Source organism: Pantoea sp. C8B4, assembly GCF_051336905.1.
In the GTDB taxonomy this organism is placed as follows: Bacteria; Pseudomonadota; Gammaproteobacteria; order Enterobacterales; family Enterobacteriaceae; genus Pantoea; species Pantoea rwandensis_B.
In genome coordinates this window covers 57672-173014 of sequence record NZ_JBGMNK010000002.1, presented here as the reverse complement: position 1 = coordinate 173014, position 115343 = coordinate 57672, and the positions used below count along the sequence as shown (strand labels likewise).

The following is a 115343-nucleotide window of genomic DNA, read 5'->3' as shown; positions in this document are numbered from 1 at the left end:
TGCCTGGCTGTCTCTGGCCGCTTATGACATTCCCGGCAGCGTGCGTTTTTACTGCGGCGAATGTGATGCGCGGGGCAATATCGAAATTTTGCAAAGCCAGGTGACGCGTACCGATGCCCTGAGCAGCGATGCGCGTTATTTACAGCAGCAAACACCTTTCTTCAGCAAATGGGTGGCAAAAGCAGCACCGCAAACACCTTATCTGGCTGCAACCTGGCAGGAGGGCGATGAACAGTCGCAGTGGCTGGTGGATAGCGCACTGGAACTAACGCAGCGCCAGGGGTTTGCATTGTGGGCTACAGTGCATCGACTGGTGGACGAGTCACACCACAACTGCCTTGGGCAGACCGATCCGGATTCCCCGTTCTTTAATGCACAGCAGGCAGAGCAATACGACGCGGTGATGCGCCGCAGTTATCAAATTCTTGATGACAGCATTGGCCGTTTGCTGGACGAAACGGACGAGGAAACGCTGGTGGTGCTCGCATCCGATCACGGCGCTGTGCCCAACAGCTATATGTGCGACATCTATCGATATCTGCAAAAGCAGTCGCTGGCCGTGCTGGATGCGCAAGGTCTGCCGGATATGGCCCGTTCGCCGCTTTATCTCAAAGCAGAGCGCGGTGGTTTGGAAATCTTCGTGAATCATGACGTCGTTGCGCCACAGCAGGTTGACGATCTCTGCGCACGCACCCTGCAGGCACTGAGCGGCTGGCAGGTGCAGGAGGGCGATGGTGTGCGTAACGCGGTGAGTATCGCGCTGCGACGCGACGATGCAGTGGCTCTGGGATTCTGGGGCGACTGCGCAGGCGACATTGTCTTTGCCTACAACACCGGCTTCGTCTGGGGCGTTAGCCAGACGGGTGAAGATATTTGTGCTGTGGAAGAACCCGGCGCAAATCATGGTCCGCAGAAACCCACCGCAGAAACCGCTCTCGGCTCCAACTATGGCGTGATGCTGGCATGGGGCAAAGGCATACGCCAAGGTTACTACCATCCCCGCCAGCAGCGTGGGCCTTACCGCATGACCGATCCTGCGGCGACGCTGGCGCACTGGCTTGGCCTTAACACACGCGATCTCGATGGACGCATCATGAGTGAAATTTTTGACACCCCGCAGGAGCCACAATCATGAAAATCACCGCTGTTAACACGCACCTGCTGAGTGCCAAACTTAGCCAACCGTTCGCCTATTCACGTGCCCGTTATGATACCCGCACCGCGATGCTGGTGGAGATAGTGACCGATCAGGGGTTGGCTGGCTGGGGAGAGTGCTACGGTCCGGCGCGCATCACCAAAGCGGTGGTGGATGAACTCGGGCAGATGTTGATGGGCGAAGATGCACTGCGCAGCGAGTTTCTCTGGCAGGAACTTTACGCCAGGCTGCGCGACCACGGCCAGAAAGGCGTGGTGATTCAGGGATTGAGCGGCATTGATATCGCGCTGTGGGATCTGCGCGGCAAATATTTTGGCGTCCCGACTTATCAACTGCTGGGTGGCGCCACGCGAACCGAAGTGCAGGCTTATGCCACCGGATTGTATCGGCGTGACAGTGGCGACCCGCTGCATTATTTGTGCGAAGAAGCAGCGGGTTACATTGAGCAGGGTTTCCGAGCCATGAAGCTTAAAGTGGGATTTGGCGTGCGCGAGGATGCAGCGGTGACCCGGGCGATTCGCGACACCATTGGCGAAGACGCCGCGCTGATGATCGACGCCAATCACGCTTATGACGCGGTTGCTGCCATTCGGCTTGGTCGGGAAGTGGAAGAGCTGGATATTGGCTGGTTTGAAGAGCCGGTGCCGCCAGAAGATTTAGCCGGCTACCGTGCGGTGAAAGCGGCGATCGATATCCCGGTTGCCGGTGGCGAATGCGAGTTCACCCGCTATGGTTTCCGCGAAGTGCTGACACAACAGGCGATGGATATTATCCAACCCGATATCTGCGCGGCCGGGGGCTTATCGGAGTGCAAGAAGATTGCCGATATGGCGCAGGCGTTTGGTGTGCGCGTTAATCCGCACGTCTGGGGCAGCGGCATTGGTATTGCCGCTTCGTTACAGTGGATGGCGACAGTGCCGACGCATACGCCCACATCGCTACAGCCGGTTCAGCCTCTGCTTGAATTCGATCAAACTGAGCATCCGATTCGACAGGCCATTATCGCCGAGCCTATTGTGCAGCAAAATGGATGGGTGCAAATCCCGAACGGGCCGGGATTAGGCATTGAAATCAATCGCGATGCCTTGCGGCATTTCGCACTGTAGAGGTGACAAGAAGGGCGGTCATAAAGGCCGCCCTCGATGAACATCAGTCGACAGCGTGTATCCCTGCTCAGCCGTGCAGATACTTCTCAAACCACCCCAATGTCCGGCTCCACGCCAGTTCGGCTGCCGCTTTGTCATAACGCGGAGTCGAATCGTTGTGGAACCCATGATTCACGCCAGGATAGATATAGGCTTCATAGGTTTTGTGGTTGGCCTTCAGCGCCTCTTCATAGGCTGGCCAGCCTTCGTTGATGCCTTTGTCTAACGCGGCATAGTGCAGCAGCAGTGGGGCGTTGATGCGCGGCACGTCTTCCGCTTTAGGCTGGCGGCCATAAAACGGCACCGCACAAGCCAGTTCCGGGAAGGCCACGGCTGCAGCATTCGCCACGCCGCCGCCGTAACAGAATCCGGTGATGCCAACTTTGCCGGTGCCCTCTTCGTGGTGCATCAGGAAATCGACGGCGGCAAAAAAGTCGTTCATGAGCTTAGTCGGATCGACTTTGGCCTGCATCGCACGGCCCTCTTCGTCATTGCCGGGATAGCCGCCCATTGAACTCAGGCCGTCCGGTGCTAGCGCGATATATCCGGCTTTCGCCACGCGGCGTGCGACATCCTCTATATAAGGATTCAATCCGCGATTCTCATGCACCACCACCACTGCACCCACTTTGCTGCTGGCTTTGGCCGGGCGCACCAGATAGCCTCGCACCTCACCGTGGCCTTGTGGTGAGGGATAGTGAATGTATTCGGGTTTAATCTCGGGATCGGTGAATTCAACCTGCTGCGCCAGCGCGTAGTTGGGGCTCATGGCGCTGAGCAAGGTGGCGCCGGTCATGCCGGCGATGGTGAACTTAGCAGCAAGGGTGATGAACTCACGTTTGCTTATCCTGCCGTGTGCGTAATAGTCATATAACTCAAGCAGTTCCTGGGGAAAATCTTGTGCGGTAAGACGGGTCATAACCTCTCCTTCGCTGATTAACCGATGGCTTTGCTGCTCTAAAAAAGCACAGTGGGTTAACGCTTGCAAACGCTATGCCGCAAAGCGTTAAGAGAGGGGAGAGAGATATTACTGTTTTATATGATATTGGATGCAGCGGGGCTGAGCGCAGACTGCGTTCTCTGCGATTTGGGTTTGTCCAGCAATGTGCTTTGCTTAACAGAAATCAGTCTTCAGTTGCGTCCAATGGCGACCCTTCTCACAAAAACGCCGTATGTGCTTTAATCAAAAACGTTAGTAACCTAAGCAATTAATGCTTTTCCCGTCTCGCTGCCTTTACTCTTCCTTACGTAAGTAATACGTTTTTGTTATATTTATGTGACTAATCGCGCAAATTCATTACCTTCACACTTATCACTCGATTGAAAAAATCATGCTCAGCCTGAATCTTAAAAAACAGTACATCAACGATCTGGTGGACTGGATAGAGGCGAATCTGACCGATGAGCTCAATATCGATCTGATTACCCTGAAATCTGGTTACTCCAAGTGGCACATGCAGCGCATGTTCAAAGAGATGACTGGCCAAACGCTGGCCTCGTATACGCGTAAGCGTCGCCTGACCATGTCAGCGATGGCGCTGCGTTTGACCAGCATGCCGCTCATTGATATTGCCGTGCGCTTTGGCTTCGATAACCAGCAGAATTTCACGAGGGTATTCAAAAGCCACTTCTCCATGACGCCCGGCGCCTATCGTCGCATCCCGGATATGCTGATGAAGGATTTCCACAGTCGTATTTCCACGCAGCGTTCGTGGGTCAACGCGCGTCTGGCCGAGAAGCCGGAGTTGCAGCTGTGTGGTGAAGTGATTGAGTGGGAATGCCGCTTTGGCGAGTACATCGATCATCATAATCAGGTGGTCGCGCAGCATACCCGCGATTTTGTCCGCTTTGCCGGTAAGCATGTCAGCCGTGGCTGGCTGGGATTCCAGTTCAGCCCAGGCGTGAATTCTGCCGACCAGCAGCACATTAGCTTATTCCAGGCGCTGGAAAGCCAGTATGCCGATGTGCTGCCGCGCAATGTGCAAAACTGGACCGGAGAAAGCGGTTTGTATGCCGAGATTGACTGGCATGGCGCACCGGAAGAGATCAATGCATTTACCGCAGAAATTTACTACAACCACTTGCCGGCACTGGGCGTGGCGCGTCGGGCAGGTAAAGATCTGCTTAAACTGGATCTGAAATACAGCACGCCTGATTTGTTGCAGGGCACGTTCTACATTCCGGTCTCCACCTGCTGATGCATAAATCGTGCGGTTAACTGTGACTAACCGCACGATTTTATAAAATATTCGCCGTAACTGGCGTAAAATCCTTCATCGAAACCTGATTGGCCGCGTAAAACACCAGCCGCCATACATCAGGCTGGATAATCACCTGCATTCCTGGTCCGCTCTGGACCGTCAAAGTGAAAAAGAAAAAATTATGCGACTTTTACCGTTGTTCCTCATGACAGCGCTTGTGGCGTTTTCCTCGCTGGCAAGTGCACAGATGGCTGAGCCTTTCTCTCCGCCGGGCGGCCTGCATCCTCATCAGACTCACTGCCAGCAGCATGAAATTTTGGGCGATAACCCGCTGCCGCAGCACAGCCAGGATGACAATAGCTTCGTTAACTGCGGCAATCATCAGGCCTAATTTCCCTCTCGTTTTACCGCGCGTTACCCCATGACTATCGATGACACGCCGCACGTTTGTTGCGGCGCGATCGTTGCCTGCCGTTGCCCGCTCATCGAACGCAATCCTCTTTAAGTGCATTAACTGCATTAACTGCATTAACTGCATTAACTGCATTAACTGCATTAACTGCATTAACTGCATTAACTGCGGTTCTCCCCCTAAAACTCAGTTGGCGTTAGTCCCTGCCCCAATCGGTGCAAGCCACGCCGAAAATTCTGCAACTTTTCCCAATAGCATTTTTCGGCATTGCATCGAAGATATATCATAACTATGCTAGTCAACGTCAGATGAGAATGATTTTCGATAACGTTTGATTCATGCGCGGACCGCTGACGTCCGGTACGGGGCAAAATTATGGATAAACAATCAGCATCGGCCAGCAGTGCGCTGGCAAACCCTTGTCACACCATCTCTTTGGCCGCTGCGCGTGTGGTGATCAACGCCGCATTTGAGGCCGCAGCGGAATTCGGCTGGCACATCAGTGTGGCAGTGGTGGATCGTGCGGGCGAGTTAGTGAGCCTGGATCGCAGCGACAAGGCGATTGGCATCAGCCCGACGGTGGCGCTGGGCAAAGCGCGCACGGCAGCACTGCTGCGTGCACCGTCAAAAGAATTTGAGACCTTCATCAACGCTGGCAGCCCGAGTTTTCTGGCCACGCCCGGCGTCACACCGCTGGAAGGCGGTATTCCTTTATGGCTCAACGGCGAAGTGATTGGTGCGGTTGGCGTGAGCGGGGCGCACGGCGCTAACGACTCGCAGGTCGCAGAAATGGCCGCCGAAGCATTGGCCACCCTTTAAATACACCGATTGGCAGGGACGTCAGCACGATGCATCTGCCTGGAGAGAACACTTGCAAAAAAACACTAACGATCGCGCACCCAAGCGCGTACGCAACGAATTACGCTTCCGCCATATCACCGTGGCGAGCAAAACTTTAATTGCCGGTGAATTCTGGCGTATTGAGTTTACCGGCAGCGATCTGGCTGGGTTTAATTCACCGTCATTCGACGATCACATTAAAGTTTTCTTCCCGGACAGTGCGGGCAGCGCATTGGCTTTGCCGCAAATGACCGAAGAGGGGATCGTCTGGCCGGGCGGCGTTCGCCCGGCAGCTCGCGATTACACCCCGCTGGCGTTCAACGGCACCGATTCACTGACGCTCGATTTCTATATCCATGATGGCGGCGTCGCCAGCAACTGGGCGAATGAGGCGAAGCCAGGCGATCAGATCGCCATGGGCGGCCCGCGTGGCTCCTGCGTAGTGCCCGTGGATTATGCCTGCCAGATTTACGTGTGCGATGAGACCGGGCTGCCAGCCTTTAAGCGTCGTTACGCTGAGATGCAGGCGCAGCAGATCCATCTGCTGGCCTACGCCGATGAAACCACCGGGCGCGATTACCTCGGTGATCTGCCGAATGTACAGGTGACGTGGCTCGGCAGTGGCAGCATGCAGGTGGATAACCTCGGCCCGCTGATTGCGCAGCTGGATCAGATCTCACTGCCAACAGAAGAGTATTTCATCTGGCTGACGGGTGAAGGTGAGGCGGTAAAACTGCTGAGCGACTACTTTACGCAACGCCGTGGTGCCCACACCGACTTCGTGCGCGCGGTGGCGTACTGGCATCAGAAATAACTGACTTCGCCGCGCCCGCTGCCGCCTGTGTTGAATTTTGCCAGGCGGCAGACTACTATCAACCTCCCTTAATTGACCTCAGGGAAGGCAATGAAACAGCAGCGGGATTTTCCATGGCAGTCCGATAATGCACAACGTGCAATCTGTGCAGGTGCGCGTAAAAAGCGCCGCGAAAGGATGCTGGATGCCAGTGATATCCGCCTGTTAATGATGCACTTCCTCGCCAACGGTTCTGCGCATGGCTATGAGCTGATCAAGTCAGTAGAAGAGCTGTCCAAAGGGGAATACTCTCCCAGCCCTGGCATCATCTATCCTAACCTCACGTTGCTCGAAGAGATGGATGCGATCCGCGTGGTGGATGCGCATGCGTCGCGTAAAGCCTATGCGCTCAATGATGGCGGTCGCGCGTTATTAGCCGAGAATGGCGAGAATATTGCCAATATTATTGAGCGGCTGACTTCGCTGGCGATATTGGTCAATAATCGCAGTATTCCAGAAGTCGAGCAGGCCATTCATCATATTCGCCACACGCTGAATCATCGTTTATCACAGGAAGATATTTCGCCGGACTCGCTGAATATTGTGATAAATGCACTGAACGAAGCGACAGAGAAAATCGCGAACAGCTAATCGTACCTGGCCAGCAGAATAAATGCCTCCCGCGCCGATTAGCCATCTCACTTTCTGACATGGCTACGTTAGTCATCGCGAAAAATCGCCCGTCATAGCCGCTGAAACAGCAGGCCGATAATTAAGCCATGGATCGCAATAAATCACCGTTCTGGAATGTTCATTGCCATTCTAATGTGCGCGTCTATCCGCTCTGGGATTAGCCCGGCTTCTTCTTATCCACATGTCCTAACTCGCGATCCGGCCAGCAGAAATCACGCACGCGCTGTTTCAGCGCCGCTGCATCCGGGAAGCCGCCTTCCTGTTTACGCTCCCAAATCACCGTGCCATCAATGCTGATTTCGAAAACACCGCCGGTGCCGGGTTTTAGCGTCACTGCGCTCAAATCTTCGGCAAAAGTGTGCAGCAGTTCTTGTGCCATCCACGCCGAACGCAGCAGCCAGTTGCATTGAGTGCAGTAGTAAATGGTCACAGCCGGTTTTTGCGCCATCAGGTGCCTCTTCTTAATTGTTGATTATAAACAAGTTAACAAAATGTGCGGTCTAAGATACATCTTAGTGTAAAGTTTATTGATAATGATTACCAATTGCATTACATTCCTGACGAAATTATTTATTACATAAAATAAGTCCACACATTTTACGGTTTATTAACGCATATCGCGTTTTTTTGGCGGCAATCCAGTGAGCGAATACTAACAATTAACCAGGTATTTCGCGCATGTCTTCACTCTTTCAGGGAATGACCCAGCAACGTCTGTTTAAAGTTGCCATTTTGTCTTCCGCTATTCACGCCGCTTGCAGCTACGCGGCCAGCGATAACACGACACTTTCTGTTTCTTCGGATAAATCTTCTCGTAGCGAACCTACGCTGACCGTTACCGCACCTAAACAGCAGGCGGGCAACAAAACCACCATTACCGCCAGTGAACTGCAAAAACGCGGCGCGAACGATTTCGGTTCGATCATGCGTTACGAGCCGTTAATCAGCGCCACCGGTTCCAGCGGCGGTTCATCCTCCGGCAAAAGCGGCTTCGACCGCGCAGGTTACACCGGCTACAACATTCGTGGTTTGGAAAGCAACCGCGTCGGCATGGACATCGACGGCATTCCGATTCCTGATGCCACCGGTCGTCCATACGTTAGCCGCTCCGGCAACAACACCTTCGGCATTGGCCGCGACTACATCGATCCTTACATGTTCAGCAGCGTAGATATCGAGAAGGGCGCGACCGCGGTTGATCAGCCCAACACCTCGATTGGCGGCAACGTCTCGTTCCACAACAAAACTGCCGACGACTATCTCAGCAGCGACAAAAACACTTACTTCGGTTATCAGAGCGGTTACGACTCGTCGAATCGCAGCTGGCACAACGGCATCACCGCCGCAGCGGGCGATGACGAACTGCGCGGCCTGTTTGTTTACAGCCGTCGCGACGGCCAGGAAACCGAGAACAACAGCGGCGTGAAAGATGCGTATCCGTCCAACTGGCATTCGGACGCGTTCATGACCTCAGGCATTTGGCAGCCAAACGATCAGCACAAGCTGAGCGCCACATTTGATTATTACCACAAAACCAATCACAGCCATTACGACACCTGGGACACCAGCGGCAACACCGTTTGGGGCACCGCGCAGCAGCAGAGCGATACGCGTCGTTGGGGCATCAACCTGGCTGACGAGTGGACGCCGTACAACGATTTCATCGATACGCTGACCACGCGCGTTTACTGGCAGCAAACCCAGGCGCACGACAACACCTTCTTGCCGACCAGCGCCACGCAAACCGGCTATGTTTACTCTGATTTCAACGTTGATACCTACGGCTTCGACACGCGCGGCACCAAAACGCTGGGTCGTCATGAGCTGAGCGCCGGTATCAACGCGCGTCTGGATAACAGCGAGCGCCCATTCCGTCAGGAGCCTGCGCCAAGCACTTTCAGCGCGATTACCCAGCCGCAGTCGGATAGCCGCACCTTCGCCGTTGCTGGCTATCTGCAAGATAAGATCAACTTCGATCTCAATAGCCACAACTTCGCGGTGATTCCCGGCGTGCGCGTTATGTATCAAAGCACCAAGCCGAAGAATCTCAGTGATTTGACCAACGGCAGCGACGTGCTGACCAAAGATCAGGTGGAAGCGCTGTATGGCAAAACTAACTCCGACACGCAAGCGCTGCCATCGCTGACCTTCCAGTACGATCTGACGCCAGCGCTGACCACTTATCTGCAATACAAACGCGGCGTGCAGTTCCCAACCACCAGCCAGCTTTATGGTTCCTGGAACCTCGGTTCGAGCTATGCAGGCAGCGCGCAGTACGCGTTGATCGGCAACACCGATCTGAAAACCGAAACCAGCAACAACTTTGAGTGGGGCTTGAAAGGTCAGGCGACCGAAGGCGTTGAGGTGAATACCTCGGTGTTCTACAACCAATACAAAAACTTCATCGCCTACACGCGCTATCGCCGCGCCACCAGCCCGGAAATGTTCACCAATGTTCCGAGCAACATCTACACCAGCTATCAGGCTGAAAACCGCGATAAGGCCTACATTTATGGGGCTGAGATTTCGACCAAGATTAATTACGGCACTTGGTTCTCCCAGGTCGATGGCCTGAGCAGCACTTTCGCGCTGGGTTACAACCAGGGCAAATCGAAGTCGAGCTATTCCGGTGACAAGTACGTTGATCTCGACAGCGTATCGCCAATGAAAGCGATTGTCGGTTTGGCGTGGGATGATAAAGAACGCGGCTACGGCGCGGCCTTGACGGCGACCTTCGTAAAAGGCAAGAAAGCCGAAGCCACCAACCGCGAAAGCTACACCAACGCGGGCACGCCGATCACTGATTCCACCAGCGAATACATGCGTGTGCCGGGTTATGGCATGGTTGATGCCACTGCGTATTGGCAGGCGACCAAAAACGTCAAGCTGAGCGGCGGCATCTACAACATCACCGATCGCAAGTATTGGGACTACACCAGCAGCCGCAACCTGACCAGCACCAATCAGCAGGAGCGTAACGACATCAACCTCGCGGTGATGCCAGGCCGCACCTTCCAGCTCGGTGTGAACGTCGACTTCTAATCACATTTTCGCCCTGCGTTCGCGCAGGGCCTTTTCATGGAGCAAGTGCAATGAACCCACGTTACGATCACTACCTGGCGCTGAAAGGCGAACATCCGAAGAAGTATGCCCGCGATCTGGCAGCCCTGATGGGCATTGGCGAAGCGCAGCTGTGTGAAGCGCGCGTCGGCCAGGATGCGCAAGCGTTAAAAGCGGATTTCCCGGCGTTGCTGAAGGCACTGGCAGCCGTCGGCGAAACCAAAAGCATCACCCGCAACGAATATGCGGTACATGAGCAGGTGGGCAAATATGAAAACCTGCACCTCGGCGAACATGCCGGACTTATCCTTAACCCACGCGCGCTCGATCAGCGTCTGTTCCCGGCACAGTGGCACAGCGCCTTCTTCCTGCGTGAGCAGACCGCGCGCGGTGAGCGTCAAAGCATCCAGATTTTTGATCGCCATGCGGATGCGGTGCTGAAAATCTACACCACCGACAATACCGACATGGCGGCATGGGATGCGCTAATCGCAGAATTCACCATCGAAGCCGCTGCGGCACTCGATCCACAACCTGCCGCCGCGCCAGAACATAGCCGCGCCATTGATGCCAGCAAAGTGGAAGCCGAATGGCGCGCCATCACCGATGTGCATCAGTTCTTTGGCTTACTGAAGCGCCATAATATTTCACGTCAGCAGGCTTTCCATGCCGTACCAGACGATCTGGCACGCCAGGTCAGCAACGATTCATTGGCTCAACTGCTGGAGCAGGCGCAGCAGGATGGCAACGAAATCATGATCTTTATCGGCAACCGTGGTTGCACGCAGATCTTCACTGGTGCGGTGGAGAAACTGATGCCGATGGACAACTGGGTCAACATCTTCAACCCAACCTTTACGCTGCACCTGATGGCCGATCACATCGCCGAGAGCTGGGTGACGCGAAAACCAAGTGGCGATGGCTTTGTCACCAGCCTCGAACTGTTTGCCGCCGACGGCACGCAGATCGCGCAACTGTATGGTCAGCGCAGCGAAGGGACGCCAGAGCAGGCGCGCTGGCGTGAGCAGGTCACCGCGCTGGGAGCGACAGCATGAAACGTCTGACCCTATTACTGCTGGGCGCGCTGGCGCTGCCGGCATTTGCTGCTGAACGGGTGATCTCCATCGGCGGTGATGTGACACAAATCATTTATGCGCTGGATGCGCAGGCCGATCTGGTGGCGCGCGACAGTACCAGCCAGCATCCGGCGCAGGCTAACAAGCTGCCGGATATCGGCTATATGCGCCAGCTCAATGCCGAAGGCATTCTGGCCATGAAGCCCACACTGGTATTGACCAGCGAGCTGGCGAAACCGTCGCTGGTGTTGCAGCAGATTGAGAGCGCTGGGGTGAAGGTGGTGGATGTCACCGGCAAAACCAGCCTCGACGCCATCCCGGAAAAGATCGCCACCATCGGCAAAGCGCTGCATCGTGATGCCGAAGCGAAGGCGCTGATCGAGAAAGTGAACAAGCAGCGCGCGCAGATTCCCCAGCAGCCGCTGCCGGTGAAGGTGCTGTTTGTAATGGCGCACGGTGGCATGCGCACTCAGGCAGCAGGCAACCAAACCGGCGCTGATGCCGCAATCCGCAGTGCCGGTCTGGTCAACGCCATGGCGGCGATCCCGCATTATCAGCAGCTGTCACAGGAAGGTGTGGTTGCTGCCGCGCCGGATCTGGTGGTGGTGGGTGAAGATGGCCTGCGCACCCTCGGCGGCGAAGAGAAAATCTGGTCGCTGCCGGGGCTGGCGTTGACGCCAGCGGGCCAGCACCACGCGCTGCTGGTGGTGGATGAGATGGCGCTGCTGAGCTTTGGTCTTGATACACCGGAGACTATCGTGAAGCTGCGCAAAGCCGCCGAAGCGGTAAAACATGACTAACAGTGCCGTGATGCGCTGGCTGCTATTGATGGGCATCAGCATGGTGATTTGCATGCTGATGGCCGCCAATTTTGGCGCCATGCCGCTGTCGATGCGCACGCTGTTCCATGCGCCTCTCAGCGATATGGCGTGGCAAATCTGGCTGAACATCCGCCTGCCGCGCGTGTTGCTGGCGGTGTTGCTCGGTATGGCATTGGCAGTCTCTGGCGCGGTGATGCAGGGCCTGTTTCGCAATCCGCTGGCCGATCCGGGATTACTCGGCATCAGCAGCGGGGCCGGGCTGGCCGTCGCGTTTTCTATTATCGTTCCGCTCAGCTTGCCGCCTTTGCTGGCGCTGTGGCTGCCTTCGATTGCAGCGTTTATCGGCAGCCTGATCGTCACACTGCTGATTTTTAGTTTTAGTCGGCTGGCGCTGGGGAATTTGTCACGTTTGCTACTGATCGGTATCGCCATCAACGCCTTGTGCGGTGCGGCGGTGGGTGTGCTCTCCTGGCTCAGTAATGATCAGCAGTTACGCCAGCTGGCGCTGTGGGGGATGGGCAGTTTGAGCGCGGCACAATGGCCGAGTCTGGTGGTGTGTGCTGTACTGATTCTTCCTGCGCTGATTGCCATCCAGACCCGTGCGCGCCGTCTTAATCTGCTGCAACTCGGTGAGGAAGACGCGCATTACATGGGGATTGATGTGAAGCGCACCCAGCGTGAGTTACTGATACTGAGTGCGCTGCTGGTGGGCACGGCGGTGTCGGTGAGCGGGATTATCGGGTTTGTCGGATTGGTGGTGCCGCACGTGATGCGTTTCTGTGTCGGGAGCGATCATCGCTGGATGTTGCCGGGTTCGGCGCTGGCGGGAGCCATCTTGCTATTGCTGGCGGATACACTGGCGCGCACGGTGGTGATCCCGGCGGAAATGCCGGTGGGATTGATCACCAGCCTGATCGGTGGTCCATGGTTTCTCTGGCTGATTCTGCGCCAGAAAAGGGGGATGAATGAGTGATTCAATGCAGGCTCGCGGCCTGCGCTTTAGTCATGGCACGCGTGCGCTGATTGATGATGTCTCTATCACCTTACAGCCAGGCGAAATGATCGCTTTGATTGGCCCCAACGGCGCGGGTAAATCCACGCTGTTGCGCCTGTTGACCGGATTTCTGGCGCCCGAAGCGGGTGAGTGCTGGCTCGGCGATCGCCCGTTAAGCGATTGGCCGCGTGAACCGCTGGCGCAACGTCGTGCGGTGATGCGCCAGCAAAACAGCGTAACTTTCCCGCTACCTGCTGAGGAAGTGGTGGCGATGGGCCGTGCGCCCTGGCCTGCCAGCAAATCCAAAGCGGTGATCGAGGAAGTGATGCAGATTACTGGCAGTCTGGAACTGGCAAAGCGCGATTATCGTTCGCTTTCTGGCGGGGAACAGCAGCGCGTGCAGCTGGCGCGAGTACTGGCACAGTTATGGCACGATGACGGTCCACGCGGCTGGCTGTTTCTTGATGAGCCGACGTCGGCACTCGATCTGTATTGGCAGCAGTACAGTTTGCGATTGCTGCATAAACTGACGCGTAACGGCCGCTTTAGCGTCTGTACCGTGCTGCACGATCTCAATCTGGCATCGCTGTGGTCCGATCGCATTCTGCTGTTGCATCAGGGCAAGCTGGTGGCGCAGGGTTCACCGCAAGAGGTGATGACGGAAAATACGCTGACGCGCTGGTATCAGGCTGAGCTGCACGTGGTGATGCCGCAAGAGCTGGGCAGGCCGCAAATTCAGCTGCGGGCATAGATGTGGGGCGCCATTGACGGCGCCCAAAAAGTTACCGGCAATCCACAATCAGACGGCCACGGACTTCGCCCGCCAGCAAGGCTTCAGCACCTTCACGTGCTTCACTCAGTGGAATCACTTTGGTCAACTGCTCCAGCAGTGCGCCATCCACCAGTTCAGCCAGACGCTGCCACGCTTGCTCACGCAACGGCTTAGCGCACATCACGCTATCCACACCGGCTAACACCACGCCGCGCAGAATAAACGGTGCCACGCTGGTGGGCAGATCCAGACCTTGCGCCATGCCGCACGCAGCCACCACGCCATCGCGCTTGATGCCCGCCAGCACATTGGCCAGGGTATGGCTGCCGACGCTATCAATCGCCGCAGCCCAGCGCTCTTTCGCCAGAGGTTTGCCGGGTGCACTCAGTTCAGCACGATCGATAATCGAGGAGGCGCCGAGGGTATTGATCAGGTAGTCGCTGTCGCTGGCGCGGCCGCTGGAAGCCACCACGTCATAACCTAAACGAGCCAGCAAACTGACGCTGAAGCTGCCCACGCCGCCGCTGGCACCCGTTACCAGCACCGGCCCCTGCTGTGGCGTGATGCCTTGTTTTTCCAGCGCCAATACGCACAGCATGGCGGTGAACCCGGCCGTGCCGATGGCCATGGTTTGTAACGGGCTGAGCGCAGCAGGCACTTTCACCAGCCAATCACCGGAAACGCTGGCCTTTTGTGCCAATCCGCCCCAATGTTTCTCACCTACGCCCCAACCGGTGAGCAGTGCAACATCGTCCTGCTGCCAGTCCGGATGGCGGCTGTTAATCACCCGACCGACAAAATCGATGCCCGGTACCATCGGGAATTGGCGCACAATCGGCCCTTTGTTGCAGATGGCCAGCGCGTCTTTATAGTTAAGCGTGGAGTAACTGACTTCGAGGGTGACATCCTGATCGGGCAGTTGTTGCTCTGTCAAATCCTGCAGAGATGTGCGGTAACCCTGTTCATCATTTTCAATGACCAATGCCTTGAACATGCAGCCTCCGGCTGATTGAGGAAAGTGCGGGTCATATTACTCCTCTGGAAACAGGGAGCAACACGAAGGCGGACACACCTTGCATAAATTCGCATAACACAAGGATATTTAAGCGTTTTTATTAAGAGTTGATTTAATATTCACTTATTAATCAAATGGTTGTTGAATGTTGCTTATGCGTATCAATCTCGTTGCAACGGGTTGTTCCAGCAAAAAAAAGATGCCATCATTGCGCCGCAGTTTTCCACCGATTCCATTCACACTGAGGACGCCGCCATGCTCGGTACAATGCGCTTTAGCACTTGTCTCCGTTCGCTTTACGATAAGCGTCCCTCCGTCATCTGTTGTTCGCATTTCTCGCTCACCATGCGGTGAGGCCAGCTTAACGCGCTATGCTGTTGGACATGACTAAAGACAGACGCGATCTGACTTTACTGATGTCTATCGGTTGCGGCGGTTGATCCGCCCGAAGACGTTATTCGCCGGGGAATTTTCCTCATTGCTGTGCCACTGGCACCCACTCATCCTTCATTACGGGGATTTGTGTTATGAATCCATTGAAAATCGCTGCCAGCGTTGCGGTAGCGCCAAGCCTGAGCCTGAACACCGCGCGTGATGTGGTGACACTCGACAATACTGATTTTACCGATGTGGCGGCTGTGGTCGTCTCACTGGCGGATACACGCAGTGGCGTGTTAACGCTGTTGCGTCAGACCGGCTTTAATCTGCCGGTGTTTGTCGCCAACGCGTTCGATGAAGAAGTGCTGAAGCTGCCGGGCGTGACCGGTGAAATCAACGGTGCACCGGAAGAGTGGGAAGCGCTGGAGGAGGCCGCGCAGGCGTATGAGTCTGACCTGCTGCCGCCGTTCTTCGATACCCTGACGCGCTATGTTGATATGCAGAACAGCACCTTCGCCTGTCCGGGCCATCAGGGCGGGGCGTTCTTCCGTAAACATCCGGCCGGGCGTCAGTTCTATGAATTCTATGGCGAGAACGTCTTTCGTTCCGACATGTGCAACGCCGACGTCAAGTTGGGCGACTTGCTGATCCACGAAGGTTCAGCGAAAGATGCGCAGAAGTACGCAGCGAAAGTCTTCAACGCCGACAAAACCTATTTCGTGCTGAACGGCACCTCCAGCGCCAACAAAGTGGTGACTAACGCCATGTTAACGCGCGGCGATCTGGTGCTGTTTGACCGCAACAACCATAAATCCAACCATCACGGCGCGCTGATTCAGGCGGGCGCGACGCCAGTGTATCTGGAAGCGGCACGTAACCCGTTCGGCTTTATCGGCGGGATTGATGCGCACTGTTTTGATGAGGCTTACCTGCGCGAACAGGTGCAGAGAGTCGCGCCGCATCGTGCCAAAGATCAGCGCCCGTTCCGCCTGGCAATCATCCAGCTCGGCACCTACGATGGCACCGTCTACAACGCGCGCCAGGTGGTGGATCGCATCGGCCATCTGTGTGACTACATCCTGTTTGATTCTGCGTGGCTGGGCTACGAGCAATTTATCCCGCTGATGGAAGGCTGCTCGCCGCTGACGCTGGAGCTGAACGAGAACGATCCCGGCATTTTTGTCACCCAGTCGGTGCACAAACAGCTGGCGGGCTTCTCGCAGACCTCGCAGATTCACAAAAAAGACAACCACATCCGCGGTCAAAAACGCTTCTGTCCGCACAAGCGTCTCAACAACGCTTTCATGCTGCATGCTTCAACCAGCCCGTTCTATCCGCTGTTTGCCGCGCTGGATATCAACGCCCGTATGCACAAAGGTGAAGCCGGGCGCAGCATGTGGCACGAATGCGTCACCATCGGCATTGATGCGCGCAAAGCGATTCTGGAACGCTGCGAGATGATTCAGCCGTTCCTGCCGGAGAAAGTACACGGCAAGCTATGGCAGTCGGCGGAAACTGACGTTATCGCCGCCGATCCGGCTTACTTCAGCCTGGAGCCTGGCGAGAAATGGCACGGCTTTGAGGGGTATGCCAGCGAGCAATATCTGGTCGATCCCTGCAAGCTGCTACTGACCACGCCTGGCATTGATGCCGCCAGCGGCGAATACACCAGCTTCGGTATTCCGGCGACCATTCTGGCGAACTACCTGCGCGAGAACGGCATTGTGCCGGAGAAGTGCGATCTCAACTCCATCCTGTTCCTGCTGACGCCAGCGGAGAATCCGGAGAAGATGGCGCATCTGGTGGCGATGCTCGAGCAGTTTGAACACCATGTGAAAGAGGATGCGCTGCTGGCTGAAGTGCTGCCGAGCGTCTACCGCAAGAACATGGCGCGCTACAAAGGCTACACGCTGCGCCGCCTGTGCCAGGAGATGCACGATCTCTACGTCAGCTACGATGTGAAAGATCTGCAGAAAGCGATGTTCCGCGAAGCCTGCTTCCCGAAAGTGGAAGTGAATCCACAGGACGCGCATCAGGCTTACATCCGTGGTGAGGTGGAGCTGGTAGCGATTGCGCAAGCCGAAGGGCGCATTGCTGCCGAAGGTGCGCTGCCCTATCCACCGGGCGTACTGTGCGTGGTGCCGGGAGAAGTGTGGGGGGGCGCGGTGCAGCGTTACTTCCTCGCGCTGGAGGAGGGCATCAACTTGCTCCCGGGCTTCTCGCCGGAGCTGCAAGGGGTTTACACCGAGGAAGATGACAGCGGTCGTAAACACTTAGTGGCGAACATGATGGTGCGCTAATGTGCCCGACGGCGTGGGGTGAGATCACCGCACGCCGTCAGCATCCTGTCAGTGGCGCACCACCTGAATTTTCTCTTTAGCCAGCCTTCCTGTGCGGTATCTCACCTGCTTGCGACGTTTGCCGGTGATGTAAACACCCACGCACAGCACCATAAACGTCACCATCAGGGTCATCAAACTCTCATAGCGATACTGCGGCAGATAGAACATATAGCCCAGCACGCTAATAATCATCAAAATGCTTAGCCAGGTCAGCCACGGGAACAACCACATCTTGAAATCAGGCGTGATGCCCTGTTTCTCGAGCGCTGTGCGCATTCTCAGCTGTGAAACGGCAATCACCAGATAGACAATCAGCGCAATCGCGCCAGTGGTGGAGATCAGGAAGGCAAACACCTCTCCCGGAAAAGCGTAGTTGGCAATACAGGCGACAAATCCGGCCAGCGTGGAACCTAATACCGCCACACGCGGCACGCCGCCGTTGGATACCGTGGCACAGGAGGCCGGGGCATTGCCGCGTTTACCGAGGGAATAGAGCATGCGTGAAGCGGTATATAACCCGGAGTTCATGCAGCTGCACACGGCAATCAGCACCACCAAATCCACCACCAGTTTGGCACCGGGGAAATTCAGCGTGGATAACACATACTGGAAAGTGCCCTGTGCTAACAGCTGCGGATCATTCCAGGCCACCAGTGACACCACGAGGAAAATAGAGAGCAAATAAAATAACGCGATGCGGTAAACCACCAGATTAATGGCACGACTGATCTTTTTACCGGGGTCTTTGGACTCCACCGCGGCAATGGTGACCACCTCCGCGCCAAAGAATGAAAAAATGGTCAGTAAAATACCGGTTAATACCGCGCCAAAACCGTGCGGCATAAAGCCGATGCGGTCATATAAGTGTGCCACGCCACTGACATTCGCCATTGGCCAATATCCGGAAATCGCCACGATGCCGATGCCAATAAATCCAATAATCGCCACCACTTTGATGATGGCGAACCAAAACTCAAAGGCACCAAAGTTTTTAACGCTAAAGAGGTTGGTGACGGTAAGTAACAGAATGATGGCGGTGGTAAATTGCCACGCGGCAATGGAAGGGAAATAAGCATGCAAAATATCGGCACCGGCAATCGCTTCAACCGGAATCAGCAACACCCAAAACCACCAGTATAACCAGCCAATGGTGAAACCTGCCCAGGGACCAATGGCTTTCGCCGCGTAGGTTGAAAAGGACCCCGAATCGGGTTGCAGCACGGCCATTTCCCCCAGCATGCGCATCACCAGCAGTACCAGCACACCGGTCATGGCGTAGGAGAGCAACACTGCCGGGCCTGCGGTGGCGATGGCATTCGCGGAACCGACAAATAATCCGGCACCAATGATGCCAGCGATGGAGATCATACCAACCTGTCGATCTGAAAGGCCGTCGCCTAACGAATCCTGTTTTGCGGGTGAATGGCTCATACATTTCCTCTTAGCAATTCAGGCATGACATTGGATATCCCACGGGATGCCATCATCCGTGTTGATGAAATAATGTTGATATGCCTGACGCGATGTTATTTTCCGCGATGAAGTGTGATCTTCATCGATATTTTAATTATTTAAATCAATACCAGAAATAATCTATAGAGCGATATGGAACGTTGTTAATTCACAGGTGGAGACGTGAAATAATCATTGCACCTTATTGAAAAAAGGGTCAATCAGGCTGGATAAGTGAGATGGAAGGAAAAGTAAGAAATATAGAATATAAGTGAATGGCAGGTAATGTGTGTTGTCGGAAAAACAAGGATTTGCGAGAGATGAACTTTCACCATATTGATTTCTTATTTTTGTGAGGTCAGGCGAAATTTATCGACGCGATATATCTCTGAGAGGGTAATTAAAAAAGAGGCAGTCAGAGTCAATCTTTTTCCCTCTGTCTGCCCCTAAAATAATTCATGCGTTAAATCATCAGTTGATGATTAATACCGATGATAACTACGCTGCGCCTGGTTCACCTTATACAGATAGCGGCGTGACTCGCCCGATGGGTGGTTGGTGGTCAGCGTCTGATACACTTCATTCGGCGACATGCCGTTAATCAGCGAGAAGGCGCGATCTTTATCGCTTGAGAACACGCGCAGTACGCTACCCGCGCCGCCGTTGTAGGCGGTGATCACCGCGTAACGACGTGACACCGGATCCTGAATTCCGCCTAAATAGCTCTTCTGCAGCAGTGACAGATAGGCCGTGCCCGCATCGATGTTATTGGCCGGATCGAGCAGATAGCTGCGGCTTGGTTTACCCCATTTGCCCTTCATGCGGAACACGTCCACGCCAGCGGTGTGCTGAACCACCTGCATCAAGCCGAGCGCATCAGAGTTGCTGACCGCATAGGGGTTGAAGCTAGATTCTGTCTGCATAATCGCCAGAATCAGGGATGCATCTACGCCGTACTCTTCAGCGGCTTTACGCACCAGCGGCAGATATTTATGCGCACGTTTGTCGAGGTGGTTCGGTACCATCGGAATGGTCACCGACCAGATGACATGCAGGCCAGAAGTGCGTTTTTGCAGTTTGTTCTGAATCAGATAATCGGCGAAGTTGGCAGCACGGCCCTGCCAGCGAATCGGCTGACCGGTGTTATCCAGCACCTGGCCGTAAAGCAGCGGCTCTTTACTGATCTGAATATCATTGGCATCTGAGTAGAGATCGACATTACCGGGATCGTCACCAATCAACAGCGTGGTGATGATCGCCTGACGCAGGCTGGCCATCGGATCGGTGCCGGCAATGGTCTCAATGGTAATGCTACCGCTGTCGAAGTTGATGTGACTGCGGGTGTAATAGCTGTCGCTATATTTGACGTAATCTTTCGGCCCGGCGATCAGGACTTCATTGATACCCCAAATATTTTCAATGTTGGCGGCGAACTGCCCCATCAGGATGTCGAAACCGTTGGTGTCCTTGACCCACTCTTCGTGATACTGCGATTTTTTTTGTCCGGAGCAGGAAACCAAAAGTGGGGCAATCACTAACAGCGCTATCAGTTTTTTATTCATTGTAAATGCGTGCCTGATTCGAAAAAGAGGGCCTCAAAGGAAGGCCCTGAACGATTATTTTTCTGGCGGGGTGAAACCTTCGATGTGCACATCCTTGCCTTCGAACAGGAAATTGATCATCTCCTTTTCCAGCACTTTGCGATCTTCCGGATTCATCATGTTGAGCTTTTTCTCGTTGATCAACATGGTCTGCTTGGACATCCACTGCTGCCAGGCTTCTTTGGAAATCTCATTGTAGATGCGTTTACCGATCTCACCTGGATAGAGCTGGAAATCCTGCCCTTCAGCGTCGCGTTGCAGAAACGTACAAAAAATGGTGCGGCTCATTACTCTTCCTCTTGGATCACGCGCGTGTGCAGTGCCAGTTGCTGGGGATGGCGCAATTCGTGCAGCAAACGCTCAACGGGCGCTGCCAAACCCACTGACGGTGGTTGCGCTAAGTTATACCAGAGACCGCTCGCTTCATCCATCAGCGACCCGGCAGAAGGCCACGCCAGCCACATAGGCACAATGTCTAAGTGGAAATGGCTGAAGGTATGACGAAACGCCGTAAGCTGCTGCGGTTTAGCGTGAATGCCGCGTTCGGCCAGCCAGTCAGTTAGCGCTTGCTCACTAGTGAACTGCGGGAAACAGAACAGGCCGCCCCATAACCCCACCGGTGGACGTTGCTCCAGAAACACGTCGTCGCCGTGCTGTATCATCAGGAACCAGCCGGTGCGCTCGGGAATCGTTACTTTGGGCTTCTTACCTGGATACTCCGCCCAACTATTGTTGGCATACGCTACGCAGCCGTTGCTGACCGGGCAAATCTCACACTTGGGACGTGAGCGAGTGCACACTAACGCACCGAGATCCATCATCGCCTGATTAAACTGGCTAACGCCTTCGGCAGGCGTCACTTCTTCGCTGATCTGCCATAGACGTTTCTCAACGTCTTTTTTGCCCGGCCAACCGCCGACGGCATAACAACGTGCCAGCACGCGCTTGACGTTACCGTCGAGAATCGGGAAATGCAGGCCCAGCGACAGGGACAGCACTGCACCCGCCGTGGAGCGCCCAACGCCGGGCAGCGCGGCCACGTCATCGAAATTGCGCGGGAACTCGCCACTGTGTTTATCGACTACCTGTTTTGCCGCTTTATGCAAATTGCGCGAGCGGGCGTAATAGCCGAGGCCGGTCCACAGATGCAAAACTTCGTCCAGCGGTGCAGCGGCCAGATCGGCAATCGTCGGGAAGCGCGCCATAAAGCGTTCAAAGTAAGGGATAACGGTGGCAACTTGCGTCTGCTGCAGCATCACTTCGGAGAGCCACACCTTATAAGGTGTTTTCTCCTGCTGCCACGGCAGGGTTTTGCGGCCGAAGCGCTGATACCACTCCAGCACCTGTTGCGCGAACTGCGGCGCTTGCATCATTTGAGGAAATATTCCGTGTTTGCTCTACAATCAGGCAGGAATTCCAGCACAGAGACATCGGGGTGTAAACCGGAAGATTGCAAAGGCTTGCTTCTGCTATCTAACTTTGCATAATGCCCGTTTCCCAGAAAAGGCTAACCAGCAGGCTTCAACATGATTAATGACGTCATCACCCCGGAATTTGATGAGAACGGGCGGCCATTACGCCGTATCCGCAGTTTTGTGCGCCGGCAGGGGCGCTTAACGAAAGGACAGCAGCTCGCGCTCGATAATTACTGGCCGGAGATGGGCGTCGAGTTCCAGCAAGAGCCGCTGGATTTAGCTGCACTGTTTGGTCGCGAAGCGCCAGTGGTGCTGGAAATCGGTTTTGGTATGGGCGCCTCACTGGTGACTATGGCGCAAAATAATCCCCATCAGAACTTCCTCGGCCTTGAAGTCCATGCACCGGGCGTGGGAGCTTGCCTGGCTTCGGCAAAAGAAGCTGGCGTGGAAAACCTGCGCGTGATGTGTCACGACGCAGTGGAAGTGCTGCAGCAGATGATTCCGGATAACTCACTGCGCATGGTTCAACTGTTCTTCCCGGATCCATGGCATAAAGCGCGCCACAATAAACGTCGCATTGTGCAGGTACCCTTTGCTGAGTTGGTGATGCGTAAGCTGAAACTGGGCGGCGTGTTCCATATGGCCACCGACTGGGAAGATTACGCGACGCACATGCTGGAAATCATGAGCAGCGTGGATGGGTATAAAAACCTGTCAGAAGCTAACGATTACGTGCCGCGTCCGGAAACGCGCCCGTTAACGAAATTTGAGCAGCGCGGGCAGCGACTGGGCCACGGCGTTTGGGATCTGATGTTTGAGAGGATTAAATAATGGCCGTACAGCGTAGCCGTCGTTTACGTAAAAAACTGCATATCGATGAGTTTCAGGAGTTAGGTTTCTCTGTTGCCTGGCGTTTTGCCGAAGGCACCACCGAGGAGCAAATTGATGCCACGCTGGATCAGTTTATTACTGAAGTGATTGATCCGAATGGCCTGGCGTATGACGGCAGCGGTTATCTGGTGTGGGAAGGCCTGGTTTGCCTGCAGGAAACCGGTAAGTGCACCGACGAGCACCGTGAGCTGGTGCGTAAATGGCTGGAGAAACGCGAGCTGTCAGATGTTCAGGTGACTGAACTCTTTGACGTCTGGTGGGACTAACTATTTTTACCAGCCTGAGAGATCGTTTCAGGCTAGCTCACTTGCGCTTTGGGCGCCGGGCAGTGCATGCACAAGTTGCGATAGCAATCTGAACGCCCACAGGGCGGCTCCGAAAGGGGCGAGCGTCGCGAGTCATTCTTATGTACTCCGATGCGCGCCAGTTGCTGTGCGCTGACCGTTTTCCAATTCGCTGCGCCGCCTGTGCCTGACCTGTTCTTACAGCAAGGCGTGGGCGGCTTTTCATTTTAGGGAGATTTCATGGTTCGTAAGGCGCTTCTTACCGCACTGCTGCTGGCTGCTGCATCACAGGCCCAGGCTGATTATCAGTGCAGTGTTAATCCTCAGGATGACGTGATCATCAAACCGCAGAGTGTGCAGGTGGTGGGCACTAACGGTAATCTTGAAATCTCACCGCAGGGCGATGTGACCTTTAACGGGCAGAAAGCCAACGTGGATAACGCCACGCGTCAGAAGGCCATCGACTATCAGAATGCGTTACGCCGTGATTTGCCGTGGGTTGATAACGGTGCATCAACGCGTCTGGAGCGCAGCCGCGTAGCGCTGGATAAAGTGATTGTGGAAAAGCTCGGTGCCAACAGCAACGTGCGTAATCGCCTGACCAAGCTGGATGGACAGCTGAAGCAGCAGATGAACCGTATCATTGAGCATCGCCCGGATGGTTTGACTTTCCACCATCAGGCGATTGATCAGGTGCGCGCCGATGGCGAAAAGCTGGTGCAGAGCACGCTGGGCGGCATTATGCAGGACAGCCTGAACGAGATGGGCAGCAGCCAGGCTGCCAGCGGTAGCAATCCCCTGCAGGCGATTATGGGCAACCTTGGCGGTTTGCAGCAGGCGGTTCAGGCGGAATGGAATAAGCAGGAACAGGACTTCCAGAATTTCGGTCATGAGGTGTGTAATCGCGTGACGGATCTGGAAGCACAGCGTAAAGGTTTGGTGCAGAACGTTAAGTAAGTTGTGTCGCGGCCTTCGAAAAGGCCTCGTCGTGAGGACAGCAAATGTCTTCGGGAACGAGGTCACTTCAGCAGGTACGCCGCTGTGCACAGGCGGCTTAGCCGCTTTGATGGCCTGGTTGCGATGCCGTTTTGAATTAGCCGCCGCCTTGAATGTCAGGGGGACGGCTAAGCCGTTTAGAATTAGCCGCCGCCTTGAATGTCAGGGGGGACGGCTAAGCCTTTTTGAACACTAAGGGGGTCTCAACATAGGGGCGGCTCAGTGCAGCTTCGTACTAAGGTCTAAGCGTATGGGCTCTGGCCTACATAAACAGTTCAAGCAGCGAATTCAGGAACAACTTCCCTTTCTCGGTTATCTGCCACTGCTCTGCGGTTTCCACCACGTAACCCGCTTTTATCGCTTCATCCATCTGCGCACGGATCACTTGCTCATCCAACCCGGTATAGCGGCTGAAATCTGCACGCGGAGCGGCTTCCAGCAGACGGAAGCGGTTCATAAAGAACTCAAACGGCTTGTCATCGTTCTCCACGTTGTGCTGCTTGTCGAGATACTTACCTTGCATAAAGCCGCGCGGATGACGGGTTTTCACCGTACGCACAATTCTGCCATCCGGTTGCGTCAGTTTGCCGTGGGCACCACAGCCGATGCCAAGGTAATCACCAAAGCGCCAGTAGTTGAGGTTGTGTTCGCAGCGATAACCCGGCTTGGCATAGGCTGAAGTCTCGTACTGCTGATAACCAGCGGCACTCAGCAGTTCATGGCCTTGCTCATAGATATCCCACAGCGCATCGTCATCCGGCAATACCGGCGGACGCGAGCTGAACATCGTGTTCGGCTCGATGGTTAGCTGATACCACGACAGATGCGGCGGATTCAGCGCAATCGCCTGACGCAAATCGTCCAGTGCCTCTTCCAGTGACTGATCGGGCAAACCGTGCATCAGATCGAGGTTAAAGCTGCGCAGGCCAAGGCCGGCGGCAAGATGGGCGGCACGTACCGCTTCATCAGGGCCGTGAATGCGTCCTAAGCGCTCCAGCTTCTGCGGGCTAAAACTCTGCACGCCAATCGAAATACGGTTAATACCGGCTTTCTGGTAGCCGCTGAAGCGATCCGCTTCCACGGTGCCCGGATTGGCTTCCATGGTGACCTCTGCATCGGCCGCCAGCGGCAGGCGCGCACGCACGCCATCCATCAACATTTGCATGGCGTTGCTGCTGAGCAGGCTCGGTGTGCCGCCGCCGATGAAGATGGTGCGCACTTCACGGCCAGCGGTAAGCGGCAGGTCCTGTTTAAGATCGCTGAGCAGGTGCTGCACATACTCGATGTGCGGCACCTCGCCTTTTAACGCGTGAGAGTTGAAATCACAGTACGGGCACTTCTGTACACACCACGGAATGTGGATGTACAAGCTTAACGGAGGTAACTCAGGCATCGCGCATCGCATCCAGTAACAGCGTCAATGCTTTGCCACGGTGAGAAACAGCACGCTTTTCATCTTTACTCAGCTCTGCTGCGGTTTTGCCCAGTTCAGGAACATAGAAAATCGGGTCGTAACCAAAGCCGCCTTCACCTGCGGCTGCACGGGTAATTTCACCCGCCCAGCTGCCGTGGAACACCAGCGGTGTCGGATCTTCAGCATGACGCACATAAACCAGCACACAGTGGAACTGCGCCTGACGCTTGCCGTCCGGCACATTTTCCAGCGCAACCAGCAGCTTCTCGAGATTTTGCTGATCGCTGGCGTCTTCACCGGCATAGCGCGCAGAGTAGATGCCTGGCGCGCCGCCGAGCGCATCCACCGCCAGACCAGAGTCATCGGCAATCGCTGGCAAGCCAGTGATCTGCGCCGCATGACGCGCCTTAAGAATGGCATTTTCAATAAAGGTCAGGCCGGTTTCTTCCGCTGACTCAACGCCCAGCTCGGTTTGTGCCACGATATCGAGGCCGAAGGCCGCTAACAAATCGGCCAGTTCACGAACTTTGCCCGGATTACCGGTGGCGAGTACGACTTTTTGCATAACAGTTCCAGATTAACGAATTACAGCAAATACCAGAGACCTGGGAACAGGTCCATGCCGAGGAAATTCAGTGCGTACAGCACCAGAATCACAATCATGGCAGAGAAATCGATGCCGCCCATCGCAGGCAGAATACGGCGAATCGGTGCCATCAGCGGTTCAGTCAGCTGAATCAACACGTAATCAATCGGGCCACGTCCCTGGCTGATCCAGCTCATCAGTGAACGAATGATAATCACCCAGAACACCAGATAACCGGCGGATTTCACCAGTGACAGCAGGCCGACTAACAGATTGGTGGGATCCACGGAGAACACGCCAACCTGAATTAGCAGTAGCACCGGATATTTCAGGGTGGTCAGTACAAAGGCCAACACCAGCGAGGCCGTGTCAATCGGGCCTATTGCTGGCAGCACGCGACGCAGCGGCTTGATAATCGGCTGTGTAATCTTCACCACAAACTGTGACAGCGGGTTATAGAAATCACAGCGTGACCACTGCATCCAGATGCGCAGCAGCAATACCATCACGTACAGGTCGATCAGCGTTTTGACTAAAAACGTCATTGTTAACATGAGGTTCCTCAATTATTGTTGTGAAGGTCGCGCATAATCCCGCGCGCCAAATACGGCGGTGCCAATACGCACCATGGTGCTGCCTGCGGCGATTGCCGCATCCATGTCGTCGCTCATTCCCAGAGAAAGCGTATCGACGTCAGGGTAATTCTGTTGCAGGGCGCGAAACGCGTCAGCCATCTGCTGACATACCGCGAACTGTCGATCGTAATCAGGCTCCGGCGCCGGGATTGCCATCAATCCGCGCAAGCGCAGACGCGGCAATGCGGCTATCTGTGCCGCCAGCGCCGGAATCGCCTCCAGCATGATGCCAGATTTGCTGTTCTCGTCACTGATATTTACCTGAATTAACACGTTAAGCGGCGGCAGCGCTGCCGGACGCTGATCGTTCAGACGTTGTGCGATGCGTTCACGATCCACGGTGTGACACCAGGCAAAATTCTCCGCCACCAGTCGGCTTTTATTGGATTGTAGCGGCCCGATAAAATGCCACTGCAGATCAGGATGTGCGGCCAGCTCAGCCACCTTTTCAACCCCTTCCTGTACGTAATTTTCACCGAATGCCTGCTGACCCGCAGCAATCGCTTCTGCGACTGCGCTCGCAGGTTTGGTTTTGCTCACTGCAAGCAGAGTAATTTCTTCTGGCGCGCGGCCGCAGCGTGCAGCGGCAGTGGCGATACGCTCACGCACTTGCTGTAGGTTGTGCTCAATGGAAGTCATAGTCAGGAGAAGTTAAATGGATTTGGATGAAGTTGTGGCCCTTAGTGTAAAGCATAACGCCGCCGATCTGCACCTTTGCAGCGGACATTTACCGCACTGGCGACGGCAGGGCGTGCTGGAGCCGATCCCACAACAAACCGCATTGGATGGCGACTGGCTGGAAACCTTCTTGCAACAGTGGCTCAGCGGCGTGCAGCAGGATGAGCTGGAAGCGAGCGGGCACGTTGATTTTGCCATCACCCTGGAAAGCGGCGTGCGTTTGCGTGCCAACCTGTTTATGCAGCGCCACGGTTTATCGCTGGCGCTGCGCTTGATTGCCAACCAGGCACCCAACATCAACCAGTTGCAACTGCCCGATGTGGCACAGCAATTGTTGCAGCTGGAAGAGGGGCTGATCTTAATTACGGGTGCCACCGGCAGCGGTAAATCCACTACGCTGGCGGCGATGGTGGATAGTCTCAATCGCGAACAGGCACGCCACATTATTACGCTGGAAGATCCGATTGAGTTTGTGCATCACAGCCAGCGCTCGTTGATACAGCAGCGGGAAGTGGGCGCACACACGGCGTCATTCCAGCAAGGATTGAAAGCGGCGCTGCGCGAAGATCCGGATGTGATTCTGTTGGGTGAGCTACGTGACAGCGAGACCATTCGGCTGGCGCTGACTGCGGCAGAAACCGGGCATCTGGTACTGGCCACGCTGCACACACGCGGTGCCACGCAAGCGGTGGATCGGCTGGTGGATGTGTTTCCTGCCGAGGAAAAAAACCTGGTGCGCACCCAGCTTGCGGGCAGTTTGAAAGCGGTGCTGGCACAGCGTTTGGTGCCTGCAAAAAATGGCGGGCGGATTGGCTTGTTCGAGGTGCTGGTGGCCACGCCTGCGGTGGTTAATTTAATCCGCGAGGGCAAGATGCATCAATTGCCTGGCGTGCTGCAAACCGGCGCGCAGGCAGGGATGCAGACGTTCGCGCAGAGCGAACAAGCACGTCATCAGGCGGGATTGATTTGAGTGTGTGTGAGTCGATTAAAAGGGCGGGATTGATTTGAGTACCTGCGAGTCAATATGAAGGGGCTGGCATCATTTGCTTGCCTGCGGGTCGATACGAAGGGGCGGGCATGATTTGCGCGCCTGTGAGTCGATACAAATGGCAGAATTGATTGGCGAGTTTGCAGGTTGCAGTAAATGGCGAGAGCACAACAGCCGAGCGAATAACAAGCAAGCGGTGGCATAATTTGCCAGGTGCGCATTCACGCGCACCTGGATTTTATTCAATGCGTGTCGAACCAGTCTTCCAGAATGATCACCGCCGATTGTGAATCGACCTGACCTTTCTGCAATGCACGGAAGCCTCCGCGTTCGAACAGGTCGGCGCGCGCTTCAACGGTACTGAGGCGCTCGTCCTGCAGCTCAACGCGCACGCCAAATCGGCCATGAATGCGATTGGCGAACTTGCGGGCGCGATCGGTTAACGGCTGCTCGGTGCCGTCCATGTTCAGCGGCAAGCCCACCACCACGTAATCAGGCTGCCACTCTTTCAGTAGCTTCTCGATCAGCTTCCAGTCTGGCGTGCCATCTTGTGCTTTAAGCGCGGTCAGAGCGCGTGCGGTGCCGGTCAGCTGCTGGCCAACAGCCACGCCGATGCTTTTGGTGCCGAAATCGAAGCCCAGCAAGGTTTCACTGGCCATCAGGCGTGCCCTGCATCGCTGGTCATATTATGAATATCAATGCCCATGCTGCGCGCGGCTTCGCGCCAGCGTTCGGCGATTGGCGTCTGGAACAGAATATTGCTGTTCGCGGGGGTGGTCAGCCAGGCATTTTCCAACAGCTCGTTCTCCAGCTGGTCTTTCTCCCACGCGCAGTAACCTAACGCTACCAGCACGTTATCAGGCTGTTCTGCGGTGCCGATCGCTTCCAGCACATCCCGTGAAGTGGTGATCACGGTGTTATCAGAGATACGGATACTGGAAGAGTAAATTTTCTGGGCTGAGTGCAGGATAAAGCCGCGATCTTCCGCCAGCGGGCCGCCAGCGAACACCGGCTTGTCCAGCTTAATGGCAGGGTCACGTTCTGTTGGGCTGATTTTAAGTTTCTTCAGAATGCCTTCGACCGTCAGGTTTTCCATCGGCTTATTCACGATCAAACCCATGGCGCCATCTTCATTGTGCTCGCAGATATACACCACCGAGCGTTTGAACAGCGGGTCCTGCAGCGACGGCATCGCAATCAAAAAATGGTGCTGTAAATTCATTCTCACTCGTATACCAAAAATAACCGGCGCGGCCGCAGCCACGTCGGTTTTGGGTTCTCACGGCGCTTACACGCCGTTGACATCAGCCCAGGCGTTTCTCAATGGCATCCATCAGCATGCCGGTGATCGAGATCGGGAATGCAGCCTCGATTTCACGCACGCAGGTTGGGCTGGTTACGTTAACTTCGGTGAGTTTATCACCAATGATGTCCAGGCCGACAAAAATCAGCCCTTTAGCTTTCAGCGTTGGACCCACGCGACGGGCGATTTCCCAGTCGCTGTCACTCAACGGGCGTGCTTCACCGCGGCCACCCGCTGCAAGGTTACCACGGGTTTCGCCACCCTGTGGGATACGCGCCAGGCAGTAAGGCACCGGCTCGCCATCCACCACCAGCACGCGTTTATCGCCATCTTTGATCGCTGGCAGATAGTTTTGCGCCATGCAGAAGTTCTGGCCGTGGTTGGTCAGGGTTTCGGTGATGACGCCAAAGTTCGGGTCGTCCTGCTTCACGCGGAAGATCGAGGCACCGCCCATACCGTCCAGCGGCTTCAGGATCACATCACCGTGCTCCTGCCAGAATGCACGCAACTGCTCTTTGTTGCGGGTCACCAGCGTATCTGGCGTCAGGTCGGCGAACCACGCGGTATAAAGCTTCTCGTTACAGTCACGCAGGCTCTGCGGTTTGTTGACGATCAATGTGCCTTGCTCTTCTGCACGTTCCAGCAGGTAGGTGGCATAGATGAATTCGGTATCGAACGGCGGATCTTTACGCATCAGCACTACGTTGAGATCGGCCAGCGGGATGACCTGCTCACTGCCGAACTCATACCATTTGTCGTAGTTTTGCTCCACGCTCAGCAGGCGCGTGCGGGCGTAGGTCACGCCACCGCGCAGGGAGAGATCGCCCATCTCCATGTAATGAATTTCGTAACCACGGCGCTGTGCTTCCAGCAACATGGCGAAGCTGGTGTCTTTTTTAATGTTGATGGACGAAATTGGGTCCATAACGATGCCAAGCTTAATCATTATTCTCTCCTCAAAGGGGGATTTTCTTGCCCCGTTCCGTGACAGCGCTGCGGCTTTTCACGTGCGTAGTTTTACAACCCGAAAGTATCCCTTAACCGAGGTCACCAAACCTCACCTGAAGTGCCGTAATGGCCGTGAGCGCAGTGGTTTCTGTGCGCAGCACGCGTGGGCCTAACAAAATATCGGTGAAACCCTGCTGCGCCGTCATGGCAATTTCGTCTGCTGAGAGACCACCTTCCGGACCAATCAGCAGGCGAACACGTTCAACCGGCTGCGGCAGGGTGTTAATACTGTGGCTGGCACGTGGATGCAGATTGAGCTTTAAACCACTCTCCTGCTCAGCACACCAGGCTTCCAGCGTCATCGCTTCACGGATTTCCGGCACACGATTGCGGCCGCACTGTTCACAGGCGGCAATCGCAATTTTTTGCCATTGCTGAATCTTTTTCGCCAGTCTTTCAGCATCCAGCTTTACGCCGCAGCGCTCCGAAAACAAGGGTGTAATGACGTTCACGCCGAGTTCGATCGATTTCTGGATGGTGAATTCCATTTTTTCGCCGCGCGACATCACCTGCCCAAGGTGGAGATGGAGCGGAGATTCACGGTCATCAGGCTGACTGGCAAGGACCCTTACTTTTACACGCTTTTTATCAGCCTGGGTGATTTCGGCGTTAAAAGTCAGATTACTGCCATCAAACAGCTCAATTTGTTGACCGGCGGTCATGCGCAGCACGCGCCCGACGTGGTTAGCGGCATCTTCATCGAGGAAGACTTCACTGTTAACTTCAAGAGGTTCGGGATGATAAATGCGAGGTATGCGCATGCGGTTCCTGCCAGCGTTATGCCGTGTCATCGGACACGGCCCAATCGGAAAAAAGCTAGTGTAGGGTAGCGCTTTTAGCGCTGGCAAGCCTGTTGTACATAGGGATTGTGATTTCCCTGCACCTGCGCGATGCGGTTGTCGCGTTCGCACTCCCATTGGCTTACCGGATATTGCTTGTTCCAGGCGGTAAACAACTGGGTCTGCTGGCGTGACAGACGCAGCTGATATTGGTCACGCATGTAGAAGTAGGTACGGGCGATGACACCGCGTGCACGCTCGGGTGGCTGCGCCAGTTTCTGCTTGAAATCGACTTTCATTGCGCACTGACCATATTGCGCGTCGCCGCCGTTCCACTGACTGTACTGGAAATTATTGCGATCGCCATTCACTTCACCAATCGCCGGCTGCAGATTATGCAGGTCGCTTTCAATGCGGCGGTAATCGGCATCTTTACTGCAGTTTTTACGACCGCCGTTTTGCCAGCACTGGCGCTGATGGCCGAACTCCCATGCCGGCATCACATGTTCCCACTCAATACGTTCAGCGCGATTGGCATTTTTACGGACGCTGTAGCCGCAGCTACTGAGATCGGGCACACCTTTCTTGCCGTGCCAGCTGATTTTGCAGCCGCAGTAAAATTCTGCCGGGGCATCGGCATTGATCTGCGCGGCGACCACTTTGGCCTGCTGGAAGTTATTTTGATTGTAGTGGGTAATGCTGAGGCTGAAAGCGCTAATGGGGGCAACTAATAAGGAGAGTAACAACAGCGTTTTGCGAGACATATTCCAAAAATTACCTGATGCGTAAAAAGGCGGCAGGGTAGCAGAATGGCGCAGGATGGGATATCAGATAAACGGATTAACCTGCTGAAAATTCACCAGGTTGCAGCAGAGTACCGCATTGCACGCAGCGGTATTCACTTTCACCCCGTAACACGCGGTTGTGACGGCGCACGGTGAGCTGGTGCTGCTGACAGCGGCAGCGATAGGGGAAGGTGTTGCTGCGCACCGAAGCGATTTCGAACTGATGGGTACGACGCGCGGGAACGCCGAGCACGCTCTCCATCATCCACTTCCACTCTTTGCCGTGCGGCGGCACGCGACCAAAGGTTTTCCATACCAGCAGGTGCGCCAGCTCGTGCGGCACCACCTCATCCACAAAGGCCTGCTGATTTTCCAGCAATAGCACCGGGTTGATGCGAATCTCCCATTTCTCCAGCCAGGCTGTACCGGCAGCGGTACCGCGCTGCTGATACACCAGCTTCGGCTCGTCATAGTGACGCTCCAGCTTTTCATTGGCGAGCTGCAAATGGTGACGCAACGAGCGCATCACGGCTTGTTGCAGGGCAATGGGAAGGCGAGGTGTTTTCATGCCGGGCAGGATAACCTGGTACGCACAAATGCGCACCTGACGAAACGCACAAAAAAAAGGCCGCCAATCGGCAGCCCTTCGTATCGCTTATCGACCTTATTGCTGGCCGATATCGCGCAGTTTTTTGCCTTTCATCAGGTTGCGCTCGATGTGTTCCAGCGAGACGTTTTTGGTCTCGGGAATCAGCGCCACGGTCAGCAGGATAAAGAACACGTTCAGACCTGCGTACACCCAGAAGGTCGGTGCGTTGCCCAGCGTGTTGAGCATGGTCAGGAAGGTGGCACCGACAATCATGTTGGCAATCCAGTTGGTTGCGGTCGATACGGTGATACCAAAATCGCGGCCTTTCAGCGGCTGAATTTCTGAACACAGTACCCAGATCAACGGACCCGCAGACATCGCAAAACCAACGATGAACATCAGCAGCATGGCGACAGCAAAGTACTGTGCGGAAGCGGAGTTGATGCCGATGTGCAGCATGGTACCGAGGATACCCATACCGGCAGCCATCACGATGAAGCCCAGCACCAGCGTCGGTTTACGGCCCCAGCGATCAACCAGGCCAATCGCAATAAATGTCGCCAGTACGTTGACCAGACCAACAATGACTGTGCCCCACATCTGCTGAGTGGTATTAGCGAAGCCCGCAATCTCAAAGATTTTTGGCGCGTAATACATGATGACGTTCATACCAGTGAACTGCTGCATCACCTGCAACAGCACACCCAGGAACACCGCACGGCGGAAGTTACTGTTGCTCTGGAACAGCTGCCAGCCAGACTGTTTGATCTTCAGGCTTTCACGAATCTCATCCAGTTCACGTTTAGCTTGTTCGCTGGTATCACGCAGACGAGCCAGCACGCGTTCTGCACTGCGGAAATCGCCTTTCGCCGCCAGCCAGCGTGGGCTGTTTGGCAGGAAGAATACGCCCACCAGCAGCAGTACTGCCGGAATGGTGATGATGCCCAGCATCCAGCGCCATGCGCCAGCGTCACTGAAAGCGGTATCAGACAGATACGCGCCAAGGATACCGATGGTGATCATCAATTGATAAAGAGAAATCATGCTGCCACGAATCTTTTCCGGTGCGATTTCAGAAAGATACAGAGGAGCAGTGTAAGACGCGACACCCACAGCCAGGCCGAGCACCACACGTGCAGCAATCAGCATGTCCGGGCTGACCGCCATGGCTGACCACAGTGAACCGATCACGAACAGAATCGCACCCGCCATCAGGCTCTTTTTACGGCCGAGATGTGAAGACATCCAGCCGCTACCAATCGCACCGACAGCCGCACCGAACATCATTGAGCTGACAATCCACTCTTGCTCATGCGCAGTCACGTTGAAATCTTTGGCGATGAAGGGCAGGGCACCAGCGATAACGCCGATATCCAGACCAAACAGCAGACCGGCCAGAGCCGCTAAGAAGCAGACAAACAAGGTCATCATCTTGTTCGACGTTCTGCTCTTATGAGTATTACCAGGCATAATGCCTCCGAAGTTTATCTATCATTGTTTTTATCAATGTTATGAAACCTGCCGACGGAAAAAAGTGAGGATTATCACATCAGTGTAATCGGTTACACACGCTGAAACCCTGCAATCCAGCATTTTCCGCCTGAAATAGTTACGTAACCAGTAAGGTATAGCACCCTTTAAGTTTCTGACATCTCTCTAAATATCGGCTATCAGACGACGCTGAAAATAACGCATTTTAATGCGAATAACTACGCTGAAAATTCTCTAAATGACAGATTACAAAAGGTTTTCAAAATGTAATCGTTAACACTTTGTTGTAAGCAGAGAAAATGAAGTGTAGACGGCGGGGAAAAATGTGCTGGCTGGTTAACGGGCATAAAAAAGCCCGCTATAAGCGGGCTCGTTTTTGCAGGACTGTAAGATTACAGGCCCGCAGCCTCACGCAGTTGAGCAGCTTTATCTGTCTGCTCCCACGGGAAGTGTTCGCGACCAAAGTGACCGTAAGCCGCGGTCTCTTTGTAGATAGGTTTCAGCAGGTCCATCATCTGAATCAGGCCATATGGACGCAGGTCGAAGAACTCGCGTACCAGCAGGGTCAGCTGTTCGGTAGGGACTTTCTCAGTACCGAAAGTTTCCACCATGATGGAAGTTGGCTCAGCCACGCCAATCGCGTAAGAAACCTGGATTTCGCAACGGTCAGCCAGACCTGCCGCGACGATGTTTTTCGCGACATAGCGCGCTGCGTAGGCAGCAGAACGGTCAACTTTAGACGGGTCTTTACCAGAGAACGCACCGCCACCGTGACGCGCCATACCGCCGTAGGTATCAACGATGATTTTACGACCCGTCAGACCGCAGTCGCCCATTGGGCCGCCGATCACGAAACGACCAGTTGGGTTGATGTGGTATTTGGTGCTGGCATTCACCCACTCAGCAGGCAGTACCGGCTTGATGATCTCTTCCATCACCGCTTCACGCAGGTCGGCTGTCGAAATTTCTTCAGCGTGCTGAGTTGACAGTACGACCGCATCAATACCGACAATTTTGCCGCCATCGTACTGGAAAGTGATCTGGCTTTTCGCATCCGGACGCAACCACGGCAGTGAACCGCTTTTACGCACTTCAGCCTGACGCTGCACCAGACGGTGCGCGTAGGTCACCGGAGCGGGCATCAGCACGTCAGTTTCGTTGGTGGCATAGCCAAACATCAGGCCCTGGTCGCCTGCGCCCTGTTCCAGCGGATCGCTACGGTCAACACCCTGGTTGATATCAGGAGACTGCTTGCCAATCGCGCTCAGTACGGCGCAAGAGTTTGCATCAAAGCCCATATCGGAATGGACATAGCCGATTTCACGTACGGTATTACGAGTGATCTCTTCGATATCAACCCATGCGCTGGTGGTGATTTCACCGCCAACCAGCACCATACCGGTCTTAACGTAAGTTTCGCAGGCCACGCGTGCTTTAGGATCCTGTTCGAGGATCGCATCTAACACGGCATCGGAAATTTGGTCAGCGATTTTATCAGGATGTCCTTCTGATACGGACTCAGATGTAAATAGGTGTTTAGCCATTCTGTTCTTTACCTTACAAATGGTTTGAATTCGACTGCATAGCGTAAGTGGACCAGGCCAACTCGACGCCCCTTCAGGCAAAGCCGCGAGCAGTAGGGAGTATGGGCGCATTCGCCGACACCGCCTGGATGTTAACCAGTTTAGATGGAAAACCATCTGGACGGCTATTCTAGGTCACACAGTGAGCACTTTTCCAGTGCTTTTTCGGATTCCGCACGTTTACGCAAGTGGGCAGATGGAAGAAATTCCTGACACCTTCCACAGAATCCAGACAAAGATTTTGCTTTTTCACCCTGCAGACTGTATAAAACGCCGCTGCTGTCGACCACAGTACAAAAGGATGACGCCACCGTGCGTCGCGCCGTCAGAGCTGTTCTCTGATTTTCACCCAGGCCGTTTCTCGTTTGCTGTTTGCAGGCGTTGGAGGTGATAAAAGTAATGAACCACACTTCTCTTCTTCCCGGTTCACTGCGCTCAATGGGCGCGCTGGCAATCCTATCCCAATCCAGTTTTATTCTTTTCTCTCGTCGAAGTTTTGCGCGTTGCGGTAATTATCCCGACACGAGCGCCGGCTAAGCTATTCCCTCATTTCTGTCACTGTGTTTCACTCGTCTTACGCGGTACAAGCGTTGGCTTTTGGCCCGTTTTTTACTGACTGCGGCGTGGTGTTTTACACTTAGAGTCAGCAACGTGCACGGCAACCCGATAATCGGAGCTCAGCAGGATGGGGAAATGTTTACCCGGACTCACAACAGCAAGACCCGGCAACTGTTTCATATTTCAACGGAAAATTGAGGTTCGCGATGTCTGACGACATGAAGAATATCAAGGGTTCGTCAGCTGGCGAACAGGGTGTACTCCGCTCCATGCAGGAGGTGGCGATGAACGATCAGGAAGCAAGCAGAATGCTGCGTACCTACAATATTGCCTGGTGGGGTAATAACTATTATGACGTCAACGAGCTGGGCCACATCAGCGTGTGCCCGGATCCGGATCAGCCGGAAGTGCGCGTTGACCTGGCGAAACTGGTCAAAGAGCGTGAAGCCGATGGCCAGCGTCTGCCTGCGCTGTTCTGCTTCCCACAGATTTTACAGCATCGCCTGCGTTCGATTAACGCCGCCTTTAAACGTGCGCGCGAATCTTACGGCTATAAAGGTGACTACTTCCTGGTTTACCCAATCAAGGTTAACCAGCATAAGCGCGTAATCGAGTCGCTGGTGAACTCCGGTGAACCACTGGGTCTGGAAGCCGGTTCGAAAGCGGAGCTGATGGCAGTACTGGCGCACGCCGGTAAAACCCGTTCCGTGATCGTCTGCAACGGCTACAAAGACCGTGAATACATTCGCCTGGCGCTGATCGGTGAGAAGCTCGGTCACAAAGTTTACCTGGTCATCGAGAAGATGACTGAGGTTCGCCTGGTGCTGGAAGAGGCGGAACGCCTGAATGTAATTCCGCGTTTGGGGATCCGCGCACGTCTGGCATCGCAAGGTTCCGGCAAATGGCAGTCGAGCGGTGGCGAGAAGTCTAAGTTTGGTCTGGCAGCTTCGCAGGTATTGCAGCTGGTGGACATTATGCGCAAAGCCGGTCGTCTAGATAGCCTGCAACTGCTGCATTTCCATCTTGGTTCGCAGATGTCGAACATCCGCGACATCGCCACCGGCGTGCGTGAATCGGCGCGCTTCTATGTGGAGTTGGCGAAACTCGGCGTCAACATCAAATGCTTTGATGTCGGCGGCGGTTTGGGCGTCGATTATGAAGGTACGCGTTCGCAGTCTGATTGTTCGGTGAACTACGGCCTGAACGAATACGCCAACAACGTGATTTGGGCGATTGGCGATGCCTGTGAAGAGAACGGTCTGGAGCATCCAACGGTCATCACGGAGTCAGGTCGTGCGGTGACGGCGCACCACACCGTATTGGTCTCCAACATCATTGGGGTTGAGCGCAACGAATTCAGTACGCCAGTGGCACCGGATGTGGATTCACCGCGCCCGATTCAGAGCCTGTGGGATACCTGGCAAGAGATGCACGAGCCGAACGTCCGTCGTTCGCTGCGTGAATGGCTGCACGATAGCCAGATGGATTTGTTCGATATCCATACTGGCTACTCTTCCGGCACCTATGATCTCGGTCAGCGCGCCTGGGCAGAGCAGCTCTATTTGAGCATTTGTCACTATATCCAGCAGCATCTGGACCCAAGCAACCGCGCGCACCGTCCAATCATTGATGAATTGCAGGAGCGCATGGCGGATAAGATTTACGTCAACTTCTCGCTGTTCCAGTCAATGCCGGATGCATGGGGTATCGATCAGCTGTTCCCGGTGCTGCCGCTGGAAGGGCTGAACAAGATCCCTCAGCGTCGTGCGGTGTTGCTCGACATCACCTGTGACTCCGACGGTACCATCGATCACTACGTGGATGGTGACGGTATTGCCACTACCATGCCGATGCCAGAGTACGATATTGATAATCCGCCGATGCTGGGCTTCTTTATGGTGGGCGCGTATCAGGAAATCCTCGGCAATATGCATAACCTGTTTGGCGATACCGAAGCGGTTGACGTGTTCGCCTTCCCGGATGGCAGTGTAGAAGTGCAGTTGTCAGATGAAGGCGATACCGTGGCGGACATGCTGCAGTACGTGCAGCTGAACCCGAACGATTTGATGACGCTGTTCCGCGATCAGGTTACCCGGCAGCATGATATCGACGAAGATCTGCGCGCGCAGTTCCTCGAAGAGTTTGAAAGCGGTCTGTATGGATACACTTATCTTGAAGATGAGTAATCGTTAATGCGCTCAGCGGGCCCTGGTCAGGGCCCGTTTCATTCCCCTGCCATTCTATTTTCTTATTTCTTCTTTATTTATTTAAAATGTGATGAAGATCATCTTCAAAGAATCTTAACCTTGCGCTTTAAACTCGCGCTTTAAATACGTCTTTTCTATCTCCTTTATTTTCATTCATTAAGCCAAAAGCACACAGTGTCGCGCGTCTAAATACCCCTCCATTAACTACTGATTTCGTAAGGATTAGATAGCCTGACTGTTATGTTTTTCTTGCAAAGCATAATCAAAATTTAAACATTAAGGGTTGAATAGTACCATCGTGAAACTGAATTTATTGGAATCTTTTGGAGTTGTTTGATTCCAGAAGAAAAAAACACATTTTAGGATAAAAATAAACTACTACATTCATTGACTTAATTTTTATGATTCAAAATCAACAGCTTCTATTTTTTTCGATCTGTCAAGGTTAGCGATAAGTTAAATTTTTCCAGGAATTATCTGATCGTTATCTGAAATTAAAAGAAATTCACTCACGAAATTGATAGTTTTAAACGATTAAAGCTGAGGCCGACGTTTACTAAAATCTATTTTTCAAACTGTAAGGTGTGCGTTAGGCTTCAGTTAAGGTGTTAAGTTTTATCGATGTTTCCCTTACCTCTCACATGAGTAATCCTGACAATTCAGGAGTATCAGTTAGTTGCAGAAGGGACCGTGAAATGAGCAATCAACCCGAATACATTTTTTTGTTAGAACCGGTTCACGACATCACCGGGGAGTTGATTGCATGGGAGTTGCTTACACGATTCTCAGATGATGCAGATATTAATAATAAGCGTAACCCTTGCAGGGATGAAGGGTTCTTCAGTCGGCTTCCTGCTGACGAGAAATGGCAGTTATTCCTCCACCAGATCGGAAAACTTATTCAGCTATACCAGAAAGGGTTTGATCAGATAGTCAGTGTAAATGTGGATAGAGATATCGTCGCCGGTATTTTTGAAGATGCTGAAATACAAAAAAAACTGGCGAAACTGACGTTATTGCGTTTAGAGATATCCGCCTTTTTTACCGCGCGATTTAACAGCGCAGACCTGCTGATATTAAAAGGTGTCGCGAAGGTGACACACGCCCCTTTATGGCTTGATGACTTTGGTCCGGGTTATTCCAACCTGACCATGCTTGATAGCGGAATATTTGAAATCGTCAAGATTGACAAAGAATTTTTTTGGCAATTTGGCGACGGTCACATTTTTGACACGCTGCTTAGCCACCTCAACCAATTATGTAAAGGCGTGATTGTTGAGGGCGTTGAAAGCCAATCACACCTCGACCTGCTCGCGCATAAGGCAGTTTACGGTATGCAGGGCTATCACTGGCAGAGTGTTTATCTGAATGATTTTATTAAGCAATCCTGAAGTGGTGCGGGTTCGGCCAGAACAATCGGGGGCAGATAAAATGTCTAAAAATGGGTTTGTTGCATTCAACTTGATTTGTGCTCGCCCACTAGAAAATAGAGGCATTTCCCCCGTTGTTCCGCTGAAAAATAAACCCAACCCTCTCTCGGGATGGAGGCTTAACTCGGCTCAGCGCGATTTCATCATGAGTTTTTATGAAATCGACCAAGAGAAGAAGTGAATAGTCATCTGGATTATTCGCCATTGAAGCCGGTATCTGCGGATACCGGGCGTTTTTATGGAATTTAATAACTGCGCGGGATTTCGATAACATGAATAATATCTCTATCACTCCTAAAGGTGGGACGGTTGCTTCTGAAGTCAGTGGCAGCCAGGTCAATTTATCTGCGCCAAGCGTAGTTAAACTTCACCTTAATCAATCAGATATTAAGTCTTTCACACGCAATGGTAATGATTTAGTCGTCACCACAAAATCTGGTGAAGTGGTTGTTATTCATAACTTTTATACGGCAGCAGGCGACAGTGACCTGGTGTTGCAGGACGACAAAGGTGCACTGTGGTGGGTTGAAGATCCGGGCACTGATGGGTTCCAGTACGTCAACATCGACAGCACCGAAGGGCTGTTGGCTGAGAACACCACCAATGATGGCACCATCGCGGCCTTCGGTATCGGTGGTGCAGCCCTGGCAGGCTTGGGTGCGATGTTTGCCGGTTCAGCGGGTGGTGGCGGCGGTAATGCCGCAGTCAGTGACGGTAGTACCGGTGGAGGTAACAACGGTGGTGGTAACAATGGAGGCGGTAATAACGGTGGCGGCAACAATGGTGGAGGCGATACCACTCCTCCAGCCGTAGTCACCAACCTGGTGGTCAGTGATAACGTCGGACCCTACCAGGGCGCAATTACCACGGGATCAGTCACTGATGACAACACTCCAACCTTAAGTGGCAACGGCGAAGTCGGGGCCATTATTCGCGTTTATGATGGCACAACGCTGCTGGGTTCCACCGTGGTGGGCTCGAATGGCACCTGGACTTTCACTTCCCCAACGTTGCCAGACGGTTCACATAGCCTGACCGTCACCGCGACCGATGCGGCTGGCAATACCAGCGCCGCCAGCGATCCGATCACCTTTACTGTGGATACCACTGCGCCAGAAGCGGTGAGTGATCTTAGTGTCGGGAATAACGCCGGCTCGGTGGTGATTCCCATCACGAACGGCGGCGCAACCAATGACACCACACCAGTGCTGAGCGGCCGAGGCGAGGTGGGGAGTATCATCACTATTCGCGATGGCGATACCGTTCTGGGCAGCGTCACCGTAGGCAGTAACGGCAGCTGGAGTTTCACCAGTCCCGCGTTAGATCAGGGTAGTCATACTCTCAGCATCACCTCAACAGACGCGGCGGGCAACACCAGTGCAGCGACCACTATTACCTTCACCGTCGATACCGTAGCACCGGCTAGCGCCACGGGCCTGGCCTTAAGCGGAGATGCTGACGGTACTGCAACACAGGTGGCCAGCGGTGGAACAACGGATGACAGCACACCAACCCTGAGCGGAAATGGTGAAGTGGGTGCGGTGATCAGTGTTTATGACAACAACACCCTGATTGGCACGGCCGTGGTCGGCAGTAATGGCACCTGGAGCTTCACCACACCCGCCCTCAGCAACGGTCCACACAGTCTGACCGTGACGCAGACCGATGCTGCCGGCAATGTCAGCTCGGTTTCTGATGCGTTTGATTTTAGTGTGCAGGCTGGGCTGCCTCCAGCCACCACCTCACTGGAAATTACCGACGACACCGGCAACACTCTGGTGCAGCTGGCTAACGGCGCCAGCACCCATGACAGCACGCCAACGCTGAGTGGGCTGGCCATTGCCGGTGCACTGATCACCCTCTACAACGGCACGACAGAAATTGGCAGTGTGGTGGCGGGCCCGGATGGACAGTGGAGCTTCACGCCAGCTGCACTTGCAGATGGCACTTACAGCTTCCATGCCTCTGTCACCGATACCGATGGCGATGGCAGCGTGACGCAAACGCCGATCATTGTCATCACCATCGATACAGTGGTGCCGAGTGCAGCAGCGGGCTTGCAGTTGAGTGATAACGACAGTGGTACCGTGCAGCCCATTGCTTCAGGGGGGGCAACCAATACCTCTCATCCAGTGCTGAGCGGCACAGCGGAACCTGGCAGCACCGTTACCGTTCGTGATGGTACGATCGTACTTGGCACCGCCACAGTGGGCAGCAACGGCAGCTGGAGCTTTACCTCCCCAACCCTCTCAGAGGGTAGCCACAGTCTTACCACCACCGTGACCGATCCTGCAGGCAACACCAGCGCTGCATCGGATCCTATCACCTTCACCGTCGATACCCAGGCGCCAGCGGCTGCCAGTAATCTGGTCGTCACTGACGATGTCGGCGCAAGCACCGGGCCGCTCACGGCCGGAGCAACGACTGACGACAATACGCCGACCCTTAGCGGTAACGCCGAAGCGAACAGTATCGTAAAAATTTACGATGGCACGACGCTGTTGGGAAGTGTTGCAGTCGGCAGCAGTGGCAGCTGGAGTTTCACCACGCCAGTTCTGAGCAACGGCAGCCATACGTTAAGCACCACGGTGACTGATGCGGCGGGAAATGTCAGCCAGGCAACCACCGGATTTGGCATCAATGTTGCTGCGGGAGTGCCACCGACCACCAGTACGCTGCAAGTCACCGATGACAGTGGCAGCACACTGAAAGTCTTGTCAAATGGCTCCAGCACGCATGATAAAACACCAGTCCTGAGCGGCCTGGCGGCGGCCGGGGAAATCATCACGCTTTACAACGGCTCTACACTGCTGGGCAGCACCACGGCGGGTTCAGATGGACAATGGAGCTTCACCCCGGCTTCGCTGGCGGATGGAACTTATGCCTTCCATGCCGTGGCGACCGATAGCACCGGAAACCCCACCAATTCCGTTACCATCAACATCACCATCGATACCGTCGCGCCCGCAGTGGCAGGCGATCTGCAACTCAGTAACAACAACGGAAGTGTTGTTACGCCAATCGCTGCGGGCGGCACGACCAGCGACAATACCCCCGTACTCAGCGGCACGGCAGAACCGGGAAGCATCGTCACAGTGAGTGATGGTAGCAATGTGCTGGGTACGGCGACAGTGGGGGCTAATGGCAGCTGGAGCTTCACCTCGCCAGCTCTGAGTGACGGTAGCCATAGCCTGACCACGAAGGTCACTGATGCGGCGGGTAACACTGGTCCAGCGTCGACACCTGTTACGTTAACCGTAGACACCACACCGCCTGCCGCAGTAAGCGGTTTAGTGGTCACCGATAATGTTGGCGACTCACAGGGTGCATTGGCATCAGGAGATATCACTGATGACAATACGCCGACGCTGAGTGGCACGGGCGAACCGAACGCGCTGTTAAGTATTTATGATGGCACCACTTTGCTGGGCAATGTGACCGTGAATACGGACGGCACCTGGACCTTCACCACCCCAGCACTGAGTAATGGCAGCCATACTTTCACCATCACCGCCACAGACGCGGCAGGCAACGTGGGGCCAACCAGCCCGCCGTTTACGGTGAATATCGAAGCCGGATTACCAGCAGCGACCACTTCACTGCAGGGTGTTGATGACAATGGGAATACCGTCGAACCGTTGACTGATGGTGCCAGTACCAATGACCCTACACCGGTGCTGATTGGTGTGGCGAGTCCGGGAAATATCATCACTCTGTATGATGGAAGTACGCTGCTCGGTAGCACAACGGCGGGTAGCAATGGCCAATGGTTATTCCGAGTTGGCACGCTGTCGGATGGTGCGCACGCGCTGCATGGCACCATTACCGATGCGGCAGGTAACGTAACGCCAACTGCCACGCTCAATATCACCGTCGACACCATTGCACCGGATGCCGCCAGCGGATTGCAGTTGAATAACGATGCAGGCAGCACCGCCGTCCCTATCACCGCAGGTAGCGTCACCAATGATCCGACTCCCGTGTTGAGCGGTAGCGCAGAGGCGGGTAGCGTTGTCACGGTTCGTGACGGCAGCACCGTTCTGGGTACGGTGACGGTCGGCAGTAACGGCACCTGGACTTTCACTACCCCGGCACTGGGTGAAGGCAACCACAGTCTGACCACCACCGTGACGGATGCGGCAGGTAACGCCAGCCCGGCAACCACGCCGATCTCCTTCAGTGTAGATACCACTGCACCCGCAGCTGTCAGTGGTCTGGTGGTGACCGATGATGTGGGTAGTAGCACGGGTCCACTGACATCGGGGGCAACTACCGATGACAGCACACCTACCTTGAGTGGCACAGCGGAAGCGGGCAGCATCGTAAAAGTTTACGATGGCACCACTCTGCTGGGGTCGGCTGCGGTAGGCAGCAATGGTAGCTGGGCCTTCACGCCAGCATCACCGCTGACTAACGGCCAGCATAACTTCACCACCACGGTGACCGATGCTGCAGGCAACGTCAGCCCGGCTTCACCGGCCTTTACGGTCAACATTGATGCGGGTGTACCTGCAACCAACGATCTGATCGTCGTGTCGGATGACAGCGGCAGCACCATTGTTCAGTTGACGGATAACTCCAGCACTCATGACACCACGCCGGTGTTAAGCGGTCTGGCGGGCGCGGGCGACTTGGTCACTATCTTCAATGGCTTGACCGTGTTGGGCTCGGTGACGGCAGGCAGCGATGGGCAGTGGAGCTTTACGCCATCTGCTTTAGTTGACGGCACATACGCCTTCCACGCTCAAGCGACAAATCCAACAACCGGTGCGATATCGAATACCCCTACCATTACTGTCACTATCGACACCACTGTTCCGACGGCACCAACCAATGTTGGACTGACAAATGGGGATGGCGATCCGATCCCTTCAGGCAGCAGCACTAACACCAACACGCCAACCCTCACCGGCAGTGGTGGTGAGCCTGGCAGTACCGTGACCATTTCCGATGGCACCACGGTAATTGGTACCACCACAGTCGGTGGCGATGGTACCTGGACATACACCACTCCGCCTCTAAGCGACGGCAACCATAGTCTGACGTCAACGGTGACGGATCCCGCGGGCAACACCAGTCCGTCCTCAACGCCTGTTACCGTGACCGTCGATACTCAGCCTCCGGCAGCGGCTGGCAATGTCCAACTCACTAACGAGGGTGGCACGCCAATTACTTCTGGCGGCAGCACCAATGACAACACGCCAACCCTGAACGGCACCGCGGAACCGGGCAGTACGGTAACCGTTTCTGATGGCGGTGCGGTATTGGGCACCGCCACGACCGGAAGCGATGGCACCTGGAGCTATACCCCAACCACGCCGCTGGGCGATGGCAGCCATAGCCTGACCACAACCGTCACCGATCCAGCGGGTAACACCGGACCGGCTAGTACGCCCGTCATTGTAACCGTCGACACCACCGCGCCCGCTGCAGCAACAGGTGTGCTGCTGAGCAATGATTCCAGCGGCACCGCAGTACCGATCACTGGCGGCACCACCAATGACACCACTCCGGTGCTGAGTGGCCGTGCCGAACCTGGCAGCACGGTTAACGTGTCTGATAACGGTACCGTGATTGGCTCGACCACAGTGGGTAATGACGGCAACTGGAGCTTTACGCCATCGGCCCCGTTGAGCGATGGCAGCCATAGTCTGACCACGACCGTGACTGACCCTGCGGGAAATACCGGCACTGCAAGCGCACCCATCTCAGTCACCGTGGATACCACTATCCCTGCTGCACCGGGTAATGTGGCGTTGAGCAATGATGAGAGCGGCACCCCTGTACCGATTACCTCTGGTGCGGCGACCAATGATGTCACGCCAGTTCTGAGTGGCTCGGCAGCGGCAGGCAGCACGATCACTGTCTCTGATGGTGGCACCGTGCTGGGTAGCGTGGTGGTGGGCAGCGGTGGCACCTGGAGCTTTACGCCCACGACGCCGTTAGGCGAAGGCAGTCACAGTATTACTGCGACCACCACCAGCCCGGCAGGCAATACCAGTGCGCCATCTTCGCCAATCGTCATCACGGTCGATACCACAGCACCTGCAGAAGCGAGTGGTCTGCAGCTCAACAATGACAGCAGCGGCACGCCAGTTCCTATTGCCGCAGATGGCACCACCAATGACACCACTCCAGTCCTGAGTGGTACCGCTGAACCGGGCAGCACGGTGAAAGTTTCTGACAACGGCACGGAGATTGGTTCGGTCACCGTTGGCAGCAATGGTAGCTGGAGTTTCACCCCAACTACGCCGCTGGAGTCGGGTTCGCATAGCCTGACGACCACCGTGACGGATCCGGCCGGCAACACCGGTCCGGAAACCACACCGATTACCTTTAACGTGGACACCACGCAACCGGCCCCTGCAAGTGGGCTGGTGCTGAACAATGACACCAGCGGTACGGCGGTACCGATTACCAATGGCGCGACCAATGACACCACACCGGTGTTAACCGGTTCAGCCGCCGTTGGCAGTACCGTTACCGTGCTGGATGGCACCACGGTTCTGGGCACTGCGGTTGTAGGCGCTGGCGGGACCTGGAGCTTCACTACGCCAGCGCTGAGCCAGGGCGAACACAGTCTGACCACAACGGTGACCAGCCCGGCAGGTAACGTGAGCGAGGCTTCACCAGCCATCACCTTCACCGTGGATACACAAGCACCTGCAGCGGCAGGAGGGCTGCAGTTCACCACCGACGACGGCACGCCAATTGCCACAGGCGGATCCACCAGCGATACCACGCCAACCCTGAGCGGAACCGCGGAAGTCGGCAGTACGGTTACCATCTCTGAAGGGACCACCGTGCTTGGCTCTGTCGTGGTCGGCAGCGGTGGTACCTGGAGCTTCACACCCACAACGCCGCTGGAGGAGGGCAGCCACAGTCTGACCACCGTGGTCACTGACCCGGCAGGAAACAGCAGTGCGCCAACCTCTGAGGTGATTGTCATTGTCGATAGCACCTCTCCGGGGGAAGTCGACGGTCTGCAACTCAGTAATGATTCAACGGGTGTGGCGGTGCCTATTACCGCAGGCAGCACCACCAATGATGCCACGCCAGTCTTTAGCGGCACCGCTGAAGCAGGCAGTATCGTGACAATCAGCGATAACGGCACGGCAATCGGTACCGCGATCGTGGGTAGTGATGGCAGCTGGACCTTCACACCTGCCTCGGCGCTGGCGGAGGGAGGCCATAGCCTGACGGCGGTGGTCACGGACTCAGCCGGCAACTCCGGCAATGCCTCAACGCCATTTACCTTCACAGTTGACACTGTTCCGCCTCCAGCCGCACTGAATGTGGCACTGAGCAATGACAATGGCAGCACGCCAACGCCAATCGCTTCTGGTGGATCAACCAACGACACCACACCTCTGCTGAGTGGTTCCGCCGAAACAGGCAGCATCATTACCGTTCGTGATGGCACCACCGTAATCGGTAGTGTGGCCGTGGGCTCAGATGGTACATGGAGCTTCTCAACGCCAACCTTAAGTCAGGGCCAACATAGCCTGACGGCGACGGTGACGGATGCGGCGGGTAACAGCAGTGCACCGTCAACGGCGATTACCTTCAACGTGGATACTCAGGCACCGTCTGAAGCCACCGGCTTGCAACTGAGCAACGATAACAGCGGTACCGCGGTTCCGATTGCGGCAGGCAGTGTGACCAATGACAACACGCCAGTGCTGACGGGCACCGCAGCGGTCGGCACGACCGTCACCGTCTCTGACGGCAGCAATGTGCTGGGCACCGTGGTCGTCGGCGCAGGTGGAACCTGGAGCTTTACGCCAACCATCGTGTTGGGCGAGGGTGCACACAGCCTGACCACCACCGTCACGGATAGCTCAGGTAACGTCAGCGCACCTTCGGCGGCCATTGCGTTCACCGTGGATACCACGCCACCGGCAACACCGGTTGTGACCAGCCTGAGCAACAACAACAGTGGTACAGCCGTGGCATTCACTGCGGGCAGCACCACCAATGACTCAACACCTGTTATTCGCGGAACGGGCGAAATCGGCGCTACCGTGACCATTCGTGATGGCAATACGGTTCTGGGTACGGCGATTGTCGGTACTAACGGCATCTGGCGCTTTGAGCCGACCACGGCACTGGGCCAGGGATCTCATACCCTGACAGTCACGGCGACGGATACAGCAGGCAACAGCAGTGCTGCATCAACGGGCATTACCTTCAGCGTAGATACCATTGCACCTAACGCCATCGATAATCTGGTGGCGAAAGATGGCAGCGGTAATACCCTGACGGGCGTGACCAATGACAGTACGCCAGCGCTGAGCGGTACGGCGGAAGCGGGCAGCATCGTCAAGATTTACGACGGTTCTACCTTGATTGGATCTACGCAAGCCAGCGGGACTGGTGCATGGAACTTCACCACTCAACAACTCACTGATGGCGCGCATAATCTGAGTGCGACGGCGACGGATGCTGCGGGTAACGTGAGCGCAACCGGCAACGTGGTAACAGTGACAGTGGATACGACTGTGCCCGCCACGCCTGAGTTTGTGGTGAATAACAACAATGTCTCACCGGAAGTGCCGGTAGCGAATGGCGGTTACACCAACGACAACACGCCAGTGTTGAGTGGTACAGCCGCAGCGAACAGTCTGGTAACCATTTACGATGGCAATACCGCCATTGCGAGCGTCACCACCGATGCGCAGGGGGCTTGGAGCTTTACGACCACCGCACTGCCAGACGGTGCGCATCCGTTGAGCATTACGGTCACTGATGCCGCGGGTAACGTCAGTCAACCTTCTGCTGTGGTAACAGTGAATGTCGATACGGTTATCCCAGAAGTGGCTCAGGGCGTGAGCGTCAACAATAACGAAGGCAGCACGCTGGTACCGATTGCGTCTGGTGGGGCGACGAATGACACCACCCCAGAGCTGACCGGCAGCGCTGAAGCAGGCAGCATCGTGAAAGTTTACGATGGCACCACACTGCTTGGCTCGGTGGTGACCAACAGCAATGGAAGCTGGAGCTACACCACCGATACGCTGCCACAAGGAACGCACAACCTGAGTGTCACCGTCAGTGATGCTGCGGGCAATACCAGTGCCAACTCGCCGGTGATCACCATCACCGTGGATAGCGTAGCGCCGGGAGAAGCCACAGGTCTGACGCTGGCTAACGATAGCACCGGTACGCCAGTCACTATCGTCAATGGCATCACCAACGACAGCACACCGCTACTGCGCGGAACGGCAGAAGCGAACACCACCGTGATCGTTTCTGACGGCAACACCGTGTTGGGCACAGCGATTGTGAGTAGTACAGGCACATGGAGCTTCTCACCCACCCTTACAGATGGCACCCACAATCTGAGTGTTGTGGTGCAGGATGCAGCGGGCAATACCAGCCCTGTCAGTTCAACGGTCACTGTAACCGTGGATACCATTGCGCCAACCGCAGTCACTGAACTGACGTTGACCAACAACAATGGCGGCGGCTCGGTTAACATTCCAGATGGCGGTTTGACCAACGACAGTACGCCAGTGCTGAGCGGCAATGGGGAGGTGGGCAGCATCATCACCATCTCTGATGCCAGTGGGGTATTGGGATCCACAACCGTTATTGCTGGTGGCACATGGAGCTTTACGCCACCCACTGCGCTGGCGGACGGTTCTCATACCTTCAGTGTCAGTGCATCCGATGCGGCTGGTAACGTGAGCGGTACCACCACCATTAGTGCGGTGATTGATGCCACACCTCCTGCGGCACCGAGTGCGATTACTGCCAGCAATGACAACGGAACGATGCCGGTGGCGATTGCGAATGGCAGCACCACCAACGACAGTTCGCCGTTCCTCAGCGGTAGTGGTGAAGCGGGTAGCATTATCCGCATCTATGATGGCACCACGCTGTTGGGCAGTACGGCGGTGGGGAGTAATGGTCAATGGAGCTTCAGCGTGCCAGCACTGGATGACGGCACCTATACGCTGCGCGTGACGGCAACGGATGCGGCAGGTAACACCAGCCAGGCCGCGAACACCGTTGACTTCACCGTTGACGCCACTCCACCAGCAACCCCAACGCTGTTGGTGACCAACGACATCACCTCTACGGTCGTGGACAACAACGGATTAACCAATGACAACACGCCTTCACTGAGTGGTAGCGCCGAGGCGAACAGTCTGGTGACCATTTATGATGGCACCACGGTCATCGGCTCAACCACGGCGACCAGCGGCGGTACCTGGACCTTTACTTCACCAACGCTGACCGACGGTTCGCATACGCTCACTGTCACCGTGACCGATGAAGTGGGTAACGTCAGTACTTCGGATCCGACTGTCGTTCGCATTGATGCCACACCGCCGCAGCCGGCAGATGAACTGCTGTTGCAGAACAACAATGGATCGCCAGAAACCACGATTCCGAATGGCGGTACCACCAGTGACAATACCCCGGCAATCAGCGGCACGGCAGAAGCGAATGCTATCGTCCGTGTTTATGACGGCACGACGCTGGTAGGTTCCACTACGGCAGGTTCAGACGGCAGCTGGAGCATTACGACCAGCGCGCTGTCGAACGCGACTCACACGCTGAACGTGACGGTAACCGATGCGGCGGGCAACGTGAGTGCGGAGTCGTCGGTATCGTTGACCGTGGATAACACCACACCAGCGGAAGTCCTGACGTTTGCAGTTTATAACAACGCCAATACCACCCCGGTGCAGGTGGCGAACGAAGGCTTCTCCAACGACAATACGCCGGTATTGCGCGGAACTGGTGTGGCAGGCACCACCATCAATATCATCATTGATGGTGTGCAAGTTGCGACCACCACGGTAGCGAGCAACGGTGTCTGGCGCTATGAAACTGCCGTTGAAGGCGATGGTGTGCATACCTATGCGGTATCGGTGACCAACGCAGCAGGCACCACCGGGCCAGCAACCACGCCTATTGAAATCACCATTGATACCAGCGCACCAACAACGGTGAGCGCGCTGGTGGTGAGTGATAACGAAGGGGGATCTACCGGTAATTTGTCATCGGGTCAAACCACCGATGACAACACTCCAATCTTCACTGGCTCAGCGGAAGCGAACAGCACGGTATCGATCTACGACGGTACTACGCTGCTTGGCACCGTAACGGCAACGGGTGGCAACTGGACCTTTACGCCGCCTGACGGGCTGTCAAACGGCACGCACAACTTCACCTTCACCGTGACGGATCAGGCGGGCAACGTCAGCGCAGCCAGCTCTCCGGCCTTCACGTTGAACATCGAAGCGGGCTTGCCAACCACCAGCAGTACTCTGGTGATTACCGATGACAGCGGCAGTATGCCTGTAACATTGAACACGGGTGCAGTGACCAAAGACGGTACGCCAGTATTGACTGGTGCAGCGGCAGTAGGTGATGTGATCACCATCCACGATGGCACGGGTACTGTATTGGGTAGCGTTACCGTTGGTGCGAGTGGACAGTGGAGCTTTACACCTACGCTGGCGGATGGTTCTCACTCTATTTACGTGACAAATCTTGCGGGCACGGATTCCCCAACCATCACCTTCACCATTGATACTGTCGCACCAGTGGCTGCGACCAACTTCGCAGCTGCCAATAACAACGGCAGCACACCGGTTGCGATTGCTAACAACAGTATTACCAATGACAGCACACCGCTGCTCACCGGTAACGCGGAAGCTAACGGTATTGTTACCATCTATGACGGCAACACCGTAGTGGGTTCGACGACAGCCAGTGCAACGGGTGCGTGGAGCTTTATTTCGCCTACCCTGAGCCAGGGCGCGCACACTTTAAGCGTCACAGTCACCGATGCTGCCGGTAACGTTGGACCGCGTTCTTCTACCGTGAGCTTCACCATTGATAGCATTGCGCCTAATGCGAGTACGTTGGTGGTCACTAATGACGTCAGCAACACCACGGTGGCCAATGGCGGTTATACCAACGACACCACACCAACGCTGAGTGGTGTGGCGGAAGCGGGAAGCCGTGTGTCCGTCTACGATGGTGCGAATCTGTTGGGCACTGTCATCGCGGGCAGCAATGGTGCATGGACCTACACCACGGCGGTATTGACGCAGGGTAATCACTCGCTCAGTGTCACTGTCACGGATGCCGCGGGCAACGTCAGCGGCACCACATCCGCCACTGTGATTGTCGATAACGTCGCACCAGCAGCCGTCACCAGCCTGGCTGCCGCCAACAACAACGGCAGTACGCCAGTGGCGATTGCCGCAGGCAGCAGCACCAACGACAACACCCCAGCGCTAAGTGGTACAGCAGAAGCAGGCAGCGTCGTCAAAATCTATGACGGCACAATTCTGCTGGGTTCGGTGACGGCGAACGCCACCACCGGTGCGTGGAGTTACACCTCAACGCAGTTGTCTGATGGCGCACACACCATCAACGTGACGGCGACCGATGCGGCGGGCAACACCAGCCCGAATGCCTCGATTACCTTTACCGTGGTGACGGGCGCGCCGAATCCGGTGACTGGCCTGGTGGTGAGCGACAACGTGGGCTCCTCACAGGGTCCGTTGACGAGTGGTGCATCTACCGATGACAACACGCCAACCCTGAGCGGTTCCGCGACGGCGGGCAACATTGTGGTGATTTCTGAGGGCACCACCGTTCTCGGCTCGGTCGTCGTCGGAAGCGGTGGCACCTGGACCTTCACCACTGCAGCACTGAGTGAAGGATCGCATCCACTGAGTGTCACCGTGCGTGATGCGGCGGGTAACACCAGTACGGCCACTAACTTCACTGTGGTGGTGGATACCGTGGCGCCGGCAACGACGTCACTGGTGGTCACCAACGATAACACCACGGCCGTAGTCCCCAACGGTGGCTCGACCAACGACACCACGCCAACACTGAGCGGTGTGGCGGAAGCCAATGGTCGCGTCTCGATTTACGATGGTACTAACTTGCTGGGCACGGCGATTGCCAGCGGCACCGGCGCATGGACCTTCACCTCAACGGCACTGACGCAGGGCTCTCATACGCTGAACGTCACGGTGACCGATGCGGCAGGTAACGTCAGTGGTACCACCTCTTCTGTGGTGGTGATCGATACCACGCCTCCGGCGGCGGTAGCGAGCCTGGCAGCGGCGAACAACAACGGCAGTACGCCGGTGGCGATTCTCGCAGGCAGCAGCACCAACGACAACACGCCAGCCATCAGCGGTACGGCGGAAGCGGGTAGTGTGGTGAGAGTCTACGATGGCGGAACCCTGCTCGGTTCTGTTATCGCAGGCAGCAACGGTGCCTGGAGTCTGACATCCACCACGCTGGCTGACGGTAGCCACACCATCAACGTGACAGCGACCGATGCGGCGGGCAACATCAGTCCGAATGCGTCCATCACCTTCACGGTGGATACCGCCGCGCCTGCCACGGTCACTAACCTGGTGGTCACCAACGATGTCACCAGCACCACGGTGCCAAACGGCGGTTCAACCAATGACAACACGCCAACCCTTACCGGTACGGCTGAGGCGAATGCCATTGTCACGGTGTATGACGGCACGACGGTATTGGGCTCCACTACGGCCAGCGGCACCGGTGCATGGAGCTTCGTCAGCCCGGCATTGAGCAACGGGACACATCCGCTGAGTGTCACAGTGAAAGACGCAGCGGGTAACGTCAGTCCGGCATCGACCCCGGTTTCCGTGATTGTCGATACCGTGGCGCCGAATGCTTCTACGCTGGTCATCACCAACGATGTCACCAACACCACGGTCGCCAGCGGCGGTTACACCAATGACACCACGCCAACGCTGAGTGGTACGGCGGAAGTGGGGAGTCTCGTTAAGATTTACGATGGTGGCACGCAAATCGGCTCGGTCACTGTTGGCAGCAATGGCACCTGGACCTTTACCACCGCAGTATTGGCCCAGGGCTCGCACACCATTAGCGTGACCTCAACAGATGCGGCCGGTAACGTCAGTGGTAGTACTAATGCCACCGTCAACATCGACTCCGTGGCACCAACGCTTACCCTGGCGGCAGCCAATAACAACGGCAGTACGCCGGTGACGATTAGCGCAGGCACCAGTACCAATGACAACACGCCTGCGCTGAGCGGCACCACGGAAGCGAACAGCGTCGTGAGAATTTTCGATGGCGGCGTGCAGATCGGTTCTGTGACGGCCAGCAGCACGGGCGCATGGACCTGGACTTCAACCACGTTAAGTGAAGGTTCGCACACCATCACGGCGACGGCGACAGATGCAGCGGGCAACGTCAGCAACACGCCATCTATTACCTTCACCGTGGATACTGTTGTCCCTAACACCGTCACTAACCTGGTGGTTACCAACGATGTCACCAGCACCACGGTGCCAACCGGCGGTTCCACCAACGACAACACGCCAACCCTCACCGGTACGGCTGAGGCGAACGCGATTGTCACAGTGTATGACGGCACGACTGTGCTGGGTTCCACCACCGCCAGCGGCACCGGCGCGTGGAGCTTCGTCAGCCCGGTATTGACGAATGGTACTCACCCACTGAGTGTGACGGTGAAAGATGCGGCGGGTAACGTCAGCCCATCCTCAACACCGGTCACCATCACCGTGGATACCGTGGCGCCAAATGCAGCAACGCTGGTGATCACCAACGATGTCACCAACACCACGGTCGCCAGCGGGGGTTCCACCAACGACACTACGCCAACGCTGAGTGGTACGGCGGAAGCCGGTGGTCGTGTGACTATCTATGACGGTACAACGGCGCTGGGTACTGCTATCGCCAACAGTTCGGGAGCGTGGACCTTCACAACCTCGACCTTGACGCAAGGCTCACACACCATCAGCGTGTCGGTCACGGATGCAGCCGGTAACGTCAGTGGCAGAACCAACGCCACCGTGGTTATCGACACCACACCTCCGGCAGCGGTTACCCTGGTGGCGGCCAACAACAATGGCAGCACGGCGGTGACGATTCCGAACAATGGAGTCACTAACGACAGCACGCCACTGTTGAGTGGTACCGGTGAGGTCGGGGCTAAGGTCAGTATCTATGACGGTGCAAACCTGCTGGGTACCACCACTGTCGCCAGCAACGGCACCTGGAGCTTTATCTCCACCACGTTGAGCAACGGCAGCCATACGTTGAATGTCACCCAGACAGATGCGGCGGGCAACGTTAGCCCGAATGCCTCAACCGTGATGACCATCGACACTGTGGCACCGAATGCGGTCACCAACCTGGTGATCACCGATGATGTTGGCGCGAGTCAAGGGCCGTTGGCCAATGGCGCAGTCACCGACGATGCGACGCCGACCTTGAGCGGTACCGCAGAAGCGAATGCCATTGTCACCATCTATGACGGCACAACGGTGCTGGGTTCTGTAACTGCCGGGACCAACGGTGCATGGACCTTCACCACGGCCACGTTGAGTAATGGTACCCATCCGTTGAGCGTCACGGTGACCGATGCAGCGGGTAACACCAGTGCAGCTTCCGCCACGGTCTCCATTACTGTGGATACCGTGGCTCCAGCGGCATCAACCCTGGTGATTACCAACGACATCACTAACACCACGGTGGCGAACGGCGGATACACCAATGACACCACGCCAACCCTGAGCGGTACGGCGGAAGTGGGCAGCAAAGTGTCGATCTACGACGGCACGACGCTGCTGGGCACGGTGACGGTGGGCAGCAGTGGCGCATGGACCTACACCACGACGGTATTGACGCAGGGTAGCCACCCGATCAATGTCACCGTGACGGATCCAGCAGGCAATGTCAGCGGCACCACGTCAGCCACCGTGATTGTCGATAGCGTGGCTCCAGCGGCAGTAACCAGTCTCGTTGCGGCCAACAACAACGGCAGTACGGCGGTCACCATCCCGAACAATGGTTCCACCAACGACAATACGCCGCTGTTGAGTGGTAACGGCGAAGTCGGCGCGAAAGTCAGCATCTATGACGGCAGCACGCTGCTGGGCACAACGACGGTGGGCAGCAACGGTACGTGGAGCTTTATCTCCACCACCTTGAGCAATGGTACGCACACCATTAACGTGACGCAGACCGATGCGGCAGGAAACATCAGCCCAACGGCTTCTACCGTTATGACCATCGATACCGTGGCACCAACGGCGAGTACGCTGACCATTACCGACGATACCGGCACCACGCCGGTGACGCTGGCCAATGGCGCCTACACCAAAGACACCACGCCAACCCTGAGTGGCACGGCGGAAGTGGGTGCGATTGTCACCATCTATGATGGCGCGACCGTTCTCGGCTCCCTCACCGTAGGCAGTTCCGGTGCATGGACCTACACCACTGCGGTTCTGGCGAACGGGGCGCATCCGTTGAGCACCACCGTCACGGATGCGGCGGGTAACGTCAGTAGCGGCAACACCACGGCAACGGTGAACATCGATACCGTGGCACCGGTGGCGGTGACTAACCTGGCGATTAATGCGGCGGGTACCACCGTAACGGGTAGTGGTGAAGTGGGCGATACGGTGACGGTGCGTGATGCCAACGGTAACTCGCTGGGTACCACGACAGTCGGCGCGGCGGGCACCTGGTCGGTGACTCTCAGCACCGCACAAACCACCGGTGCTTCACTGTCCGTTATCCAGACTGACCGTGCGGGCAACGTCTCACCATCTGCAGCGTTGACTGGCGCGATTCGTATCGTGGCCGCCAACGATACCAATGAGGTGGACTACAGCACGACCACGCAAACGGTGAATAACGGCACCACCAGCGTCTCACATTCGGCTCTGGCCACGGTGAACCTTGGCACGCTGCTGGGCGTAGGTGTGCTGTCTAGCGGTAACGCTTATACCTTCAGTGTGGGTACAGGTGATACGCGTTCGGTGGTGCTGCACGGTTCGGTCGGTGGCATTTCGCTGATATCGACTTACTCACTCTACCTCTACCAGCAGAACTCAGATGGTTCCTGGACGCTGAAGAGCGTGACGTCGAACTATCTGTCGACGGGGATACTGTCGCTGGGAACGCAGACCGGTGCCAACGTGACCTATAGCGGACTCGGTTCGGGTACCTATGCGGTGGTGATTGGTTCGAGTGGCGGTATTGCCGTGCTGCCAACCACGACGATCACCACGGTCACGGATACCACGCTGGAAGCGGTCACTGTGTCCTCAACGGTGACAGGTAACCTGCTGACAAACGACACCAGCTCAGTCGCGGGTACGGTACCAACCGGTACTGCGGTGACTACGGTGTCGGGCAGTGCCGTCGCCGCGAGTGGCAACACCGTGATCAATACCACCTACGGTACGCTGACCATCGATTCGCACGGTAACTACACCTACGTGCTGAAGGCAGGATTGGACGTCAGTACCTTGCCAACAGCGGACACCTTCACTTATTCGGTGAGGGATTCCAGTGGTGCAGTCACTTCTGCTTCCCTGACGGTCACGTTGCATAACGGTGCGGCGACGTCGCTCACAGTGAACAGCCTGCTGGCGGAAACCACCTCAACCGGTGATCACGATGCCAGCGGCAGTATCTACGGTGACTCGGCGACGCATACCGGAACCTTGAGTATCACTAATGAACACGGTGATGTCACAACGGTTCACAGCGTGGGTACCACGTCGATAGCCGGGGACTATGGTGTGCTGAGTATTGCAGCCAACGGTAGCTACACCTATACGCTTAATGCAGGGGTTGATGGACAAAGCCTGCTGCATAAAGAGGTGTTCAGCTACACGCTGGCAGCAACCGATGGCACCATCACCACGCACTCCTTCACCATCGACCTGCATCCGACCATCACAGGAACGGCGGGGGCTGACACCATCACCAGTGGTGCCTATAACGACACCATCACCACCGGTGCGGGTGCCGATACCCTGGTGTATCACCTGTTGGCGAGTGCGGACTCAACGGGAGGAAACGGTCACGATACCTGGACCGACTTCAATGTTGCGCAAGGCGACAAAATTGACATCAGTAACTTGCTAATCGGCTGGAATGATTCCACAAGTAATATTAATGATTTCGTGAAAGTGGATCATACTTCAGATGGCAATACCGTGCTCTCAATTGACCGTGACGGTACCGGTACGGGTTACAGCAGTACCCAGTTGATAACGCTGGAAGGCGTCAACGTTTCACTGGAGGAATTGCTGCAGCAACCGCACCAGACTCACACGGCATAAGGGGCCGCGCGTAGCAAGGATGCAGTAAGGGCTCATGGATGAGCCCCTTTCCTTTTACTGACTGGTGGATTATCGATGGATTTGATGCAATCAGGCGCTCCAACTCGCCGTTACTCTAAGCTCAGCGTCTTCTGTGCGGGCATCGCTTTATTTCATTGTTCACAACTCATGGCTGCCAGTGATGCGCTCACCTCGGCCAGCCGAATCACCTCCGCAGGCCTGGCGCAACAGCAGCAGGATCTGCCGTCATTAACCGGTGAAGTGGCCGAACCCGCATTGGCTCACGTTCCGGATTCACTCACGATCAACCAGGCCGTACAGCGTGCCATTCAGTGGCATCCAGATATCGCGCAGGCGGTGGGCAAAATGCTGGAACAGGCCAACCAGGTGGATGTGGCGAAAGCCAAATATTATCCGCAGATCAGTGGCGGGATGAACAACGGCTATAGCAATGCCTATACCGAGAAGGGGTTCAGCCCATCGTTTGTGTTATCGGTTTCGCAGATGTTGTATGACTTTGGCAAAGTCAGCAGCTCGGTGCGATCCGCTGAAGCGGGCGTGGCGATGGAACAAGCCAACGTGCTGGTGAGTATTGATACGGTGGCACATGACACGGCTTCCGCGCTGGTGGAAGTGCAGGGCTATCAGCAACTGGTGAAGATTGCCCAGCAGCAGCTTGATGCACTGAGCAAAATTGGCGATCTGGCCCGTCAGCGAAATGATGAAGGCGCGGCTTCGCTCTCCGATGCCACGCAAACGGATGCACGTATTGAAGGTGCACGCACCACGCTGATTCAGTATCAGGCTAACCTCGATCGCTGGCGTGCCACGCTGGCGACCTACCTCGGTTGGCCGTTGGTGAAGAAAGTGAATGAAGATTTTCCGGTGAACCTGACGCGCTCCTGCTCGGTGGGTAAAGCGGATGACAAACTCAACCCGGCGGTGCTGTCGGCATGGGCTCAGGCCAATCAGGCACAGGCAAAACTGGATAATGCTAATGCGCAGAACCTGCCAACGATTTCGCTGGAACCCCAGGTGACGCACTACCTCAACAATCATTACTCCGGCAGCGAAACGCTCGATCGCACTCAGTATCAGGCGTTCGTCAAAGTGGAGATGCCGATCTATCAGGGAGGCGGGATCACTGCCGCACGTGACGCCGCTGCCAACGCCTTGCAAGCCGCCAACGCGGCCGTCAATTCCGCACGCCTGAAAGCACGGCAGCAACTCAGTGAATCGCAAAGTGCAGCCCTTAGCTTGTCGCAAAGTCTGGCGATTATGGGGCGGCAACAGACGCTGGGTGAGAAAACCCAGCAGCTCTATCAGGATCAGTATCTGCAACTCGGCACCCGTCCGCTGCTGGACGTGCTTAACGCCGAGCAGGAAGTGTTCCAGACCCGTTTCACCCTGCAGCAAACCATCAGTCAATTACGATCGTTACAACTCGATTGCTTATACAGCACCGGGCATATCCGATCGGCGTTCGCGTTGAATAATCAGCGGATCCAGAATGTGGAGATCCAGCCATGACCCAGTTACAAATTCCCGATGCCCCGAACGGTGATACCAGCAGTGGTGCCGACGGGCACGTTCCGTTAAATGGATGGGCGACGGCGATCATCCAGATCGCCACCCACTATCGTTTGCCCTGTTCTCCGGGCATGATCATGGCCGCCGCCGAATGGCAGGGGAAACAGACGCGCGACAAAGCGCTGCGCCATTTAGCGCGCCAGGCGGGGTTATCGCTCCAGCTGTACGAAGAGAACAAGTGGGAAATTACCAGTTGGCGTCTGCCGCTGGCGGTAGAACTGGCCGACGGGCAGGTCGGTGTTATCACCAACTTCGATGGTGAAGATGAAGTGCGTGTGCACTTTTCGGGAGATGAGCAACCGGCGCCCGTTGCGCTGGAAACGCTGCTGCCGGAGATTCGTTTTGCCGCCGCATTACGTCCGGTCACCGCCGCCAAAGACAGCCGCGTCGATCGCTATCTGGCAACGATCAAGCCGGATTGGCTGCGGCGTCTGGTGCTGCACGACCTGCGGCCTTATGGCCACGTGATGCTGGGATCCTTCCTGCTCAACCTGCTGGCGATGGTTGGCATTATCTTCTCGATGCAGGTGTATGACCGCGTGATTCCGGCGCAATCTTATCCCACGCTGTATGTCCTCTATATCGGGGTGATTATCTCCGTGGTGTTCACCTATGTCCTACGTGTCGGGCGCGATCATGTCACTGACCTGCTAGGTAAACGTGCCGATATGCGTGTTTCGGATCGCGTGTTTGGTCATGCGCTGCGGCTGCGTAATAGTGCGGTGCCGCGTTCCACCGGTACTTTTATCTCGCAGCTGCGCGAGCTGGAATCGATCCGCGAAATGGTGACTTCAACCACCGTTTCCGCCATTGTTGATATGCCGTTCTTCCTGTTGTTTATGCTGGTGATGGCGATCATTGCGCCACAGCTGGCGTGGATTGCGCCGATTGCGGTGATCCTGATGGTGCTGCCCGGCATTCTCAGCCAGAAGAAGTTGTCAAAGCTGGCGCAGCAAAACCTGAAGGAATCGACGCTGCGTAATGCGGTGCTGGTGGAGAGCGTGCAGGGGCTGGAGGATATCAAGCTGATGCAGGCGGAAGACCGTTTCCTGCAACAGTGGAACAGCTACATTCGCATTACGGCGCAATCCGGTGTGGAGATGCGCAAAGTGATGCATTCGCTGATCAGCTGGGGTGTCACGGTGCAGGGGCTGGTGTATGCCAGCGTGATCGTGGTCGGTGCGCCGATGGTGATCAACGGTGATATCACCACCGGTGCGATTGTTGCGGCTTCGCTGCTCTCTTCGCGCATGATTGCCCCCATGGCGACGTTGTGTGGTGTGCTGGCTCGCTGGCAGCAGGTGAAAGCCGCCAAAGGCAGTCTGGATGCATTGATGAATCTGCCGGTGGAGAACAGTAAAGACGAGACGCGCATCCATTGTCCGGTGCTGTTTGGCCATTATCAGTTCAATGATGCGATGTTCCGCTACTACACCGATTCACTCACCATCGCGCTGCGCATCAAAAGCCTGACCATCAAGCCGGGTGAGAGAATTGCCGTGCTGGGTCGCAACGGTTCGGGCAAATCGACCTTGTTGCAGGCGATGATTGGCGGCATGGATCTGGTGGGCGGTGAGCTGCGTCTGGATAACCTCAGCTTGCCACATATTGATGTCTCGGATGTGCGGCGCAACGTGGGTTTGATGACGCAAAACGCACGCCTGTTCCACGGAACGCTGCGTGAAAACCTCACCATGGGCGCGGCCCACGCGACTGATGATGCCATCTTCGGTGCATTGACGGTCAGCGGCGGGGCGGATTTCATTCGTCGTTTGCCACTCGGTCTCGATCATCCGGTGATGGAAGGCGGGATAGGCTTATCGGGCGGTCAGCGCCAGTCAGTGCTACTGGCTCGCATGCTGTTGCGCGATCCCAACATTATCCTGCTGGATGAACCCACGGCGGCGCTGGATGATCATACCGAGAAGGAGTTCATCGAACGTCTGGGCGCGTGGCTGAATGGCCGCACGCTGATCGTGGCGACGCACCGTGCGGCGATCCTTGCGCTGGTGGATCGCGTGCTGGTGCTTAAAGATGGGCAACTGGTGATGGATAGCCCGAAAGAGAATGCGTTGCCGCCACCGCGTGCCGGCGGTAATCCACCAGAGGTGCGCCCATGATGAAGCAACTTCCTGGCAAACTGCGGCTGGTCACCGCGGCAGAAGTCGATTCCTCTGACGACCTGTTGGGGGAGCTGAAATCCGAGACCCACTACACCGGAGCGGTCAGGCTGATCACCATCAGCGCCGCGTTGATCCTGATATCGCTGGTGTGGGCCTGGTTCGGCACGCTGGATGAAGTCTCAACCGGCACGGGCAAAGTGATTCCGAGTTCGCGTGACCAGGTGCTGCAATCTTTAGAAGGTGGGATCCTCACCGAGCTGTATGTGCACGAAGGCGATCGGGTGAAGGCGGGGCAGGTAGTGGCGCGTCTGGATCCCACGCGCTCGCAATCCAGCGTCGGTGAAAGTGCGGCGCGTTATCGTGCGGCACTGGCAGCGGCCTCGCGCCTGAGAGCCGAGGTCAACGACGATCCCCTTACGTTCCCCAATGAGCTCAAAGCTTATCCTGATTTGATTGCCTCTGAGACGCGGTTGTACAAAACCAAACGCGCTCAGCTTGCTGACTCGACGAAGCAGTTCAACGAGTCGCTGGCGTTGGCGAACAAGGAATTGGCGATCACACAAAAGCTGGCCAAAACCGGTGCCGCCAGTAGCGTCGAAGTGCTGCGTTTGCAGCGTGATAAATCAGATCTGGAGCTAAAACTCACCGACATGCGCTCGCAATACTATGTGCAGGCGCGTGAGGAGTTGGCGAAAGCCAGTGCCGAAGCGGACAGCCTGGCTGAGGTGATCAAAGGGCGCGAAGATACGGTGACGCGCCTGACCATCCGTTCACCGATGAACGGCATCGTGAAAAACATCAAAGTCTCCACCGTCGGCGGGGTGATTCCTCCCAACGGTGAACTGATGAACATCGTGCCGTTAAACGACCGGTTGCTGATTGAGGCGCGCCTGTCACCGCGTGATATTGCCTTTATCCATCCCGGCCAGCGTGCGGTGGTGAAGATCTCGGCCTATGACTACGCGATTTATGGTGGGATGAATGGCGTGGTGGAAAGCATTTCACCGGATACCATCCAGGATGAGGTGAAGCCGGAGATTTACTACTATCGCGTGTTTATCCGCACTGATAACGACTACGTGCAGAACAAAGCCGGTAAGCGCTACTCGATTAGTCCGGGGATGGTTTCTACGGTCGATATCAAGACCGGCGAGAAGACCATCATGGATTATCTGGTGAAACCGTTTAATAAAGCCAAAGAGGCGATGCGCGAACGTTAATCCAGGCGTCGATTGCAGGTTGCCGGATTCTTCGCGATAATCATGCCTAACAAATCCCTTCCTCGTCGGGCCTAACGACGCGGAGGGGATTTTTTTTACCTATATTTTAGTGGCTAACCGACTCACGGATCTTAAAGAGGACAAGTTATGTATAACACCCTGGGCAATCAGTACGATAACTCCCTGGTTTCTAACGCCTTCGGTTTCATGCGCTTCCCGGTGAACTTCCAGCCTTACGACAGCGATGCTGAGTGGGTGATCACCGGTGTACCTTTCGATGCCGCAACTTCGGGTCGTCCGGGCAGCCGTTTAGGGCCGGGTGCGATTCGCCAGATCTCCACTAACCTCGCATGGGAAGGTTGCCGCTGGCCGTGGGATTTCGACCTGCGTCAGCGCCTGAACGTGGTGGATTGCGGTGACCTCGTTTACGCATTCGGTGATTCACAGGATCTCTCTGACAAATTGCAGGCGCACGCTGAGAAATTGCTGGCAAACGGTAAGCGTATGCTGACCTTCGGGGGCGACCACTACGTCACGCTGCCGCTGCTGCGCGCGCACGCTAAGCACTTCGGTAAAATGGCACTGGTGCACTTTGATGCGCACACTGACACTTACTCTAACGGTCCAACCTTCGACCACGGCACCATGTTCTTCACCGCGCCAAAAGAAGGGCTGATCGATCCAAATCACTCAGTGCAGATTGGTATCCGTACCGAGTTTGATAAGAGCCTTGGCTTTAACGTGCTGGATGCAGCACAGGTTAACGATCGCAGCGTCGATGATATTCTGGCGGAAGTGAAACGCACCGTGGGCGATCTGCCGGTGTATCTGACCTTTGATATCGACTGTCTGGATCCGGCACACGCACCGGGCACCGGCACACCAGTGATCGGCGGCCTGACCAGCGATAAAGCCACCAAGCTGATTCGTGGCTTGCAGGGTATGAACATCGTCGGGATGGATCTGGTGGAAGTCGCACCGGGTTACGACCACGCCGATCTGACATCACTGGCGGCAGCTACGTTGGCGCTGGATATGCTGCACGTGCAGGCAGCGAACAAAGGCTAATACTGGGAAGGGCAGGGCGAGAGCCTTGTCCTTAAATCAAGCGTTGATAGTGATACAAAGATTAAAAACTGAGGGCGATCATTTGCTCTCGACTTCCCCGGTTCCTAATAGTCGCCATTGATATCCTGAGCGGCAGACCTTACCACCAGATACGCGCCGATCAGCACAATCGCGATAACGACGGCGAGAATAATCAGAATGGTCATCATAGTATGTAGCGCTCCGGTGACTCTCTCTGGTATCGCCTGCAAACAAACGGTCAGTGTAGACCATCTTCACCATGAAATGGCCCCGTCTGGTGAATACAGACCATTGTCACGCTTCTCGCATTGATGCCTCAACAACTTAAAGGTGACAATTCGTTATCGGCACCCTGTAGCTATACTTTTGGGCGTAGCGTTATTTATCGCTTCGTTAATCACGGTTACTCAATCTTTGGAGGTCACCATGGGCTTTCTGGATGAATTAGTGGGTTCGCTGGGGAACGGCAACGGGCAAGGCAATCAGTTGGGTCAGTTGCAGGCGATCTGGAATTGGGTGCAGGAGCAGGGCGGAATCGAAGTGCTGCTGCAGAAGTTTCAACAGGGCGGGCTCGGTGAGGTGCTGGGTTCGTGGATCGGCACTGGCGGTAATCAACAGGTCGGCGGCGGTGAGATTCAGAGTGCCTTTGGGCAGGAGGAGTTGCAGTCGCTGGCTGATAAGCTGGGCACCGATGTGAATGGTGCATCTGGCACGCTGGCGTCGTTGTTGCCGCAATTGATCGATAAGATGTCGCCGCAAGGTCAACTGGATGAGCAGAGTCTGCACAACAACCAGCTGGATTTGGGGTCGATGGTGGATGATCTGTTTAAGCGGTAATTGTCGAAGTGGAAGAGAGGAGCGCATCAGCGCTCCTTTTTATTGTCGATTATTTGCCATCTGCCGCAATACGATCGCGGATGTGCTGTGCACGTGCTGCGGAATCCGGGTGCGAATCGAACATCGAACTCGTTTGGCCTTGCTGCATTTTCGCCAGTTTCTCGAAACTGGTGGCTAAGCCGAGCGGATTAACACCGCGCTTTTTCAGCAGGTCATAAGAGTAGTCATCCGCCTGCGATTCCTGGGTCTGCGAGAACTGCGCATTGACCAGCTTTTCGCTCAAATCGCCCAGCTGTGACTGCGACAACTGACCAATCACGCCGCCAACCGAGGCCGCTGCGGTGCGTGCCGCCGTGGTGGCATAGGCAACCTGCATCGCTTTACGCGTATGGCCGAGCGCAACGTGGCCCATTTCGTGGCCGAGTACGCCTTCCACTTCGTTATCCGTCATCATATCCATCAAGCCGCTGTAAACGCGGATACAGCCGTTGGCCATCGCCCACGCATTCACATCTTTGGTCAGATAGACTTTGTAGTTGGCTGGCACGCCGTTGATATTATCGCCCAGCGCTGCGGCGATTTTGTTCAGACGCTGTTGATATTCACTGTTGGCAGGTGCGAGCTGATTGTCTTTGTCCATCTGGGCACAGGACTGATCGCTGAGCTGCTTCACTTGTGAATCATTCAACGTATAAGCCTGATAGGCCTGCGCGCCGGATTGCAGTAGCGCGTTATTGTCCATCCCTTCACAGCCGCTCAGCAGCGAAGCGATTCCCATAGCAAGAATGGTGGCGCGGATTTTCATTGAGAGGTCCTTTGCGTAACAAGGTAGAGAAAACAAACACCTGAAATTGAGATCGGTGTTCAAACGCTTTGGTTATAGCGTGCATCCTGTTCACTGGCTAGCAGACAAGCCCCGAATTGCAACCGTTTACCCGCTATTTAGCACGTCGACGCATGTACTTTTGCCCCGATTTTCATGTACATTGATGTGCGACTTTTTTCTCGCTTCGCCTGATAACTGATTAATTACAATACGTTAAGCGCGGCGGAGCATTAATCCGACCTGGAGTAGAAGATGCCCTCTCGTAAAGAGCTTGCCAACGCCATTCGCGCGTTAAGTATGGATGCAGTACAGAAAGCCAAATCGGGACATCCTGGTGCCCCTATGGGCATGGCGGACATCGCCGAAGTGCTGTGGCGTGACTTCCTGAACCACAATCCGACTAACCCGCTGTGGGCAGACCGTGACCGCTTCGTGCTGTCTAACGGTCATGGCTCCATGCTGATTTACAGCCTGCTGCACCTCACCGGTTATGACCTGCCGATGAGCGAGCTGCAGAACTTCCGTCAGCTGCACTCTAAAACTCCAGGCCACCCAGAATACGGCTACACCGCTGGCGTTGAAACCACCACCGGTCCACTGGGCCAGGGTATCGCTAACGCAGTAGGCTTCGCCATCGCTGAGCGCACTTTAGCGGCACAGTTCAACCGTCCAGGCCATGACATCGTAGACCACAACACTTACGTGTTCATGGGCGACGGCTGCATGATGGAAGGTATCTCACACGAAGTGTGCTCCATCGCCGGTACCCTGAAACTGGGTAAACTGGTTGCCTTCTATGATGACAACGGCATCTCTATCGACGGTCACGTTGATGGCTGGTTCACCGACGACACCGCAGCACGCTTCGAAGCTTACGGCTGGCACGTGGTGCGTGGCGTAGACGGCCACGATGCAGACGCGATCAAAAAAGCGGTTGAAGAAGCTAAAGCCGTATCTGACAAACCTTCACTGCTGATGTGCAAAACCATCATCGGTTTCGGATCACCAAACAAAGCCGGTACGCACGATTCGCACGGCGCACCGCTGGGCGACGACGAAATCGCACTGACCCGCAAACAGCTGGGCTGGAACTACGCGCCGTTTGAAATTCCTTCAGACATCTACGCGCAGTGGGATGCGAAAGAAGCCGGTCAGGCGAAAGAATCCGCATGGGATCAGAAGTTTGCTGCTTATGCTGCTGCTCATCCTGAACTGGCTGCTGAGTTCACGCGTCGTACCAACAACGAGCTGCCAGCCAACTGGGAAACCGAATCGCAGAAGTTCATCGAACAGCTGCAGGCTAACCCGGCGAAAATCGCCAGCCGTAAAGCGTCTCAGAATGCGATTGAAGCCTTCGGTAAGATCCTGCCGGAATACCTGGGCGGCTCCGCTGACCTGGCACCAAGCAACCTGACTATGTGGTCGGGTTCTAAGCCAATCAACGAAGATGCAGCCGGTAACTACATCCATTACGGTGTGCGCGAATTTGGTATGACCGCGATCGCTAACGGTCTGGCACTGCACGGTGGTTTCCTGCCGTACACTGCGACCTTCCTGATGTTTGTAGAATACGCACGTAACGCGGCGCGTATGGCTGCACTGATGAAGATTCGTCAGATTATGGTCTACACCCATGACTCCATCGGTCTGGGCGAAGATGGTCCAACGCACCAGCCGGTTGAGCAGATGGCTAGCCTGCGCGTGACACCAAACATGAGCCTGTGGCGTCCATGTGACCAGGTTGAGTCTGCAGTTGCCTGGAAATATGCGATCGAGCGCGTTGACGGCCCATCAGCCCTGATCTTCTCTCGTCAGAATCTGGCGCAGCAGGATCGTACCGCTGAGCAGCTGGCTAACGTGGCGCGCGGTGGTTATGTGCTGAAAGACAGCGCAGGTACGCCAGAGCTGATCCTGATCGCTACCGGTTCAGAAGTTGAACTGGCGGTTGCCGCTTACGACCAGCTGACCAGCGAAGGCCGTAAAGTGCGCGTGGTGTCTATGCCTTCTACCGATGCCTTCGACAAGCAGGACGCGGCTTACCGTGAATCTGTCCTGCCGAAAGCGGTTGCTGCGCGTGTGGCAATCGAAGCCGGCATCGCTGACTACTGGTTCAAATACACCGGTCTGAATGGCGCTATCGTCGGCATGACCACCTTCGGTGAGTCTGCTCCAGCAGAACTGCTGTTCAAAGAGTTCGGCTTCACCGTTGAGAACGTGGTGAACACCGCGAAATCTATTCTGTAATCAGCGGTCGCCATCAAGGGCGGCCCGACAGGTGATTATCGCTATTGAAGGTGCGCATTTATGCGCACCTTTTTTCATTTCAACTCCCGCCTCAAACCTGAAACGGTTCAATTATTCCTGAAGTAATAATTTTTACATGCGAATTATGTGACGCAGATCCAATAATCAGCAGCGCAATTGATCGCAATCATTCCTGTTATTCCTTGCATGCTTTATTCTAGCTGAACCGTTTCAGTTGCAATTCAGTGGCATCATTTTGCAACGTTAAGCGGGCAATAATTCCCTGTACAAAACGCAGCGAAACGCTCAAGGTATTTGGCACGTTTTTTTGGGCTGTTGTTGCAGGAAGTGAGATGACCGTTCGCATAGCAATTAATGGTTTTGGTCGTATCGGACGCAATGTACTGCGTGCTTTGTACGAAACCGGCCGCCGCGCTGAGATCACCGTGGTAGCGATCAACGAGCTGGCTGAAGCCACTGGCATGGCGCATTTGCTGAAGTATGACACCAGCCATGGCCGCTTTGCCTGGGATGTGCGCCAGGAGCGCGATCAGCTGTTCGTGGGCGACGACACCATCCGCATTCTGCATCTGGCCGATATTGATACACTGCCGTGGCAGGAACTGAATGTCGATATCGTGCTGGATTGTACCGGGGTATACGGCAGCCGCGCCGATGGCGAAGCGCATCTGCAGGCGGGCGCGAAGAAAGTGTTGTTCTCGCATCCGGGCGGTAATGATTTGGATGCCACCGTGGTGTTCGGCGTTAACGAACAAGCTCTTAAACAAACTGACCGCATTGTCTCCAACGCATCCTGTACCACCAACTGCATTATTCCGGTGATCAAGTTGCTGGATGACGCCTTCGGAATTGAGTCAGGCACCGTGACCACGATTCACTCGGCGATGCACGACCAACAGGTGATTGACGCCTATCACAGCGATCTGCGCCGTACCCGTGCCGCCAGCCAATCGATCATTCCGGTGGATACGCGTCTTGCTGCGGGCATTACCCGTATTTTTCCGAAATTTAACGACCGCTTCGAAGCCATCGCTGTCCGTGTTCCCACGATCAACGTGACAGCCATTGATTTGAGCGTTTCAGTACGCGAAGCCGTGAAGGCTTGTGAGGTCAATGCCTTGCTGCAAAACGCGTCAGAAGGGGCGTTTCGTGGTATAGTTGACTATACGGAATTACCGTTAGTCTCAGTAGATTTCAACCATGATCCGCACAGTGCCATAGTGGACGGCACACAAACGCGGGTCAGTGGTCATCACCTGATCAAAACCTTGGTTTGGTGTGACAACGAATGGGGCTTTGCTAACCGCATGATCGACACCACGTTAGCAATGGCCGCAAGCGGTTTCAGGTAAGACGCGGACTGCGTCTGGCAAAACTTATGAGAATCAACGAGAGGGTTCACCATGTCTGTAATTAAAATGACCGATCTGGATCTTGCTGGTAAGCGTGTTCTGATCCGTGCCGATCTCAACGTGCCAGTGAAAGAAGGGAAAGTGACGTCAGATGCACGTATCCGTGCTTCTCTGCCTACCATCGAAGCGGCGTTGAAACAGGGCGCGAAAGTGATGGTTACCTCTCACCTGGGTCGCCCGACCGAAGGTGAATACAACGAAGAATTCTCCCTCCTGCCTGTTGTTAACTACCTGAAAGACAAACTGAACGGCACCACCGTTACCCTGGCGAAAGACTACCTCGACGGCGTTGAAGTCGGCGCAGGTGAGCTGGTGGTACTGGAAAACGTTCGCTTTAACAAAGGCGAGAAGAAAGACGAAGAGACTCTGTCGAAGAAGTATGCCGCACTGTGCGATGTCTTCGTGATGGATGCTTTCGGTACTGCGCACCGCGCGCAGGCTTCTACCCACGGTGTGGGCAAGTTCGCACCGATCGCTTGTGCTGGCCCGCTGCTGTCTGCTGAGCTGGAAGCGCTGGGTAAAGTGATGAGCAACCCAGAGCGTCCGCTGGTCGCCGTTGTGGGTGGTTCTAAAGTCTCTACCAAATTCGACGTGCTGCAGTCTCTGGTGAAAATCGCGGATACCGTGATTGTCGGCGGCGGCATCGCTAACACCTTCGTGGCTATCGACAACAAAGTTGGTAAATCACTGTACGAACCAGATTTCGTTGAAGCGGCGAAAAAGCTGCGTGACGAGCACGGCATCCCAGTTCCAACCGACTCTCGCGTAGGAACGGAATTCTCTGAAACTGCCCCTTCAACCGTTAAAAAGGTTTCCGAAGTGGCGGATAACGAAGAGATTATGGACTTCGGTGACGAAACCGCACTGGCGATGGCAAAACTGCTGAAAGAAGCAAAAACCATCCTGTGGAACGGTCCAGTTGGCGTGTTCGAATTCCCGAACTTCCGCAAAGGCACCGAAATCGTGGCGAACGCGATTGCAGACAGCGACGCGTTCTCTGTTGCGGGCGGCGGCGATACCCTGGCAGCGATTGACCTGTTCGGTCTCGAAGACAAGATCTCCTACATCTCTACCGGCGGTGGCGCATTCCTCGAGTTCGTGGAAGGCAAAAAACTGCCAGCGGTAGCGATGCTGGAAGAGCGCGCTAAGCAGTAATTTTTGGGGACGGCGCTTCGGCGCCGTCTGAAGGCTTGCCCATCCTGGGCAAAAAATCGACGTCCCCTCGTGGGATGAACGGTAACGAAACAGGACACAACCATGTCTAAAATTTTTGATTTCGTAAAACCCGGCGTTGTCACTGGTGATGACGTTCAGAAAGTTTTCCAAGTAGCGAAAGAAAACAAATTCGCTCTGCCTGCAGTTAACTGCGTCGGCACGGACTCCATCAACGCGGTACTGGAAGCTGCGGCCAAAGTTAAAGCGCCGGTCATCGTTCAGTTCTCCAATGGTGGTGCTGCCTTCATCGCCGGTAAAGGTTTCAAAACCGACAAGCCACAGGGCGCGGCAATCTTCGGCGCTATCGCGGGTGCGCACCATGTGCATCTGATGGCTGAACAGTACGGCGTGCCAGTGATTCTGCACACCGACCACTGCGCCAAGAAACTGCTGCCGTGGATCGACGGTCTGCTGGATGCCGGTGAAGAGCACTTCAAGAAAACCGGTAAGCCACTGTTCTCTTCTCACATGATCGACCTGTCAGAAGAGTCACTGGAAGAGAACATTGAGATCTCTTCTAAATACCTGGCGCGCATGGCGAAAATCGACATGACGCTGGAAATCGAACTGGGTTGCACCGGTGGCGAAGAAGACGGCGTGGACAACAGCCACATGGACGCATCTGCGCTGTACACCCAGCCAGAAGACGTTGATTACGCGTACACCGAGCTGAGCAAAATCAGCCCACGTTTCACCATCGCGGCTTCCTTCGGTAACGTGCACGGTGTGTACAAGCCAGGCAACGTGAAACTGACCCCGACCATCCTGCGTGATTCTCAGGAATACGTCACCAAGAAACACAACCTGCCGCACAACGCGCTGGACTTCGTGTTCCACGGTGGTTCAGGTTCTTCTGCTGCAGAAATCGAAGAGTCAATTGGTTACGGCGTAATCAAAATGAACATCGATACCGATACCCAATGGGCGACCTGGGACGGCATCCTGCAGTACTACAAAAAGAACGAAGACTATCTGCAAGGCCAGTTGGGTAACCCAAATGGCGTGGATAGCCCGAACAAGAAATACTACGATCCACGCGTATGGCTGCGTTCTGCACAGGCTTCAATGGTTGTGCGTTTAGAGCAGGCTTTCAAAGAGCTTAACGCTGTCGACGTGCTGTAATTTTTCCTTACAGTACAAAAAAGGCCCGAAAGGGCCTTTTTTTATGCATTCAATTCGGAATAGTGAGGAAATTCAGGCCATCTTTGGCGCTTCATGCCATTTTTGTTTACCCTTGTACACGGGAGTGCCGGAGTTAATCTGGCCGTTTTTGCATTTTCCTGCGGGAAACTCAACAACAGGGCTAACAAATGGAAGACTTAAATGTCGTTGACGGCATTAACAACGCTGGCGGCTGGCTGGTAAGAAATCAGGCACTGATCCTGAGCTATTTCGTCAATATCGCTGCGGCGATTGTCATCATAGTGATCGGTATGATGGCAGCGCGTATTATTTCGAAAGGCATCAACCGCGTGCTGGTGGCGCGTCATATCGATGCCACAGTCGCAGATTTCCTCTCGGCGCTGGTGCGCTATGGCGTGATTGCTTTTACCTTGATTGCTGCGCTGGGCCGCGTTGGGGTGCAAACCGCATCGGTGATTGCGGTACTGGGTGCAGCGGGTTTGGCCTTAGCTTTATCCCTGCAGGGTTCGCTGTCCAACCTTGCCGCGGGTGTACTGCTAGTGACCTTCCGTCCGTTTAAAACTGGCGAGTTCGTGGATCTCGGTGGCGTGATGGGAACGGTGCAGAACGTGCAGATCTTCTCCACCACCATGAAGAGCGCGGACGGTAAAATTGTCGTGGTACCGAACGGTAAGGTGATTGCGGGTAATATCGTTAACTATTCCCGTGAGCCGATTCGCCGTAATGAATTCATTATCGGTGTGGCCTACGACGCGGATGTCGATCAGGTCATCGCGCTGTTCAGGGAAGTGGTTGAGGCCGATGAACGCGTGCTGAAAGACATGGGTATTCAGATCGGCCTGAACGAGCTGGCTGCGTCTTCACTCAACTTTGTCGTACGTTGCTGGAGCAAGAGCAGTGACCTGCAAAACGTCTACTGGGATCTGTTGAAGAACTTCAAACGTACGCTGGACGCGAACGGTATCGGCATCCCTTATCCGCAGATGGACGTGCATCTTCATCAGGTGAAGAACGAACAGCAACCTGAGCGCGCGGAGTAATCAATGAGTGGTGGTGCACATCTGATGTGCACCCCACAAAACCCGGTCATATCCCTAAAGGGCCATCATCTATGGCGACCGAAAGCGCACTCGTCGCCATCACTTCGCTATTGATATCAATCTTATTACTTTCTCTAATACCCGATTAAATCTTTCAATTTCCACTAATATCCTCGCGTCACTATACTGCATCGCATTATCTCGTCACTCAGGACCGCCATCGTGTTATCTGTTTATTTACAAGGACTTGCCCTTGGGGCAGCACTCATTCTGCCATTAGGCCCACAAAACGCATTCGTGATGAATCAGGGCATTAAACGCCACTACCATTTAATGACCGCAGGGTTATGTACGCTGAGCGATGTTGTGCTGATTTGCGGCGGTATTTTTGGCGGTAGCGCGCTGCTGAATCAGTCCCCGATTCTGCTAATGCTGATCACCTGGGCGGGCGTGGCGTTTCTGCTGTGGTACGGCTGGGGCGCACTACGCAGCGCATGGCAGGGCGATGTGACGTTAGCGACTGAAGCCGCGCTGAAGCAAGGTCGCTGGCGCATCGTTGCCACCATCGTCGCGGTGACCTGGCTCAATCCGCACGTCTATCTTGATACCTTTGTGGTGCTGGGTAGCCTCGGCAGTCAGCTTCCTTCTACCGAAGCGCGTCAGTGGTTCGCGTTGGGCACGGTGAGTGCTTCAATTATCTGGTTCTTTGGCCTGGCGCTGTTAGCTGCGTGGCTTTCACCGCGTCTGCGCACCGTGCGTGCGCAGCGTATCATCAATCTGCTGGTGGGCGGCGTGATGTGGTTTATCGCTATCCAGCTGGCGCGTCAGGGTATTGCCGCGTTCTGATGCAGATGTAAGCCGTACAGTGCGGGCAGCGCGCCCGCACTGGCCAGCAGCTCTAAACGAATCTGGCGGAAACTCACCCCCTGCGGTACGGCGTGATGGCAGAGCGAGTGATGGTTTTCTTCGACTTCAATCAGTAACTCTTCATCCAGCCAGAGACGATAATGCGTGGTGCAGTGCGGCGTGACCGCTTGTGCGTGCCCCATCTGTACCGTCTCCATTGCATGGTCAAAGTCGTTATCAAACAACAGCGTGATTTGGCGAGCGTGTTGCTGCTGTTCCCAGCGCCAAATAACCGTTGGCTGAGCGTCATCCCGTGCCGGCACCCAGCAGTTGGTGTGCTGCTCCGGACGCAATTTGCCGTTGAGCAGATAGTCCCGATGCCAGAGTTTTAACGGCGTCTCCAGCGTGAAGGCGAACAGGATTTGATGCGGCACGCGGCGCGGCAGCCAGAAATCGAACTCATCGACGCCGTAATCGCCATCGTTAATCTGTCGCGTGCGTTTGGCGACGCGTGGATTGAGGCTGTTAAACACCATCATGACCCCGGGCAGACGCTGCTGAGTGAGGGCCACTTCAATCGCCGGATTTTCTTCAAAGGCGATAAACAGATAACGATCGCAATCTGCACGGTAATCAAAAATCAGGCGGTAATTGCCCTGATCGTTAACCGTGAGTGTTTGGCTGGCGATGTGACGATCGCCGCAAGTGTTGGCCGGATTGTCACTGCTGAGCAGCGAAACCTGCATCTTCTGCGTTTGTTTGGCACGCAGTTGCACGGTTAGCGCAGGTAAACGTTCACCGGCTTTTAATGGCAGCAGCAGAGCACAGCGCGATTGCAGCGGCTGCCAACCGGCATCGGCGGGGAGATTGCTAAGCTGCAGAGTGCTGCTGACTTCGATCTGCGCATTGCGGGCCGGACTCAGCAATGGATGGCGTGGGATAAACGCCCCCTGACGCAGCAGTTGCTGCTGCAACTGTGTGACGCGATCTGGCTGCGCCAGCTGCGACGGCGTGAATTGCTGCTGATGACAGATGGTCGCCGCACGTCCCACCACTTCACCCAACACGCCGCAGGTGCACATCACCCGTGCGCTGCCAAAGGCAACGTGGGTGGCTGAGATTAAACGACCGGTGAGCAGCAGATTATCCAGCGACTGGCTGTATAGCGCACGAAATGGAATGGTGTAGGTGCCTTTGCTGTGGAACTGGCGGCAGCCATTGTGCTCGCTGTACACGCCATCGGCGGGATGCAGGTCAATCGACCAGCCGCCGTAGGCAACGGCGTCGTAGTGATCGCGCTGTTCAATGATGTCCTGCTGACACAGTAACGTGTCACCGAGGAAGCGACGGCTTTCGCGCTTGCCGGGGATCAGGCCCACCCATTCGATGGTTAGGGTATCGGCATCCGGAAACTCGTCGGAGTTTTTAATGTAATCCCACACGCCCCAAACAATTTTCCACAGCTCCCATTTGATTGTTTCGCTTTCGTGCACCGTATCGAGCCGTCCGCCCCATTCCAGCCACCATAAATCACAGCCGTTAAGATCGGAGGTCAGGCGTTTGTAACGTGGAATGGCGGTAATCTCTTTAAGCGCAAAAGAGGGCGGGACAAAGCGAACCGGCTGCGAAGTGCGTTTGGTGTAGAAGTAGATTGAGTGGCCGAGTTTGTGTCCAAAATGTTCGCCTGGCGCCATCTTTTCGCCAAATTCTTCAACAGTTTCCGCCCCCACACGATGCGCGGCACCCGCCAGATATCCCAGCACGCCATCGCCGCTGGCATCGATAAACTGGCTGGCGTTGACGTGGTAGCGTGTCTGATTAATGGCGTTAAAAGCTTGAACGGCTTGTAAGCGGCGGCCTTCTTTCGTGATATCGCTGACCACCGTGTTGAGCAGTAGCGTCAGACCGGGTTGTGACTGCACCAAATCCAGCAGCACCATATCGAACAGCACCGGATTGCCCTCTTTGTTGCGCCACAGGTTTTCCTCCATGATCTCGCCCATGATGCCGCCTTCGCGCGCCCAGCGGTTGTTGTTACCCATATGCGATGTTGCACCGTTGGCCCATAACCGCACTTCACTCGATGCGTTGCCACCCAGCACCGGGCGATCCTGAACCAACACCACCTGCAATCCGTCACGCGCGGCGGCCAGTGCGGCACACACGCCCGCGAGCCCACCGCCCGCCACCAGCAGATCGGCCTGTAACTTTTGCTCTGGGAAGTGGCGCGCATTTTGCGAAGAGAAAGTCTGCATCATTTGCTTCCTGTCATGCTGAAGCTAAGATTGGAGTTTTGAGCGCCACAGGGTGAACTATGTCTTCTCAACCCAACCAAAGCCTGATTGATGGGATTCGCTGCTTGCAGTATTTGGTTTCCAGCGATAAAGCCGTGGGCTGCCGTGAACTGGCGCGACAGATGGACATGAACAGCACGCGCGTTAACCGCCTGCTGATGACCATGGCCTCGATTGGCCTGACGATTCAGGACGAACACCGCCGCTATTTGCCCGGCCCAGGGATTCATGCTCTGGCGGCGCAGGCGATTCGCGGCTCCTCGCTGTTTGCCCAGGCGCTGCCGCAACTGGAAGCACACGCGCCGCGCGACATCGTGGTGGCGCTGGGCGTGCTGTGGGAGGATCAGGTGATTTACATCTGGCACTCCGAACCGGGTGAGCGCACCAGTGCCAGCCAGGCGCTGGCCGGTTTCCGCATGCTGCCGGCGTGGCAGTCGGTGATTGGTGTGTCGCTGCTGGCGACAGAGAGTGATGAGCAGTTGCGTCCACGATTTACCGACGAACAGTGGGCGCAAATGGCGCCGTTGCTGGCGCGTAAGCGTGACGCAAACCATTTGATCTGGCACCGTGATGACGGCGAAATCAGCATGGCGCAGCCAATCAATAACAACCGCGCTGCGCTGGCGTTCGCCAAAATCTGGCAGGCCGACGATGCACATCTGCAGCAGCGGGTGACGCAGTTGCAGTCGCTGGCGCAAGTGCTGATCAGTGCGCGCTGACATGCTCGATTTTCCCAACCACGAACAGATAGCTGCAAATGCCTATCGCCGCCAGCACGGCAATAAAGCCGAGTGCTGGCGCGAAATTATCGCCATCGATCAGCGCGCCAATGGCAATCGGCACCACAATAGCGGAAAGCGCGCCGGTGAAGTTGAATACGCCGCCCGCTAAGCCAATCAGATGGCGAGGTGCCAGTGCGGTGACAAATACCCAGGTGATGGTCGCGAGGCCGTTGCCAAAAAACGCCAGCGACATAAACAGCACGATGAGCGTGGAGTCGTCGGTGTAATTGGCGCCAAGAATAAACAGTGTCAGGAACAGGCCAAGGATGACCGGCAGTTTACGCGCCACGCTGGGCGACACGCCTCGCCGTATCATGCGATCCGAAGCGAAACCTGCCAGCAGTACGCCACAGAAAGCGGCGAAGTAGGGCACGGAAGCCACATAGCCGCTTTTAATGAAGCCCATATGGCGATACTCCACCAGATAGGTCGGGAACCAGGTGAGGAAGAACCAAAAAGTGGCTGAGATAGTAAACTGGCCGATATAGATACCCACCAGTTTGCGGCTGCGGAACATTTGTGCCAGATCGGCCCAGCGGGCCTTCGGCTGCTGCGTGTGCTGACGGCTCTCGAGTAAGGCACCGTTGCTGCGCAGATAGTTTAATTCGGCTTCTGACACGCCTTTATGCTCATGTGGCTCACGGTAAAGCAGATACCACACCAACGCCCAAATCATCCCGGCCACACCGGTAATCAGAAACAGACCGCGCCAGCCAAACGCATCCTGTACGTGGAACAGCAGCGGCGTCATGCAGGCGAGTCCCACAAACTGGGCCGAGGAGTAAATGCCGATGGCGCTGGCACGCTCCTGTTCCGGGAACCAGCTGGAAATCACGCGGTTATTCGAAGGCATTACCGGCGCTTCAAAGGCACCGACGCCCAGGCGCAAGCCAAACAGCGCACCGAAGCTGTTGGCGAGCGCATGCAGGGCTGTGATTAATGACCAGGCAAACAGGCCCACGCCATACACCAGACGCGCGCCGAGACGATCGATCAGAAAGCCGCCGGGGATCTGCAGCGCAGCGTAGATCCAGCCAAATGCTGAGAAGATCAACCCCATCTCCATTGGCGTAAAGCGCAATTCGCCGGCCATTTGCGTGGCGGCCACAGAGAGATTGGTACGATCCATGTAGTTGATGATGATATTGATAAACACCAGACCCAGCATCAGGAATCGCGTCCGTCCGGCGCGGACGGCAATGGCGCTTTGGCTAATTGGCTGCTCTGTCATACCACAACTCCCCATAAGGCTAGAATTGTTTCTTTAATAGAAACACCAAGGCAAAATTTCCGCGAATCCGTTAACCTGGTTTTGCGATCGCGGATACGTTAATACCGTCGTTATCCGAACTTTTTGGTGATTTCAAACTCAGACCATCACGCATAGTAATGTGTTTTAGGTTTAGCCATAGTGGCGACCTGTAAATTGAACCTTCAAGGAGGACTTTCGTGAAATTGAAAGCACTGGCGCTGGCCGCCGTAATGAGCACGGGCGTAATGTCAGCGATGGTACAAGCGGGTGAAGTCCCGAATGGCCCGCATGTCGTCACCTCTGGTCAGGCAAGCGTAGATGCCCGTCCTGATATCGCGACACTCTCCATCGTGGTGAATGTTTCCTCGAAAGATGCGGCAGATGCGAAAAAACAAGCTGATGACCGCGTGGCGCAATATTTCGATTTCCTGCAAAAGAACGGTATCGAGAAGAAAGATATTGATGCGGCAAACCTGAGCACGCAACCGGAGTATGACTACACCAAAGAAGGCAAGTCGGTACTAAAAGGCTATCGTGCGGTGCGCCAGGTGCAGGTGACGTTACGTCAGCTGGATAAACTGAATGAGTTACTGGACGGTGCGCTGAAATCTGGCCTGAACGAAATCCGTTCGGTGGAGCTGGGCGTAGCGAATGCCGATGCCTATAAAGATCAGGCGCGCAAAGCCGCGATTGCTAACGCCACTCAGCAGGCCGGTGCACTGGCAGAAGGCTTCAACGCGAAATTGGGCCCGGTGTACAGTATCCGCTATCACGTGGCGAACTATCAGCCAATGCCAATGGCGCGTATGTATAAAGCGGCTGCGGCCCCTGCGGATACCACCGCGCAGCAGACTTATGAGCAGCAGAGCATTCACTTTGACGATCAGGTTGATGTGGTGTTCGAGATCAAGCCGAATACCGCTCAGTAATCTGATGTGTTGAATCGTAGCGGCGCGATTGATCGCGCTAAATGGCGGTGAAACTGCCGTTCATTTACGTAATCAATTAAGCCGCTACGCCAATCTGCATTTAGGCTTATGCCGCCGCCGTATCCTGACGCAACACGCGATGACCGTGTGCGATCAACGCATCCGTCACGCTGCGCATCAAACGGCTCTCTGGCGCGAAGCGGTGCCAGTAAAGCATGCGGCGCTGGTACAGGCCTGGCGTCAAATCCACCAAATCACCTTGCGCCAGTTCTCGCTCAATCTGTAAGTGTGGGATCATACAGCACACTGAACCCTGACGCGCCAACTGCACAAAGGCTTCCGACGAGTTAACGATGTGGCACGGTACGCTGCCCGGTGACAGATCGAAGTTCTGCTGTAAAAACGCCTGATGCATATCATCCAGATGGTCAAACGCCACCGCTGGGGCTTTCAACAAAGCAGAGCGCGTGACGCCATTCGGGAAGTAGCGTGCAGCGAAATCTGGCGACGCGCAGAACAGATAATCCAGAGCACCCAACTGATCCACCAGACAACTCGGCAGCGGCTGCGGCTGGATACTGACAGCGCCGACCACTTCACCGCGACGCAAGCGTTCCTGGGTACGGGTTTCATCTTCTACCTGCAAATTCAGGCGCACCGGCGAATCGGCCAGCACGTCTTTCAGTGCAGGCAGCAGCCAGGTCGCCAGACTGTCGGCGTTGACCGCCAGTGACAGCAGCAGTGGCGTAGTACCGCCGTTGTCATCACCCAGCCACTCTTCTTCCAGCAACTCCACCTGATGTAGCAGCGCCAGCAGTTTTTGTCCTTGCTCGGTCGGACGCGGCGGCACGGTGCGCACCAGCAGCGGCTGACCAAATAAATTTTCCAGCTGTTTAATGCGTTGTGACACCGCAGACTGCGTGATGCAGAGTTTTTGGGCCGCACGCTCAAAACCGCGCTCGCGAATCACAGCATCCAGCGCCTGAAGCGTTCGATAATCCGGGCGTTTCATTGTTGTTCTCTCTCGTTCAGGATGGAAAGTACTATGCCACAAAACTGTCATATTGTGCTGCGGCGGATTTTTGCGGGCTGGCTTCCAAAGGCTTAAATCGATGCGTTAACAGCCGCGCATTTTCACGACGCCTTGTTTTATACTACGCGCACTTCGATGTCGCACAGGTTTTAAACATACCATGACCCAGGATGAACTGAAAAAAGCGGTTGGTTGGGCAGCACTGCAATACGTGCAACCCGGCACCATTGTTGGCGTTGGCACCGGTTCAACAGCGGCGCATTTTATTGATGCGCTTGGCACCATGAAAGATCAAATTGAAGGCGCGGTCTCCAGTTCGGAAGCCTCGACGGAAAAACTCAAAGCCCTGGGAATTCCGGTTTTTGATCTGAATAACGTCGATGAGCTGTCGGTGTACGTTGATGGCGCGGACGAGATTAATCCACAGATGCAGATGATCAAAGGCGGCGGCGCAGCGCTGACGCGTGAGAAAATTGTCGCAGCCGTGGCGAAAAAGTTTATCTGCATTGCGGATGCCTCCAAAGAGGTGGACGTGTTGGGCAATTTCCCGCTGCCGGTGGAAGTGATTCCGATGGCGCGCGCGTTTGTTGCGCGTGAACTGGTGAAGCTGGGTGGCCAACCTGAGTATCGTCAGAATGTGGTGACCGACAACGGCAACATTATTCTCGACGTGCATAATCTGCGTATTCTCGACCCGATTGCATTGGAAAAAACCATCAATGCACTGCCGGGCGTGGTCACCGTTGGCTTGTTTGCCGCGCGTGGCGCTGATGTTGCCTTAATCGGCACAGCAGATGGCGTGAAAACCATCACTTATTGATCTGATAGCGTACTCACCGGCGCGTGTGCTGCGCCGGTTATTTCCATCTGCAAAACATCTTTTCTTGCTGGGGTGAAATTTGGTGACTTATGTCACAAAAGATTCATCAACAGCAGGTTCGTACTTCGGCGCACTCGCATCCCACGATTTTGTACGGCTTTGTGCTGCCTCAACGTGGGCGCGTGCTGGCGGTCAGGCAATCGTTTGTATTGCCGCGCTCGAAATTTTTGATATTTTGGCAGAAGGCTACCTTATGGTAGTCCTCGTTGAATTCTGAATAGGGTCGGGAAATGGCAAAGGTATCACTGGAAAAAGACAAGATTAAGTTCCTGCTGGTGGAAGGCGTTCACCAGAGTGCACTGGATAATCTGCGTGCTGCGGGTTACACCAACATCGAATTCCATAAAGGGGCACTGGATGCGGAGTCGCTGAAGTCCTCCATCCGCGATGCGCACTTCATTGGTATCCGTTCCCGCACCCAACTGACCGAAGAGATCTTTGCGGCGGCCGAAAAGCTGGTCGCGGTAGGCTGCTTCTGCATCGGTACTAACCAGGTTGATCTGAATGCTGCTGCAAAACGCGGTGTGCCGGTCTTCAATGCACCATTCTCTAACACCCGTTCGGTAGCCGAACTGGTGATCGGCGAAATGCTGCTGATGCTGCGCGGGATCCCTGAAGCAAACGCCAAAGCACACCGTGGTATCTGGAACAAAGTGGCGAACGGCTCGTTCGAAGCGCGTGGTAAGAAGCTGGGCATCATTGGCTACGGCCATATCGGGATGCAGCTTGGCGTGCTGGCAGAAGGCCTGGGCATGCACGTGTTTTTCTACGACATCGAGACCAAATTACCGCTGGGTAATGCGACTCAGGTTCGTCACCTGTCGGATCTGCTTAACATGAGCGACGTGGTCAGCCTGCACGTACCAGAAAATGCCTCAACGCAGAATATGATTGGCGCAGACGAGTTAGCGCTGATGAAGCCGGGCGCACTGCTGATTAACGCCGCACGCGGAACCGTGATTGATATTCCAGCCCTGTGCAACGCCCTGGCGAACAAGCATCTCTCCGGTGCGGCCATCGACGTCTTCCCGGTTGAGCCAGCGACCAACAGCGATCCGTTCAACTCACCGCTGTGCGAGTTTGATAACGTGATCCTGACGCCACATATCGGGGGCTCCACTCAGGAAGCTCAGGAAAACATCGGCCTGGAAGTCTCGGGCAAGCTGGCGAAATACTCTGACAACGGTTCTACGCTGTCTGCCGTTAACTTCCCGGAAGTGTCCCTGCCGATGCATGCCGCCAGCGCCAGCCGCTTGCTGCACATCCATGAGAACCGTCCAGGCGTGTTGACCGCGATTAACCAGATCTTTGCCGAGCAGGGCATCAACATTGCCGCTCAGTATCTGCAGACCTCGCCGGTGATGGGTTATGTGGTTATCGATATCGATGCAGAAGAAGATGTGGCGGAAAAAGCGCTGCAGCTGATGAAAGCGATTCCGGGCACCATTCGCGCCCGCCTGCTGTACTGATGATTCAGGGCACCTTGCGTGCCCGTTCATCTTGCTGATTGCTCAGGGCGCCACCTCAATTGGCGCCCTTTGTTTTATCGTTCGGCGCTATCCCACTGCCACAGCTTTGACGGCGTTAAAATAGCAGGCAAGGGGACATCCCATGCCGCGACTGGCAATGTCTCAACGCGCTGGCAATCGTGCGCAATGCCCATCGGTAAAAAGCCATGCTGCTGCCAGTGCTGCAGGGTGCGATCGTAAAAACCTCCCCCCATCCCCAATCGCTGACCCTGGTGGTCAAATGCCACTAACGGCACCAGCATCACATCCAACTGATCGAGTGTGGCCATCTGCGTGATATCCAGCGGCGGTTCAGGGATGCGCAATTTGTTTGGGGCCAGTGCCGTCTCAGGCGTGTAACGCAGGAACAGCAGATGCCCGGGAGCAAAAGGATGCAGTACCGGCAAATAAACCTGCTTTTTCTGCTGCCACAGCTTGGCAATCAGCGGGCGGGTGTTGATTTCGCCATCGACAGATAAAAACAGCGCGATGCGTTGGGCATTAGCGATAGGGGCAAAGTTAATAGCGTGCTCGGCGAGCAGATCGGCAGCTTGCTCCTGCTGTTCAGGCGTAAGGTTGCGGCGCAGATGGCGCACATGCTGGCGGATGTCCTGGCGATCAAGTAGGGAAGGTGCGGTCATGATGTCCCCGGCAGAGTCGGCAATTTGGCCAACTATATCATGCGAAGCGGGAGATTCTCGTCATACTTCAGGTACAGGGGACTAACTGCGCTCATGCACCCCAATCACTCAATTCGTTAAGCTGATTGGGATCCATTTGCTTGCCGCCTTGCTGAAACATAAGTCTCTGGCGAAGGGGACTAAAGAGGAGATCTCCGAGATGCCGCCGCAGGCTGTAACCCTTGAACCCATGGTTCAAGGTGAACATGCCGTCACAATTATTAGGCTTCTCGGACGGACCGAGCATGCGCACAAATTGTGGATCGTCACATTCTGTTGGTATTAAATATCGGCTCAGGGGACGGGCCCGCTTGCAAACATCTCAGAGAAAATTGACTTCACCGTCACTCTAACACGAGTACCATGAAGTGTTATTCGAATTTAGGGCCCTGGCGATCAGTTATGCGACCTTGCTCAACTAATGCTTGTTCAATGGTCTGCTGCAGCATGCGGATACGTTGTTCCATGTTTGCTGCATAGTCGCGCGTCTTGCCTTTTTCCTGTGCCAGCTCGTGGCAGATGTTTAAGGCGGCGATGAACACCAGTTGCTCTGTATTGGTGACTCTAGTGCGAACTTTTAAATCTTGCAACCGTTGATTGAGATCCTCTGCAGCCAGATTCAGCGCATCTTGCTGTTCGGGCGGACAATTTACTCTCAATGAACGACCAAAAATCTGAATATCTACCGGTTGTGCAGACATGCCACCATCCTGACTGATTACTCTGTTCGCATCTCCCTTACCTGTCAATGGGTTGGGAGGTGCGCAACTATATAGAGCCGCGATATAAGTTACAACCCCTTTTCTGGAAACCCTGAGGCACCTGGTGGTAGCATAACACGAACTTATTCTGCCAACGACGACCAAAGCCTATGTCTTTACAGAACGAAACTCCTGGTTACAACGCGCTAGCCGCAGCCCTTTCTCAGCAGGGCGTGGGCATGACGCCAGCCGAAATGCACGGATTGCTGTCCGGTATTTTGTGTGGTGGCAACAAAGACGCCAGTTGGAAAACCAAGATCCACGACCTCACCAACGACGGCATGGCGTTTTCACAAAGCTTGTCACAGCCGCTGCAGGCGCTGCATGAAAATCTGAGCAATACGCTGGAAGATGAGGGTTTCATGTTCCAACTGATGCTGCCGGAAGATGATGACATCACCGTCTTCGATCGCGCGGATGCGCTCGCGGGCTGGGTCAACCATTTCCTGCTCGGCTTAGGCGTCACGCAGCCGAAGCTGGATAAAGTGACCGGCGAAACCGGTGAAGCGATTGACGATCTGCGCACCATCGCGCAACTCGGTTACGACGAAGATGAAGATCAGGAAGAGCTGGAGCAGTCGCTGGAAGAAGTGATTGAGTATGTGCGCGTGGCGGCCTTGCTTTGCCATGACACATTCACTCGTCAGCACACGCCAACTGCGCCGGAAGTGCAAAAGCCAACGTTACACTAAGTGCGTTATTGCGGGCGCGTGGTGCCCGTTTCAACAGGGAGTGCAAACATGATTACACTGGATACTTTCCAGCAACGTCGTCAGGCGCTGATTGCCCGTATGGCACCTGGCAGCGCCGCTTTGATTTTCGCTGCACCTGAAGTGACCCGCAGCAACGACACGGAATACAACTTCCGCCAAAACAGCGACTTCTGGTATTTCACCGGGTTCAATGAACCGCAGGCGCTGTTAGTGCTGATCAAAAGTGATGACAAGCATAACCATAGCGTGTTGTTCAATCGTGTTCGCGACCTTACCGCAGAGATCTGGTTTGGCCGCCGCCTGGGGCAAGATGCCGCACCCGCTAAGCTTGGCGTTGACCGTGCTTTACCTTGGGATGACATCGGTGAGCAATTGCATCAGCTGCTCAACGGGCTTGATGTGGTTTATCATGCTCAGGGGGAGTACGCAGAAGCTGACCAACTGGTGTTCAGCGCGTTGGAAAAACTGCGCCGTGGCTTCCGTCAGAATCTCAGCGCGCCTGCTACCGTCACCGACTGGCGTCCGTGGGTACACGATATGCGCCTGTTTAAAAGCGAAGCCGAAATTGAGATTTTGCGCCGTGCGGGAAAAATCAGTGCGCTGGCGCATACTCGTGCGATGCAAGCTTGCCGTCCGGGGATGTTGGAGTATCAACTCGAAGGCGAAATTCACCATGAATTCAATCGCCACGGCGCACGCTTCCCTTCTTACAACACCATCGTGGGATCGGGTGAGAACGGCTGCATCCTGCATTACACCGAAAACGAAAGTGAAATGCGCGATGGCGATTTGGTGCTGATTGATGCGGGTTGTGAATTCCACGGGTATGCCGGTGACATTACCCGCACCTTCCCGGTTAATGGCAAATTCACGCAACCTCAGCGCGAGATTTACGACATCGTGCTGGCCTCGCTGTACAAAGCGCTGTCGATGTTCCGCCCTGGCGTCAGCATCCACGACGTCAATGACGAAGTGGTGCACATCATGATCACCGGTCTGGTCGATCTCGGCATTCTGGAAGGCAATATCGATACGCTGTTCGAAGAGCAGGCGCACCGCCCGTTCTTCATGCACGGCTTGAGTCACTGGCTGGGGCTGGATGTGCATGACGTCGGCCATTACGGTACACCAAGCCGTGATCGCATTCTCGAACCGGGTATGGTGCTGACCATTGAACCGGGTCTGTACATCGCGCCGGATGCGAAAGTCCCACCGCAGTATCGCGGTATCGGTATCCGTATCGAAGATGACATCGTGATCACCGCTGACGGCAACGAAAACCTGACCGACAGCGTCGTGAAAGATGCCGATTCGATTGAAGCCTTGATGGCAGCGGCACGCCACGCATGAGCATTTTGATTGCAGGCGGCGGTATGACCGGGGCAACCCTGGCGCTGGCGATTTCGCATCTGACGCAAGGCCAGCTGCCCGTCACGCTCATTGAGCGCAGCCTGCCGGATAGCCGCAAACATCCTGGTTTCGACGGCCGAGCGATTGCGTTAGCGGCGGGCACCTGTCAGCAGCTGGCGGATATCGATGTATGGCGCTCGCTCGCAGATTGCGGCACGCCAATCACGGATATTCACGTCTCTGACCGTGGCCACACCGGTTTTGTGCAGCTCAAGGCGGATGATTATCAGGTCCCAGCGCTGGGGCAGGTGGTTGAGCTGTTTGATGTGGGACAGCGCCTGTTCCAGCGTCTGAAAAGTGCGCCAGGAGTGACGCTGCGCTGCCCGGATTACGTCACGACGGTGGAGCGCACAGCAGAGTCTGTCACGGTGACACTCAACAGCGGCGAGCGGTTACAGGGCGCGTTGCTGGTGGCAGCCGATGGCTCACGTTCGCCACTTGCGGCGTCATGTGGCATGACCTGGCAGCGGGACGATTACCAGCAGCTAGCGGTGATTGCCAACGTCACCACGCAGCAACCGCATCAGGGGCGTGCTTTTGAGCGCTTCACCGAGCACGGCCCGCTGGCACTATTACCGATGTCTGGCAATCGCATGTCGCTGGTGTGGTGTCATCCCGTCGAGGCAGAAGCGACAGTTAAACAGTGGGATGATGCGACCTTCCTGCACGAGCTTCAGCAAGCGTTTGGCTGGCGCTTAGGGCGTTTCACCCATGCCGGCCAGCGTGAAGTGTATCCGCTGGCGCTGCAAACCGCAGAGCGTCAGGTAGCGCATCGCCTGGCGCTAGTGGGCAACGCGGCGCAAACGCTGCATCCTATTGCGGGCCAGGGTTTTAATCTGGGACTGCGCGATGTGATGTCGCTGGCGGAAACGCTGGCAGGTGCACATCGTCAGCAGCAGGATGTGGGCAGCTATGGCGTGTTGCAGCACTTCGCTGCACGTCGTCAACCGGATCGCGCCGCGACAATCGGCGTGACCGATGGCCTGGTGCGGCTGTTTGCCAATCGTTATGCGCCCTTGGTGGCGGGAAGAAATCTTGGGCTGGTGGCAATGGACCATCTGCCATGGCTGCGAAACCCACTTGCCGCGCGCACGCTCGGCTGGGTAAAGCGTTAAGCATGAATTAAGGGGCAGCAATGCAAACATTTGATGTGGCTATCGCCGGTGGCGGTATGGTAGGTCTGGCCGTTGCCTGCGGATTACAGGGCAGCGGTCTGCGCGTTGCCGTGCTGGAGAAAGCACCTGAGCCACAATTTGATCCAGCGAGCGCCGCATCGATTCGCGTCTCGGCGATCAACGCTGCCAGCGAACGTCTGCTGCAAAAACTGGATGTCTGGTCCAGCATCCTGGCGTTGCGCGCCAGTGCCTATCACGGCATGGAAGTGTGGGATCAAGACAGCTTTGGTTCCATCAGCTTTGATGATGAGCAGCAAGGCTTATCCCATCTCGGTCATATTATTGAAAACGAAGTGATTCACAGCGCACTGTGGCAGCGCGCCAGTCAGTGCAGCGATATCACCTTATTTGCCCCTGCGCAGTTGCAGCAGGTAGCCTTTGGCGACAACGAAGCGTTCGTCACTTTACAGGACGGGAGCATGATGAGTGCGCGCCTGCTGATTGCCGCGGATGGCGCAAACTCCTGGCTGCGCGATAAAGCCGATATCCCGATGACCTTCTGGGATTACGATCATCATGCGCTGGTTGCCAATATTCGCACCGATATGCCGCACGATGCGATTGCGCGTCAGGTGTTCCATGGCGATGGTATTCTGGCGTTCCTGCCGATGCAGGACCCGCATCTCTGTTCTATTGTCTGGTCATTGTCGCCGCAGGAAGCGGCGCGGGTGCAATCGATGCCAGAAGCGCTGTTCAACCAGCATTTGTCGGTCGCCTTCGATATGCGCCTCGGCTTGTGCCATGCCGAAAGCGAGCGCAAAACCTTCCCGCTGATGGCGCGCTATGCCCGTAACTTTGCCGCACACCGCCTGGCACTGGTGGGCGATGCCGCACACACCATTCATCCGCTGGCCGGGCAGGGCGTCAATCTTGGCTTTATGGATGCCGCAGAACTGATCGGTGAAATTCGTCGCCTGCATCAGGAAGGCAAAGATATCGGACAGCACCTTTATCTGCGCCGTTATGAGCGCAGCCGCAAGCACAGTGCGGCAATGATGCTGGCCGGCATGCAAGGATTCCGTGAGCTGTTTGCGGGGACCCATCCGGCGAAAAAGCTGCTGCGTGATGTGGGATTGAAACTGGCGGATACACTGCCAGGCGTAAAACCGATGATGCTGAAGCAGGCCATGGGGCTCAATGATATGCCCAGCTGGATTCGTTAAATTCTTTTCAAATGGCGCCGATTCAGGCGCCATTTTTTTTGCATGGTTCACTGTCTCGTCATACCAAAAGCCGCTCCTAAAAGTGACCGCTACGTCTGCGCTGGGACGTTGCAGGCTGTGTTCGGACAAGCGCACATCAAATGGCTTTTTCACCCTATGCACTGCTCTGGTGCGTCTCTGCACTCAAATTGCGCCTCGTTTGATTTATTCTAATTTTACTCGTCAATTCGCATTACTTTAACTAATGATGATATCGCGGGTTCGCCGGACCTTTTTGTCGTACTGAGGCGTGTGTTCCATTATCAGGCTGTATTTATCGTTCTTAATTGTATTTTATGCGTAGTTAATCACAAAAATGCAGTGAATTGTGCTGGGTTGGGTTTGGTACGTGCTAAGGGGGTGATACTGTTTCGCCCTCGTTTTCCTTATGGTTAATCGCCGCGTTCAGTGGTAACTTCAGCACAAAGAGAACGTTTGCGTCTGCCTGTACAGGCGGCGCAGGCGCGTCACACTCACTTGTTTTCACAGGATGGTTATGACTCAGCAAACGCCTCTATTCGAACAGCATCAGGCATGCGGTGCGCGCATGGTGGATTTCCATGGCTGGATGATGCCACTGCATTATGGCTCGCAAATGGATGAGCATCATGTCGTGCGCAACGATGCCGGTATGTTTGATGTTTCCCACATGACCATCGTCGATCTGCGCGGTGTCCGCACCCGTGAATTCCTGCGTTATCTGCTGGCCAACGATGTCGCCAAACTGACGCAACCCGGCAAAGCTCTCTACACCGGCATGCTGAATGCTTCGGCTGGCGTCATTGATGATTTGATTGTTTACTTTATGACCGAAGACTTTGTCCGCTTAGTGGTGAACTCCGCGACGCGTGAGAAGGATTTGGCGTGGATCAAACAGCACGCTCAGCCGTTTGGTGTCGAACTCACCGAACGTGACGATTTGGCGCTGATTGCCGTTCAAGGTCCGCAAGCGCAGCAGAAAGCACAGACGCTGTTCACTGCGGCGCAGCGTGAAGCGGTGGCAGGCATGAAACCGTTCTTTGGTGTGCAAAGCGAAAACCTGTTCATTGCCACCACCGGTTATACCGGTGAAGCCGGTTATGAAATTGCGATGCCGAACAGTGAAGCGGCCGATTTCTGGCAGAAACTGCTGGCGGCAGGCGTCAAACCGGCTGGCCTGGGCGCGCGTGACACGCTCCGCCTGGAAGCGGGGATGAATCTGTACGGTCAGGAAATGGATGAAGGCGTTTCACCGCTAGCGGCCAACATGGGTTGGACGGTGAGCTGGGAACCTGCCGATCGCGATTTCATCGGCCGCGAGGCGCTTGAAGCGCAACGTGAACATGGCACTGAAAAGCTGGTGGGTTTGATCATGACCGAAAAAGGGGTGTTACGAAACGGCTTGCCGGTGCGTTTCACCGATGAACAAGGTCAGCCACAGCAGGGTATTATTACCAGTGGTTCCTTCTCCCCGACGCTGGGTTACAGCATCGCGCTGGCACGTGTGCCAGCGGGCATTGGTGAGCAAGCGATTGTAGAGATCCGCAATCGTGAAATGCCGGTGAAAGTCACTAAACCGATTTTTGTTCGCGCCGGTAAACCGGTCGCTCAGTAATTTTTCAGGAGAAATGGCGATGAGCAATGTGCCTAATGAATTGAAATACCGCGATAGTCACGAGTGGGTGCGTAAAGAAGCCGATGGCACCTTCACTGTGGGTATCACTGAACACGCGCAGGAACTGCTGGGCGATATGGTGTTTGTGGATCTGCCTGATGTGGGCGCCACTTTCGCTGCCGGTGATGACTGCGCCGTCGCGGAGTCGGTGAAAGCCGCCTCAGACATCTATGCCCCTCTAAGCGGTGAAATCGTTGCTGTGAACGAAGAACTGGCCGACGCACCGGAGCTGGTCAACAGCGAACCGTACGCAGCGGGCTGGTTATTCCGTATCAAAGCCAGCGACATTTCAGAACTTGATTCTATGCTCGACGCCGATGCCTACAAAGGCGCTATCGACGAGTAACCGGTAGTCATCGAAGGTGCTGCACTGCAGCGCCTTCTTTTTTATCTGCCTGATTTAATGCCGTTTTTGTAACCCAGCCCGATTCAGGATTTACTGCAAATGACCCAGACTCTCAGCCAGCTTGAACATAACGGTGCTTTCATTGAGCGCCATATCGGTCCTACACCCGCGCAGCAGGCCACCATGCTGGAAGCGATTGGTGCCAGCTCTCTGGAATCACTGATCAGCGCCATCGTGCCTGCCGATATCCAACTGCCAGGCCCGCCTGCGGTCGGTGATGCCGCGACCGAACAGCAAGCGCTGGCAGAGCTGAAAGCCATTGCCAGTCAGAACCAACGTTACAAATCCTGGATCGGCATGGGCTACAGTGCCGTGATCACTCCGCCGGTTATCCTGCGTAATATGCTGGAAAACCCAGGTTGGTACACCGCATACACCCCGTACCAACCAGAGGTCTCACAGGGCCGCCTTGAGGCGCTGCTGAACTTCCAGACCCTGACGCTGGACTTAACCGGGCTGGATATCGCCTCTGCTTCACTGCTTGATGAAGCCACCGCAGCTGCCGAAGCGATGGCGATGGCGAAGCGCGTCAGCAAACTGAAAAATGCCGGTAAATTCTTTATCGCAGAAGACATCCATCCGCAAACCCTGGATGTGGTGCGCACGCGTGCAGAAACCTTTGGTTTTGAACTGATCATCGACAGCGCCAGCAAAGCGCTGGATCACGACGACCTGTTTGGCGTGCTGCTGCAGCAAGTGGGCACCAGTGGTGAAGTGCATGATTACCGTTCACTGATTGCCGAGCTGAAAAGCCGTAAAGTCGTGGTAAGCGTGGCTGCCGATTTCATGGCGCTGGTGCAGTTAGAAGCGCCAGGTAAGCAGGGCGCTGATATCGTTTTCGGGTCCGCTCAGCGCTTTGGTGTGCCGATGGGTTACGGCGGTCCGCACGCCGCCTTCTTCGCTAGCCGCGATGAGCACAAACGCTCCATGCCGGGCCGTATCATTGGCGTTTCGCGCGATGCCGCAGGCAACACCGCGCTGCGCATGGCGATGCAAACGCGTGAACAGCATATCCGTCGTGAGAAAGCCAACTCCAACATCTGTACTTCTCAGGTGCTGCTGGCGAACATCGCCGGTCTGTATGCGGTTTATCATGGTCCAGTGGGCCTGAAACGTATCGCCTCGCGCATCCACCGTTTGACCAGTATTCTGGCCGCGGGTCTGAAAAAGGGTGGCCTGAAGCTACGCCACAACAGCTGGTTCGACACCTTAACCGTTGAGGTAGCCGATAAAGCGGAAGTGCTGAATCGTGCGCTGAGCTTTGGCGTTAACCTGCGCAGTGACGTGCTTAACGGTGTGGGTATCACGCTGGATGAAACCACCTCACGTGAAGACGTGCAGGCGTTGTTTGCGATTCTGCTGGGTGATGCACATGGTCAGGAAATTGATGCCCTGGATGCCAGCGTAGCCGCAGAAAACAGTGCTATTCCGGCAGGCATGTCACGTGAAAGCGAGTTCCTGACCCATCCCGTGTTTAACCGTCATCACAGCGAAACCGAGATGATGCGTTACATGCACAGCCTGGAGAAAAAGGATCTGGCACTGAACCAGGCAATGATCCCGCTCGGTTCCTGCACCATGAAACTCAACGCTGCTGCCGAAATGATCCCGATTACCTGGCCAGAGTTTGCTGAACTGCATCCATTCTGCCCGGCGGAACAGGCTTCAGGCTATCTGCAGATGATTGGCCAGCTGTCACAGTGGCTGGTGCAGCTCACCGGTTACGATGCACTCTGTATGCAGCCCAACTCTGGCGCACAGGGTGAGTATGCCGGTCTGCTGGCGATTCGTCGTTACCACGAAAGCCGCAATGAAGGGGGACGTAATGTCTGCCTGATCCCAAGTTCTGCACACGGCACTAACCCGGCATCTGCACAGATGGCGGGCATGGCAGTGGTGGTGGTGGCCTGTGATAAACAAGGCAACATCGATCTCGGCGATCTGCGTGAGAAAGCCGCTCAGGTTGGCGATGAACTGTCATGCATCATGGTGACCTATCCTTCAACCCACGGCGTTTACGAAGAAACCATTCGTGAAGTGTGCCAGATCGTGCATCAGTATGGCGGTCAGGTTTACCTGGACGGTGCCAACATGAACGCACAGGTGGGTATCACCACGCCAGGTTACATCGGCGCCGATGTCTCGCACCTTAACCTGCATAAAACCTTCTGCATTCCACACGGCGGTGGTGGTCCAGGTATGGGACCGATTGGCGTGAAAGCGCATCTGGCACCATTTGTTCCGGGCCACAGCGTGGTGCAAATCGATGGCGTGCTGACACAGCAGGGCGCGGTATCCGCCGCGCCATTTGGCAGCGCCTCGATTCTGCCGATCAGCTGGATGTACATTCGCATGATGGGTGCGGAAGGTCTGAAGCAGGCGAGTTCGGTAGCGATTCTGAATGCCAACTATATTGCCAGCCGTCTGCAATCCGCTTATCCAATTCTGTATGCAGGTCGCGATGGTCGCGTGGCGCACGAATGTATTCTCGATATTCGTCCGCTGAAAGAGCAGACCGGCATCAGCGAGTTGGATATTGCCAAACGTCTGATCGACTACGGCTTCCACGCGCCAACCATGTCCTTCCCGGTGGCCGGAACGCTGATGGTTGAACCAACGGAATCCGAAAGCAAAATCGAGTTGGATCGCTTTATTGATGCGATGCTCTCCATCCGCATGGAGATTGACCGCGTAGCCGACGGCGAATGGCCCGCTGAGGATAACCCGCTGGTGAATGCACCTCATACCCAGATGGAGATCGTTGGCGAGTGGGCGCATCCGTACACCCGCGAACTGGCGGTGTTCCCGGCAGGCAGCGCCAACAAATACTGGCCAACGGTGAAACGTCTGGATGATGTGTTTGGCGACCGCAATGTATTCTGCTCCTGTGTTCCAATGAGCGAATACCAGTAATTTAAAGATTGTGTTGGGGGCTGCCATGGCGTTGATCGCTCCCATTTATCCCGTTCACGGACTACTGTGGACTGCCGGGAAGAGTGGGACCAGCTGCCTTGTGCAACTTAAATTATTTTTGGCTAAACACTTTTTGAACACCTATTCTGAGGGCCGAGAAATCGGCCCTTTTTCTATTTTGGAGGCAACATGGATCTGGCATTAGTCACTGGCGGTAGCCGTGGCATTGGACGCGCAACAGCAGTGATGTTGGCGCAGGCGGGCTATCGTGTTGCGGTCAATTATCGCCAGCGCGTTACTGAGGCAGAGCAGGTGGTGGCAGAGATTGCAGCGCTGGGCGGCAGTGCATTCGCCTTACAGGCCGATATCGCCATTGAAGCGGAAGTGGTGCGCATGTTTCAGCAGCTTGATCAGCAGGCAGGCAACCTGCGCGTGCTGGTCAACAATGCCGGGATTTTGTTTACGCAGTGTCGCGTGGAAGATCTCGATGCTGAGCGTATTCAGCGCGTGTTCGCCACCAATGTCACCGGTACGTTTATCTGCTGTCGGGAAGCGGTGAAGCGCATGAGTACAGCACACGGCGGGCAGGGCGGTTCGATAATCAATGTTTCCTCAGCGGCTGCCCGTCTCGGTGCGCCGGGCGAATATGTTGATTACGCGGCGTCAAAAGGGGCGATGGACACGCTGACTAAAGGCTTATCGCTGGAAGTGGCGGCGCAGGGCATTCGCGTCAATAGCGTGCGGCCGGGCTTAATCTATACCGAGATGCACGCCGATGGGGGTGAACCTGGCAGAGTCGATCGTGTAGCCCGTTCGCTGCCGATGCAGCGCGGTGGTCAGGCTGAAGAGATCGCCGCTGCGATTATCTGGCTGGCAAGTGATGCCGCTTCTTACGTCACCGGCACCTTTATTGATGCGGCAGGTGGTCGCTAATCTTCTGATTGACTATTTGACACTGAGGCGGCGTGATCGACAGCGCTGCCATCGGCTATTTGTCACACGCCTGTCATAGAATTATTTTAGCGTACATGTGTACTCTGAAATTTTTCCCGGTTACCCTGATGTTGATTAAAAACACAGTTCTTAACCCGTTTTCCAGGACGTTAGCGCATGGCACAGAATCGAATACTTGCTCAGGGTTACTCGGTAGCCGAAGAGGTCGCCAACAGTATTAGCCACGGGATCGGCTGCATTTTCGGCGTTGTTGGTTTGGTGTTGTTGTTAACACAAGCCGTTGACATGCGCGCTGATGTCACCGCCATCACCAGTTACAGCCTGTATGGCGGCAGCATGATTTTGCTGTTTCTCGCCTCAACGCTCTATCACGCCATTCCGCACCAGAAAGCGAAATATTGGCTGAAGAAATTGGACCACTGCGCAATCTATTTACTGATCGCAGGCACCTATACACCTTTCCTGTTAGTGGGGCTGAAATCTCCGCTGGCGCAAGGATTGATGGTGGTGATCTGGAGCCTGGCACTGGCAGGTATCATCTTCAAACTGACGATTGCCCACCGCTTTAAAGCGCTGTCGCTGGTCACCTATCTCAGCATGGGCTGGCTGTCGCTGGTGGTGATTTATCAGTTGGCGACCAAGCTGTCAGCCGGAGGTGTGTGGTTGCTGGCTGCGGGCGGGATTGTCTATTCGCTGGGAGTAATCTTCTACGTCTCGCGGCGAATCCCTTATAACCACGCTATCTGGCATGGATTTGTACTCGGCGGCAGCGTTTTACACTTCTGTGCGATCTACTTTTATGTAGCCTAAGCATGTTGCCATGTTGCCATGTTGCCATGTTGCCATGTTGCCATGTTGCCATGTTGCCATGTTGCCATGTTGCCATGTTGCCATAAATGACGTCATCAACCGGGGGCGATAATCGGCCTGGTCGCCATAAAGAGCGCCATCAACTGGATGGAATACCCGGCCAGGTCGCCGTAAATGGCGCCATCAACCGGGTGTGATAATCGGCCTGGTCGCCATAAATAGCGCCATCAACTGGATGGAATACCCGGCCAGGTCGCTGTAAAAGGCGTCATCAACCGGGTGTGATTTTCGGCAAAGTCGCCATAAATAGCGACTTTACGGGAGAAGCATGCGGGGTTTCCAGAGGTGCGCATGAATGCGCACCAGAAAGGCAAATCAATCGACCAGGGAATACGGTAGTGGCTGAATGGTCAGCTTCCCGCCTTCATCACCTTCCACGCGCAGCACGCTGTCTGGCTCCAGATCGTTGTTCATCACCACCTGTACCCAAACGCTGCCGTCGTCCAGCTGCACACCGCTCAATACGGTGCCGGTGCGACGCCATTTGTCGCCCATCTGCAGCTCCATGGAACCGTTAGCCTGCGGTACTTTGCTGGCGCTACCCGCCAGCCAGTAGAGCGCACGCTTATTGGCCCCGCGGAATTTAGCTCGCGCCACCATCTCCTGACCGGTGTAACAGCCTTTCTTAAAGCTAATCGCATCCAGCGCCTGCAGGTTGGTTGCCTGCGGAATCAACTGCGCGCTGGTGGCGGTTTCAATCACCGGAATGCCCGCTTCAATATCCAGCGCCAGCCACTGCGTGCTGTCATTGAACTGTGCAGCACCGGCTAACTTCTCTTTCAACGTTTCTGCCTGAGCCAGCGTGGTCACCAGCAGGAAACGTTCGGCGGGGTGTTCAAACCACAACAGCGTGCTCTCGCCATGTTGTACCACCGGTGTTTCTGCATCCGGCAGGGTGGCAAACACATCAGCCAGTGCCGTGCGTGCCTGAAAACCGGCCACACCCAGCAGCACTGCATCATCATCGGCAGCGATGGTGACTTTGGCGAACACCGCATATTTCTTCAGTTCGTTAAGCTGCTGTTCACGCAGATTGCGGCGAACGATGTAGGCGTAACCTTCGCCGCGGTGGAACAGACGCAGGTTGCTCCACATTTTACCTTTTGCGTCGCAATGGGCTGCCGGACGATGCTGGGTGGCGTCCATTGCTGCAACATCTAAAGTGACCTGGCCTTGCAGATATGACGTACTGTCTTTGCCCTGCACTGACACCAGCGCCCACTCGTCGAGGGAGATCAGGGTTAATGGCAGGCGTGATGCCGCAACTGGCTGGCGTGGCGGAAGGGTGAAAATCGGCATGGGTGCGTCCTGATTAATAACAATATTGCTTCCAATGTTAAAAGAGCAGTGCTGCTTTGCAACCTGTTTACCTAATCTGGCGCACAAATCGCGTGATAACCCTGCAATGGGTAGAACTGTTGTGCGCAATATCACGCAGCATTCAGCGCTGCGCCTGCAGGCAGAGAAAAAAGCAGGTACACTGAGCGCCACTGTTTTCAGCCATGGAAAAAAGACACATGGAAATTCATGATAAAGCTCGCGTTCAGTGGGCGTGCCGTCGCGGCATGCTGGAGCTGGATGTCTCGATCATGCCGTTCTTCAAATACGAATATGACTCGCTCACTGACACCGATAAGCAGGTGTTTATCGCCCTGCTCAAGAGTGACGATCCTGACCTGTTTAACTGGTTGATGAACCACGGCGAACCCGCTGACCCAGAGTTCAAGCGCATGGTGCAACTGATTCAGCAGCGCAACCGTGAACGCGGACCGGTTCCAATGTGATGTGCAGCCGTCACGCAGCGCTCGGGCGCTTAACGTGACGCTGTATGTGCTGGTCACCGTTTGGCTGTTGAGTCTTGAGTGGCCCGAGGGCGTGGTGTGGGGCCAAGCCCCACTGCTGATTCTGATGCTGCTGGAGTGCGGGCGCAATGAACGTCGGCTCAGGCAGCGCACCGGTCGCTTAGGGCTGGATGAACAGGGTGACTGGCATTGGCGTGGAATGCGCTGGCAATTAGCGCGGCAGGCAGATTGGTTGCCTTTTGGCGTATTGTTGACGTTGCAAAATCAGCAGGGCAAGCGCTGGCGGCTGTGGTTGATGATGGATAACCTGCCGCCCTATGCATGGCGCTCACTGCGCGCCTGCTTGTTTTCTGCGTGACAGAGATGTGCCGCGTTAAAGCAGTGCGGCCGTTTCCGTCAGAATCTGTTCGCACCACTGTTCGACACGATCTTCACTCAGCTCGAACTGATTCACATCGTCGAGTGCCAGGCCGACAAACTGGGTGCCGTCAGCCGTGAGAGGCTTTTTGCTGGCAAACTCATAGCCTTCCAGCGGCCAGTAACCGACAAACTGCACGCCCATTGGCTGCAGCAACTCATGCAACATGCCGAGTGCATCTAAGAACCATTCTGAATATTCGGCCTGATCGCCCATGCCGTACAGCGCGACAATTTTTCCCTGCAAATTCAGCGCAGGCAGTTGCTGCCACACCGCTTCCCAGTCCTCCTGCAACTCACCAAAATCCCAGGTGGGAATGCCGAGGATCAGCAAATCGTACTGCTCCATCAGCGAGGGATCTTCATCTTTGAGGTTGTGCAGCGTGACTAACTCTTCACCGATAAAATCGCGAATCTTCTCCGCCGTCATCTCGGTGTAACAGGTACTTGAACCGTAAAACAGACCGATATTCATGCAATTAATGCTCTGATTGAAACTCACTTTGGCGCAATTGTACCAGAAGCAGGTGACTTTCAGGCATAATGAGCACGATTTCACACGTGTTTGGGGGGAACCGTGCAGGATAGCGATCTGATTGAACAATTTCTGGATGCGCTCTGGATTGAGCGTAACCTGGCGCAAAATACCCTTGCGTCCTACCGCCAGGATTTGCAAACGCTCACCGGCTGGTTACACCACCACGAACGCACGCTGCTGACGCTGGAAGCGCTTGACCTGCAGCAGTTTCTCGCCGAACGCGTCGAAGGCGGCTACAAGGCCACCAGTTCTGCGCGTACGCTCAGCGCGATGCGCCGTCTGTTTCAATACCTCTATCGTGAAAAGCTGCGTAGTGATGACCCCAGCGCACTGCTCTCCGCGCCCAAACTGCCGCAGCGATTGCCAAAAGACCTCAGTGAAAACCAGGTAGAACGTCTGCTGCAGGCACCGAGTATTGATGTGCCGCTTGAGCTTCGTGACAAAGCGATGCTGGAACTGCTGTATGCCACCGGTTTACGTGTTTCGGAGCTGGTAGGCTTAACCCTCAGCGACATCAGTTTGCGTCAGGGGGTGGTGCGTGTGATTGGTAAAGGTAATAAAGAGCGACTTGTGCCATTAGGTGAAGAAGCGATTTACTGGCTGGAGCACTATATGGCGCACGGTCGGCCGTGGTTGTTGAATGGGCAAACACTGGATGTGATGTTCCCCAGTAACCGCGCGCAACAAATGACGCGTCAGACTTTCTGGCATCGCATCAAACACTATGCCACCCTTGCCGGTATCGACAGCGAAAAGCTATCACCACACGTGCTTCGCCACGCATTTGCCACACATTTACTGAACCACGGTGCGGATTTGCGCGTCGTACAGATGTTGCTGGGACACAGCGACCTCTCCACCACCCAAATTTATACGCATGTGGCAACTGAGCGCCTGCGTCAGTTACATCAACAGCATCATCCGCGTGCTTGAACCGCGGCAACAAGGAATTGAGATGAAAAAACAGTTAACGATGCTGGCATTGCTGGTCAGCGCCTTTGCCGGTCTGGCTCATGCCGATGACAGCGCCATTCAGCAAGCCCTGAAAAAACTCGGTTTGCAGCAGACGGAAATTCAGCCTTCACCGCTGCCAGGCATGAAAACCGTGCTGACCGAGAGCGGTGTGCTGTACGTCTCTGAAGATGGTAAACACATGATTCAGGGCCCGCTGTACGATGTCAGCGGTGCACAGCCGGTGAACGTGACTAACCAACTGCTGGACACAAAAATGAACGCGCTGGCGCCGGAAATGATCGTCTATAAAGCGCCAAAAGAGCAGCATGTGATTACCGTGTTTACCGATATCACCTGTGGCTACTGCCACAAGCTGCATGAGCAGATAGCCGACTACAATGCGCTGGGCATCACCGTTCGTTACCTGGCATTCCCGCGTGAAGGTTTACACGGCCAGGTGGAAAAAGCCATGCGCGCCGTTTGGTGCAGTGCCGATCGCAACAAGGCCTTTGATGCCGCGATGAAGGGCGATGTACCGCAAATGGATGCGCCAGCGACCTGTAAGATCGATCTGGATAAGCATTACCAACTCGGCATCCTGTATGGCATTCAGGGCACCCCAGCGATTCTCACCGATACCGGCGCGATGATCCCGGGCTATCAAGGTCCGCAGGAGCTCAAACAAGTTCTTGATGGTCAGAAGCGGGGCGGTTAATTCACAGTGATGCATTCTGTCGAACTGCGTCGGCGTGAAATTCAGGCTGACGCCAGCTTACCTGATACCTTACCCCCGTTACTGCGCCGTTTATACCTGCAACGCGGTGTCAAAGAGGCCGATGAGCTAGAGCGTGGTGCAAAACATCTGCTGCCGTGGCAAACCCTGGGTGGCATCGATCAAGCGGTAGCCTTACTGCATCAGATGCTGGAAACGGGCCGCCGTATTGTGGTGGTCGGTGATTTTGATGCCGATGGCGCAACCAGCACCGCATTAACCGTCTTAGCGCTGCGCAGCATGGGCGGAAACGTCGATTATCTGGTGCCAAACCGCTTTGAGGATGGCTACGGCCTGAGTCCTGAAGTGGTCGAACAGGCACGTGCGCGCGGTGCGGAGATGATTCTCACCGTGGATAACGGCATCTCTTCTCATGCAGGCGTAGAAACCGCCCATCAGCACGGTATTCCCGTGCTGATCACCGATCACCACTTGCCTGGCGAAACGTTGCCAGCAGCGGAAGCGATCGTTAACCCGAATCTCAATGACAGCGCATTCCCTTCGCGTTCGTTAGCGGGTGTGGGCGTGGCATTTTATCTGATGCTGGCGCTGCGTGCGCACCTGCGTTTGCAGAACTGGTTTAGTGATGGCCGAAACGAGCCCAATCTGGCGGAGTGGCTGGATCTGGTCGCGCTAGGTACGGTGGCTGACGTGGTGCCGCTGGATGCCAATAACCGCATTTTGGTGTGGCAGGGCTTGAGCCGCATCCGCGCCGGAAAATGCCGGGCGGGTATCCGCGCGCTGCTGGAGATCGCCAACCGCGATGCGCGTCAACTGGCGGCCAGCGACCTCGGTTTTGCCGTCGGGCCTCGCCTCAATGCAGCCGGTCGACTGGATGATATGTCGGTCGGCGTGGCTCTGCTGCTCACCGAAGACATTGCGCAGGCGCGCATGCTTGCCAACGAGCTTGATGCGCTGAACCAGACGCGCAAAGAGATTGAGCAGGGCATGAAGAGCGAAGCGCTGGCGCTGTGCGATGAGCTGGAACGCCAGCACACCGATCTGCCGCTGGGGCTGGCCTTCTATCATCCCGAATGGCATCAGGGCGTGGTCGGTATTCTGGCATCACGGTTGAAAGAGCGTTTCCATCGTCCGGTCATCGCCTTCGCCCCAGCCGGCGATGGCACGCTAAAAGGCTCGGGTCGTTCGATTGCCGGCTTGCATTTACGTGATGCGCTGGAGCGTCTCGATACGCTCTATCCCGGCATGATGATGAAGTTTGGGGGCCATGCGATGGCGGCGGGCCTGTCGCTGGAAACCGAAAAATACGAACTGTTCCGCGAGCGCTTTGCTGCGCTGATCGACGAATGGCTGGATGGCGAAGCGCTGCAGGGCGTGATCTGGTCTGATGGCGAACTGCACGCACAGGAGTTCACGCTGCACACCGCCGAAATGCTGCGTGAAGCCGGTCCGTGGGGCCAGACGTTCCCGGAACCGGTGTTTGATGGCCAGTTCAAACTGCTGCAACAAAAGCTGGTGGGCGAGCGTCACCTGAAGGTCATGATTGAGCCACTGGGCGGCGGACCGCTACTGGATGGTATCGCGTTTAACGTTGATACTACCTTGTGGCCGGATACCAGCGTGCGCCAGGTGAAGCTGGCGTACAAACTCGATATCAACGAATACCGTGGCAACCGCTCGGTTCAACTGATTATCGACCATATCTGGCCGGTATAACCGCGTCATTCATTCGGGTGCGTGTAAAAGCGCACCCGGTAACCTGCTGCGAGTGACCCTGGCTCGCCATTGTTGGTCACCGAATCCCTTTGGGCGCATAAAAACCTATTCTGTTGCGCTATCACGTATACCTGCAATGCTACAAAGTACGCGCAGTTTCGGGTAAACTAGCGCGTTACTTTTTATCTCCTTTCACCGAATCGTCAAAAAAGACTGAAAAGCCATGTTTGAAATTAATCCGGTCAAAAATCGTATTCAAGACCTCACTGAGCGCAGCGACGTTCTTAGGGGGTATCTTTGACTATGATGCCAAGAAAGAACGCCTCGAAGAAGTAAACGCCGAGCTGGAACAGCCTGACGTCTGGAACGAACCTGAACGCGCGCAGGCGCTGGGTAAAGAACGCGCTTCGCTGGAAGCGGTAGTAGAAACCTTAGATCACATGCGTCAGGGCCTGGAAGATGTGCAGGGCTTGCTGGATCTGGCGGTGGAAGCCGATGACGAAGAGACCTTCAACGAAGCCGTTATCGAGCTGGATGGTTTAGAAGCCAAGCTGGGCGAACTCGAATTCCGCCGCATGTTCTCAGGCGAGTATGACAGCGCCGACTGCTACATGGATATTCAGGCCGGTTCTGGCGGCACCGAAGCGCAAGACTGGGCCAGCATGCTGCTGCGCATGTACCTGCGCTGGGCGGAAGCCAAAGGGTATAAAACCGAAATTATCGAAGAGTCAGACGGTGAAGTGGCCGGGACCAAATCCGCCACCATTAAAATCATCGGTGACTACGCGTTTGGCTGGCTGCGTACCGAAACTGGCGTCCATCGCCTGGTGCGTAAGAGTCCATTTGACTCCGGCGGCCGTCGTCATACCTCATTCAGTTCGGTGTTTATCTACCCGGAAGTGGATGACAACATCGATATCGACATCAATCCCGCCGATCTGCGTATCGACGTTTACCGTGCCTCGGGTGCGGGTGGCCAGCACGTTAACAAAACCGAGTCTGCAGTGCGTATTACCCACTTGCCGACCAACATTGTGGTGCAGTGCCAGAATGACCGTTCACAGCACAAGAACAAAGATCAGGCTTTCAAGCAGTTGCGTGCGAAGCTGTACGAATATGAGATGCAGAAGAAAAACGCTGACAAGCAGGCCGCGGAAGACAACAAATCCGATATCGGCTGGGGCAGTCAGATTCGCTCATACGTACTCGACGATTCGCGTATCAAAGATCTGCGCACCGGCGTAGAGACGCGCAACACCCAGGCGGTGCTGGATGGCGACATCGACCGCTTCATTGAAGCAAGTTTAAAAGCAGGGTTATAAGGAACCGACATGTCTGAACAACAACCGCAGAGCGCTGATGCCGCCCTTGAGTTAAACAACGAACTGAAAGCGCGTCGCGAAAAACTCAGCGCGCTGCGTGAAAAGGGCATCGCGTTTCCTAACGATTTCCGCCGCGATACCACGTCAGATCTGCTGCACGCCAGCTATGACGCGAAAGAGAACGAAGAGCTGGAAGCGCTCGGCGTTGAAGTGAGCGTGGCCGGCCGTATGATGACCCGCCGCATCATGGGTAAAGCCTCTTTTGCTACGCTGCAAGACGTTGGCGGCCAGATTCAGATCTACGTTTCACGTGACGATCTGCCAGAAGGCGTCTACAACGAGCAGTTCAAAAAGTGGGATCTCGGCGATATCCTTGGCGCGCGCGGTAAGTTGTTCAAGACCAAAACCGGTGAGCTGTCGATCCACATCACTGAACTGCGTCTGTTGACCAAAGCGCTGCGTCCGCTGCCGGATAAATTCCACGGCCTGGCCGATCAGGAAACCCGTTATCGTCAGCGTTATCTCGATCTGATCTCTAACGACGAATCACGTAACACCTTTAAAGTGCGCTCAAAAATCATGGCCGGCATCCGTCAGTTCATGGTGAATCGCGACTTTATGGAAGTGGAAACGCCGATGATGCAGGTGATCCCTGGCGGCGCGTCAGCCCGTCCGTTCATCACCCATCACAATGCGCTCGACATCGATATGTACCTGCGTATTGCACCGGAGCTGTATCTGAAGCGTCTGGTCGTCGGCGGCTTCGATCGCGTGTTCGAGATCAACCGTAACTTCCGTAACGAAGGTATTTCACCACGTCATAACCCAGAGTTCACTATGATGGAACTCTATATGGCGTATGCGGATTACAAAGATCTGATCGAACTGACTGAAAGCCTGTTCCGCACTCTGGCGCAGGATGTGCTGGGCACCACTGAAGTGCCTTACGGTGACCACAGCTTCGATTTCGGCAAGCCATTTGAGAAGCTCACCATGCGTGAAGCGATCAAGAAATACCGTCCGGAAACCGACCTGACCGATCTGGAAGACTTTGATAAAGCCGTCGCGATTGCCAAATCGCTGCACATCAAAGTGGAAAAGAGCTGGGGCCTGGGCCGTGTAGTGACCGAGATCTTCGAGGAAACCGCAGAAGCACATCTGATTCAGCCAACCTTCATCACCGAATACCCGGCTGAAGTGTCACCACTGGCACGTCGTAACGACGAGAACCCGGAAATCACTGACCGCTTTGAGTTCTTCATCGGCGGCCGTGAAATCGGTAACGGCTTCTCCGAGCTGAACGATGCAGAAGATCAGGCTGAGCGTTTCCTGCAGCAGGTGAATGCAAAAGACGCGGGCGATGACGAAGCGATGTTCTACGACGAAGACTACGTCACCGCACTGGAACACGGCCTGCCGCCAACTGCAGGTCTGGGCATCGGTATCGACCGTATGGTAATGCTGTTCACCAACAGCCACACCATCCGTGACGTGATCCTGTTCCCTGCACTGCGTCCAAGCAGTAAATAAGGCAAAACCTGCGCACTTTGCAGTGAGCCTATTGAGGCCGCCATTTATGGCGGCCTTTTTTATTCGGCGATTTTTTCATTTCCCTTTCCAAATAAAATTCCTGATGACAACCCGGCACGCTCTGTGCAGGATAGTTTTTTTATTTTCAGGGAATCACCATGAGTGCAAAAGCGGCAACGTTAGAGGGCCGGATACAACAGCACTGGGATCAACTCTCCAGCCATGAGCAGCGGCTGGCCGACGTGCTGCTGGCGGCACCTGGCCAGCTGGCGATGAACACCGCGACCGAACTGGCACAGAGTGCTGGCGTTTCCAAAGCCACCACCACGCGTTTTTTCCGTCATCTCGGTTACGAAAGCTATGAAGCCGCGCGTCGTCAGGCGCGTGACATGCAGAGCAGCGGCTCACCGCTCTATCTGCAAGCCGTGCCGACCGCATCACCGCTCGCCAGCATCATGCAGCAGCACCTGGAAAAAGAGATCGCCAACCTGGTCAACAGCTATCGCACGCTGGACAGTGAACAGCTGCAACAGGCGGTGAGCGCCATTGCGCAGTCACGCCGCGTGGTGGTGATGGGCTGGCGTCACAGTCAGACCATTGCACAGCTGATTTACCGCGATCTGGTGCATATCCATCCCGATGTGCGTCTGTTGCCGCGTCCCGGCGATTCGCTGGCGGAGCATCTCGCCGCCCTGAATCAGCAGGATGTGGTGATCTGTGTTGGCCTGCGTCGGCGTATGCCTGCGCTGGAAGCGGCAATGAACGCGCTGGCAGAACGCGCCGTGCCGATGCTGTATATCGCCGACGTGCTTTCCGGTAAACCGGCGCGTCACGCGCAATGGGTAGTGCGCTGCCACACCGACAGTAGTCTGATGTTCGACAGCACCGCCGCGCTCTCAGGTGTCTGCAATCTGCTCTGTTCACTGGTGGCCCGACAAATGGGCAAAACCAGTAACGATTACCTCGCGCAGGTTGAAGCGTTGCACCAGTCCCTCGACGAACTCGAATAATGCCCCGTTCTGGCGCGCCGCGCGCCAGCATTTGCACTAAAAGGGTGCAGCAATTCCCCCGTATTATCAGTCCATTTTTGCCTTCGTGAAACCTAAGAAACTTAATTTTAAATTAAAGAAACATACGTTTCTCGCTGATTTTATTCAGTAATACCCCTTGTACCTCAAAGGTGTTACCTGGAGGGTGAAAAAACTGGCACAAAATATGCTCAGTAGAAAAAGACATTTCACCAACACCAGGGAAACACCACAATGAAAAAAACAGCACTGCTGATCGCCGCACTTCTCTCCGTTGGCACCATGGCGCAGGCGCAAGCCGACACCCTGAGTGACATCAAAAGCAGCGGCAAAATCACCGTTGGCATCGATCCAACCTTTCCTCCATACGAATACACCAATGATTCAGGTGAGATCACCGGCTACAGCGTAGCGATCATGCAATCCTTCGCCAAAGATCTTGGTGTGAAACTGGAGTTTCAGAAAACCGCCTTCAGCGGTATTTTGCCGGGCCTGATTTCTGGCTCGTTCAACGCCGAAGGCTCTTCCCTTAACATCACCGCTGAGCGTGCGAAAAAAGTGCTGTTCACCGTGCCTTACAGCAAAACCGTCAACGGTGTGCTGGTGCGCGAAAGTGAAGCCAGTACCTTCAGCGGTAAAACCCTCAGCCCGGAAAGCCTGTCAGGCCTGCGTGGTGCAGTGAAAACCGCCAGCGTGCCCGAGCAGTTGCTGAAAGGCTTTAACGAGCAGCTGAAAAAAGAGGGTAAAAAACCCATCACCATCATCAACGTGGATTCGCTGGATCAGACCGTCAGCACCCTGATGACCAAACGCGCGGACTTCGTCTACGACGACATCTCAGTGCTGGCGCCAGTGGCGAAAAAATACGCCGGTAAAGTGGCGCAGGTCGGCGAAGTCGGTCCTTCACAATGGATGGGTTGGGCAACACGTAAAGAAGACGGCAGCCTGAATAAAGCCATCAGCGACCATATTCTGGCGATGCAGAAGGATGGCGAGCTGACCAAACTGCAGCAGCAGTATCTCGGCACCACCTTTACCGTGCCCGCCAGCGATTTCATTCCTCAGGAGTAATTATGTGCCAGTGCAATCTGACTGTGCCTGCGGGCCATGGCAAAACCTTCCGCGTGCGTAAGGGCCAGTTTATTACCGTGATTGACAGTGAAGGGCAGCAGGCGGCGGATTTCGTCGCCGTCAACGCCGATGATTTAAATGAAAAGCTGTCGCCGGTGCATACCCGCCAGCACTTGCGTTCGTTGTTCTTCAAACCCGGCGACGCGCTGTGGTCGAGTGAAAACCGCCCGATGCTGCGTATCCTGGCGGACAGCATCGGCATCCACGATGCTAACGTGCCAGCTTGCGATCGCACACGTTTCAGCGTCGATTTCGGGGTCGAAGGCCACCGTAACTGCGTCGATAACCTGCTGGAAGGGATGAAGGCCTTTGGCGTGACGTATTTCTCGTTACCTGAGCCGTTCAACCTGTTCCAGAACGGCCCGGTGACCGCCGATGGCCGGATGGAAGTCACCGATCCTAACAGCAAGGCAGGCGACAGCATTACTTTTGAAGCGCTGTGCGATCTGATTTGTTCGGTGTCGTCCTGCCCGCAGGACATCATTCCCGGCAACGGTTTGCAGGTCACGCCGATTGATATCGTAGTGAGTGACGAATTTCACGCAGGGGAGATGAATCATGCTGTTAATGCGTGAAAGTTATGAAGAGACCGCTGAGCGCACGCTGGCACAAGCGGTCACGGTTGAACCGGGCAGCGTTGGGTCGATAAAGGTGCTGCGCGGCCAGTTGCTGCGCATCACTGCTCAAGGCGACGGCGCGGTGGCCTCTCTGTTTGGCTTCAGCCTTGCCGATCCGGCTGTGTGGTTGTCAGTGCATCATACTCGCGTGTTCAGCAACAGCTATCTGCTCGGATCGGGCATGCGTCTGGTTAACAACCGTCGCCGCCCAATGATGGTATTAGGCAAAGACAGCGTGAAGCGTCATGACCTGCTACTGCCAGCCTCCACCCGCGCATTCCTGGCGGAAAAAGGTTATCAGGGCGAAGGTTGCCTGGAAGCGGTGAGCGGCGAGCTGGCGCGATTGGGCATGGTGGTGCCGAAGCTACCAGACCCGATTAACCTGTTTATGCACGTCAAATTGACACGTGCGGGCGACATCCTGCCAGAGCCGAACCTGACCAAAGCCGGCGACAGCATTACCTGTCGCGTGGTGATGGACACCCAGTTCATCGTCTCGGCCTGCAACACCGGCATCGAGGGCAACGATCAACCCGCACCGCTGCTGCTGTCTGTAGCGGAAAACCTGCACGACTTTAACGCGGAGTAACGCATGGGGCTGGATCAACAGGTAGTGGCCGCGCTGCCAGAACTCGGACATGGCCTGCTGATGACGCTGCTACTGACCGTGCTGGCGTCGTTGGTTAGCGTGGTGATGGGGCAGCTTGGTTGCTTCCTGCAACTGCGTCGCGCCTGGATCTGGCGCGCCATCGGTCGACTGTACGTCAGCCTGATGCGCGGTACACCGGCCATCGTGCAACTGTTCGTGGTGTTTTTCACCCTGCCGCGTTTGGGGCTCGGCGGTCAGCCGATGCTGGCCGCGGTGATCGCCATCGGCCTTAATAGCGGCGCCTATGTGGCGGAGATATTGCGCGTGAACCGTTCGCTGGTCACGCGTGGGCAACTCGAAGCGGCGCGGACCTTAGGTCTGAGCCGTTTCCTGACCTGGTGGTATGTGATTAACCCGCAGGTGATGCGTGCCAGCCTGCCGATGCTGGTCAACGAGTTCACCATTCTGCTGAAAACCACGCCGCTGGCATCGGTGGTGGCACTGACCGAGTTGACCTACGCCGGGCAGATTGTGATTGCGCGTACCTATGAAGCCACGCAAGTGCTGTTGTTAGTGGCGGCGGGATATCTGTTGATTGCCATGCCGTTGATTGCCGCCGCAAGACGTCTGGAAGCCAAACGGAGGATCGCCTGATGGATTGGCAAGCTATTCTGACCTCCTTGCCTTCACTCGGTGACGGCATGATCGCCACATTGAAGTTGTGCCTCATCGCCGCCTTTTGTTCTTTGGTATGGGGCGGGCTGATGGCGTTACTGCTGATGCGCGCTTCGCCGTTCTGGTTGCGCTTGCTCAACCTGTACAGCGGCTTAACACTCGCACTGCCGCTGCTGGTGGTCATCTATCTGCTCTATTTTGTGCTGCCGGAGTACGACATCACGTTGTCATCGCCGGTAGTGGGCGTACTGGCGCTGACGCTCTATTACGCGCCCTACATCGCGCAGGTTATCCGCTCGGCCATCGAGGCGTTGCCGAAAGGGCAATGGGAAGCGTGTCGCGTGCTGGGCCTGAGCCGCAGCGAGCAGTTACGCGATGTGGTGCTGCCGCAAACCCTGCCGCAGATGTTGTCGCCGCTGGTCGGGCTGATGATTGGGTTGATCAAAGACTCTGCGCTGCTGTCGATTGTCTCGGTGCAGGAGTTTATGTACGCCGCTAAACAGGCGATTTCGGATACCTACGCGCCGCTGGAGATCTATCTCACCGTGGCGCTCTGTTACTGGCTGCTCAACAGTCTGATCGACTGGCTGGCACGCGGCCTTGAATCTCGCATGACGCGCTATCGTCGCGGCATGCAGCATTAATCAGGAGAACACTATGTCGGCTGAATATCAGCATCGTGAAGCGATAACCATTCCCGCGCGCTACGGCAAAGCGGTGCGATTGAAGAAAGGGGAAGCAGTGCAGGTGATCAATCTGCACGGTACGCAAGTGGTGGATTGCTGGGCGTACAACGCCGAAGACGTCACTGAATATATGTGTATGGAAGCGACGCGTGTGTGGAACCAGCGTCTCAATCCCAAAGTCGGTGACAGCTTTATCACCAGCCAGCGCCACCCGATTTTAACGCTGGTGGCGGATACCTCACCGGGCGTGCATGACTCCTTCATGGCCGCCTGCGATGCGCGTCGTTATGAGTTGTTGGGCTGCACCGAGTATCACCGCAACTGCCACGATAATCTGTTTGAAGGCATGCGTGAGTTAGGTGTCGAGCTGCCGCACGGCAATCTGGCGTCATTGAATATTTTTATGAATATTCAGGTGCAGCCGGACGGTATTACCCTCAAAACATTGCCGGTGGTGACCAAGCCAGGTGACTACATTGTGCTGCGCGCTGAGATGGATTGTTTCGTGGCGTTCTCCGCCTGCCCGCAGGATATCGTCAGCATTCAGGGGCAGGGCGACAACACCCCGCGCGATGCCGAACTGCGTATTTTGACCGCTGGATTCCCGCAGGTGCAGTTAAAAGGGGCCTGGGTGCCGGCGTAAGCGCATTTTTCCGACATCGGATTATTTTTTACCAGAGGGGAGTATCGGGTTGTAAGATATCTCCTCTTTCTTATTATTTCCTGGTTCATTAATATATTTCGTGAAAGTGGATTGTTGATTTTTTACGCATTAATTAACTGCTCTCTTTTATTCTTATTTACTTATTCTTCTTTACTCATCCTTCTTTACTCATCCTTCTTGTAGTAATCCCCCTACAGTTAAATTTTCTTTCGATTACAACGATCTCGTTGTGCGATGACAATACTTGATATAGGTGTTTGCTTTATTATCACCGCCCGATGAAGAGGTCGATAATCATCGCAATCAGCATTAATTAAAACTCATTCTGACACCCGAAATGAGATGTCTTATTAAGTTGTATTTTTTCTGCTTATTTTGAGCAGGAAATTCATCCCTGTATAAATCACAAAGGAAAGAAAAATGCGTAAGTCTTTATCTGTTCTGGCGCCCATTGTTTTGATGATGGTCACTTCTACGGCTGCTCAGGCCGCTACCAGCGGAAAAATCGATATTATCGGTAACGTTTCTCACGGCACCTGTGATGTCAAAATGAGCCAACCCTCCCTGAACCTGGGGAACTACACCGCAAGTGACTTCCCAGCAACGGGTAAAACCGCAGTGACAGGCAGTGAGCGCACTTTCAGCGTCAGCCTGGAGAATTGCACGCTGAGCGCGACCGCCCCCGAAGCTGGCGTAGCGGGCCTGGTTGTCACGGGCCCAACCCTGCCGCTGGATGCGGATGTCTTTAACGCCAACGATACCGCCACCACGGGTGTGCAGTTGAAAGCCGGGGCAAACATTATTTCAGCCTACGACAAAGTGGGTATGGTGGAGTTCTTAGGCGCTGCGGGTGGTGGTACGGATGCCAACGTCGGGGATATTAATGGTCAGACGCAGGTCTTCACCGCCGCGCTGGTCGCTAACACCGGTACTGCGGCAAATATCACTGGTGGCATGGTCTCAGCGCCAATTATGTTCATGTACGACTACAACTAATGATTGATAAGCGCGGGTGCAAGTTGGCCCGCTATTATCGAGGATTCAGCATGTCTCGTTTCCTGCTCCCGCTCTCGACTTCGCTGGTCATGCTTATTACTCCGCTAATTAGCCATGCAGCGGGTTTTGGCATTAACTCTACCCGGCTTATTTATCCTGAAGGCGCGAACAGTATTACCGCTACGCTACGCAATCGCGGTGATGCCAATGTCTATCTGGTGCAATCCTCCGTAAGCCGCCTCAGTGCATCAACTCAAGCTGCACCTTTTGATGTCACCCCACCGTTATTTCGGATGGAAGCTGAGAGCAAGCATCAGGTACGTATTCGTTTTCGTGGGGCTGAATTGCCCACCGATCGGGAATCTGTATTTTATTTCCGTACCACTGCGATTCCCGCCTCACTAAATAAAGAAGATGATGGAAGCCAGCGTCTGATTAAAGGGGATACACGCTTTGGCGTGGGTAAAAGCATCAAGCTTTTTTACCGACCGAAAAACCTCGCGGGCGACGCTTTATCGGCTCAGCGTAATCTCAAAATTGAAGCTGAAACCCGTGGATTGAAAATCAGTAATCCTTCGCCTTATTACGTCAGTTTTCTCGATATTCGGGTGGCAGGTAAACGCCTGTCTCTGGATGATGCCGAAGAAAAGATGCTGCCACCGTTCGGTAGCCACACCTGGCCTGTCAGTCATGCCAAAGGCAAAGTGGAGTGGGTCAGCATTGACGATCACGGAGGCTACCATGCCTTTAGTCAAACATTGCCGTAAGACGCGAGCCTGTGTCTTGCTACTGGGGGCTGCCGCGCTGAATCTCCCCCCTTCTGACGCCGATACCCTGTTGCTGAATTTCACGGCTTTCCTGGTGAACGGCACCTGCGAGTTTAACCTGGACAGATCACATATGAACCTGGGTACCACGTTAGCTACGGAGCTGGCGGCATACACCCTGGTGAATCCACAGCCGTTCGAATTAGAGATAAAAAACTGCACTATTGCGGGTGTTAGTAACCCGATTATCAGAATCAGCGGTCAGGGTGAAATGCTGGATAAATGGGTTTTTCGCAATTCGTCCTCTACGGCGCAAAACATCGGGGTGATGCTGGTGAACAGTGCAGTAGCACCCACTTATGCCAGCAAAGCTCTCAGCCCGAGTGATGAGATCTCGTTGACGGAAACCGGCGGAAATATTGATAACCAAAAACTCCCGTTTTATGCCGGATTAACCTGTGGCGATACCACCCAGTGTGCTAACGCCAGAGGGGGACAGGTGGTCGCTAGCGTCACTTTCACCCTTGATTTTCTTTGAGGCCATCAGGTGAACCGATACCGTTTTTGCTGCCTGACTTTGGGAGCGTTCAGCTTTCTGTTGCTGAGCAACACTGCCTTTGGCGCGCTGATGGGTGATAAGGGAGGCATTAGTTTCAACCACACCCGGGTCATTTTTAACGCAAGCGATAAGTTACAAACGCTGACGGTGAAGAATCGCAGCGATAAAGCATGGTTGATTCAAAGCCTGGTCGTCACATCAAGCCAGGATAACCAGCCAGCACCGTTCCTTATCACGCCGCCGTTATACCGTCTGGAAGCAGGCACGGAACAGACGTTACGCATTCTCTCCCAGGGCCTCGCGTTAGCTGAAGATAAAGAGTCGGTGTTTTATCTCTCAATCCAGGCCATACCCGCCAGTCAGCAGCAGAGTGCTGCTGCACAGCAAACGGCCGTGAGCATGCGTTTTAATCTGAAAATGTTTTACCGCCCCGCAGATGTGGGTGAACCGCCGCTGAACGCCAGTTGCCTGTTGCGTTTCAGCCAGAACAACCGCCAGATTCGGGTTGAAAACCCCTCGCGCTGGCATGTCACGCTGCGCACGCTCACATTCGATGGGAAAACGCACAATCTGGATGCACAGCCGATGATGTTGGCACCACACAGTGTTCAGCTCATTGCTGGCCGTGGTAATCACGTGCGCTGGCAGGCGGTAAACGATTTCGGCAGCTTACATCCCGTTTGTCAGTCAGCGATTAGACCTTCCACGGAGTCATGATGAGAACACTTTTCCTGCTGCGTCGTTCTCTGATGACGCTGGGCTTGCTTTGCTTAAATCTCACGATTTTGCCAACGGCGAAGGCGGCTGAAGAGGAGGTTCAATCTACTGGCATCAGCTTTTACAACACTCGTGTCATTTTCACCGCGACCTCACTGTCGGGCGTGACGCAGACCCTCTACAACAAAACGGATAATGCGTGGTTACTGCAGTCGCTGATCCGTCCGGTTGATGCCCAAACGGGTGACGTGGATATCGATAATCGCGCCAATATTCTGATGCCGTTTATTGCGACTCCGCCGTTAGAGCGTCTGGATGCCAACAGTGATGTCACTTTGCGCATTCGACGCAACGATGTGCCGCTACCTGACGATCGTGAATCCGTTTTTTACCTGACGATGAAAGCGATTCCCGCGCAGCCGGAGCACGCTGAAAGCAACACCGTCACGCTGGCTGTAGTGAGCAGTATGAAAGTGTTTTTTCGTCCGGTGGGGCTTAAGCGGTATGCGGTGGAAGAAGCATCGAATGCGTTACGTTTTCGCAAACAGGGCAATGAGCTGATTGCCATCAACCCCACGCCTTACTGGCTCACCTTCGCGATGCTGCGCGTGGGCAGCCACGACTTAGATAAAGCGCAACGGCGGCTGATGGTCCCCCCCAAAGGCGAGCGCGGATACCATTTTCCCTCCGGCACGCAAGGTCAGGTGACCTGGCAATTAATTGATGAAGACACCTGGCTGACACCACTGAAGCAACAGGACTCACCCTTAACAAAATAGCCGCTGTCGAGACGGTCGTTAACGGATAAAAATGACATTACAACATCCCAAACCCAGATTGCTTGCCCTGTTGGCGAGTGTGGCTTTTGTTCTGCAACCCGAAGAAGTTTATGCAGCAGACTATTTTGATCCCGCATTTTTAACACTGAGTGGCGTTGATGTTCATGAACTCGATCTGAGCGCCTTTGCAACGTCCGGTAAAGTGCCTGCGGGGACTTATTTGGTGACGGTCGCTGTTAACCAGAATGAAGTCGGTCAGTTCACCATCGCTTTTGCAGCGGATAACAGTGGCGATGTGGTCGCGCAATTAACGCCGGACTTTCTTCAGAAAATGGGCGTCAACGTGCAGGGTTTACCGGCTTTTCGTGATTGGCCTGCGGATAAGCCCGTCACGCAATTAAGCAATCTGATTGAACATGCGCGAGTGAAGTTTGATTTTTCTGCATTACAGCTTGATCTCAGTATTCCGCAAATTGCCATGCAGCCGAGCGCGTTGAGCGCCATCAAACCTGAAAAATGGGATCACGGTATTCCCGCGATTGTCATGAATTACAGCCTGAACGGCAGTCGCACCTTGCAGGAAAACCGAGGATCTAGCTCTAACCTGTTTGGCAACCTAAGCGGCGGGGCTAATTATGGTGCCTGGCGGGTGCGCAGCAATATGTATTGGTACCGCGCACAGAGTCAGTTCGGTACTGGGAATAGCGTGACGCAGCAGAAATTTCAGTTCGCCAATACTTATCTCATGCGTGATGTTGTCGCGTGGAAAGCAGAAGTCATGGCAGGAGAAAGCACTACCGCCAGTGAGGTGTTCAACAGTGTGCCTTTTCGCGGCATGAAGCTGAACTCGCAGGATGAGATGCTGCCTTACGTGATGCGGGGCTTTGCGCCGGTGGTTGAGGGTGTTGCGCAAAGCAACGCGCGCGTCACGGTCCTGCAAAACAACAATATTATCTACCAGACGTATGTCGCTCCGGGGCCGTTTCGTCTGGAAGACCTTGGGCAGATGGGGTCGGGCGGTGACCTGATCGTGAATGTCACCGAGGCTGATGGTCGCGTGCACAGCCAGACTATTCCGGTCTCTACCGTACCGGTTATGCGCCGCCCCGGTAGCCTGAAGTATGAGGTTACCGCCGGTGGTTATGATGGCGGATTGACCAATGACACGTTGGCTGCGCGTTTTGTCCAGGCAACGGCAATTTATGGCTTACCTTTTAATACCACGCTGTATGGCGGAGCACTCTTATCGCGCGACTATCACTCATGGGTGGCGGGAAGCGGCATTTCTCTCGGTGCAATCGGCGCGATATCTGCCGACATCACCTCTTCTAATGCAAAAGTTGTCGGGTTCAATAGCACGCAAAAAGGGCAATCTTATCGCCTGCGCTATGCCAAAAGTTTGCTGAGTACCGGCACTGCCATTGATCTGGCGGCCTATCGCTATTCCACTCGTCGCTATTACAGTTTTGCTGATTACAATAACAGCGGTTTTCGCCTCAATGACGATTTGGCGCCGTGGACACGCGATCGCCAGCGTTCCAGTTTTCAGGCCAGACTCAGCCAATCCCTGGGGGCCAT

At 55.2% G+C, this 115343-nt stretch carries 92 protein-coding genes and 1 other RNA gene (2 of these 93 cut by a window edge); 64 read left to right on the top strand and 29 right to left on the bottom strand.

Annotated features, from left to right (window positions below; genetic code table 11):
• Positions 1-1135 carry the 3' portion of an alkaline phosphatase family protein gene (locus ACCW76_RS03570; protein ID WP_436337769.1) on the top strand. The gene continues 641 nt to the left of window position 1, outside the view, so 1135 of the gene's 1776 nt are visible here — the last part of the coding sequence; the start codon falls outside the window, past its left edge; the stop codon is at positions 1133-1135.
• On the top strand, positions 1132-2262 hold the full coding sequence (locus ACCW76_RS03565; RefSeq protein WP_436337768.1) for a mandelate racemase/muconate lactonizing enzyme family protein: 1131 nt from the start codon (positions 1132-1134) through the stop codon (positions 2260-2262). The genes ACCW76_RS03570 and ACCW76_RS03565 overlap by 4 nt, the downstream gene beginning before the upstream one ends.
• Before the next feature lie 67 nt (positions 2263-2329).
• Here the strand turns inward: ACCW76_RS03565 and yghX are convergent, their stop codons facing one another.
• Positions 2330-3220: a YghX family hydrolase gene (gene yghX / locus ACCW76_RS03560; RefSeq protein ID WP_436337767.1), complete on the bottom strand. Its 891-nt coding sequence runs from the start codon at positions 3218-3220 to the stop codon at positions 2330-2332.
• A 412-nt stretch (positions 3221-3632) separates the two neighbouring features.
• Here yghX and ACCW76_RS03555 point away from each other — a divergent pair, with 412 nt between their 5' ends.
• Entirely contained in the window at positions 3633-4499 is an 867-nt protein-coding gene (locus ACCW76_RS03555) for a helix-turn-helix domain-containing protein (RefSeq protein ID WP_045814716.1), read from the top strand.
• A gap of 193 nt (positions 4500-4692) precedes the next feature.
• Here ACCW76_RS03555 and ACCW76_RS03550 read toward each other — a convergent pair whose 3' ends face one another.
• Complete coding sequence (locus ACCW76_RS03550) at positions 4693-5076, bottom strand: hypothetical protein (RefSeq protein ID WP_436337766.1); 384 nt, start codon at positions 5074-5076, stop codon at positions 4693-4695.
• 213 nt (positions 5077-5289) lie between these two features.
• On the opposite strand from ACCW76_RS03550, the gene ACCW76_RS03545 reads away from it, so the two are divergent.
• The 3 genes from ACCW76_RS03545 (at position 5290) to ACCW76_RS03535 (ending at position 7198) form a co-directional block, all read left to right on the top strand.
• Positions 5290-5733 (top strand): GlcG/HbpS family heme-binding protein, encoded by a 444-nt coding sequence (locus tag ACCW76_RS03545; protein ID WP_436337765.1) that lies wholly within the window; start codon positions 5290-5292, stop codon positions 5731-5733.
• A gap of 52 nt (positions 5734-5785) precedes the next feature.
• Positions 5786-6568, top strand: a complete 783-nt coding sequence (locus ACCW76_RS03540; RefSeq protein ID WP_436337764.1) for a siderophore-interacting protein — start codon at positions 5786-5788, stop codon at positions 6566-6568.
• Positions 6569-6658: 90 nt separating this feature from the next.
• Positions 6659-7198 carry a PadR family transcriptional regulator gene (locus ACCW76_RS03535; RefSeq protein ID WP_436337763.1) on the top strand — a complete coding sequence of 180 codons (540 nt, stop codon included), beginning with the start codon at positions 6659-6661 and terminating at the stop codon, positions 7196-7198.
• Between the two features lie 199 nt (positions 7199-7397).
• Here the strand turns inward: ACCW76_RS03535 and ACCW76_RS03530 are convergent, their stop codons facing one another.
• The gene (locus ACCW76_RS03530; RefSeq protein WP_045814714.1) at positions 7398-7688 is read right to left on the bottom strand and encodes a SelT/SelW/SelH family protein; all 291 of its coding nucleotides are present in this window, start codon (positions 7686-7688) and stop codon (positions 7398-7400) included.
• Between the two features lie 230 nt (positions 7689-7918).
• Between ACCW76_RS03530 and ACCW76_RS03525 the strand changes: the two genes are divergently transcribed.
• Genes ACCW76_RS03525 through ACCW76_RS03505 form a run of 5 tightly spaced genes read left to right on the top strand, consistent with a single transcriptional unit; the run spans position 7919 to position 13942 of the window.
• Positions 7919-10282, top strand: a complete 2364-nt coding sequence (locus ACCW76_RS03525; RefSeq protein ID WP_436337762.1) for a TonB-dependent receptor domain-containing protein — start codon at positions 7919-7921, stop codon at positions 10280-10282.
• 50 nt (positions 10283-10332) lie between these two features.
• A complete protein-coding gene (locus ACCW76_RS03520) occupies positions 10333-11355 on the top strand; it encodes a hemin-degrading factor (protein ID WP_436337761.1) in 1023 nt (340 codons plus the stop codon).
• Positions 11352-12176: a heme/hemin ABC transporter substrate-binding protein gene (locus tag ACCW76_RS03515; RefSeq protein ID WP_436337760.1), complete on the top strand. Its 825-nt coding sequence runs from the start codon at positions 11352-11354 to the stop codon at positions 12174-12176. Before ACCW76_RS03520 ends, ACCW76_RS03515 begins: the two co-directional genes overlap by 4 nt.
• On the top strand, positions 12169-13170 hold the full coding sequence (locus ACCW76_RS03510) for a FecCD family ABC transporter permease (protein WP_045814711.1): 1002 nt from the start codon (positions 12169-12171) through the stop codon (positions 13168-13170). Before ACCW76_RS03515 ends, ACCW76_RS03510 begins: the two co-directional genes overlap by 8 nt.
• Positions 13163-13942, top strand: coding sequence for a heme ABC transporter ATP-binding protein (locus tag ACCW76_RS03505; protein WP_436337759.1), 780 nt, complete (start codon positions 13163-13165; stop codon positions 13940-13942). Before ACCW76_RS03510 ends, ACCW76_RS03505 begins: the two co-directional genes overlap by 8 nt.
• A gap of 31 nt (positions 13943-13973) precedes the next feature.
• Here the strand turns inward: ACCW76_RS03505 and acuI are convergent, their stop codons facing one another.
• Positions 13974-14957 carry an acrylyl-CoA reductase (NADPH) gene (gene acuI / locus ACCW76_RS03500; RefSeq protein ID WP_045814709.1) on the bottom strand — a complete coding sequence of 328 codons (984 nt, stop codon included), beginning with the start codon at positions 14955-14957 and terminating at the stop codon, positions 13974-13976.
• Positions 14958-15505: 548 nt separating this feature from the next.
• On the opposite strand from acuI, the gene ACCW76_RS03495 reads away from it, so the two are divergent.
• A complete protein-coding gene (locus tag ACCW76_RS03495; protein ID WP_436337758.1) occupies positions 15506-17656 on the top strand; it encodes an ornithine decarboxylase in 2151 nt (716 codons plus the stop codon).
• A gap of 48 nt (positions 17657-17704) precedes the next feature.
• Here the strand turns inward: ACCW76_RS03495 and ACCW76_RS03490 are convergent, their stop codons facing one another.
• From ACCW76_RS03490 to mutY, 4 genes are all read right to left on the bottom strand, one after another.
• The gene (locus ACCW76_RS03490; protein ID WP_436337757.1) at positions 17705-19129 is read right to left on the bottom strand and encodes an amino acid permease; all 1425 of its coding nucleotides are present in this window, start codon (positions 19127-19129) and stop codon (positions 17705-17707) included.
• Between the two features lie 503 nt (positions 19130-19632).
• Positions 19633-20712, bottom strand: coding sequence for a membrane-bound lytic murein transglycosylase MltC (gene mltC, locus ACCW76_RS03485; protein ID WP_436337756.1), 1080 nt, complete (start codon positions 20710-20712; stop codon positions 19633-19635).
• 54 nt (positions 20713-20766) lie between these two features.
• Positions 20767-21039, bottom strand: coding sequence for an oxidative damage protection protein (locus tag ACCW76_RS03480; protein WP_034823278.1), 273 nt, complete (start codon positions 21037-21039; stop codon positions 20767-20769).
• Entirely contained in the window at positions 21039-22124 is a 1086-nt protein-coding gene (mutY, locus tag ACCW76_RS03475; RefSeq protein ID WP_436337755.1) for an A/G-specific adenine glycosylase, read from the bottom strand. Before mutY ends, ACCW76_RS03480 begins: the two co-directional genes overlap by 1 nt.
• A 153-nt stretch (positions 22125-22277) precedes the next feature.
• On the opposite strand from mutY, the gene trmB reads away from it, so the two are divergent.
• The 3 genes from trmB to ACCW76_RS03460 all read left to right on the top strand — a co-directional run bounded on the left by trmB (position 22278) and on the right by ACCW76_RS03460 (position 24298).
• Positions 22278-22997, top strand: a complete 720-nt coding sequence (trmB, locus tag ACCW76_RS03470; RefSeq protein ID WP_038644896.1) for a tRNA (guanosine(46)-N7)-methyltransferase TrmB — start codon at positions 22278-22280, stop codon at positions 22995-22997.
• The gene (locus ACCW76_RS03465) at positions 22997-23323 is read left to right on the top strand and encodes a YggL family protein (RefSeq protein WP_034823275.1); all 327 of its coding nucleotides are present in this window, start codon (positions 22997-22999) and stop codon (positions 23321-23323) included. The genes trmB and ACCW76_RS03465 overlap by 1 nt, the downstream gene beginning before the upstream one ends.
• A 258-nt stretch (positions 23324-23581) precedes the next feature.
• Entirely contained in the window at positions 23582-24298 is a 717-nt protein-coding gene (locus ACCW76_RS03460) for a DUF2884 domain-containing protein (protein ID WP_045814705.1), read from the top strand.
• Between the two features lie 301 nt (positions 24299-24599).
• Here ACCW76_RS03460 and hemW read toward each other — a convergent pair whose 3' ends face one another.
• Genes hemW through ACCW76_RS03440 form a run of 4 tightly spaced genes read right to left on the bottom strand, consistent with a single transcriptional unit; the run spans position 24600 to position 27611 of the window.
• A complete protein-coding gene (hemW, locus tag ACCW76_RS03455; RefSeq protein WP_436337754.1) occupies positions 24600-25730 on the bottom strand; it encodes a radical SAM family heme chaperone HemW in 1131 nt (376 codons plus the stop codon).
• On the bottom strand, positions 25723-26316 hold the full coding sequence (locus tag ACCW76_RS03450; protein ID WP_436337753.1) for an XTP/dITP diphosphatase: 594 nt from the start codon (positions 26314-26316) through the stop codon (positions 25723-25725). The genes hemW and ACCW76_RS03450 overlap by 8 nt, the downstream gene beginning before the upstream one ends.
• 20 nt (positions 26317-26336) lie before the next feature.
• Complete coding sequence (locus tag ACCW76_RS03445; RefSeq protein WP_034823271.1) at positions 26337-26891, bottom strand: YggT family protein; 555 nt, start codon at positions 26889-26891, stop codon at positions 26337-26339.
• A gap of 12 nt (positions 26892-26903) precedes the next feature.
• On the bottom strand, positions 26904-27611 hold the full coding sequence (locus ACCW76_RS03440; protein ID WP_045814702.1) for a YggS family pyridoxal phosphate-dependent enzyme: 708 nt from the start codon (positions 27609-27611) through the stop codon (positions 26904-26906).
• Positions 27612-27627: 16 nt separating this feature from the next.
• Here ACCW76_RS03440 and ACCW76_RS03435 point away from each other — a divergent pair, with 16 nt between their 5' ends.
• Positions 27628-28620, top strand: coding sequence for a type IV pilus twitching motility protein PilT (locus ACCW76_RS03435; RefSeq protein WP_436337752.1), 993 nt, complete (start codon positions 27628-27630; stop codon positions 28618-28620).
• Between the two features lie 260 nt (positions 28621-28880).
• Here the strand turns inward: ACCW76_RS03435 and ruvX are convergent, their stop codons facing one another.
• The 8 genes from ruvX to metK all read right to left on the bottom strand — a co-directional run bounded on the left by ruvX (position 28881) and on the right by metK (position 36137).
• On the bottom strand, positions 28881-29297 hold the full coding sequence (ruvX, locus tag ACCW76_RS03430; protein ID WP_034823268.1) for a Holliday junction resolvase RuvX: 417 nt from the start codon (positions 29295-29297) through the stop codon (positions 28881-28883).
• Complete coding sequence (locus ACCW76_RS03425; protein ID WP_038644910.1) at positions 29297-29860, bottom strand: YqgE/AlgH family protein; 564 nt, start codon at positions 29858-29860, stop codon at positions 29297-29299. Before ACCW76_RS03425 ends, ruvX begins: the two co-directional genes overlap by 1 nt.
• Before the next feature lie 82 nt (positions 29861-29942).
• Entirely contained in the window at positions 29943-30887 is a 945-nt protein-coding gene (gene gshB, locus ACCW76_RS03420) for a glutathione synthase (protein WP_045814700.1), read from the bottom strand.
• A 91-nt stretch (positions 30888-30978) separates the two neighbouring features.
• Positions 30979-31710: a 16S rRNA (uracil(1498)-N(3))-methyltransferase gene (rsmE, locus tag ACCW76_RS03415; RefSeq protein WP_038644914.1), complete on the bottom strand. Its 732-nt coding sequence runs from the start codon at positions 31708-31710 to the stop codon at positions 30979-30981.
• A 74-nt stretch (positions 31711-31784) separates the two neighbouring features.
• Positions 31785-32492 (bottom strand): deoxyribonuclease I, encoded by a 708-nt coding sequence (gene endA / locus ACCW76_RS03410; RefSeq protein ID WP_436337751.1) that lies wholly within the window; start codon positions 32490-32492, stop codon positions 31785-31787.
• A 76-nt stretch (positions 32493-32568) separates the two neighbouring features.
• Positions 32569-33081, bottom strand: coding sequence for a SprT family zinc-dependent metalloprotease (locus ACCW76_RS03405; protein ID WP_045831736.1), 513 nt, complete (start codon positions 33079-33081; stop codon positions 32569-32571).
• A 96-nt stretch (positions 33082-33177) separates the two neighbouring features.
• Entirely contained in the window at positions 33178-34572 is a 1395-nt protein-coding gene (locus ACCW76_RS03400; RefSeq protein WP_045814697.1) for a sugar porter family MFS transporter, read from the bottom strand.
• 413 nt (positions 34573-34985) lie between these two features.
• Positions 34986-36137, bottom strand: a complete 1152-nt coding sequence (gene metK / locus ACCW76_RS03395) for a methionine adenosyltransferase (RefSeq protein ID WP_436337750.1) — start codon at positions 36135-36137, stop codon at positions 34986-34988.
• Between the two features lie 803 nt (positions 36138-36940).
• Between metK and speA the strand changes: the two genes are divergently transcribed.
• The 9 genes from speA to ACCW76_RS03350 all read left to right on the top strand — a co-directional run bounded on the left by speA (position 36941) and on the right by ACCW76_RS03350 (position 65382).
• Positions 36941-38920, top strand: a complete 1980-nt coding sequence (speA, locus tag ACCW76_RS03390; RefSeq protein WP_045814693.1) for a biosynthetic arginine decarboxylase — start codon at positions 36941-36943, stop codon at positions 38918-38920.
• A gap of 716 nt (positions 38921-39636) precedes the next feature.
• Entirely contained in the window at positions 39637-40332 is a 696-nt protein-coding gene (locus ACCW76_RS03385) for an EAL domain-containing protein (protein ID WP_436337749.1), read from the top strand.
• A complete protein-coding gene (locus ACCW76_RS03380; protein ID WP_436337748.1) occupies positions 40310-40552 on the top strand; it encodes a hypothetical protein in 243 nt (80 codons plus the stop codon). The genes ACCW76_RS03385 and ACCW76_RS03380 overlap by 23 nt, the downstream gene beginning before the upstream one ends.
• A 91-nt stretch (positions 40553-40643) precedes the next feature.
• On the top strand, positions 40644-58523 hold the full coding sequence (locus tag ACCW76_RS03375; protein WP_436337747.1) for an Ig-like domain-containing protein: 17880 nt from the start codon (positions 40644-40646) through the stop codon (positions 58521-58523).
• A gap of 168 nt (positions 58524-58691) precedes the next feature.
• A complete protein-coding gene (locus ACCW76_RS03370) occupies positions 58692-60053 on the top strand; it encodes a TolC family outer membrane protein (protein WP_436337746.1) in 1362 nt (453 codons plus the stop codon).
• Complete coding sequence (locus tag ACCW76_RS03365; protein WP_436337745.1) at positions 60050-62233, top strand: type I secretion system permease/ATPase; 2184 nt, start codon at positions 60050-60052, stop codon at positions 62231-62233. The genes ACCW76_RS03370 and ACCW76_RS03365 overlap by 4 nt, the downstream gene beginning before the upstream one ends.
• Positions 62233-63456 (top strand): HlyD family type I secretion periplasmic adaptor subunit, encoded by a 1224-nt coding sequence (locus ACCW76_RS03360; protein WP_369801870.1) that lies wholly within the window; start codon positions 62233-62235, stop codon positions 63454-63456. The genes ACCW76_RS03365 and ACCW76_RS03360 overlap by 1 nt, the downstream gene beginning before the upstream one ends.
• Before the next feature lie 147 nt (positions 63457-63603).
• Complete coding sequence (gene speB, locus ACCW76_RS03355; protein ID WP_034823229.1) at positions 63604-64524, top strand: agmatinase; 921 nt, start codon at positions 63604-63606, stop codon at positions 64522-64524.
• Positions 64525-64971: 447 nt separating this feature from the next.
• The gene (locus ACCW76_RS03350) at positions 64972-65382 is read left to right on the top strand and encodes a YidB family protein (RefSeq protein ID WP_045814677.1); all 411 of its coding nucleotides are present in this window, start codon (positions 64972-64974) and stop codon (positions 65380-65382) included.
• 49 nt (positions 65383-65431) lie between these two features.
• Here the strand turns inward: ACCW76_RS03350 and ACCW76_RS03345 are convergent, their stop codons facing one another.
• A complete protein-coding gene (locus ACCW76_RS03345) occupies positions 65432-66187 on the bottom strand; it encodes a M48 family metallopeptidase (protein ID WP_436337744.1) in 756 nt (251 codons plus the stop codon).
• 273 nt (positions 66188-66460) lie between these two features.
• Here ACCW76_RS03345 and tkt point away from each other — a divergent pair, with 273 nt between their 5' ends.
• The 6 genes from tkt to argO all read left to right on the top strand — a co-directional run bounded on the left by tkt (position 66461) and on the right by argO (position 74129).
• Positions 66461-68452 carry a transketolase gene (gene tkt / locus ACCW76_RS03340; protein ID WP_436337743.1) on the top strand — a complete coding sequence of 664 codons (1992 nt, stop codon included), beginning with the start codon at positions 66461-66463 and terminating at the stop codon, positions 68450-68452.
• Positions 68453-68805: 353 nt separating this feature from the next.
• Positions 68806-69825 carry an erythrose-4-phosphate dehydrogenase gene (epd, locus tag ACCW76_RS03335; protein WP_038644970.1) on the top strand — a complete coding sequence of 340 codons (1020 nt, stop codon included), beginning with the start codon at positions 68806-68808 and terminating at the stop codon, positions 69823-69825.
• Positions 69826-69876: 51 nt separating this feature from the next.
• Positions 69877-71040, top strand: coding sequence for a phosphoglycerate kinase (pgk, locus tag ACCW76_RS03330; RefSeq protein ID WP_436337742.1), 1164 nt, complete (start codon positions 69877-69879; stop codon positions 71038-71040).
• A 102-nt stretch (positions 71041-71142) separates the two neighbouring features.
• On the top strand, positions 71143-72222 hold the full coding sequence (gene fbaA / locus ACCW76_RS03325; protein ID WP_034823221.1) for a class II fructose-bisphosphate aldolase: 1080 nt from the start codon (positions 71143-71145) through the stop codon (positions 72220-72222).
• Between the two features lie 188 nt (positions 72223-72410).
• Positions 72411-73283 (top strand): small-conductance mechanosensitive channel MscS, encoded by an 873-nt coding sequence (mscS, locus tag ACCW76_RS03320; RefSeq protein WP_038644974.1) that lies wholly within the window; start codon positions 72411-72413, stop codon positions 73281-73283.
• Positions 73284-73505: 222 nt separating this feature from the next.
• Positions 73506-74129 carry an arginine exporter ArgO gene (gene argO, locus ACCW76_RS03315; protein ID WP_436337741.1) on the top strand — a complete coding sequence of 208 codons (624 nt, stop codon included), beginning with the start codon at positions 73506-73508 and terminating at the stop codon, positions 74127-74129.
• Here argO and ACCW76_RS03310 read toward each other — a convergent pair.
• Entirely contained in the window at positions 74108-76384 is a 2277-nt protein-coding gene (locus ACCW76_RS03310) for an FAD-dependent oxidoreductase (RefSeq protein ID WP_436337894.1), read from the bottom strand. The two genes, argO and ACCW76_RS03310, sit on opposite strands and share 22 nt — an antisense overlap.
• 59 nt (positions 76385-76443) lie before the next feature.
• On the opposite strand from ACCW76_RS03310, the gene ACCW76_RS03305 reads away from it, so the two are divergent.
• Complete coding sequence (locus ACCW76_RS03305; RefSeq protein WP_034823215.1) at positions 76444-77142, top strand: IclR family transcriptional regulator domain-containing protein; 699 nt, start codon at positions 76444-76446, stop codon at positions 77140-77142.
• On the opposite strand, the gene ACCW76_RS03300 is transcribed toward ACCW76_RS03305, so the two are convergent.
• Positions 77129-78436 carry an MFS transporter gene (locus ACCW76_RS03300; protein WP_200536749.1) on the bottom strand — a complete coding sequence of 436 codons (1308 nt, stop codon included), beginning with the start codon at positions 78434-78436 and terminating at the stop codon, positions 77129-77131. The two genes, ACCW76_RS03305 and ACCW76_RS03300, sit on opposite strands and share 14 nt — an antisense overlap.
• Before the next feature lie 218 nt (positions 78437-78654).
• Here ACCW76_RS03300 and ACCW76_RS03295 point away from each other — a divergent pair, with 218 nt between their 5' ends.
• Entirely contained in the window at positions 78655-79386 is a 732-nt protein-coding gene (locus ACCW76_RS03295) for an oxidative stress defense protein (protein ID WP_045814671.1), read from the top strand.
• Positions 79387-79492: 106 nt separating this feature from the next.
• On the opposite strand, the gene ACCW76_RS03290 is transcribed toward ACCW76_RS03295, so the two are convergent.
• Positions 79493-80398: a LysR family transcriptional regulator ArgP gene (locus ACCW76_RS03290; RefSeq protein WP_038644982.1), complete on the bottom strand. Its 906-nt coding sequence runs from the start codon at positions 80396-80398 to the stop codon at positions 79493-79495.
• Positions 80399-80579: 181 nt separating this feature from the next.
• Here ACCW76_RS03290 and rpiA point away from each other — a divergent pair, with 181 nt between their 5' ends.
• Both rpiA and serA read left to right on the top strand, forming a co-directional pair.
• Entirely contained in the window at positions 80580-81239 is a 660-nt protein-coding gene (gene rpiA, locus ACCW76_RS03285; protein ID WP_038644984.1) for a ribose-5-phosphate isomerase RpiA, read from the top strand.
• Positions 81240-81529: 290 nt separating this feature from the next.
• On the top strand, positions 81530-82768 hold the full coding sequence (gene serA / locus ACCW76_RS03280; RefSeq protein WP_038644986.1) for a phosphoglycerate dehydrogenase: 1239 nt from the start codon (positions 81530-81532) through the stop codon (positions 82766-82768).
• Between the two features lie 74 nt (positions 82769-82842).
• On the opposite strand, the gene ACCW76_RS03275 is transcribed toward serA, so the two are convergent.
• The 3 genes from ACCW76_RS03275 to zapA all read right to left on the bottom strand — a co-directional run bounded on the left by ACCW76_RS03275 (position 82843) and on the right by zapA (position 84188).
• On the bottom strand, positions 82843-83448 hold the full coding sequence (locus tag ACCW76_RS03275) for a 5-formyltetrahydrofolate cyclo-ligase (protein ID WP_436337740.1): 606 nt from the start codon (positions 83446-83448) through the stop codon (positions 82843-82845).
• Positions 83449-83635: 187 nt separating this feature from the next.
• Positions 83636-83819: non-coding RNA, 6S RNA (gene ssrS / locus ACCW76_RS03270), on the bottom strand.
• A 39-nt stretch (positions 83820-83858) separates the two neighbouring features.
• On the bottom strand, positions 83859-84188 hold the full coding sequence (gene zapA / locus ACCW76_RS03265; RefSeq protein ID WP_034823204.1) for a cell division protein ZapA: 330 nt from the start codon (positions 84186-84188) through the stop codon (positions 83859-83861).
• A gap of 170 nt (positions 84189-84358) precedes the next feature.
• Here zapA and ACCW76_RS03260 point away from each other — a divergent pair, with 170 nt between their 5' ends.
• The 9 genes from ACCW76_RS03260 (at position 84359) to trhA (ending at position 95485) form a co-directional block, all read left to right on the top strand.
• A complete protein-coding gene (locus ACCW76_RS03260) occupies positions 84359-84940 on the top strand; it encodes a YecA family protein (RefSeq protein ID WP_045814669.1) in 582 nt (193 codons plus the stop codon).
• Between the two features lie 48 nt (positions 84941-84988).
• Positions 84989-86311 carry a Xaa-Pro aminopeptidase gene (gene pepP, locus ACCW76_RS03255; RefSeq protein ID WP_436337739.1) on the top strand — a complete coding sequence of 441 codons (1323 nt, stop codon included), beginning with the start codon at positions 84989-84991 and terminating at the stop codon, positions 86309-86311.
• Positions 86308-87486 (top strand): 2-octaprenyl-6-methoxyphenyl hydroxylase, encoded by a 1179-nt coding sequence (ubiH, locus tag ACCW76_RS03250; RefSeq protein ID WP_436337738.1) that lies wholly within the window; start codon positions 86308-86310, stop codon positions 87484-87486. The genes pepP and ubiH overlap by 4 nt, the downstream gene beginning before the upstream one ends.
• 20 nt (positions 87487-87506) lie before the next feature.
• The gene (gene ubiI, locus ACCW76_RS03245; RefSeq protein WP_436337737.1) at positions 87507-88709 is read left to right on the top strand and encodes an FAD-dependent 2-octaprenylphenol hydroxylase; all 1203 of its coding nucleotides are present in this window, start codon (positions 87507-87509) and stop codon (positions 88707-88709) included.
• Between the two features lie 535 nt (positions 88710-89244).
• Positions 89245-90342: a glycine cleavage system aminomethyltransferase GcvT gene (gene gcvT / locus ACCW76_RS03240; RefSeq protein WP_436337736.1), complete on the top strand. Its 1098-nt coding sequence runs from the start codon at positions 89245-89247 to the stop codon at positions 90340-90342.
• Positions 90343-90361: 19 nt separating this feature from the next.
• A complete protein-coding gene (gcvH, locus tag ACCW76_RS03235; RefSeq protein ID WP_038645001.1) occupies positions 90362-90748 on the top strand; it encodes a glycine cleavage system protein GcvH in 387 nt (128 codons plus the stop codon).
• A gap of 99 nt (positions 90749-90847) precedes the next feature.
• The gene (gene gcvP / locus ACCW76_RS03230; RefSeq protein WP_045831705.1) at positions 90848-93721 is read left to right on the top strand and encodes an aminomethyl-transferring glycine dehydrogenase; all 2874 of its coding nucleotides are present in this window, start codon (positions 90848-90850) and stop codon (positions 93719-93721) included.
• Positions 93722-93910: 189 nt separating this feature from the next.
• Entirely contained in the window at positions 93911-94654 is a 744-nt protein-coding gene (locus ACCW76_RS03225; protein WP_436337735.1) for an SDR family oxidoreductase, read from the top strand.
• Positions 94655-94831: 177 nt separating this feature from the next.
• A complete protein-coding gene (trhA, locus tag ACCW76_RS03220; protein ID WP_436337734.1) occupies positions 94832-95485 on the top strand; it encodes a PAQR family membrane homeostasis protein TrhA in 654 nt (217 codons plus the stop codon).
• A 375-nt stretch (positions 95486-95860) separates the two neighbouring features.
• Here the strand turns inward: trhA and ygfZ are convergent, their stop codons facing one another.
• A complete protein-coding gene (gene ygfZ / locus ACCW76_RS03215) occupies positions 95861-96844 on the bottom strand; it encodes a tRNA-modifying protein YgfZ (protein ID WP_436337733.1) in 984 nt (327 codons plus the stop codon).
• A 218-nt stretch (positions 96845-97062) separates the two neighbouring features.
• Here ygfZ and sdhE point away from each other — a divergent pair, with 218 nt between their 5' ends.
• Together sdhE and ACCW76_RS03205 are read left to right on the top strand one after the other, a co-directional pair.
• Entirely contained in the window at positions 97063-97329 is a 267-nt protein-coding gene (gene sdhE / locus ACCW76_RS03210; RefSeq protein ID WP_038645011.1) for an FAD assembly factor SdhE, read from the top strand.
• Entirely contained in the window at positions 97304-97705 is a 402-nt protein-coding gene (locus tag ACCW76_RS03205) for a protein YgfX (RefSeq protein ID WP_436337732.1), read from the top strand. The genes sdhE and ACCW76_RS03205 overlap by 26 nt, the downstream gene beginning before the upstream one ends.
• A 15-nt stretch (positions 97706-97720) precedes the next feature.
• On the opposite strand, the gene fldB is transcribed toward ACCW76_RS03205, so the two are convergent.
• Positions 97721-98239 (bottom strand): flavodoxin FldB, encoded by a 519-nt coding sequence (gene fldB / locus ACCW76_RS03200; RefSeq protein WP_058961908.1) that lies wholly within the window; start codon positions 98237-98239, stop codon positions 97721-97723.
• Between the two features lie 102 nt (positions 98240-98341).
• Between fldB and xerD the strand changes: the two genes are divergently transcribed.
• The 18 genes from xerD to ACCW76_RS03110 form a co-directional block, all read left to right on the top strand.
• Positions 98342-99235 carry a site-specific tyrosine recombinase XerD gene (gene xerD, locus ACCW76_RS03195; protein WP_034823182.1) on the top strand — a complete coding sequence of 298 codons (894 nt, stop codon included), beginning with the start codon at positions 98342-98344 and terminating at the stop codon, positions 99233-99235.
• 22 nt (positions 99236-99257) lie between these two features.
• A complete protein-coding gene (gene dsbC, locus ACCW76_RS03190) occupies positions 99258-99971 on the top strand; it encodes a bifunctional protein-disulfide isomerase/oxidoreductase DsbC (protein ID WP_436337731.1) in 714 nt (237 codons plus the stop codon).
• 9 nt (positions 99972-99980) lie between these two features.
• A complete protein-coding gene (recJ, locus tag ACCW76_RS03185) occupies positions 99981-101705 on the top strand; it encodes a single-stranded-DNA-specific exonuclease RecJ (protein WP_436337730.1) in 1725 nt (574 codons plus the stop codon).
• Positions 101706-101928: 223 nt separating this feature from the next.
• Positions 101929-103027 (top strand): peptide chain release factor 2 gene (prfB, locus tag ACCW76_RS03180; RefSeq protein ID WP_097118019.1). Its coding sequence is split into 2 segments (ribosomal slippage): positions 101929-102003 and positions 102005-103027, totalling 1098 coding nucleotides; the frame shifts between segments, so codons are not numbered across the junction.
• A gap of 9 nt (positions 103028-103036) precedes the next feature.
• The gene (gene lysS / locus ACCW76_RS03175) at positions 103037-104557 is read left to right on the top strand and encodes a lysine--tRNA ligase (protein WP_436337729.1); all 1521 of its coding nucleotides are present in this window, start codon (positions 103037-103039) and stop codon (positions 104555-104557) included.
• A 158-nt stretch (positions 104558-104715) separates the two neighbouring features.
• Positions 104716-105567, top strand: a complete 852-nt coding sequence (locus ACCW76_RS03170) for a MurR/RpiR family transcriptional regulator (protein ID WP_038645024.1) — start codon at positions 104716-104718, stop codon at positions 105565-105567.
• Between the two features lie 252 nt (positions 105568-105819).
• On the top strand, positions 105820-106656 hold the full coding sequence (locus tag ACCW76_RS03165; RefSeq protein WP_038645026.1) for a transporter substrate-binding domain-containing protein: 837 nt from the start codon (positions 105820-105822) through the stop codon (positions 106654-106656).
• Positions 106657-106658: 2 nt separating this feature from the next.
• Positions 106659-107291: a DUF1989 domain-containing protein gene (locus ACCW76_RS03160; RefSeq protein WP_436337728.1), complete on the top strand. Its 633-nt coding sequence runs from the start codon at positions 106659-106661 to the stop codon at positions 107289-107291.
• Entirely contained in the window at positions 107275-107922 is a 648-nt protein-coding gene (locus ACCW76_RS03155; protein WP_436337727.1) for an urea carboxylase-associated family protein, read from the top strand. Before ACCW76_RS03160 ends, ACCW76_RS03155 begins: the two co-directional genes overlap by 17 nt.
• 3 nt (positions 107923-107925) lie before the next feature.
• A complete protein-coding gene (locus tag ACCW76_RS03150) occupies positions 107926-108576 on the top strand; it encodes an amino acid ABC transporter permease (protein ID WP_038645032.1) in 651 nt (216 codons plus the stop codon).
• Positions 108576-109241, top strand: coding sequence for an amino acid ABC transporter permease (locus tag ACCW76_RS03145; protein WP_038645034.1), 666 nt, complete (start codon positions 108576-108578; stop codon positions 109239-109241). Before ACCW76_RS03150 ends, ACCW76_RS03145 begins: the two co-directional genes overlap by 1 nt.
• Before the next feature lie 13 nt (positions 109242-109254).
• The gene (locus tag ACCW76_RS03140) at positions 109255-109926 is read left to right on the top strand and encodes a DUF1989 domain-containing protein (RefSeq protein WP_038645037.1); all 672 of its coding nucleotides are present in this window, start codon (positions 109255-109257) and stop codon (positions 109924-109926) included.
• A 441-nt stretch (positions 109927-110367) separates the two neighbouring features.
• Positions 110368-110943 carry a fimbrial protein gene (locus tag ACCW76_RS03135; protein WP_436337726.1) on the top strand — a complete coding sequence of 192 codons (576 nt, stop codon included), beginning with the start codon at positions 110368-110370 and terminating at the stop codon, positions 110941-110943.
• Between the two features lie 50 nt (positions 110944-110993).
• On the top strand, positions 110994-111710 hold the full coding sequence (locus tag ACCW76_RS03130) for a fimbrial biogenesis chaperone (RefSeq protein ID WP_436337725.1): 717 nt from the start codon (positions 110994-110996) through the stop codon (positions 111708-111710).
• A complete protein-coding gene (locus tag ACCW76_RS03125) occupies positions 111685-112248 on the top strand; it encodes a fimbrial protein (RefSeq protein WP_436337724.1) in 564 nt (187 codons plus the stop codon). Before ACCW76_RS03130 ends, ACCW76_RS03125 begins: the two co-directional genes overlap by 26 nt.
• A gap of 90 nt (positions 112249-112338) precedes the next feature.
• Positions 112339-112986 (top strand): fimbrial biogenesis chaperone, encoded by a 648-nt coding sequence (locus tag ACCW76_RS03120; RefSeq protein WP_436337723.1) that lies wholly within the window; start codon positions 112339-112341, stop codon positions 112984-112986.
• Entirely contained in the window at positions 112983-113765 is a 783-nt protein-coding gene (locus ACCW76_RS03115) for a fimbrial biogenesis chaperone (protein ID WP_436337722.1), read from the top strand. The genes ACCW76_RS03120 and ACCW76_RS03115 overlap by 4 nt, the downstream gene beginning before the upstream one ends.
• Positions 113766-113796: 31 nt before the next feature.
• A protein-coding gene (locus tag ACCW76_RS03110; RefSeq protein ID WP_436337721.1) for a fimbria/pilus outer membrane usher protein crosses the window boundary here: on the top strand, positions 113797-115343 show its 5' portion. 1024 nt of this gene lie beyond the right edge of the window; only the first 1547 of its 2571 coding nucleotides appear in the window; it begins with the start codon at positions 113797-113799; the stop codon falls past the right edge of the window.

Bases quoted from the DNA above. Each gene is read 5' to 3' on its own strand.
- ACCW76_RS03565 (WP_436337768.1), top strand. From the start codon at position 1,132: ATGAAAATCACCGCTGTTAACACGCACCTGCTGAGTGCCAAACTTAGC.
- yghX (WP_436337767.1), bottom strand. From the start codon at position 3,220: ATGACCCGTCTTACCGCACAAGATTTTCCCCAGGAACTGCTTGAGTTA.
- ACCW76_RS03555 (WP_045814716.1), top strand. From the start codon at position 3,633: ATGCTCAGCCTGAATCTTAAAAAACAGTACATCAACGATCTGGTGGAC.
- ACCW76_RS03550 (WP_436337766.1), bottom strand. From the start codon at position 5,076: ATGCAGTTAATGCAGTTAATGCAGTTAATGCAGTTAATGCAGTTAATG.
- ACCW76_RS03545 (WP_436337765.1), top strand. From the start codon at position 5,290: ATGGATAAACAATCAGCATCGGCCAGCAGTGCGCTGGCAAACCCTTGT.
- ACCW76_RS03535 (WP_436337763.1), top strand. From the start codon at position 6,659: ATGAAACAGCAGCGGGATTTTCCATGGCAGTCCGATAATGCACAACGT.
- ACCW76_RS03530 (WP_045814714.1), bottom strand. From the start codon at position 7,688: ATGGCGCAAAAACCGGCTGTGACCATTTACTACTGCACTCAATGCAAC.
- ACCW76_RS03525 (WP_436337762.1), top strand. From the start codon at position 7,919: ATGTCTTCACTCTTTCAGGGAATGACCCAGCAACGTCTGTTTAAAGTT.
- ACCW76_RS03520 (WP_436337761.1), top strand. From the start codon at position 10,333: ATGAACCCACGTTACGATCACTACCTGGCGCTGAAAGGCGAACATCCG.
- ACCW76_RS03515 (WP_436337760.1), top strand. From the start codon at position 11,352: ATGAAACGTCTGACCCTATTACTGCTGGGCGCGCTGGCGCTGCCGGCA.
- ACCW76_RS03510 (WP_045814711.1), top strand. From the start codon at position 12,169: ATGACTAACAGTGCCGTGATGCGCTGGCTGCTATTGATGGGCATCAGC.
- ACCW76_RS03505 (WP_436337759.1), top strand. From the start codon at position 13,163: ATGAGTGATTCAATGCAGGCTCGCGGCCTGCGCTTTAGTCATGGCACG.
- acuI (WP_045814709.1), bottom strand. From the start codon at position 14,957: ATGTTCAAGGCATTGGTCATTGAAAATGATGAACAGGGTTACCGCACA.
- ACCW76_RS03495 (WP_436337758.1), top strand. From the start codon at position 15,506: ATGAATCCATTGAAAATCGCTGCCAGCGTTGCGGTAGCGCCAAGCCTG.
- ACCW76_RS03490 (WP_436337757.1), bottom strand. From the start codon at position 19,129: ATGAGCCATTCACCCGCAAAACAGGATTCGTTAGGCGACGGCCTTTCA.
- mltC (WP_436337756.1), bottom strand. From the start codon at position 20,712: ATGAATAAAAAACTGATAGCGCTGTTAGTGATTGCCCCACTTTTGGTT.
- ACCW76_RS03480 (WP_034823278.1), bottom strand. From the start codon at position 21,039: ATGAGCCGCACCATTTTTTGTACGTTTCTGCAACGCGACGCTGAAGGG.
- mutY (WP_436337755.1), bottom strand. From the start codon at position 22,124: ATGATGCAAGCGCCGCAGTTCGCGCAACAGGTGCTGGAGTGGTATCAG.
- trmB (WP_038644896.1), top strand. From the start codon at position 22,278: ATGATTAATGACGTCATCACCCCGGAATTTGATGAGAACGGGCGGCCA.
- ACCW76_RS03465 (WP_034823275.1), top strand. From the start codon at position 22,997: ATGGCCGTACAGCGTAGCCGTCGTTTACGTAAAAAACTGCATATCGAT.
- ACCW76_RS03460 (WP_045814705.1), top strand. From the start codon at position 23,582: ATGGTTCGTAAGGCGCTTCTTACCGCACTGCTGCTGGCTGCTGCATCA.
- hemW (WP_436337754.1), bottom strand. From the start codon at position 25,730: ATGCCTGAGTTACCTCCGTTAAGCTTGTACATCCACATTCCGTGGTGT.
- ACCW76_RS03450 (WP_436337753.1), bottom strand. From the start codon at position 26,316: ATGCAAAAAGTCGTACTCGCCACCGGTAATCCGGGCAAAGTTCGTGAA.
- ACCW76_RS03445 (WP_034823271.1), bottom strand. From the start codon at position 26,891: ATGTTAACAATGACGTTTTTAGTCAAAACGCTGATCGACCTGTACGTG.
- ACCW76_RS03440 (WP_045814702.1), bottom strand. From the start codon at position 27,611: ATGACTTCCATTGAGCACAACCTACAGCAAGTGCGTGAGCGTATCGCC.
- ACCW76_RS03435 (WP_436337752.1), top strand. From the start codon at position 27,628: ATGGATTTGGATGAAGTTGTGGCCCTTAGTGTAAAGCATAACGCCGCC.
- ruvX (WP_034823268.1), bottom strand. From the start codon at position 29,297: ATGGCCAGTGAAACCTTGCTGGGCTTCGATTTCGGCACCAAAAGCATC.
- ACCW76_RS03425 (WP_038644910.1), bottom strand. From the start codon at position 29,860: ATGAATTTACAGCACCATTTTTTGATTGCGATGCCGTCGCTGCAGGAC.
- gshB (WP_045814700.1), bottom strand. From the start codon at position 30,887: ATGATTAAGCTTGGCATCGTTATGGACCCAATTTCGTCCATCAACATT.
- rsmE (WP_038644914.1), bottom strand. From the start codon at position 31,710: ATGCGCATACCTCGCATTTATCATCCCGAACCTCTTGAAGTTAACAGT.
- endA (WP_436337751.1), bottom strand. From the start codon at position 32,492: ATGTCTCGCAAAACGCTGTTGTTACTCTCCTTATTAGTTGCCCCCATT.
- ACCW76_RS03405 (WP_045831736.1), bottom strand. From the start codon at position 33,081: ATGAAAACACCTCGCCTTCCCATTGCCCTGCAACAAGCCGTGATGCGC.
- ACCW76_RS03400 (WP_045814697.1), bottom strand. From the start codon at position 34,572: ATGCCTGGTAATACTCATAAGAGCAGAACGTCGAACAAGATGATGACC.
- metK (WP_436337750.1), bottom strand. From the start codon at position 36,137: ATGGCTAAACACCTATTTACATCTGAGTCCGTATCAGAAGGACATCCT.
- speA (WP_045814693.1), top strand. From the start codon at position 36,941: ATGTCTGACGACATGAAGAATATCAAGGGTTCGTCAGCTGGCGAACAG.
- ACCW76_RS03385 (WP_436337749.1), top strand. From the start codon at position 39,637: ATGAGCAATCAACCCGAATACATTTTTTTGTTAGAACCGGTTCACGAC.
- ACCW76_RS03380 (WP_436337748.1), top strand. From the start codon at position 40,310: ATGATTTTATTAAGCAATCCTGAAGTGGTGCGGGTTCGGCCAGAACAA.
- ACCW76_RS03375 (WP_436337747.1), top strand. From the start codon at position 40,644: ATGAATAATATCTCTATCACTCCTAAAGGTGGGACGGTTGCTTCTGAA.
- ACCW76_RS03370 (WP_436337746.1), top strand. From the start codon at position 58,692: ATGGCTGCCAGTGATGCGCTCACCTCGGCCAGCCGAATCACCTCCGCA.
- ACCW76_RS03365 (WP_436337745.1), top strand. From the start codon at position 60,050: ATGACCCAGTTACAAATTCCCGATGCCCCGAACGGTGATACCAGCAGT.
- ACCW76_RS03360 (WP_369801870.1), top strand. From the start codon at position 62,233: ATGAAGCAACTTCCTGGCAAACTGCGGCTGGTCACCGCGGCAGAAGTC.
- speB (WP_034823229.1), top strand. From the start codon at position 63,604: ATGTATAACACCCTGGGCAATCAGTACGATAACTCCCTGGTTTCTAAC.
- ACCW76_RS03350 (WP_045814677.1), top strand. From the start codon at position 64,972: ATGGGCTTTCTGGATGAATTAGTGGGTTCGCTGGGGAACGGCAACGGG.
- ACCW76_RS03345 (WP_436337744.1), bottom strand. From the start codon at position 66,187: ATGAAAATCCGCGCCACCATTCTTGCTATGGGAATCGCTTCGCTGCTG.
- tkt (WP_436337743.1), top strand. From the start codon at position 66,461: ATGCCCTCTCGTAAAGAGCTTGCCAACGCCATTCGCGCGTTAAGTATG.
- epd (WP_038644970.1), top strand. From the start codon at position 68,806: ATGACCGTTCGCATAGCAATTAATGGTTTTGGTCGTATCGGACGCAAT.
- pgk (WP_436337742.1), top strand. From the start codon at position 69,877: ATGTCTGTAATTAAAATGACCGATCTGGATCTTGCTGGTAAGCGTGTT.
- fbaA (WP_034823221.1), top strand. From the start codon at position 71,143: ATGTCTAAAATTTTTGATTTCGTAAAACCCGGCGTTGTCACTGGTGAT.
- mscS (WP_038644974.1), top strand. From the start codon at position 72,411: ATGGAAGACTTAAATGTCGTTGACGGCATTAACAACGCTGGCGGCTGG.
- ACCW76_RS03310 (WP_436337894.1), bottom strand. From the start codon at position 76,384: ATGCAGACTTTCTCTTCGCAAAATGCGCGCCACTTCCCAGAGCAAAAG.
- ACCW76_RS03305 (WP_034823215.1), top strand. From the start codon at position 76,444: ATGTCTTCTCAACCCAACCAAAGCCTGATTGATGGGATTCGCTGCTTG.
- ACCW76_RS03300 (WP_200536749.1), bottom strand. From the start codon at position 78,436: ATGACAGAGCAGCCAATTAGCCAAAGCGCCATTGCCGTCCGCGCCGGA.
- ACCW76_RS03290 (WP_038644982.1), bottom strand. From the start codon at position 80,398: ATGAAACGCCCGGATTATCGAACGCTTCAGGCGCTGGATGCTGTGATT.
- rpiA (WP_038644984.1), top strand. From the start codon at position 80,580: ATGACCCAGGATGAACTGAAAAAAGCGGTTGGTTGGGCAGCACTGCAA.
- serA (WP_038644986.1), top strand. From the start codon at position 81,530: ATGGCAAAGGTATCACTGGAAAAAGACAAGATTAAGTTCCTGCTGGTG.
- ACCW76_RS03275 (WP_436337740.1), bottom strand. From the start codon at position 83,448: ATGACCGCACCTTCCCTACTTGATCGCCAGGACATCCGCCAGCATGTG.
- zapA (WP_034823204.1), bottom strand. From the start codon at position 84,188: ATGTCTGCACAACCGGTAGATATTCAGATTTTTGGTCGTTCATTGAGA.
- ACCW76_RS03260 (WP_045814669.1), top strand. From the start codon at position 84,359: ATGTCTTTACAGAACGAAACTCCTGGTTACAACGCGCTAGCCGCAGCC.
- pepP (WP_436337739.1), top strand. From the start codon at position 84,989: ATGATTACACTGGATACTTTCCAGCAACGTCGTCAGGCGCTGATTGCC.
- ubiH (WP_436337738.1), top strand. From the start codon at position 86,308: ATGAGCATTTTGATTGCAGGCGGCGGTATGACCGGGGCAACCCTGGCG.
- ubiI (WP_436337737.1), top strand. From the start codon at position 87,507: ATGCAAACATTTGATGTGGCTATCGCCGGTGGCGGTATGGTAGGTCTG.
- gcvT (WP_436337736.1), top strand. From the start codon at position 89,245: ATGACTCAGCAAACGCCTCTATTCGAACAGCATCAGGCATGCGGTGCG.
- gcvH (WP_038645001.1), top strand. From the start codon at position 90,362: ATGAGCAATGTGCCTAATGAATTGAAATACCGCGATAGTCACGAGTGG.
- gcvP (WP_045831705.1), top strand. From the start codon at position 90,848: ATGACCCAGACTCTCAGCCAGCTTGAACATAACGGTGCTTTCATTGAG.
- ACCW76_RS03225 (WP_436337735.1), top strand. From the start codon at position 93,911: ATGGATCTGGCATTAGTCACTGGCGGTAGCCGTGGCATTGGACGCGCA.
- trhA (WP_436337734.1), top strand. From the start codon at position 94,832: ATGGCACAGAATCGAATACTTGCTCAGGGTTACTCGGTAGCCGAAGAG.
- ygfZ (WP_436337733.1), bottom strand. From the start codon at position 96,844: ATGCCGATTTTCACCCTTCCGCCACGCCAGCCAGTTGCGGCATCACGC.
- sdhE (WP_038645011.1), top strand. From the start codon at position 97,063: ATGGAAATTCATGATAAAGCTCGCGTTCAGTGGGCGTGCCGTCGCGGC.
- fldB (WP_058961908.1), bottom strand. From the start codon at position 98,239: ATGAATATCGGTCTGTTTTACGGTTCAAGTACCTGTTACACCGAGATG.
- dsbC (WP_436337731.1), top strand. From the start codon at position 99,258: ATGAAAAAACAGTTAACGATGCTGGCATTGCTGGTCAGCGCCTTTGCC.
- recJ (WP_436337730.1), top strand. From the start codon at position 99,981: ATGCATTCTGTCGAACTGCGTCGGCGTGAAATTCAGGCTGACGCCAGC.
- lysS (WP_436337729.1), top strand. From the start codon at position 103,037: ATGTCTGAACAACAACCGCAGAGCGCTGATGCCGCCCTTGAGTTAAAC.
- ACCW76_RS03170 (WP_038645024.1), top strand. From the start codon at position 104,716: ATGAGTGCAAAAGCGGCAACGTTAGAGGGCCGGATACAACAGCACTGG.
- ACCW76_RS03165 (WP_038645026.1), top strand. From the start codon at position 105,820: ATGAAAAAAACAGCACTGCTGATCGCCGCACTTCTCTCCGTTGGCACC.
- ACCW76_RS03160 (WP_436337728.1), top strand. From the start codon at position 106,659: ATGTGCCAGTGCAATCTGACTGTGCCTGCGGGCCATGGCAAAACCTTC.
- ACCW76_RS03155 (WP_436337727.1), top strand. From the start codon at position 107,275: ATGCTGTTAATGCGTGAAAGTTATGAAGAGACCGCTGAGCGCACGCTG.
- ACCW76_RS03150 (WP_038645032.1), top strand. From the start codon at position 107,926: ATGGGGCTGGATCAACAGGTAGTGGCCGCGCTGCCAGAACTCGGACAT.
- ACCW76_RS03145 (WP_038645034.1), top strand. From the start codon at position 108,576: ATGGATTGGCAAGCTATTCTGACCTCCTTGCCTTCACTCGGTGACGGC.
- ACCW76_RS03140 (WP_038645037.1), top strand. From the start codon at position 109,255: ATGTCGGCTGAATATCAGCATCGTGAAGCGATAACCATTCCCGCGCGC.
- ACCW76_RS03135 (WP_436337726.1), top strand. From the start codon at position 110,368: ATGCGTAAGTCTTTATCTGTTCTGGCGCCCATTGTTTTGATGATGGTC.
- ACCW76_RS03130 (WP_436337725.1), top strand. From the start codon at position 110,994: ATGTCTCGTTTCCTGCTCCCGCTCTCGACTTCGCTGGTCATGCTTATT.
- ACCW76_RS03125 (WP_436337724.1), top strand. From the start codon at position 111,685: ATGCCTTTAGTCAAACATTGCCGTAAGACGCGAGCCTGTGTCTTGCTA.
- ACCW76_RS03120 (WP_436337723.1), top strand. From the start codon at position 112,339: ATGGGTGATAAGGGAGGCATTAGTTTCAACCACACCCGGGTCATTTTT.
- ACCW76_RS03115 (WP_436337722.1), top strand. From the start codon at position 112,983: ATGATGAGAACACTTTTCCTGCTGCGTCGTTCTCTGATGACGCTGGGC.